This window comes from Ruoffia halotolerans (assembly GCF_014049385.1).
GTDB classification, from domain to species: Bacteria; Bacillota; Bacilli; order Lactobacillales; family Aerococcaceae; genus Ruoffia; species Ruoffia halotolerans.
Genome location: NZ_JACAOA010000010.1, coordinates 1 through 81,115 on the forward strand (window position 1 = coordinate 1; position 81,115 = coordinate 81,115).

The 81,115-nt window shown below is 38.7% G+C and carries 68 protein-coding genes and 2 pseudogenes; 48 read left to right on the forward strand and 22 right to left on the reverse strand.

The annotated features are described in order from the left end of the window. The first annotated feature begins 240 nt into the window (after positions 1–240). The 7 genes from gloB to HW423_RS05030 all read left to right on the forward strand — a co-directional run bounded on the left by gloB (position 241) and on the right by HW423_RS05030 (position 9,438). On the forward strand, positions 241–942 hold the full coding sequence (gene gloB, locus HW423_RS05000; RefSeq protein WP_218930842.1) for a hydroxyacylglutathione hydrolase: 702 nt from the start codon (positions 241–243) through the stop codon (positions 940–942). Between the two features lie 24 nt (positions 943–966). Next, positions 967–1,431: a SixA phosphatase family protein gene (locus HW423_RS05005; RefSeq protein WP_218930843.1), complete on the forward strand. Its 465-nt coding sequence runs from the start codon at positions 967–969 to the stop codon at positions 1,429–1,431. Positions 1,432–1,451: 20 nt separating this feature from the next. After that, the gene (locus tag HW423_RS05010) at positions 1,452–1,976 is read left to right on the forward strand and encodes a hypothetical protein (protein ID WP_218930844.1); all 525 of its coding nucleotides are present in this window, start codon (positions 1,452–1,454) and stop codon (positions 1,974–1,976) included. Between the two features lie 243 nt (positions 1,977–2,219). Next, positions 2,220–4,985, forward strand: coding sequence for a cation-translocating P-type ATPase (locus tag HW423_RS05015; protein ID WP_218930845.1), 2,766 nt, complete (start codon positions 2,220–2,222; stop codon positions 4,983–4,985). 962 nt (positions 4,986–5,947) lie between these two features. Then, entirely contained in the window at positions 5,948–6,412 is a 465-nt protein-coding gene (locus HW423_RS05020; protein ID WP_268951466.1) for a CopY/TcrY family copper transport repressor, read from the forward strand. Beyond that, positions 6,405–8,456 (forward strand): copper-translocating P-type ATPase, encoded by a 2,052-nt coding sequence (locus HW423_RS05025; protein WP_218930846.1) that lies wholly within the window; start codon positions 6,405–6,407, stop codon positions 8,454–8,456. Before HW423_RS05020 ends, HW423_RS05025 begins: the two co-directional genes overlap by 8 nt. A 58-nt stretch (positions 8,457–8,514) precedes the next feature. After that, positions 8,515–9,438, forward strand: a complete 924-nt coding sequence (locus tag HW423_RS05030; RefSeq protein ID WP_218930847.1) for a nuclease-related domain-containing protein — start codon at positions 8,515–8,517, stop codon at positions 9,436–9,438. 532 nt (positions 9,439–9,970) lie between these two features. Here the strand turns inward: HW423_RS05030 and HW423_RS05035 are convergent. Further along, positions 9,971–10,522 carry a DUF924 family protein gene (locus tag HW423_RS05035; RefSeq protein WP_218930848.1) on the reverse strand — a complete coding sequence of 184 codons (552 nt, stop codon included), beginning with the start codon at positions 10,520–10,522 and terminating at the stop codon, positions 9,971–9,973. A 112-nt stretch (positions 10,523–10,634) separates the two neighbouring features. On the opposite strand from HW423_RS05035, the gene HW423_RS05040 reads away from it, so the two are divergent. The 3 genes from HW423_RS05040 to proS all read left to right on the forward strand — a co-directional run bounded on the left by HW423_RS05040 (position 10,635) and on the right by proS (position 13,448). After that, positions 10,635–11,114 (forward strand): LURP-one-related/scramblase family protein, encoded by a 480-nt coding sequence (locus tag HW423_RS05040; protein WP_218930849.1) that lies wholly within the window; start codon positions 10,635–10,637, stop codon positions 11,112–11,114. Positions 11,115–11,131: 17 nt separating this feature from the next. After that, on the forward strand, positions 11,132–11,743 hold the full coding sequence (gene lepB, locus HW423_RS05045) for a signal peptidase I (protein ID WP_218930850.1): 612 nt from the start codon (positions 11,132–11,134) through the stop codon (positions 11,741–11,743). 265 nt (positions 11,744–12,008) lie between these two features. After that, positions 12,009–13,448, forward strand: a complete 1,440-nt coding sequence (gene proS, locus HW423_RS05050; RefSeq protein ID WP_218930851.1) for a proline--tRNA ligase — start codon at positions 12,009–12,011, stop codon at positions 13,446–13,448. A gap of 114 nt (positions 13,449–13,562) precedes the next feature. Here proS and HW423_RS05055 read toward each other — a convergent pair whose 3' ends face one another. The 5 genes from HW423_RS05055 to HW423_RS05075 form a co-directional block, all read right to left on the reverse strand. Continuing rightward, positions 13,563–14,564: a uroporphyrinogen decarboxylase family protein gene (locus HW423_RS05055; protein ID WP_218930852.1), complete on the reverse strand. Its 1,002-nt coding sequence runs from the start codon at positions 14,562–14,564 to the stop codon at positions 13,563–13,565. A gap of 2 nt (positions 14,565–14,566) precedes the next feature. Then, positions 14,567–15,280, reverse strand: a complete 714-nt coding sequence (locus HW423_RS05060) for an amino acid ABC transporter permease (protein WP_218930853.1) — start codon at positions 15,278–15,280, stop codon at positions 14,567–14,569. A 14-nt stretch (positions 15,281–15,294) separates the two neighbouring features. Next, entirely contained in the window at positions 15,295–15,978 is a 684-nt protein-coding gene (locus tag HW423_RS05065; RefSeq protein WP_218930854.1) for an amino acid ABC transporter permease, read from the reverse strand. Positions 15,979–16,125: 147 nt separating this feature from the next. Then, a complete protein-coding gene (locus HW423_RS05070; protein WP_218930855.1) occupies positions 16,126–16,974 on the reverse strand; it encodes a transporter substrate-binding domain-containing protein in 849 nt (282 codons plus the stop codon). A gap of 13 nt (positions 16,975–16,987) precedes the next feature. Beyond that, positions 16,988–17,743, reverse strand: coding sequence for an amino acid ABC transporter ATP-binding protein (locus HW423_RS05075; protein WP_218930856.1), 756 nt, complete (start codon positions 17,741–17,743; stop codon positions 16,988–16,990). A gap of 282 nt (positions 17,744–18,025) precedes the next feature. On the opposite strand from HW423_RS05075, the gene HW423_RS05080 reads away from it, so the two are divergent. The 3 genes from HW423_RS05080 to HW423_RS05090 all read left to right on the forward strand — a co-directional run bounded on the left by HW423_RS05080 (position 18,026) and on the right by HW423_RS05090 (position 22,015). Then, positions 18,026–18,943: an ATP-dependent 6-phosphofructokinase gene (locus HW423_RS05080; protein WP_218930857.1), complete on the forward strand. Its 918-nt coding sequence runs from the start codon at positions 18,026–18,028 to the stop codon at positions 18,941–18,943. 23 nt (positions 18,944–18,966) lie between these two features. Continuing rightward, positions 18,967–20,967 carry a transketolase gene (gene tkt / locus HW423_RS05085; protein ID WP_218930858.1) on the forward strand — a complete coding sequence of 667 codons (2,001 nt, stop codon included), beginning with the start codon at positions 18,967–18,969 and terminating at the stop codon, positions 20,965–20,967. A 103-nt stretch (positions 20,968–21,070) separates the two neighbouring features. Continuing rightward, a complete protein-coding gene (locus HW423_RS05090; protein WP_218930859.1) occupies positions 21,071–22,015 on the forward strand; it encodes a sugar-binding transcriptional regulator in 945 nt (314 codons plus the stop codon). A gap of 210 nt (positions 22,016–22,225) precedes the next feature. Here HW423_RS05090 and HW423_RS05095 read toward each other — a convergent pair whose 3' ends face one another. The 3 genes from HW423_RS05095 to HW423_RS05105 form a co-directional block, all read right to left on the reverse strand. Beyond that, the gene (locus HW423_RS05095; protein WP_218930860.1) at positions 22,226–22,594 is read right to left on the reverse strand and encodes a hypothetical protein; all 369 of its coding nucleotides are present in this window, start codon (positions 22,592–22,594) and stop codon (positions 22,226–22,228) included. 373 nt (positions 22,595–22,967) lie between these two features. Continuing rightward, complete coding sequence (locus HW423_RS05100) at positions 22,968–23,996, reverse strand: aldose epimerase family protein (protein ID WP_218930861.1); 1,029 nt, start codon at positions 23,994–23,996, stop codon at positions 22,968–22,970. A gap of 30 nt (positions 23,997–24,026) precedes the next feature. Continuing rightward, positions 24,027–24,584 (reverse strand): sugar O-acetyltransferase, encoded by a 558-nt coding sequence (locus tag HW423_RS05105; protein ID WP_218930862.1) that lies wholly within the window; start codon positions 24,582–24,584, stop codon positions 24,027–24,029. 306 nt (positions 24,585–24,890) lie between these two features. Between HW423_RS05105 and HW423_RS05110 the strand changes: the two genes are divergently transcribed. From HW423_RS05110 to HW423_RS05125, 4 genes are all read left to right on the forward strand, one after another. Then, on the forward strand, positions 24,891–26,072 hold the full coding sequence (locus HW423_RS05110; protein ID WP_218930863.1) for a galactokinase: 1,182 nt from the start codon (positions 24,891–24,893) through the stop codon (positions 26,070–26,072). A 20-nt stretch (positions 26,073–26,092) separates the two neighbouring features. Continuing rightward, complete coding sequence (gene galT, locus HW423_RS05115; RefSeq protein ID WP_218930864.1) at positions 26,093–27,610, forward strand: UDP-glucose--hexose-1-phosphate uridylyltransferase; 1,518 nt, start codon at positions 26,093–26,095, stop codon at positions 27,608–27,610. Then, entirely contained in the window at positions 27,607–28,596 is a 990-nt protein-coding gene (galE, locus tag HW423_RS05120) for a UDP-glucose 4-epimerase GalE (RefSeq protein WP_218930865.1), read from the forward strand. The genes galT and galE overlap by 4 nt, the downstream gene beginning before the upstream one ends. Before the next feature lie 286 nt (positions 28,597–28,882). Further along, on the forward strand, positions 28,883–31,051 hold the full coding sequence (locus HW423_RS05125) for an alpha-galactosidase (RefSeq protein WP_218930866.1): 2,169 nt from the start codon (positions 28,883–28,885) through the stop codon (positions 31,049–31,051). Positions 31,052–31,105: 54 nt separating this feature from the next. Here HW423_RS05125 and HW423_RS05130 read toward each other — a convergent pair whose 3' ends face one another. Next, positions 31,106–31,942, reverse strand: a complete 837-nt coding sequence (locus HW423_RS05130; RefSeq protein WP_218930867.1) for an AraC family transcriptional regulator — start codon at positions 31,940–31,942, stop codon at positions 31,106–31,108. 128 nt (positions 31,943–32,070) lie between these two features. On the opposite strand from HW423_RS05130, the gene HW423_RS05135 reads away from it, so the two are divergent. The 4 genes from HW423_RS05135 (at position 32,071) to HW423_RS05150 (ending at position 36,258) form a co-directional block, all read left to right on the forward strand. Continuing rightward, positions 32,071–33,351 (forward strand): ABC transporter substrate-binding protein, encoded by a 1,281-nt coding sequence (locus HW423_RS05135; protein ID WP_235956313.1) that lies wholly within the window; start codon positions 32,071–32,073, stop codon positions 33,349–33,351. Positions 33,352–33,443: 92 nt separating this feature from the next. Beyond that, positions 33,444–34,316 (forward strand): carbohydrate ABC transporter permease, encoded by an 873-nt coding sequence (locus tag HW423_RS05140; protein WP_218930868.1) that lies wholly within the window; start codon positions 33,444–33,446, stop codon positions 34,314–34,316. Further along, complete coding sequence (locus HW423_RS05145; protein WP_218930869.1) at positions 34,309–35,127, forward strand: carbohydrate ABC transporter permease; 819 nt, start codon at positions 34,309–34,311, stop codon at positions 35,125–35,127. The genes HW423_RS05140 and HW423_RS05145 overlap by 8 nt, the downstream gene beginning before the upstream one ends. 27 nt (positions 35,128–35,154) lie before the next feature. Beyond that, positions 35,155–36,258 (forward strand): ABC transporter ATP-binding protein, encoded by a 1,104-nt coding sequence (locus HW423_RS05150; protein WP_218930870.1) that lies wholly within the window; start codon positions 35,155–35,157, stop codon positions 36,256–36,258. 303 nt (positions 36,259–36,561) lie between these two features. On the opposite strand, the gene HW423_RS05155 is transcribed toward HW423_RS05150, so the two are convergent. Beyond that, positions 36,562–39,558 carry a glycoside hydrolase family 2 TIM barrel-domain containing protein gene (locus HW423_RS05155; RefSeq protein ID WP_218930871.1) on the reverse strand — a complete coding sequence of 999 codons (2,997 nt, stop codon included), beginning with the start codon at positions 39,556–39,558 and terminating at the stop codon, positions 36,562–36,564. Between the two features lie 370 nt (positions 39,559–39,928). Between HW423_RS05155 and HW423_RS05160 the strand changes: the two genes are divergently transcribed. The 20 genes and pseudogenes from HW423_RS05160 to tsaD all read left to right on the forward strand — a co-directional run bounded on the left by HW423_RS05160 (position 39,929) and on the right by tsaD (position 61,754). Continuing rightward, entirely contained in the window at positions 39,929–40,789 is an 861-nt protein-coding gene (locus HW423_RS05160) for an NAD(P)-dependent oxidoreductase (protein ID WP_218930872.1), read from the forward strand. Position 40,790: 1 nt separating this feature from the next. Beyond that, the gene (locus HW423_RS05165; protein ID WP_218930873.1) at positions 40,791–41,444 is read left to right on the forward strand and encodes an HAD family hydrolase; all 654 of its coding nucleotides are present in this window, start codon (positions 40,791–40,793) and stop codon (positions 41,442–41,444) included. A gap of 441 nt (positions 41,445–41,885) precedes the next feature. Beyond that, positions 41,886–42,470 (forward strand): annotated as a pseudogene (locus tag HW423_RS05170) (PTS transporter subunit EIIC); the annotation flags it as partial. A gap of 313 nt (positions 42,471–42,783) precedes the next feature. Beyond that, a complete protein-coding gene (locus HW423_RS05175) occupies positions 42,784–42,987 on the forward strand; it encodes a carbohydrate kinase family protein (protein ID WP_218930874.1) in 204 nt (67 codons plus the stop codon). A 135-nt stretch (positions 42,988–43,122) separates the two neighbouring features. After that, positions 43,123–43,482: a PfkB family carbohydrate kinase gene (locus HW423_RS05180; protein ID WP_328803127.1), complete on the forward strand. Its 360-nt coding sequence runs from the start codon at positions 43,123–43,125 to the stop codon at positions 43,480–43,482. A 538-nt stretch (positions 43,483–44,020) separates the two neighbouring features. Beyond that, entirely contained in the window at positions 44,021–45,790 is a 1,770-nt protein-coding gene (locus HW423_RS05185) for a sensor histidine kinase (RefSeq protein WP_328803124.1), read from the forward strand. Beyond that, positions 45,771–46,514: a LytR/AlgR family response regulator transcription factor gene (locus tag HW423_RS05190; protein ID WP_218930875.1), complete on the forward strand. Its 744-nt coding sequence runs from the start codon at positions 45,771–45,773 to the stop codon at positions 46,512–46,514. Before HW423_RS05185 ends, HW423_RS05190 begins: the two co-directional genes overlap by 20 nt. 422 nt (positions 46,515–46,936) lie before the next feature. After that, entirely contained in the window at positions 46,937–48,418 is a 1,482-nt protein-coding gene (locus HW423_RS05195) for a carbon starvation CstA family protein (RefSeq protein ID WP_218930876.1), read from the forward strand. 546 nt (positions 48,419–48,964) lie between these two features. Then, on the forward strand, positions 48,965–50,029 hold the full coding sequence (locus tag HW423_RS05200; protein WP_218930877.1) for an extracellular solute-binding protein: 1,065 nt from the start codon (positions 48,965–48,967) through the stop codon (positions 50,027–50,029). 167 nt (positions 50,030–50,196) lie between these two features. Beyond that, positions 50,197–51,228: an ABC transporter ATP-binding protein gene (locus HW423_RS05205; RefSeq protein WP_218930878.1), complete on the forward strand. Its 1,032-nt coding sequence runs from the start codon at positions 50,197–50,199 to the stop codon at positions 51,226–51,228. Further along, positions 51,228–52,988 carry an ABC transporter permease gene (locus HW423_RS05210; protein ID WP_218930879.1) on the forward strand — a complete coding sequence of 587 codons (1,761 nt, stop codon included), beginning with the start codon at positions 51,228–51,230 and terminating at the stop codon, positions 52,986–52,988. The genes HW423_RS05205 and HW423_RS05210 overlap by 1 nt, the downstream gene beginning before the upstream one ends. Beyond that, positions 52,985–54,832 (forward strand): ElyC/SanA/YdcF family protein, encoded by a 1,848-nt coding sequence (locus tag HW423_RS05215; RefSeq protein ID WP_218930880.1) that lies wholly within the window; start codon positions 52,985–52,987, stop codon positions 54,830–54,832. Before HW423_RS05210 ends, HW423_RS05215 begins: the two co-directional genes overlap by 4 nt. After that, complete coding sequence (locus HW423_RS05220; RefSeq protein WP_218930881.1) at positions 54,816–55,691, forward strand: metallophosphoesterase; 876 nt, start codon at positions 54,816–54,818, stop codon at positions 55,689–55,691. The genes HW423_RS05215 and HW423_RS05220 overlap by 17 nt, the downstream gene beginning before the upstream one ends. Before the next feature lie 328 nt (positions 55,692–56,019). After that, positions 56,020–56,931 (forward strand): ribokinase, encoded by a 912-nt coding sequence (gene rbsK, locus HW423_RS05225; RefSeq protein WP_218930882.1) that lies wholly within the window; start codon positions 56,020–56,022, stop codon positions 56,929–56,931. After that, positions 56,931–57,437 carry an acyl-CoA thioesterase gene (locus HW423_RS05230; protein WP_218930883.1) on the forward strand — a complete coding sequence of 169 codons (507 nt, stop codon included), beginning with the start codon at positions 56,931–56,933 and terminating at the stop codon, positions 57,435–57,437. Before rbsK ends, HW423_RS05230 begins: the two co-directional genes overlap by 1 nt. A 310-nt stretch (positions 57,438–57,747) precedes the next feature. After that, complete coding sequence (locus tag HW423_RS05235; RefSeq protein WP_218930884.1) at positions 57,748–58,716, forward strand: nuclease-related domain-containing protein; 969 nt, start codon at positions 57,748–57,750, stop codon at positions 58,714–58,716. Positions 58,717–58,966: 250 nt separating this feature from the next. Next, the gene (gene tsaB / locus HW423_RS05240) at positions 58,967–59,725 is read left to right on the forward strand and encodes a tRNA (adenosine(37)-N6)-threonylcarbamoyltransferase complex dimerization subunit type 1 TsaB (RefSeq protein ID WP_218930885.1); all 759 of its coding nucleotides are present in this window, start codon (positions 58,967–58,969) and stop codon (positions 59,723–59,725) included. A gap of 88 nt (positions 59,726–59,813) precedes the next feature. Continuing rightward, on the forward strand, positions 59,814–60,332 hold the full coding sequence (rimI, locus tag HW423_RS05245; protein ID WP_218930886.1) for a ribosomal protein S18-alanine N-acetyltransferase: 519 nt from the start codon (positions 59,814–59,816) through the stop codon (positions 60,330–60,332). Next, positions 60,325–60,735: a ribosomal protein S18-alanine N-acetyltransferase gene (rimI, locus tag HW423_RS05250; RefSeq protein ID WP_218930887.1), complete on the forward strand. Its 411-nt coding sequence runs from the start codon at positions 60,325–60,327 to the stop codon at positions 60,733–60,735. The genes rimI (HW423_RS05245) and rimI (HW423_RS05250) overlap by 8 nt, the downstream gene beginning before the upstream one ends. After that, positions 60,732–61,754 (forward strand): tRNA (adenosine(37)-N6)-threonylcarbamoyltransferase complex transferase subunit TsaD, encoded by a 1,023-nt coding sequence (tsaD, locus tag HW423_RS05255; protein WP_218930888.1) that lies wholly within the window; start codon positions 60,732–60,734, stop codon positions 61,752–61,754. The genes rimI (HW423_RS05250) and tsaD overlap by 4 nt, the downstream gene beginning before the upstream one ends. A gap of 193 nt (positions 61,755–61,947) precedes the next feature. Here the strand turns inward: tsaD and HW423_RS05260 are convergent, their stop codons facing one another. Further along, a complete protein-coding gene (locus HW423_RS05260; protein WP_218930889.1) occupies positions 61,948–62,286 on the reverse strand; it encodes a YrhK family protein in 339 nt (112 codons plus the stop codon). Positions 62,287–62,789: 503 nt separating this feature from the next. Between HW423_RS05260 and HW423_RS05265 the strand changes: the two genes are divergently transcribed. Then, a complete protein-coding gene (locus HW423_RS05265) occupies positions 62,790–63,470 on the forward strand; it encodes a hypothetical protein (RefSeq protein WP_218930890.1) in 681 nt (226 codons plus the stop codon). Positions 63,471–63,631: 161 nt separating this feature from the next. On the opposite strand, the gene HW423_RS05270 is transcribed toward HW423_RS05265, so the two are convergent. Continuing rightward, complete coding sequence (locus HW423_RS05270; RefSeq protein WP_218930891.1) at positions 63,632–65,602, reverse strand: ABC-F family ATP-binding cassette domain-containing protein; 1,971 nt, start codon at positions 65,600–65,602, stop codon at positions 63,632–63,634. 136 nt (positions 65,603–65,738) lie between these two features. Here HW423_RS05270 and HW423_RS05275 point away from each other — a divergent pair, with 136 nt between their 5' ends. Further along, the gene (locus tag HW423_RS05275) at positions 65,739–66,710 is read left to right on the forward strand and encodes a nuclease-related domain-containing protein (RefSeq protein WP_218930892.1); all 972 of its coding nucleotides are present in this window, start codon (positions 65,739–65,741) and stop codon (positions 66,708–66,710) included. 47 nt (positions 66,711–66,757) lie between these two features. Here the strand turns inward: HW423_RS05275 and HW423_RS05280 are convergent, their stop codons facing one another. After that, positions 66,758–67,780: an IS3 family transposase gene (locus HW423_RS05280; protein ID WP_218930907.1), complete on the reverse strand. Its 1,023-nt coding sequence runs from the start codon at positions 67,778–67,780 to the stop codon at positions 66,758–66,760. Then, on the reverse strand, positions 67,705–68,100 hold the full coding sequence (locus HW423_RS05285; protein ID WP_218930893.1) for an HTH domain-containing protein: 396 nt from the start codon (positions 68,098–68,100) through the stop codon (positions 67,705–67,707). The genes HW423_RS05280 and HW423_RS05285 overlap by 76 nt, the downstream gene beginning before the upstream one ends. 634 nt (positions 68,101–68,734) lie before the next feature. Here HW423_RS05285 and HW423_RS05290 point away from each other — a divergent pair. From HW423_RS05290 to groL, 3 genes are all read left to right on the forward strand, one after another. Next, positions 68,735–69,397 (forward strand): redox-sensing transcriptional repressor Rex, encoded by a 663-nt coding sequence (locus HW423_RS05290; protein WP_218930894.1) that lies wholly within the window; start codon positions 68,735–68,737, stop codon positions 69,395–69,397. Between the two features lie 155 nt (positions 69,398–69,552). After that, a complete protein-coding gene (locus HW423_RS05295) occupies positions 69,553–69,819 on the forward strand; it encodes a co-chaperone GroES (protein ID WP_218930895.1) in 267 nt (88 codons plus the stop codon). A gap of 27 nt (positions 69,820–69,846) precedes the next feature. Beyond that, positions 69,847–71,475, forward strand: coding sequence for a chaperonin GroEL (groL, locus tag HW423_RS05300; RefSeq protein ID WP_218930896.1), 1,629 nt, complete (start codon positions 69,847–69,849; stop codon positions 71,473–71,475). Between the two features lie 382 nt (positions 71,476–71,857). Here groL and HW423_RS05305 read toward each other — a convergent pair whose 3' ends face one another. Further along, entirely contained in the window at positions 71,858–72,508 is a 651-nt protein-coding gene (locus HW423_RS05305; RefSeq protein ID WP_218930897.1) for a hypothetical protein, read from the reverse strand. 198 nt (positions 72,509–72,706) lie between these two features. Between HW423_RS05305 and HW423_RS05310 the strand changes: the two genes are divergently transcribed. Then, complete coding sequence (locus HW423_RS05310; RefSeq protein ID WP_218930898.1) at positions 72,707–73,153, forward strand: pyridoxamine 5'-phosphate oxidase family protein; 447 nt, start codon at positions 72,707–72,709, stop codon at positions 73,151–73,153. Between the two features lie 16 nt (positions 73,154–73,169). On the opposite strand, the pseudogene HW423_RS05315 reads toward HW423_RS05310, so the two are convergent. Further along, positions 73,170–73,657: pseudogene (locus HW423_RS05315) on the reverse strand (DUF1456 family protein). 94 nt (positions 73,658–73,751) lie between these two features. Here HW423_RS05315 and HW423_RS05320 point away from each other — a divergent pair. After that, positions 73,752–74,645 carry an RluA family pseudouridine synthase gene (locus tag HW423_RS05320; RefSeq protein ID WP_328803125.1) on the forward strand — a complete coding sequence of 298 codons (894 nt, stop codon included), beginning with the start codon at positions 73,752–73,754 and terminating at the stop codon, positions 74,643–74,645. A gap of 1,087 nt (positions 74,646–75,732) precedes the next feature. Here the strand turns inward: HW423_RS05320 and sufB are convergent. The 5 genes from sufB to sufC are packed head-to-tail and all read right to left on the reverse strand — an operon-like array spanning position 75,733 to position 81,004. Continuing rightward, positions 75,733–77,127 carry a Fe-S cluster assembly protein SufB gene (sufB, locus tag HW423_RS05325; protein WP_218930899.1) on the reverse strand — a complete coding sequence of 465 codons (1,395 nt, stop codon included), beginning with the start codon at positions 77,125–77,127 and terminating at the stop codon, positions 75,733–75,735. Positions 77,128–77,131: 4 nt separating this feature from the next. Further along, entirely contained in the window at positions 77,132–77,626 is a 495-nt protein-coding gene (gene sufU, locus HW423_RS05330; RefSeq protein WP_218930900.1) for a Fe-S cluster assembly sulfur transfer protein SufU, read from the reverse strand. Beyond that, positions 77,613–78,884 carry an aminotransferase class V-fold PLP-dependent enzyme gene (locus HW423_RS05335; protein ID WP_218930901.1) on the reverse strand — a complete coding sequence of 424 codons (1,272 nt, stop codon included), beginning with the start codon at positions 78,882–78,884 and terminating at the stop codon, positions 77,613–77,615. Before HW423_RS05335 ends, sufU begins: the two co-directional genes overlap by 14 nt. A gap of 35 nt (positions 78,885–78,919) precedes the next feature. Beyond that, positions 78,920–80,224, reverse strand: a complete 1,305-nt coding sequence (gene sufD, locus HW423_RS05340; RefSeq protein WP_235956316.1) for a Fe-S cluster assembly protein SufD — start codon at positions 80,222–80,224, stop codon at positions 78,920–78,922. 9 nt (positions 80,225–80,233) lie between these two features. Further along, complete coding sequence (sufC, locus tag HW423_RS05345) at positions 80,234–81,004, reverse strand: Fe-S cluster assembly ATPase SufC (protein WP_218930902.1); 771 nt, start codon at positions 81,002–81,004, stop codon at positions 80,234–80,236. Positions 81,005–81,115 lie beyond the last annotated feature (111 nt).

Genomic DNA, 81,115 nt, shown 5'->3' on the forward strand with positions numbered 1-81,115 from the left:
GTTTGTCTCAAGTTCATTCAACTCAAGCCAAATGACAATCCCGTTTGTCTCAAGTTCACTCAACTCAAGCCAAATGACAACTCCGTTTGTCTCAAGTTCATTCAACTCAAGCCAAACCACCCCGCCGTTTGTCTTAAGTCTGCATTTTCCCAACTCCCACAAGTAGTATCACAAGAAAATTTCTGTAAACTTTGCTAAGATTAGAATACAGATAATTATAAGCAAAGAGGAGTGAGTGATATGAATATTAATCCAGTAAAAGCCTTTTCTGACAACTATATTTGGGTCATAGATAATGGAACTGATGGAATTATTGTCGATCCTGGTGAGTCAGCGGGTGTTTTAGATTATTTTGACAAAGAAGCATTGGACTTAGCTGCGATCATCTTAACGCATAAACACGATGACCATATTGGTGGGGTTAAAGATGTCTTAGCAAAATACCCAGAGACACCTGTTTATGGACCCAAGGAAACTGCCTGTCTCAACCAAGTTACTGTCAAAGATGGCGATGAGTTTGAATTATTGAACAAAACCTTTAAAGTGTTTAAAAGCGGTGGTCATACTGAAGAGCACATCAGTTACTTAATGGGAGATGACTTATTCTGTGGGGACGCATTGTTCTCAGGCGGTTGCGGACGTGTATTCACCGGGGATTATCAAGCTCAGTATGATGCGCTTCAAACCTTTAAAGCTTTACCTAATGAGGTCAAAGTCTATGCAGCGCACGAATATACAGAAACGAATTTACGTTTTGCTCACGAGACAGATCCAACAGATCCATCATTTACAAAAGCTTTAGAAGAAGTACAAGCACAAAGAGCAAAAGATCAACCAACTTTACCTTCGACAATTGGAATAGAAAAAGACATTAACTTGTTCCTACAAGCTGAAAACTTAGAAACGTTTATTGAATTAAGAATAGCGCGAGATAATTTTTAAGCATAGTTAAAAGGAGAGAGAATCATGGAACTGATATTCATTCGCCACGCGAAAGCCGAAGAGCGCAGAGAAGGACTCGTTGACATCGACCGCCACCTGACTGATAAAGGGAAGGAAAAATACGCAAAACTACTTCCCGAACTCGAAGAAAAACTCGGGCCACTGAAAGAACGGAACTTTGTCAGCTGGTCAAGTCCGGCTAATCGAGCACAAGAAACTGCCGCACTCGCCGTCGACAAATTAAAGCTTGAGGAACCAAAGGTTCATGAATTTATCTATACTGGAGAGATAGAAAAGTTTTTAGAAGCATTAAAAACCGTTCAAGATGATGCGACGTTACTCGTCTTTGGACATGAACCGACTTTAAGTGAGTGGGTATATGAATTCACTGGTGAGTCCCGCCGGATGCGAAAAGGGTCAATGGTTAGTATGGAAGTGACACAAAGAGACCCACTCAAAGCTACATTTAATTGGCAAATTCGCACATAAGTATGTTGAGTAGGAAAGGAATGTCGACACTGAAACCACAATATTTACAATTACAACCTTCAGCCACCGATGAAAAACGGTGGGTAGCAGAAATTACGGGCGACGATCCGACCTTTATCCTAAGTCGAGAATTCCAACCCGAAATTGGGCCCGGCGTTTGGGCGATGTATGACGGATGGTACCAAATTCACGGACAAACACCTGGGATCACCCCTTTTCAAAAAGAATATGTCCGAGTCTTAGACGGGAAGATGACGCGGAGACTAGATTTCCGCTTTGTTAAAGAACATGTGCCGCAAATAAAAGCAGCGGAACCTGAACGGAAAGAACGTCTAAAGCACCAGATTATTTCTGTGTTCAATGAAATAAAAGCCGAAGTGCCTCATGAACTCGTTGATGAAGCAATCATGCAACAACAAGAAGACTTGGATATGGTCGAAACATCCCAAGAACTCCTAGGCGGGTTGAAAGTGCTATTAAAGCAAAAAGACCGAATCATCAAACGCTACAAAGAAGCCGTCGAGAACTTTCGTGAAGAATGGTAAGCAAATTTATTAGAGAATTGTCTAAATAGGCAGTTCTTTTTTTGTATAAAATGTGAGCTTATTGTCAACTTAATTTAAGTGTAAATTTATCGAAATATTTATTTAAAATAGTGTAATATCAAGCTTATTTAATATAGTTTCGCAAGGCAAATAAATTTAATTGCTTTAAATTAAATGTTATATTAAGAATATGAAAAAGTAAGGATGCTATTTTAAAAATCTTATAAACAAGAGGAGTTTACTATGAGTGAAATATATAAGAGGAAACTAGAGGAAGTGCTTGAGGAATTCGACACTTCTGTTGAAGAGGGTTTGAATGAGTCACAAGTCGAAGAAAATCGGGAAGAACACGGTGAGAATAAATTAGAAGAATCAGAAACAAAATCTAAATGGGAGATTTTTCTAGAGAATCTGAATAATATTATCGTTTACTTACTCGGTGTTGCGGCTGTTATTTCAGTCATAATGGGTGATTGGGTTGAAGCGATAGCAATTTTATTAGCTGTTTTTATATCTGTCTTTACAGGGTATTTTGTTGAGGTCGGAGCGCAAAAATCGGTTGAAGCCCTCCAATCAATGGTGGATACAAAAGCAAAAGTACGCCGTAACGGTGAAGAGATTGAAATTGATTCGACCGAACTTGTGCCCGGAGATATTCTAATCTTAGGGGAAGGGGATGCGATTGCGGCTGATGGGCGGTTAATTAGTGCCAATAACTTTGCGGTCATGGAAGCAGCCTTAACCGGAGAGTCTGAAGCGGTCGATAAAGATGCTGACGCAACCTTTGAAGAAGATGAAGCACTCGGTGACCAATTAAATATGGTCTTTTCTGGTACAGCAGTGACCCGCGGTAAAGCCGAAGCCGTTGTGACGGGGATCGGTATGAATACTGAAGTAGGTCAGATTTCTGAGATGTTAGATGAAGATAAAGACCGAGAAAGTCCCTTAGACAAAGAAATTGACAAATTAGGTAAAGCTTTAATTATCGTTGCCTTTGTTGCAGCAGGTTTAGTTTTATTAATTGGTATTCTTAACGGTCAAGATACGGCAGAGATGCTTCATGTGGCAGTTATTCTAGCAGTAGCGGCGATTCCAGAAGCTATGCCAGCAGTTGAAACGATTACCTTATCCAACGGGATGTCGACGATGGCTGACCACGAAGCGCTCGTCAAAAGCCTATCCGCGGTTGAAACGCTAGGGTCAACGTCGATTATTGCGAGTGACAAGACCGGAACCCTGACAGAAAACCAAATGATGGTTGAACATTTAATTATTAAAAATGATGAAAAATATGAAGTTACTGGGAACGGTTATGAACCTAAAGGTACTGTAAAATACAACGGTGAAGTTGTTGACGTAGAAGCTGAGAATATTCATGACACAGCCGCTTTAAATGACAATGATCAAGATTTACTGAAGCTGATTACTAATGGTTTTTTATCCAGTGATGCAAAATTAGTTAAGCAAGATGAGGCGGATGAGAATGAAGAAGCGGAAAATGACGGCGAGTATACTATTGAAGGAGACCCAACGGATGGGGCTTTAACTGTCTTAGGACACAAAATTGGTATGTCACCAGAATTTTTAAAAGAGACTGAATTTGAGCAACTAGCTGAAATTCCTTTCGATTCTGAGAAGAAATATATGGCTACTTTCCATAAACTGCCCGATAATATCTACCGTTTTATTATGAAGGGTGCTTTAGATGTAGTAGCTGAATACACAGACATTGATGATGAAGAAAGAGAATTTTGGTCAGAGAAGAACGAGCTTTTAACTGAAGAAGGGAACCGTGTCATCGGCCTAGCAAGCTATACGGTTGAAGACGAGAATGAAGCCAATGAGATTACAGAAGACATCGAAGGTTGGTTTGATAATAATCGTAAGATATTAACGATTGATGGCTTGTTCGGAATTATGGATCCACCAAGAGAAGACGTTGCCGAATCAATCAAACAGACCCAAGAAGCCGGGATTACCGTGAAAATGATTACCGGTGACCACCCTCGAACAGCGTCAGTAATTGCCAAAGAAATCGGAATTAATAATTGGGAAAATACAATGACCGGTAAAGAAATTGACAAAATGCATGATTCATCGGACTTTATTAACCGAATTAGAGAAACAGCTGTCTTTGCCCGCGTCTCACCTGAGAACAAATTACAAATCGTTAGAGCTTTTCAAGATGAAGGTGAAGTCGTTGCGATGACTGGAGACGGTGTAAATGATGCGCCAGCCTTGAACGGTGCTGATATCGGTGTCGCGATGGGAATTCGCGGAACGGAAGTCGCAAAAGAAGCGTCTGATATGATTTTAACGGATGACCGTTATTCAACCATTGTCGATGCCGTGCGTGAAGGTCGAATCATATTTGAAAACATTAAAAAATATGTATCTTTCCTATTCGCCTGTAATATGGTTGAAATTGTGTCAATTTTATTCACAATTATCTTCCTATTACCGATGCCAATTCAACCTTTACACATTTTATTCCTTAACTTACTCATTGATATTGGACCGGCCATTGCCTTAGCTTACGAAGAAGCTGAAGACAATGTGATGGATCATCCGCCACGTGATCCTGAAAAAGGGTTGGTCAACCGTCAATTCTTAAGTCGAATTATTATAAGTGGAATATTTATTGGTTTAGGAGCCTTCGGGGTATTCTTCCTATTCCATAATTTCACAGACGTATCCTTAGAATATGCTCAAACGGCGACTTTTACATATATGGCAATCGCTCAGTTAATGCATATCTTTAACGTTCGTAAATTCAAATCCTTCGGCTTGGACCGCACGCTATTCCATAATAAATTTTTAGTGGGTGCCATGGCTTTAGGTGTCGCTTTACAATTGGTTGCAGTTTATTTACCATTTATGAATAATGTCTTAGGTACAGAACCACTGACATTGAAGACTTGGGGAATTATTCTAGGCTTTGCGGCTGTGGCTACATTTATCGTTCATTGGTTGAAAATGTTAACCAATAAAATAGGTGCAGAAGAATAACAAAATAAGAGAGCTCACAAAATGACGTGGGCTCTCTTTTTGTTTAATAAACATCTAACATTAAAAGCACAGGTGGCATTGCAGCAAAAGCCAAATTGACAACAAAATGCGCGAAAACGAGGGTAAATAATCTTTGATGGTAGTGGAAAATCAAAGCACTACCAAGTCCTCAAAAGAAAAATGCACCAATATAAACTAAAGCCCCTTGCCAACTCGCCGCCAGCATAAAATGTTGTAAGCCGAAACCAATCGACGGAATGCCAATACCTGCCCAAGGCTTACCAAAACCTTGAGTAAACTCAGGTTACGCATAACCTCGGTACATGATTTCTTTAATCGGCGCATTAATAAATGGAAAGAGCAAAGCGACAATCGCGCCAACCCATCGTAACCAAACAGGTGTAGTTAACAGATTATTAACTCAGTCACCTGTAAAAATAACTTGGAACTGATTAAGATAATCAGTTCTAAATATTAAAAAGGCGACCCCATTTGATGCGGCAGCAAATGGGATAAAGAGTACAAAAATCCAAAGCAGCCCCCAAAGGAGATCCTTACCTAAACGGTCCCTTTGAAAATCAATCACATCCCGAATCGAACGTCCTTGTGAATGTAGGAGTCGGTTCATTAAATACAGAGAAAAGAGATTGGCTATCATAAAATATATGACGGCGATATTGGGTGAAAAAGGGAATGGAATGTTTAGCAACAAACACATTAGGCCCATGATCAATTCCAAAGCGGGAATCCAATAAACGAGACAAGCCCAGGCTAGCTTTTTTCATTATGAACCTTTCCTTATGAAAGCGCCGTTATATTTTAATCTTATCATAAACGGAGGAATTTATATAAATGTAATAGATATAAGTTGACTTGTACGAGTTACATATGTAAACTAAACTTAAAACAACGACTACAATTGTAGTCGTAATCATAAACTTAGTTTGAAAGGAGACATTTTATTGACAGAAGCAATACCAACGTTAAAAATTACTGATGCAGAATGGGAAATTATGCGAGTCGTCTGGGCTCAAGGCAAGGCAACAAGTCGCGAAATTACCCAAGTATTAGAAGATAAAATGAACTGGAAAACTAGCACAATTAAAACTTTAATCAGCCGTTTAGTAGAAAAAGGTGCTTTGGATACCGAACAAGAGGGACGTAAATACATTTACTCAGCTAAACTGACAGAAGAAGCCAGTTTAGACGATTCTATTTCAGATATGTTAGCTCGTATTTGTAATAAGAAAGCCGGGGAAGTAATCGGAGATATGTTAACCAACGCGCCTTTAAGTCAAAGTGATATTGAAGAATTAATGAGCATTTTAAAAGAGAAAAAGAAAACGGCATTGGACGTTGTGGCATGCGACTGTGTGTCTGGCCAATGTGAGTGTCAAGTAAATTTAGGAGGGGAATTGAATGAGTAAGGATAAACAACACCATCACGACCATCACAATCATCATGACCACGGAGGGCATGACCATCATGACCATCACGACCATCATGAGCACATGGATAACGGTGACCACGGACATCATCACCACCATGGGGATTTTAAACAAATTTTCTTAAGATCTTTACCGATTGGGTTAATAATTATGTGGTTTTCTCCACTGATGGGCTTGGACATACCGTTTCCATTTCAATACACTTTTCCATATTCGGATATTTTAGCTACCGTGCTGTCTACATTCCTTATTTTCTATGGAGGGAAGCCGTTCTTTCAAGGTGCAGTTGGTGAGTTTAAAGAGAAATCACCAGGGATGATGGCGCTTGTGTCTTTAGGGCTTGGCGTGTCGTATTTATATAGTGTCTATGCGGTAATTATGCGCTATGTTACTGGTGAGTACCTGATGGATTTCTACTTCGAATTCGCATCGCTAATCCTTATTATGTTGCTTGGACACTGGATTGAGATGGTTGCTTTAGGTAATGCTGGAGATGCTCAAGCCTCTTTAGCAAAATTACTTCCGAAAGAAGCACAAGTTGTCTTACAAGATGATTCGATTGAACAGCGTCCGGTAACAGAATTAAAGGTTGGCGACACTGTCCGAGTTCAAGCAGGCGAAAACATTCCAGCTGATGGAGAAATCATTCGCGGAACGTCTCGAGTGAATGAAGCGCTACTGACGGGTGAATCCAAACCGATTGACAAATCCGTAGGTGACACAGCTATCGGAGGATCAACTAATGGACAAGGGACGTTATTTATTAAAGTCAGCCAAACTGGAGATTCATCATTCCTCTCTCAAGTTCAAAGTTTAGTCACAGAAGCTCAAGGTAATCCGTCTCGAGCAGAGAACAGAGCACATCAAGTTGCGAGTTGGTTATTTTATATTGCGCTCGGTGTGGCATTAGTGACATTCGTCGCTTGGTGGGCAATTGCTGATTTACAAACATCGATTTCTTATACGGTAACCACGCTAGTTATTGCTTGTCCGCATGCTCTAGGATTAGCGATTCCACTTGTGATTTCGCGAAGTACTAGTTTAGGTGCTAATCGCGGACTACTTGTGAAAGACCGTGAAGTTTATGAATTAACAACAAAATCAGACACGATGATCCTCGATAAAACAGGAACGCTGACTACTGGTGAATTTAAAGTATTAGCGATTGATTCATTATCAAGTGACTATAACGAAGACGAGCTATTAGCTATCATGGCTGGAATTGAAGGCGGGTCAAGTCACCCCATTGCTCAATCAATTATCGAATATGCCTCTGAGGAAAATGTAAACCCCGTTGACTTCACATCAACAGAAGTCGTTTCTGGTGAAGGAGTTGTGGGAACTTATCAAGATACAGAGTATAAATTAGTGAGTCAAAAAGTGTATGGAAAGTCGATTGATATTGAAATTTTACCTGGTGCAACGATTAGTATTTTAACTAAAGATGGCGAAGCATTGGGCGCAGTGTCTCTAGGTGACGAGCTTAAAGAAACTAGTAAAGAACTGATGACAATTCTCAAAGACAAAGGCATTACGCCAATTATGGCAACAGGTGATAATGAAAATGCCGCCAAAGGTGTCGCAGGAACTTTAGGTATTGATTACCGTGCAAACCAGTCACCGCAAGACAAATATGATTTAATTAAAAGTCTACAGTCTGAAGGTAAAACGGTTATTATGGTTGGAGATGGTGTTAATGATGCGCCGTCACTCGCATTGGCTGATGTCGGAGTCGCCATTGGAGCCGGAACGCAAGTGGCAATTGATTCCGCAGACGTTGTCTTAACCCAATCTGAACCCGGCGACATTGAATCCTTTATCGAACTGTCTTTCAAGACAAACAGCAAGATGAACCAAAACTTACTTTGGGGAGCAGGCTACAATTTCATTGCAATCCCATTGGCTGCGGGTCTATTGGCACCTATCGGAATCACTATTTCGCCCGCGCTCGGTGCAATTTTAATGACACTTTCAACAATTATTGTCGCAATGAACGCACTCACTTTAAATTTAGATGATTAATTTTTAAAATAAAAAATGAAAATCGCCCTTTTTTACGTATATATATAGGGGTGATAAAATGCAGAAAAATACCGAACTCATGCAACTCCAAACGTCGGTTATACGCCAAATAAATTTAGCTGAAGAACAAAAACGTCGATATTGGTCCTTGAAGCAAGGCTATATCGGGGAATCAGAAGTTGCTCAATGGTTAGAAAAATACGCCGACGATAGTTGGCATGTCCTTTCAGACTACTGGTTCAACTACAAAAGCACGATGCAAGCCGATTTTCTATTAATCAAAGAAAATCACTGGTTAGTTATTGAAGTGAAGAATTTTGATGGCACATTTGAATATAGAAATCACGAATGCTACATTAACGCGCATTTAATGGAAAATAATTTTATGAATGCCATGGCGACCAAAGTACGGCGCCTAACACGAATTGCCAATGAAGTCTCCGAAAATATTAAAGTTACCGGTGCGATGATTTTCATCAATGAACATTGCCAAGTTAAACTCGATTATGAATTTGACTATGAAATTATACAGCGCAACCAATTTAGAAACTTCTTGAAAAAGCAGACCGAATTTCTGGCCCAACCTCTGTTACCAGCATATTTGAATAGAATACAAAAAGTCTTGAACCGCTATTCGATTGAAAATCCGTTCCAGCCTACAGGCTTGCCGATAGAAGACTTTGCGACTATCCATAAAGGCGTTACTTGTCCAGCGTGTCACCGATTTGATGTAGAAATCACTTTAAGAAAAGTGACATGCCGGCACTGTCATTTTAAAGAAGCAAAATCAGAAACGATACTCAGATCCGCACGGCAATTGCGCTATTTATTTTTTGACAACAGTGAAATAGTCACAACAGAAAATGTGTACCAGTTTATGGGCGCAAGCGCAGCGTCAAGATCCTTAATCCGAGACATACTTGGGAAAAACTTTAAGAAAGTGGGGAAAACAAATAAAACTTACTATGAAATAGAGATTTAAAGGGGAAATGTTTAGGAAAGTGAGTTGATTCGCCAGCTCAAATCTCCGAGCTAGCGAATCAAGCACAACTGCGCCAGCTCAGATCCGTGAGCTAGCGAATCAAGTGCAACTGCGCCAGCTCAAATTTGCGAGCTAGCGAATCATGTGCAACTGCGCCAGCTCAGAATCGTGAGCTAGTGAATCAAGTGCAACTACGCCAGCTCAGAATCGTGAGCTAGCGAATCAAACGTAACTTCGCCAGCTCAAATTTGCGAGCTAGCGAATCAAGCACAACTACGCCAGGTCAAATCTCCGAGCTAGCGAATCAAGCACAACTACGCCAGCTCAGATCCGTGAGCTAGCGAATCAAACGTAACTTCGCCAGCTCAAATTTGCGAGCTAGCGAATCAAGCACAACTACGCCAGGTCAAATCTCCGAGCTAGCGAATCAAGTGCAACTACGCCAGCTCAAATCCCTGAGCTGGCGAATACACCCAAAACCCAGTTCAAAACAGAAAAAAGTCCGCAGCACATTCGATGCGGACTTTTTATATTAGAAACTGCTATTAGGTTCAGCCAGAAACTTTGCTTCTTCCGGAGTTGTCTCACGGCCTAGAACATCATTTCGATGAGGATAGCGACCGAAACGGTCAATGATATCTTTATGTAAGTTTTCATAATGTAGTGCATTCTCATCACCAATTTCAGTAAAGATGCGTAAAGCTGTCTCGTGAATTTCAGTAGATTCAGAATGCATAAAAGGCATCATTGCGAAGCATTTTTCCTGAACAGAGAATTCTTCATCAAACTCAGGTAGTTGATATAATTCCTGAGCTAAGACGAGTGCCATCGTATCTTGGGCGAAACTCTTCTCGTCGCCTCGGCATAAGTTACGCGAGAATTGGTCGAGAACAATGATTTCTGCGAGGCGGCCGTAAGGATTGTCACGCCACCCCCATAATAAGCCAGCACATGCAGCTTCCCAAATTTTTCCAAAACGCTGTCTAATTTCGAAATCGAAGTCATCATTTTTCTCAAATAATAAGTCCGCATTTTCAGGAGCAAACCAAAAGTCTAATACATCTTGATAACGAGCTAGTTTCACAAATAATTCCCTCCGCTTTTATTAATATACATTTTATAGTAAAAATATTTTCTTAAATACAATTGAACATTAAATATAATAAGATTATAATAAGGCTCAAGGGGTGATATCAATGCAATTATACATGAAACAAAAAATGTTATCATTTAAACAGGATTTTAATATTGTCGATAGTAATCAAAAGCCGGTTTATAAAGTGGATGGAGAATTTCTTTCACTTGGTAGAAAATTGCACATCATTAACATGGAGACCAATGAAGAGGTCGCTTTAGTTAAACAGAAATTATTATCACTCATGCCACAAGTGGACGTCTTTGTCCGAGGTCAAGAAGTTGCAAGTATTCGCAAACGCATCACGTTATTTAAACCACAATTTGACATTGTAAAAATTGGCTGGACGATAAAAGGTGATTACTTTGCGCACGATTATATTATTTATGATCGAGAAGGAGATTTAATTGCTCAAATAAAGAAAAAATACTTTGCTATGAGCGATACATTTGAATTTAATATCGATGCTGAAGAAGTTGACCCAGTTATGGTGATTGCGGTTGTGTTAGCTATCGATACTGTAATGGATAGTAAAGATTAAGTAGATTGAGGTAAAAGATGACTTTTAAAGGTATTATCAGAGAAATAATCAGTACGCTTATCTGGGTTGCAGTGATATTTCTAGGAATTAAAGTATTTTATGCGTATGTTATGGAACCGTTCATCGTGGACGGAAGATCCATGGAATACACATTACATGACGGCGAGAAAATGTTTATGATGAAATTAAATGATATTGAGCGTTTTGATGTGGTTGTATTCCCAGCACCTGGTGGATCAATTTCTACAGACGAGCCGCAAAGTTTATATATTAAACGCGTGATTGGCGTACCTGGGGACACGATTGCTTATCAAGATGACCAATTAATATTAAATGGCGTGCAAATGGATGAACCATATTTAGACGACATGCGCGCAGATGTCTTAGGAAACTTTACGAGTGATTTTCAATTAGAAGAGATTACTGGAACTGCAACCGTACCGGAAGGGCGAGTCTTCGTTATGGGAGACAACCGTCGCAATTCACTTGACGGACGTTCATTTGGTTTTATCTACGCCGAAGATATTATCGGAGAGGCAGATTATATTTACTGGCCACTTTCAAGTATGCGAGCGCTTGATCAATATGAAATGAATGAAAATCAAGACACAATTGTCCAAAGTGATTGAACTTTGCTCAACAAATAGCTATAATATAAGCATTGTTAGAATAGTAAACGAATTGACGGTAATAAGAGAAAGTCACCTAGGCTGAAAGTGACGTGCCCACTCATTCGTTGAACCTACTAAACAGTTTATGGACTCGCCTCCTTATCGGCTCTAAGCTGGTTGGCAACATGCCGACAACTGAGGTGGTACCGCGGAGATCAACTGTTCTTCGTCCTTATTTGGACGGGAACAGTTTTTTTATACAAAATTATAACAGGAGGTTACTATGGTAACGAGAAAAGAAGATTTTTCAAAATGGTATATCCAAACAATTCAAAAAGCTGACTTAATGGACTATTCACCCGTACGTGGTTGTATGATTTTCAAACCCAACGGTTTCGAAATTTGGGAGCATATCCAAGAAGCTTTAAACTACCGTTTCAAACAAGAAGGTATCCGTAATGCATACTTCCCAATGTTAATCCCCGAGAGCTTCTTCAATAAGGAAAAAGATCATATTGAAGGATTCTCACCAGAACTACCGTGGGTTACTGAAGCTGCGGGTGAGCCATTAGAAGAGCGCTTAGCGCTACGTCCAACATCAGAAACTATGTTTGGTGATGCGTATTCTAAATGGATTAACTCATACCGTGATTTACCAATGGAAATGAACCAATGGGCAAACGTATTCCGCTGGGAAAAACGTACAATGCCATTCCTACGTACGTCAGAATTCTTATGGCAAGAAGGGCATACGGCTCACGCAACTGCTGAAGAAGCTAAAACACGTACACAACGTATGTTAGATATTTATGCAGAAGTGATTGAAGGCGTATTAGCTATTCCAGTATTTAAAGGTGAAAAAACACCTTCAGAACGCTTTGCTGGTGCAGAACGAACTTACTCTGTTGAAGCAATGATGCAAGATACAAAAGCTGTTCAAGCAGGAACAAGTCACTACATGGGAACTAAATTCGCTGAAGCTTTTGATATCAAATACTTAAACAGCGACAACGAACACGTTCACGCTTTCACGACATCATGGGGCGTATCAACACGTTTAATCGGAGCAATGATCATGTCTCACGGTGACGACCAAGGACTAGTTATGCCACCAAGAGTTGCACCGCAACAAGTCGTATTCATTCCTGTTGGACCATGGCAAAAGAATCCAGCGATCATGGACAAAATCTATGAACTGAATGAAGAATTAGCAAGCAAGCAAATCCGTACAGTCATTGACGGAAGCGATAACCGTCCAGGTTACAAATTCAATGAATGGGAATTACGCGGTGCGCCACTTCGTGTAGAAATTGGACCACGTGACTTAGAAAACAATAAAGTCATCGTTAAAGCGCGTGACTTAGATGAAAAAGTAGATGTTGAATTCGCAAACTTTGCTGAATACATAGAAAATGCCCTAGATGAAATGCAAAATCGCCTATTAGAATCAGCACGCGAACGCAATTCACAACACATCTATACGGACATCAATACATTAGAAGAACTTGAAAACCATATTGAAGCGAAAAAAGCTGCAAACGAAAACCCAGGTTGGATCTTAGCAGGATGGGACGGAACGGAAGAATCAGAAGCGAAGATTAAAGAACGCACTGGTTTCACAACACGTAACATTCCAGTAGAAGGAACAGTTGACAAAAAAGCTGAATGTATCGTCACAGGTAAACCAGCGAAAGAAACTGTCTGGTTAGCAAGAGCATACTAATTTAAATAAAATTAAACCGAGACTGTGTAAAAACAGCCTCGGTTTTTTTGTTGAAATCTCGTGACCTCATAAACAAGAAAAAACCGTCCTCGAAAGGACGGTTTAATTATTGACTTACTTATTTAATAACGCTTCAGTTTCGATTTTTACTTTCTTTAAATAACGAATTGTATCTTCTTCAAAAGGATGTCTTATCCCACACCCAGGTGTAAGAATTAAGTGCTTTCCACCAGACTCTGTAATTGAACGGTAAATTTGATGACGAAGAGGGTTTCGATTATTCTGTGTAATATCCATACGTGCAATGCCGCCCATGACACATTTGTTAGTATAATCAATACCTTCTTTTAACTCCGGTAAACTTTCCCACACATGCCAGTTAAACACTTGAACGGGATAATCTTTAACCAGGCCGAACATAATATCATCACCATGTGCATGAATTGCGTTAAACCAACCGTCACGAGCACCTTCCAACACTTGTAAGTCATAAGGCACACCATATTCAGCGTATATTTCTTCACTCACTTTGTCATAAGAGCTCATTTGCGATGCGAAGTAAACACCGGCTGCACCTAACTCAATGGCTTTATGTGCCAACGCAGCTGTTGATTTAGCAATTTTATCCAGTGCTTGGTGAATGGAACCATGTTCATCTTGTTTAAGGTGGTTAATCAGTTGCCCTTTAGCTAATTTATCTGCTGTTGTTAAGGGACTAAAAACCGTCACAATCACCGGTGCTTCACCGTCCACTAATTTCAGTAAGTGTTCAAGGTGGTCAAGTTCTCTTTGTAGGGCTGACGCGGTTTCTAACTCTAACAATGGTAAGTTTGACCAGTCTTCATAGGCATTAATCGGTGTTTTAACCACTTTAGCCACCCCACCTTTAGCCACTTCAGAAAAGTCAATCTCCGTATTATAATCCTCAACCGCGTACATACCATTATTCATCGTTTTAATAAAATCTAAATCATACTGTTTAAAAAGATCATATGTCGCTTGAGCGACTTCTTTGGGTGAGCGATCAATCTCTGGTAAATGTGTCCAGAAGGAAAAGGGGATTGAACTCTGCTTTTCACCACTCATCGCTAACTTTATACGGTCAAATTTATTCAACATTACACTCCTTGTCTACGTGTTTCACCAAATTGTAATTTCAATTCAACACGGTTAAATATCATTTGTAAAACGCCACAGATTAACCAGTAAACTAAAGCTGCCGCAATATAAGATTCTAAATAACGATAACTTAATGCCGCTGCATAACGAGCTTGAGCCAGAATATCTACCACACCAACAGTAAAGGCAAGCGACAGACCTTTAATATTTTTCAAAAAGGCATTGAGAAACAAAGGAATCGCCACACTTAATACTTGTGGAATAATAATGCGACGTAAGTTCTGACGACGTGTCATCCCGATTGATTGACCAGCCTCAATTTGACGGGGATCAATGGACTGAAATGCCCCTCGGATATTCTCCGATTCAATCGCAGCTTCAAGTAATGAGAAGGTCGTAATAACAATAATTAAACTCGGAAAATCATGTGGTTGCACTGTGACCCCAAAGATTGCCAGTAAGGAACTACTTGCTTGAGGTAAACTGTACATCATCACGAATAAATGAACGATTAACGGCACCCCGCGCATATAAGAGACAAATAGACGAACGAGTGGTGTAATAACCGGTACAGGCTTCATCTTTAATTGAGCGAAGACAGCCCCTAATAAAATACCAATCACTAACACCACAGCAGCAATTCCAAAAGTCCGCGGTACAGCCCGCATGACAACCCAAATAGTATCAATCATAACTTGTATATCAAAATTCAATGTGCTCGACCTCCTTATCTTTGATAGTAGCGACTATAACGCTTCTCGAGGAAATTCAATCCGAATACGAGAAGTGAAGACAGCGCCCAATAAATTAACGCTATCGCAATATACACTTCAAGTTGATAAACTCCGTAAGTGTTTGCGATAATAATATCTGCTTGTCCCATTATATCGACTAAACCGATTAAGAACAGTAACGACGTATCTTTTAACAAATCAATTAACGCATTTCCTAAACTTGGTAATGCAATCGGTAATACTTGTGGGAAAATGATGCGACGATGTTTTTGCCAACTTGTCATCCCAACACTAATCGCCGCTTCGTGTTGTTCTCTAGATACGGCCATGTAACTTGGACGTAAAATCTCAGAAACGAAGGCGCCGTTATAAAGAACAAGTGCCACGATTGAGAAAGTAACCCGACTAATTGAATTAATATTTAAACCAAAGCCTGAAAGTAGCACAGGTAAACCGTAGTAAACGATAAAAATATGTATAATTCCCGGAGTACTACGCATAAACGAGGCATAAACAGCAAACAATTGGCTGATAACCGGAATTTGTTTAATCCGAACCGCTGCAACAACTATTGCTAATAAGAAACCAAAGACTGCTGCAATGACCATGATATAAATAGTTAAAGGGAGTGTTTTAATTAATGTGGGTAAGATGTCAATAATAAAACTAAAATCCATCTCATTCCCTCCTTTTTTAATGTAGAGTTTTTACTAGTGTACCATTATTTATAAAAAGCCTCATGAAAACTGATTAAATTACCAAAACAAAAGGTGTTGCGTGTACGACTAACGTACAAACAACACCGTGGCAAGTCCAATAAACTATTATTCAGTTAATTCATAATCAAACATGTTCTCTCCATACCACTTCTCAGATAGCTCAGCTAAAGTACCATCTTCTTTTAATTGCGCTATGGCTTCATCTAATTTTTCTTTCATAGCTTCTTGATCTTGCGCTAATACAAAGTATGTAGGATTTACTTGAACAGGCTCATCGGCAGTTGAAACATTTAATTCTAAATCAGTAATCATATCATCAGCCCCTAAGTTAGAAGGCATAACTACCGCATCTGATACACCATCGTGTAAGGCTTGGAAACGTTGTGCGAAGTTACCCGCTTCCCCTAATTGAATATCAATTTGATTGTCAGGGTTCTCTTCATTATATGAAGTCAACAGATTAAAGATACCACCATTTGGAGTTACCGGATGAACTGTTACACCAACTAAATCATCTAGAGTTTGAATTGAATCATCATCGGCACGTTTGTAAATTTCAATGGTACTGACACCCGTATGTTCTTCAGGGAATAAATAAAGTTCCTCACGCTCTTCGTTTTTGTATAAACCGCCACCGATAAGTGCATATTTACCAGTATCTAAACCAACTTGAGTGGCTTCAGCACTCACGCTTTCAATGGTTAAGTTGTAACCATCGATCACTTCATTGATGGCATTGATTACATCAACTTCATAACCATCTAATTCACCATCATTGTTAGTAAAACTCAATGGGTTCGAAGCATTTTCAACAGCCACAGTTACTTCAATTGTCTCGCCTTCAGCAGCAGGTTCATTTTGAGCTGAAGATTCTTCAGTTACGCCATTCCCGCTACCACATGCAACGAGGATGAACGCACTCAGTGCAAGTACTAATGTTTTAAAATATTTCATTATTATTCTCCTTTTATTCACTTTCAGTTTTGAAAGGATTTTCTAAATCTTGTAAGAAACGTTGTGTACGTTCTTCTTTTGGATGATTAAAAATTTGTTCTGGCGAACCTTGTTCGACGATATGTCCATTTTCCATAAATACGACATGATTTGAAACATATTTAGCAAAATTCATTTCGTGAGTAGCAATCACCATGGTCATCCCAGTTTTAGCAACTTCCTGAAGTACTCTTAATACTTCCGCAGAACGCTCAGGGTCTAATGAAGAAGTTGGCTCATCGAGTAACATCACTTGAGGTTCCAAAGCCATTGCGCGTGCAATTCCAATCCGTTGTTGTTGACCTCCAGATAATTGCATAGGGTAGTTATCGAATTTATCACCTAAGCCGACCGCTTCAATTTGTGCTTTTGCTATCGCTTCAGCTTCTTTTTTAGATTTATTTTGAACAGTGACTAGACCTTCCATTACATTTTCTAAAATCGTTTTGTTCCGGAATAAGTTATAACTTTGAAACACCATCGCTGTTTTTCTTCTTAATTGGATAATATCTTTTTCACTTGCTGTTTGACAATCAACAGTCAGTCCATCAATGGTTACTTTCCCTTGATCAGCTTGTTCTAAGAAATTAATCGAGCGAAGTAGGGTTGTTTTTCCTGTCCCACTTGGCCCTATTAAAGCCACGACATCACCTTGGTTGACTGTTAAATCGATTCCTTTTAAGACCTTATTGTCTCCGAATGTCTTTTCAATACCTTCAACTACTAACATTGCCTACCTCCTAACTCGGGCATAACCCAAGCATATCAATGTTCAATTATATGTTATTTGAAGGGAATTGTATACTGAATAGACCTAAATACTGGTATTGGGTAGAGGCGAATGGTCTGTTTTTGGCATTCGACACAAAAGGTAGCAAATGCTTTACTTTTATGTGAAAGCGTTGTACAATAGTGTTGAATCTGTGATATTATTGTTTCTAATGAAACCTTTGATTAATCAGAATCTTAAGTTTTGTTTTACTATATGTTTTAAAGAATTTAGGAGAATCAGATGAAGCGTATTGGTGTACTAACAAGTGGGGGCGATGCTCCAGGAATGAATGCAGCCATTAACGGGATCGTTGATGAAGCGCGCAAACATAACATCGAAGTTCGTGGTTATCTAGAGGGGTATGCTGGTTTAATCGCGAATGATTATATTGAATTGACACCTGAAGTTGTAAAACCACATCATCATGTGGGCGGAACTTTCTTAGGTACGTCAAGGTCGGAAGAATTCAAAAAAGCCGAGGTTCAAGCTGGAGTTGCTAAGCAATTAAAGCAAGATAATGTAGATGGACTAGTTGTCATTGGTGGAGATGGGTCATATCATGGTGCTTATAGTTTATCGAAACTAGGTATACAAACCATTGGGATTCCTGGAACGATTGATAATGATATTCCACTTACAGAATTAACTTTAGGCTTTAAAACTGCCATTCGAAATGTTGTTGAAACGGTTGATATTATCATGCAATCTGCGTCAAGCCATAAACATCTCTATGGTATTGAAGTGATGGGACGTAGAGCAGGGGACCTAGCGAGATGGACCGGTCGTGCGCTAGACGCAGATGGTATCATTGCTGAACCAGGAGATTTTGATGTGAATCTAGTAAAAGAAACCATCGAAAAATCCCAAGCTATGAATAAGCGATATCAGTTATTCATCATTGCAGAAGGTGTCATGTCAGCTCAAGAGTTTAAAGAAGTTGTCGAACGTGAGACAGGATATCCAATTCATCCATTATTACTTGGTCATATCCAACGAGGTGGAAATCCAGTTGCCGAGGATCGGATTTTAGGTTTAGATTTTGGAGAACACGCAGTTGCTTTGTTAAGAGAAGGAAAGACGGAGCGTTGCACAGCGGTTATAGATAATAAAGTAACAGATGTAAGTTTTGAAGAAACATTCGCATTAATAGAAAAATAAAAATAATTCTTTGGAGGAATATAATGTTTAACGAAAAAGATTTAGTAGCGGTAAATACATTACGTGCTTTAAGTGTGGAACAAGTTGAGAAGGCAAATTCTGGTCACCCTGGTTTACCAATGGGTGCGGCTCCAATGGCCTATGCTTTATGGGCAGGTCATTTAAATGTGAACCCAGAGTTATCTGATTGGCCAAACCGAGACCGTTTCGTGTTATCTGCAGGTCATGGTTCAGCTTTACTTTACAGTTTATTACATATGAGTGGTTTTGATGTAACGATTGATGACTTAAAAGACTTCCGTCAATTAAACGGTCGCACACCAGGGCATCCTGAATACCGTCATACAGATGGCGTTGAAGCAACAACCGGTCCTTTAGGACAAGGAATTGCACAAGCTGTAGGGATGGCAATGGCAGAGCAACATACTGCAGCTGTCTACAATACAGATGAGCATCAAGTTATTGATCACTACACTTATACATTAGTTGGTGACGGGGACTTAATGGAAGGAATTAGTTACGAAGCGATTTCTTACGCTGGTCGTCAACAATTAGATAAATTAATCGTATTATACGATTCAAACGATATCTCATTAGATGGTGACTTAGACAAAGCCTTCAATGAAGATATTAAAGGACGTTTTGAATCAGCGAACTGGAACTACTTACGTGTGGAAGATGGAAATAACTTAGACGATATCTCAAACGCGATTCAAAAAGCAAAAGAAAACAAAGGAAAACCAACTTTAATCGAGATTAAAACAATCATTGGTTACGGTTCACCACAACAAGGAACAGCAAATACACATGGTAACCCATTAGGTGCTGACAACTGGACAGCAACACGTGAAGTTTATGGATGGACTCATGAAGCGTTTGATGTGCCAACAGAAGCACAAGAATTATTCGATGAAAAAGTAAAAAATCGTGGTAAAGAAGCTTATAATGCATGGTTAGAAGTATTCAATGCCTATAAAGAAGCTAATCCAGAGAAAGCTAAAGCCTTTGAACAAGGATTCAACGGACATCTTGCAGAAGACTATGCCGCTAACTTAGAATATAAAGGTACAGACGCTAACGCTGAAGCAAGTCGTGCTTCGAGTGGTGCTGCTATTCAAGGTCTTGCTGAGAAAGTACCTTTCCTATGGGGTGGATCAGCTGACTTATCAGGATCTAACAAAACGATGATCGATTCAGACGCGGATTTCATGCCAGAAAACCGTGCAGGAAGAAACATTTGGTTCGGTGTGCGTGAATTCGCGATGGCAGCCATGATGAACGGGATTGCTTTACACGGTGGAACTAAAGTATACGCTGGAACGTTCTTCGTATTCACGGACTACTTAAAGGCAGCAGTACGACTATCAGCACTATCTAACTTACCAGTAACTTATGTCATGACACACGACTCTGTAGCAGTAGGGGAAGATGGTCCAACTCATGAGCCAATCGAACACTTAGCAGCGTTCCGTGCAATGCCTAACCTAAACTTAATTCGACCAGCCGATGTGAATGAGACATATGCTGCATGGAAAGTAGCAGTTGAATCAGAAGACCGTCCAACAATGTTAGTTCTATCACGTCAAAACTTACCAGTTCTTGAAGGATCTAAGGAATTAGCTGAAGAAGGCGTTCGTAAAGGTGGTTATGTCATCTCACCAAGTGAAGGTGAAACACCCGAAGGTATCTTAATCGCTACTGGTTCTGAAGTTAGCTTAGCTGTAGAAGCACAAGCAAAATTAAAAGAACAAGGTGTTGATGTATCTGTTGTATCATTACCAGCTCAAAACTTATTCGATGAGCAATCAGCAGAATACAAAGAAAGTGTTCTACCTAAAGCCGTACGTAACCGTATGTCCATCGAAATGGGCTCAACATTTGGTTGGGAACGTTACATTGGTTTAGACGGGGTAGCTCTAGGTATTGACCGTTTTGGTGCATCAGGTCCAGGCAACGAAGTAATTGAATACTTTGGCTTTACTGCGGATAATGTGGCAGCTAAGTATACTGAAGCGTTTAAATAATTGATAAAATTAGTTAGAAAAACAGTTAATTTATATTCATCCATCAAAGTAGATAGTATTAAAGCTTACTACTTTGATGGGTTTTATTATGTGAGGGGAAAATATGGAGAAAATCGGTGAAAATGAAATTGTGAAAATTGCGACGATGTACTATGAAGAAGGAATGACTCAATCAGAAATCGCCCGCAAAAGAGGGGTATCCAGATCCTTAATCTCCAAAATTATCGTCGAAGCAAAAAGAGATGGTATTGTAGAAATCGTCATCAATAGTAGCAGTGTTTACACTGCTAAATTAGAACGTGAATTAGAGGAAAAATATCAATTAAAAAATGCCATCGTCATTGATACTTTTAACTTAAATAAGGATGAGATAAAAAAAATTGCCAGCCAACAAGCAGGCCTATACTTGAAGAAAATAGCACCTCAATATAAGAAGATTGGGTTATCTTGGGGGAATTCCTTACGCGGATTAGTGGATTCATTTCCTTATACTAATCATCAAGAAGCAACAATTCTTCCTTTAATCGGGGGGTTAAGTGATGATTACTTTGATATCCAATCGAACCAATTGAGCTATGATCTAGCACGAAAGATGCGTGCAAAAGCTAAATATCTCTACTCACCGGCCTTGGTCTCGAACCCTTTGATCCGAGAAGAATTAAGTAATAATAATGCCATTCAAAGTATTCTCGAGGCAGGAAAAGAAGTTGACCTTGCGTTGATTGGTATCTCAAGTCTCGATCAAGAGAGTAATATGAGACGACTTGGCTTTTTAAGTGAAGAAGATGTCGTTGATCTAAGAAGGCATAATGCAGTTGGAGTTATTAACTCACGTTTCTATGATAGTGAGGGGAATGAAACAGCGAATGATATTAACAAGAAAGTTATTGGGCTAAACTTGGAAGATATGAAGAAGATTCCTGATGTGATGACGGTTGTGTATGGTGATCAGAAGGTCGATGCGATACGGGTGGCGCTTGAAAGTGGCCTGTTAAATATTATCGTGACGACAGATACGATTGCGGAAGGGGTGTTGGGGGCTAATTGAGTATATATTATAATATTTAATCATAACGTTAGGTACGTAGCTTGAGGAAAAGCACCTTTATTACTTCATTTATAACCAAGAAACTAAGATCATGTCTTGATGTATAGTCTATGATTTTTATTAAAGATAAAGTAAAATATATTAAAAGACGGATAAACATTGTCTTGATAATGTCTATCCGTCTTTTTGTGTACTTTTAAAATAAGTATTTTAGTGAGTTTTTAACTGAAATTCCTGATTCTGTATTTCCACTATATCTGAAACACCTATTTCTTTGAAAAAACTTATAATATTATCTTCACTTACATTCTCTGGAAATCTAAAAGTAAAGAAGGCCCCACTTCTGTATCCTCGTTTACGTCTCGATTCACTACCTTTTGAGTAAAAAGACAAGAAAATATTTTTGTTGTTTAAAGAAAACATCTCAATCTTTTCATATTTACTATTGGAACCATCTAAAATACCAAAGCGAGCGACACCATCTTTTGTTAATCCTTCTGGGAGGAGTCCGTAAGTAATAATCAGAATCGACACGGAGAATAAAATCGTTAAGAACTTAAACTCATTGGTCCAAAACATTACTATAACGCCAATGGAGATTAGCAGACTTAAAATTGCTTTGATTTTACTGAATTGTGTTTTTATAATAATATTTCTAGAATTCATTACTTGAAGAATAATAAAAATAACAATTAGTAGTGGTCCTAAGAAATTGTCTAACATCAATCTGAATATGAAATTATTAGATTGAAAGACCTTATGGAAAATAATAACGTACCATATCGCCTGATTGGTAAAGAGCATTATGCTTTACTAGACGGAGAACAAGTCTTAGGAAAAGCGTTGCAATTGATGAAATAAGTAAAATTAAAAGGAGTTAGCTAATAGTGAGATAACCCCCAGAAGTTAGGCTTAATAATCTACCTTCTGGGGGCTCTTACTCTTACTCCTTCTAATAAACTAACCTATAAGTCGTTGTGCTTTCAAAAGGGGTGTCTTTTCTTAGTATATCATTACCAAAGCCTGCATGATTAATGGCATCGGGTATAGTTTGGGTCTCGAGTGTGATGGCAGCGTATGGTTGTAATTCTTCGCCCCAGATTTTCATAGGAGGCTCAACAACGTTATGGGTGTACACAACCACAGCATCACGATCTGTAGATACTTCAATGTGGCGTTGAAGTTCAGGTACTGACAGTACAATCGGTGTTTTCGAAGCGCCATGATTTATCACAAAAGGATGATCAAAGCCATTTTTTAATTTAACTTGGTCATCTACCATATTGAATAAGTCTCCAATTAGCTTCCCTTCACGAACATCAAAGGCTGTTCCCTCTACTGAGCTTAATTCCCCAACAGGGGTGCCATCCACTTTAACAGGCACGTAAGTATCGGCATCAATCTTGAGTTTATGGTTCAAGATTGTCTGAGCGTGAGAACCATTCAAGTTAAAGTACACGTGGTTCGTTGGGTTGAATAAGGTATCTTTGTCTGAAGTTGCCTTAAAGGTCACTGACCAACTATTATCGACAGAATATGTATGAATTACTTGTGCCTTTAAGTTTCCTGGGAAGCCATTTTCACCATCTTGATCTAAGAGGCTAAAGATAATTTGAATAGACTCTTCTTTATCATTGATCTCATAGTCCCAACGCTTTAAGTCAAAGCCGTTAGGTCCACCATGAAGGTGATTCTCACTTTCGTTTAACGGTAGTTGATAGTCGGTGCCATCAATAGAGAATGAGCCAGCACTGATTCTTCCAGCGATGCGACCAATTGAAGCACCGTAATAGTAGCCTTCACCTAATTGAGCATCTTGTGAGTTATCAAAACCCAAGATTAAGTTGTCTGAACCAAGTAGCCATTGATTAATTCGAGCACCCAAATTAGTGAATGAGATAGTAACATCCTTATTATTAATTTGGATCAAGTCATAGTCGATACCATTGAGTGTGCCATATGGAATAATTGAATATTTCATCGTATTAAATCTCCTCTTTCTATCTTATAATTAAATATCTTTGACAATTTTACACGGTGTTCCAAATGCGAGGACATTCTCTGGAATATCCTTCGTAACGATACTTCCTGCGCCAATAACACTGTTCTCTCCGATAGTTACTCCTGGAAAGATTGTTACATTAGCCCCAATCCAAACATTTTTGCCAACCATGACCGGTCGATTGAACTGAGCATGGCTAAGGCGTTCTTTAGGATCGATAGGATGTGAAGCGGTAATGATGGTGACATTTGGTCCAATCATCGTGTTATCACCAATCTCTACGTGAGTGTCGTCGACAAGGGTCAAGCTAAAGTTAATATAGACACCATCACCAATATAAGTATTCTTGCCCCAATTCGCATGAAGCGGTGGCTCAATGTAAGAATTTTCTCCTATACTTCCTAATAACTTCGATAATATTAAAGATTTTTCTTGAGTTTTACTTGGTAAGGTATGGTTGAACTGGAATAATAAGTCACGGTATTTGGCTTGTTCTTGTAATGTTTCTTGATTTTCGGTATATACTTCTCCCGAGTGCATCTTTTCGTAAATTTCATTTGTATTCATAAAAGAGTCCTTTCTGTTTTAGATATTGATCCAAGTTACCTAAAATGTATCATTATTTAGATTGTATTTTTAAGTCTAAGTTCTTATTATACTTTGTTTCAAATTAAAAATACTGTTATATAAGCATTTCGAACTATTATTTGTGAAAACAAAAAATAAAAACACTTAAAAATTAATGATGATAATATGGATAGATGTGTTATAATTTTAATTGAAAACGTTTAACTTAACAAGAGGGGATAATTCTTTTTAGTAATTTATTCTAAAGAGGGTGTCGCAAGGTAAGTATATACATGGAGGTAGTTTATGAATAAAGAAATGATTAACAAGCTTGAAGGACGCTTTGAGGAAGTGTTTAATGTTCAATCAACAGCTCAATATTTTTCGCCGGGGCGTGTTAATTTAATAGGAGAACACGTCGATTATAATGGTGGGCATGTATTGCCATGTGCGATTACACAAGGAACCATTGGATTAGTTAAACTGCGTGATGATAAAACAGTCAATTGTCTATCAGAAAACTTTGAGGACTTGGGTGTTATATCTTTTAATCTAGATGAAGAAATCGTCTTCGAAAAAGTTGATAATTGGGTAAATTATGTCAAAGGTGTAATTAAATATCTCAAAGAAGCAGGACATTCAATAGATCAAGGTTTTGACTTATTAATTTTTGGTGATATTCCTAATGGAGCGGGACTTTCTTCATCTGCATCATTAGAGTTATTAATCGGTGTGCTACTGGAAGGTGAATTCAACTTAGACCTAGAGCGCATTGATCTCATTAAGACGGGTCAAAAAGTTGAAAATGAGTTCATCGGATTGAACACTGGAATTATGGATCAGTTTGCAATTGGAATGGGGCAAGCAGATAACGCTATTTACTTAGATGTCAACACGTTGGAGTATACTTTAGTGCCTGCTGATTTTGGGGATAATGTAATTTTAATTATGAATACAAACAAACGTCGTGAACTTGCTGAATCCAAATACAATCAACGTCGTTCTGAATGTGAAGCAGCTTTAAAAGAGTTACAGACGAAGTTAGACATTCACACCTTAGGCGATTTATCAAACGAGGAATTTGATGCGAATCAAGCGCTAATTTCGCAAGAAAACTTATTAAAACGAGCACGTCATGCAGTCTATGAAAATACAAGAACGCAACAAGCGGTTGAACTATTAAGAGCGAATCAACTCGAAGAGTTTGGGGATTTATTGAATCAATCTCATATTAGCTTGCGAGATGATTATGATGTAACCGGCAAAGAATTAGATGCCTTAGTGCAAGCAGCCTGGAATCAAACAGGGGTACTCGGAGCGCGCATGACAGGCGCTGGTATGGGAGGTTGTGCAATTGCTTTAATCAACAAAGACAAAGTCAATGATGCTATCGAGAAAATTGGCCAACAATACAAGGATCTGATTGGCTATGAAGCGAGTTTTTATGTAGCTGAAGTTGGCGATGGTGCCAAAAAATTACAAGTATAGCTATTTGGAGGAGGAATATTGTGAGTTTAACTATTCAAAAAACAATTCACCAGTTTGTTGATCTGGCAATTCAAACCAAAGCACTCAATGAATTAGATCGAAATTATACTGTTAATCGCTTATTGGCCATTTTAAAGTTAAAAGAAGCTGGCGAGTTTGTAGCTTCTGACGAAACAACGTCGTTACTTGATTATATGGACTTAATGATTCAATATGCCAAAGACACACATATTATTGATGACACACAAGCTGATACAGAGATGTTTGAAGCATCTATTATGGACTTAATTACGCCTTTACCATCAGAAGTTAATCGTATATTTTGGGAGGAATATCGAGAAAGTCCCTCAGCTGCGACCGATTATTTTTATGATTTATCTCAACGGAATGATTACATTAAGACTAGAAATATTGCGAAGAATATTATTTTTACAGGGCAAAGCGACTATGGTGACTTAGAAGTAACGATTAATCTATCGAAGCCCGAAAAAGACCCTAAAGAAATTGCGAAAGCCGCAAAACAAGTCAGTGTCAATTATCCTAAGTGTGTTCTATGTATCGAGAATGAAGGTTATGAAGGTCATGCTAATCACGCAGCCCGTCAAAATCATCGTATTATTCGCATTAAATTAGACCAAGAAACCTTTGGTTTTCAATATTCACCTTATGTTTACTACAATGAGCATTCAATTTTTTTGAATGAGACGCACAAGCCGATGGTTGTTGATCGTAGATGTTTTAGAAATATATTAGATATCGTTGAAATCTTACCGCATTATTTTGTAGGGTCAAATGCTGATCTTCCGCGTGTTGGAGGCTCCATCTTAGCCCATGATCATTATCAAGGTGGACGTCATGTGTTTCCAATGGAAAAAGCAGCTAGTTATAAGCAGGTTCAATTAGAGCGATTCAATCGCATTGAGGCGGAATTAGTTCATTGGCCAATGTCTGTGATTCGGTTAAAAAGTCAAGATATCGAAGAATTAGTTGAGGCATCAACCTTTATCTTGGATCAATGGATTGATTATTCAGATGAAACCTTAGATATTATTGCCTACACAGGTGAAGAGCGACATAATACAATCACCCCCATTGCACGGTTTAAAGATGGAAAGTATGAAATGGATCTTGTATTGCGAAATAATCGTGTGAGTGAGGAGTTTCCTGACGGTATCTTCCATCCACATAAAGATGTTCATCATATTAAAAAGGAAAATATCGGTCTGATCGAAGTTATGGGACTAGCCGTATTACCACCACGATTAGTGGATGAATTAGAGACTGTTAAAAAGTATTTATTAAAACAAATATCCTTAGATGAAGTCACACCTATTCACCGAGCGTGGGCAGAAGAGATTGCGAATAGAACGAATACGATTACTGAAGCGAATATTCAAGCAGTGATTGAAAAGAATGTGACCTTGAAATTCCAACGCGTATTAGAAGATGCGGGTGTATTCAAACAGACAGACGAAGGTCGTTTAGGATTCTTGCGTTTTATCAAAGTATTAAATAAAAGTAGAGGTGGAAATGCATGAATGTATTGGTGATTGGCGGAGCGGGCTATATTGGTTCGCATGCTGTGAATAAGCTTATTAAAAAAGGGTATGCAGTGAGTGTATTAGATAATCTTGTTACTGGGCACCTTGATGCCGTTGATGAAAAGGCTACATTTTATCAAGGTGATATACGAGACAAAGCGAAGTTGAATGAAATAATTCAGGAAGAAAAAATAGAAGCTATTTTTCACTTTGCGGCGAGTTCGCTGGTTGGTGAATCGGTTGAAAAACCACTTAAATACTTCAATAATAATGTGGTTGGAATGGAAGTATTACTAGAAGCGATGATGGAAAATGACGTCAAGAAAATCATCTTCTCTTCAACTGCTGCTGTGTACGGTGAAGTTGAAACGGATTTGATTACAGAAAATGAACTCAAAAACCCAACCAGCCCTTATGGTGAAAGTAAATTAATGATGGAGCGGATGATTCAGTGGTGTGATACAGCATATGGTATTAAGTTTGTTTCATTGCGTTATTTTAATGTTGCCGGTGCTTTAAGTACCGGTGAAATTGGTGAAGACCATGACCCTGAGACACATTTAATCCCAATTGTACTACAAGCAGCTTTAGGTCAACGCGAGGCAATTACTATCTTTGGTGATGATTATGCAACACCGGATGGAACCTGTATTCGTGACTACGTCCACGTCGAGGATTTAATTGATGCTCATATTCTCGCACTAGAGTACTTAAATAATCACACAACGAGTCAAATATTTAACTTAGGTAGTAGTACGGGTTACTCTGTGAAAGAAATTGTTGAAGCAGCACGTAAAGTGACAGGTAAAGAGATTCCCGCTATGATAGGAGAACGTCGAGCTGGAGATCCAGCTAAATTAGTTGCAGCGAGCGATAAAGCACGAGAAGTCCTTGGTTGGCAACCGACGTATGAGAGAATTGAAGATATTATCCAAACTGCTTGGAAATGGCATGAAGCGAACCCGGATGGGTATAAGAAATAATAATCATTGCAACTTATTAGGATAAGTTGCAATTTTTTAATTATGGAATGCAAAAGTAAGCGCTTTTGTATTGATTTTAGCTATTCAATATTTGCATAACATTTTGAAGAAACACACCTGGACAGACCATGCTTATAATATGGGAAAAGTGCTAATACTCAAAATAAAAACGATTACCTCAGCAAATCCATATAGTTAACATTAGGATTTTAAGAAGATTTTATTGTAAAATTGACTTATCATTTTAATTTCTAGTCAGTTTAATTAGGTATAAAGGAGATTTAATATGGCGATTTATAAAAAAGAAAATTTGTTTTATATTCACTCTAAAGATATGTCAATTATCTTAGAACAAAGAGGGGATTATTTATTTCAAAAGTACATTGGCAGACGAATTGATAAGTATAATTATTCAAATGCTATCATCGAAAGAGACCATTCATTCTCAGCAAATCCGACTCAAGACAATCGAGATTTTTCAATGGATACTACTAGACAAGTGGTCGGTGTAACTGGATTAGGAGATACGAGACAACCATCAATTCGTATTCAACATAGTAATAATGAGCTACTGCATTTCAAATATGTAGGGTATTCGATTGAAAAAGGAATAGTAGAATCTGAGAAGTTACCTAACCCGTACTCCCGACAGGATGATGAAGAGACATTAATCATTAACTTAATAGATAAAGTGGCTAATATTCGTTTGAATGTATATTATACCGTATATACGGGTACGAATACGATCACAACTTTTACTGAGGTTATTAACTTAGGCAATGAAAGCATTACAATCCATGAACAAATGAGTGTCATGCTGGATTTACCTAAACAAGAATACAAAGTAAAAAGTTTCCAAGGTGCATATGCTCGTGAAAAAACAGTTCGTGAGATAATCCTTGATCAAGGTATCTTCCAAGTTAGCTCCAATAGAGGTGCATCAGGTCATAGTCATACACCTTCTATTATAATGAGTGATATTGATACAAGTGAGGACTATGGTAATGCGTTATCTATTCAATTAATGTATAGCGGTAATTTCAAAATTATAGTACAACAAAGTCAATTGGGTGAAGTTAGATTATTAGCTGGATTGAACTCTGAAAACTTTATGTGGGAACTTGAAGAAGGTAAAACATTTAATTCACCTGTAGCAGTAATAAATTTCTCAGACCAAGGTTTTACAGGGTTAACTCACGAAAGTCAGTTGTTTGTAAAAAATCATATCATACCTAAAAAATATTCGAATAAAATTCGTCCAATATTAGTTAATAATTGGGAAGCGACTTATTTTGACTTTACAAAGAATAAATTAATCGAATTAGCTAAAAAGGCAAAAGAAACCGGTATAGAACTGTTTGTATTAGATGATGGTTGGTTCGGTAACAGGAGTGATGATCGAAGGGCATTGGGAGATTGGGTTGTGAATGAATCAAAATTAGGCGGGTCTTTGGAAGAGTTGATCACTGAAATCAAATCTATGGGCTTGCAGTTTGGAATTTGGGTAGAACCAGAAATGATATCAGAAGAAAGTGATCTATATAGAGCTCACCCTGAGTGGGTTATCCAAGCACCGGATCGCCCACACACGTATTCAAGAAGTCAGTTAGTGTTGGACTTATCTAAGGATGAGGTTGCTGAATATATTAAGAAAATGCTAGATAGCTTACTAGCCAATCATGATATTGATTATATTAAATGGGATATGAATAGGAATATAACCAATCTAGGTAATGGGTCAACTTATAGTGAGACCATGAGACAATCTCATCAATATATAGTGAATCTGTATGAGATTGTGGACTATGTTACGAAGAAATATCCGAATGTATTATTTGAAAGCTGTTCGGGTGGGGGTGGAAGAAATGATCTAGGAATGATGCGTTACTTCCCGCAAGTTTGGGCAAGTGATAATACGGATGCTATCGATCGGCTTGCTATTCAATATGGATCAAGTTATCTATATCCTACGATATCGATGGGAGCGCACGTATCCGTTGCTCCTAACCATCAAGTCAATCGTGTGACACCGTTAGAGACAAGGGGCGATGTTGCGATGATGGGTAATTTAGGGTACGAATTAGACCTAACGCAACTATCAATTGAAGAAATTGACATTGTTAAAGAACAAGTAGAGCGCTATAAAACAATTCGCGAGACTATACAGTTAGGTAAACAATATCGTTTAATAAATCCTGATAATCATTCAAATGAGACAGCAGTCGAGTTTGTCTCTGATCATCAAGTAGTTGTGACATATGTACGTATACTGTCAATGATTGAGCAAATGGAAACAACAGTTAAGCTAAAGGGACTTGACCCAGATAAGTTTTATAAACTAGAAAATGATGGTGAAGTTTATTCTGGATCAGAATTAATGTATGCAGGTTTAACAATGTACTTACCTGCAGGTGATTTTCTAAGTAAACAGTTAATTCTAAATATTGTGGAATAATATATCAAAGAAACAGAAGCTAAATGTAGCTTCTGTTTCTTTATTAAAATATGATTAAATAAAATTTTCAACGTTGTTGATATGCTTAAATTCTGTCGGACTGACGCCATAAGTCGTTTTAAATGCTTTAGAGAAATGAAGTTGATCATAATATCCAACTTCTCTAGCAATAATATTAATTGGTTTGTTAGTGTGAAGAAGGAAATCAACAGCTTTGTTCATTCTTTTTTGAATTAAAAATTCTTGAGGAGATATATGATACTTCTCTTTAAATAATTTGTATAAATAGCTTCGGCTAATTCCAATATAAGCCGCGACTTCATTAATTGATATTTGCTTATGGTAATTATTTGAAATGTACTCATATGCCACTTCTTCATAGCCTTGGTCCATCAATACCGAATGTTTCTTGGAAGGAAATTCCGAACTAAGTGCGTACAAAAGTCGATAAATATTTGCTTGATACCAAAACAGATTCATATCATCATCGGTCGTTTCAAGTGTATATTCGCAAATATCTTGAATGGTCTTAATGATTTCGCTATTTTTTTCGTAATGGACGATGTGTTCTTTCTCTAAAGATGTATATTTAATAAACTTATCAAAGGCCTCGCCACTGAATCCAACCCAATAATTTCGCCAAGGCTTATTATGATCTGCATAATATGTTACGTGTTGCCCTTGCCTTAAAATGAAGCCCTCATTGCTAGTAAGAGTATATGTATTATTGTCTACATTAAAAGTACCTATTCCTTCTTCGATATAATGAATGACATAATTTTGATAGACTCTATAAGAATAGTTTTCCGCGGGTTTAAATTGCTGGATACCGCACTCGTCTATTCTTATATCATAATCATCGATTTTGAAATGTTTCCACAGTTCACGCATAGTGTCCCACCTTAGTTGACATATTTCCATATTTTATAAACATTATATCATATATTTACGATTCAGATGAGATATAATGAAAGTAAGTTAAGCGTTTTCAATATATTAATTTGAAAGGGAGATAAGAAATGAGTAAAGGACGTAAATTGACGAAGTTTTTCTTAGTTTTCAGTATGGTGTTTGGGGTTTTTGCTAGTTTGGGTAATCGAACTGCTAGTGCTCAAACAGAGATTACAGCATGGGCGTGGGATCCAAAGTTTAATATTAGGGCACTTGAGGTAGCACAAGACATTTATACACAAGAAAATTCAGATATTTCTATTAATATTGTAGAAAGTGCACAAGATGATATCATACAACGACTAAATACATCTTTAAGTTCAGGCGTTACAGATGGTTTGCCAAATATTGTTTTAATTGAAGATTATCGTGCGCAAAGTTTCCTGAAAGCTTATCCAGATTCATTCTTGCCATTAACAGATTATATTAATGCAGAAGATTTTGCTCCATATAAGATTCAAGCAACCTCAAGTGGTGACGAAGTTTATGGCGTTCCATTTGATACAGGTGTAACTGGCTTATATATTCGTACCGATCTATTAGAAGAAGCGGGTTATACAATTGAAGATGTTACAGATATTACATGGTCAGAGCTACATGTAATCGGGAAAGCGATTCTTGAAGCAACAGATACAAAGTTACTTTCGATGGACTTGAATGATTTGGGATTGTTCCGTGCAATGATGAACGGAAGTGGGTCATGGTATACAACTGAGGATGGCTTGACACCAAATATTAGTGACAATATTGCTTTAAAAGAAGCGTTCACTACATTTAAAGCCATGTTTGATGATGGTCTAATTAATGTTCATAGCGATTGGGCTCAAATGTTACAAGCCTTTAATGGAGGTTTAGTCGCAACAGTTCCCCAAGGTAATTGGATTACACCATCAATTACTGCTCAAGAAGACCAATCAGGATTATGGGGAGTTGCACCATGGCCTAGACAAGATGTTGAAGGCGCAGTGAATGCCTCTAACTTAGGTGGATCATCGTTTTATGTTATTAATACAGATGGCGCAGAAGAAGCTGCAAAGTTCTTAGCAGCAACTGTTGGTTCTAGTGAAGAGTTTTACAGTCAAATTATGTCGGAGTTTGGTGCAGTAGGAACATACCTTCCTGTTCTAGAAACGGATACTTATGATATGGAAGTAGATTACTTTGGCGGTCAACAAATATACAAGGACTTTGCTGAATGGTCAGAAGAAATTCCAGCAATAAACTACGGTGAACATACATATGCTATTGAAGATATTATGGTATCAGCATTACAAGAATATCTAGCAGGTGCTGATATTGATCAAGTTTTTGAAAATGCTCAGCAACAAGCGGAAAACCAGTTAAATTAGACTCTATAGATTGAATAAATAACAGAATAAGGCGATGCTGGGATATTTAAATAACAGTGTCGCTTTGTTTTATACAAGTTAGGAGTATTTACATGAGTAATAGTAGAAGAAATAAATTGATGGGTTGGGCATTTATTATTGTGCCAACGTTATTAATTGTTCTATTTTATTTTTATCCAATGTTTCGATCTTTTCTTTTATCATTAAATAGTGGTGCAGGAATCAACTTGGAGTTTGTCGGCTTAAGCAATTATAAGCGATTAATGAACGATCCCGTATTCAAAAAAGCATTCACAAATACAATTATTTTCCTTATCTTTCAAGTACCTATAATGATTGTATTGGCAATGTTTTTCTCAGTAGTATTGAATCAAAAAAGACTAAAAATGAGAGGAATATTTAGAACTCTTGTTTTCTTACCCTCTGTCACTTCCTTAGTAGCTTATTCATTGGTATTTAAATATTTGTTCGCGAATAATGGTGTGATTAACCAATTTTTAATGTCCATCAATTTGATTGATAATCCAATTATATGGTTATCACATCCAATTTGGGCAAAGGTTGTTATTATTATTGCTATTACTTGGAGATGGACTGGATATAATATGATATTCTTTCTATCCGCATTACAAAATATCGATCCTCAAGTATACGAAGCTGCTGATATTGATGGTGCAAATCCAATTCAAAAGTTTTTCAAAATTACAGTACCATTATTAAAGCCAGTAATCCTGTTTACTTCAATTACTTCTACAATCGGAACATTACAATTATTCGATGAGCCGATGAATATTACTCAAGGTGGACCAGGAGATGCAACGATCACTGTATCTCAATACATTTATAATTTAAGCTTTAAGTATACGCCTGACTTTGGGTATGCATCTGCTGTATCCTTTGTTATTGCAGTTGTTATAATAGTATTATCTTTAGTCCAATTGAAAGTAGGTAATCGAGATGACTAAAAAAGTATTAACATATGTTTTCTTAATTATAATGTCCATTGTTTTTGCCTTTCCTTTTTATTTCTTAATTGTAAGTGCAACAAATATTAGTATGGATGTTACAAGTGGACGTTTATTACCCGGTGCAGCATTAGTGGAAAACTGGCAAAAATTAATTGACCAAACGGATTTAATAAGAGCTTTTACTAACTCAACTATTATTGCCTTCTTCCAAACGATACTTTCTTTATTAATCGGCTCAATGGCAGGCTATGGATTTGAAATATATAGAAGTAAAGCTACAGACTTTGTGTTTAATATTTTATTAGCGTCTATGATGATACCATTTGCAGCATTAATTATTCCTTTATTTCAATTATTTGGTTTATTCTCGCGGGTTACGCCATTAATTGGTATCAATTCGTATGCTTCAGTTTATTTACCATATATATCAACAGCGTTCCTAATCTTCTTTTTCAGACAAAACACCAAAATGTTTTCAAAAGAACTATTGGAAGCAGGTCGTATTGATGGCTTAACAGAATTTGGATTATTCTTTAGAATTTTTATGCCAACGATGAAAAATACATTTGCAGCAGCTGCAATCATTACTTTTATGAATAGTTGGAATAACTATATTTGGCCACTAGTTACATTACAGACACCTAACAAACAAACGGTACCATTGCTCCTATCAAACTTAGGATCAAGTTACTCACCAGACTACGGGGTAATGATGATGGCGATATTAGTATCCATGATTCCAACAATAGTTATCTTCTTCGTTCTACAGAAGTACTTTGTGGCAGGAATGCTGGGTTCAGTTAAATAATTTATAGTAATATAAAAGGAGATCAATATGGTGAATATTAACTTAAAAAATGTATACAAAAAATATGATAATGCAGATAAGTATTCGGTAACGGATTTTAATATTGATATTAAAGATAAAGAATTTATTGTTTTCGTGGGACCTTCTGGCTGTGGTAAGTCTACTACTTTACGTATGATTGCTGGTTTAGAGGATATTACTGAAGGGGACTTATTGATAGGTGACAAGAAGATGAATGATGTCCCTTCAAAGGATAGAGGTATCGCTATGGTGTTCCAAAACTATGCATTATATCCTCATATGACAGTGTATGACAATATGGCTTTTGCATTAAAATTAAAAAAATACGATAAAAAAGATATTGATCAACGTGTCAATAATGCGGCAGAAATTCTAGGTCTGACTGATTATTTAAATCGAAAACCCGCAGCCTTATCTGGTGGGCAACGACAAAGGGTTGCATTAGGAAGAGCAATCGTTAGAGATGCAGAAGTCTTTCTAATGGATGAGCCTTTATCAAATTTAGACGCGAAATTACGAGTGCAGATGAGAACAGAAATAGCAAAATTACATAAAAGACTGAAGACAACAACGATATATGTTACTCATGACCAAACAGAAGCAATGACAATGGCTGATAGAATTGTCATTATGAAAGATGGATTCGTACAGCAAATTGGCTCACCGATGGACGTTTATAATAAGCCAGATAATATGTTTGTTGCTAGCTTTATTGGATCGCCTGCTATGAACTTCTTCAAAGTTAATTATAAAGGTGGAGTGATTCATCTTAATAACGAAGATAAATTGAATGTGACAGTACCGCAACGTAAGTTGTTGGATAGCCGTGGTTTTGATGGTAAGGAACTTTTCTTTGGAATTCGTCCAGAGGATATTCAATCTGAACAGATTTTCCTAGATGCTAATCCAGAATCTATTATTCAATCAGATATTTCCGTGTCGGAAGTATTAGGTTCTGAGACAATATTGTACTTAGAACATGGGGAACATAGCTATGTTGCCGAAGTTGATACAAGAGATTATCATGCACCTGGTGAAAGCATTAAACTAGGATTTAACATGAATAAGGCTCATTTCTTTGACCCTGCTACAGAAAATGTGATACGTTAAATAATCGCTTGAGTGCGAATTAAAAACTAAATCAATCCATACCTTATATTATAGTGGAACTGTCTTTTATCTTACTTCGTGGGAACTTTAGATTCAACAGACTACTATAATTAAAGGTTTGGATTTATTCTGTTTTATCTGATAATTCAAGAGAATGGTGCTTGTCATTTTAAGGTTATTTAACACATTGAAAAAGTCTATCGACATAAGTCGATAGACTTTTTCTCTTTGAATGCACTTAAGTTTTATTCAAGCTCATTATATATTCTTAATAACTTTTCAATAAGAAATTCACTACTAAACCTAAACTCTAAATGAAAATTCAAAATCAATCGGGTCATTACCTAATCGATAAGCTTCTGCTAATTCTGGGCCACAGGCGTTACTTCCTAGACCACTTTGCTTGTAATCGATATGCAAGTGGTGTGTATCTTCAGTAACTAGCTTATCTCTATGTGTTACTTTAGTCAATTGTTGAACTGAGTATTGAGAGAAGTTGAATGAAATGCCTTCATGACTAATGAATTTTAAGGTTGCATCATCACTTTTCACATCTAATTTGTGAACGTCATTATGTGCCCCATTCTCTTGAGGTGTCACATATGGTTCGTATAAGTCTTCAATGCTGGCCTCGAATGATGCTATGTAAGCAGCATGATGTTTATCCCAGTAACTCTCATAGGGTCCTTGTCCAAAGTATTCAACTGCGTTGAAATTTACATTCACTGGCATAGCTAGACCAAACCTTGGTAAGAATGGTAAGATTGGGTCTTTTACGGCGTGTAAACGTAAGTTGATTTGTCCATCATTTTGAACGAGCCATTCGATCTCCATAGCTAGGACATTTTGTCTGCCGACAGCAGTCAATGATCCTGTAAATTTCAATGATAGACCTTCAGCAGTCTCACTCACCTCGTGAGTATAGATGCGAGTTGCTGTTTTATCAAAGCGAGCCTCATACCATTCTTTCTTGATATTACGATCGTTGTCAACTGGCGCGCGCCAAATTGTCCAAGTTGAAGGAGAGTTGAGTAAAACTTTTTGGTTTTTAGTGATTTGTTGAATAGCGCCATCGCCTTTACTGAATTGAATTAAGCTGTCACCGATAGAGACATCAAAGCTCGCTAGAGTCTCAGTATAAGAAATTTCTAAGGTAGTATCATCTAAACTTAGACTTGGCACATAAGACTGAACCATAATTTGATCATAACCTAACTCATAGCCTCCATCCGCTTCATTTGCACGGTATACGAAGCGTAGGCTGATTAGATCATCAAGGTTATGTTGTAGATCAATCTTAAAGCTAGTTGTCTGTTGAGCTTCAACATCAACTTCTGGTAGGTCTTGGATATCCATTAATTTTCCATCTAAATCATAATACTCTAATTGAACCGCATAGTGTTTTTTAGAATTTGTGAAATTAAAGGTGCTCTTAAAGGTAAATTCCCCATTGCTTAAGTCATGATCTTCAATACGTAAGTAGCGATGAACTTGACGATACTCTAACACCGCAACGTGAGGTGTTCTATCTGGATACATTAACCCATCCATACAGAAGTTACCAAAGTGTGGGAATTCCCCATGATCGCCTCCATAACGATATACAGGTGCCTCTTCGGTACCACGATGAATATTCACTGCATGATCTGCCCATTCCCAAACGAAGGCACCGATAAATTCGTCTTTGCTCATCATATAATCGTAATACTCTTGAGTTTCGCCTGGGCCGTTCCCCATAGCATGGATATATTCACATAATATAAACGCACGGTCAGCCCCATTGGCAAAGTACAACTCATCAATTTCTTGTACAGAAGGGTACATACGACTATACATATCGATATACTGATCGTCATATTCGCGGTTCATATCGCGGTAATGATACGCTTCGTAATGAAGTGGGCGAGTTTGATCTAATTCACGGCCACGCTTCAATGCTGTTTCAACAGCAATTCCATAACCACCTTCATTACCTGCTGACCAAATAATAATTGAAGAATAGTTCTGGAAAGGAATAATACTTGCTTCCATACGATCTGTAATAGCAAAAGTAAATCGCTCATCGTCCGCAATTAAGTTGTAGTTATCATTGCCACCTAATCCATATAAATCAACCACGCCATGAGATTCATAATCAGATTCACTCATCACATAGAACCCAAAACGGTCACAAAGTTCATAAAATTCAGCTGTTTTAGGATAATGAGCCGTTCTAATTGAATTGAAGTTATATTGTTTCATTAAACTTAGGTCTTTAATTTGGTCTTCTATCGTAACCGTAGCACCCGTATCTGGATTGGTGTCATGATGGTTGACACCAAATAATTTAATCGATTGGTGGTTAACATAAAGTTGCTTGTTCTTAATCTCAACTTTACGTAAACCAATTTCTTGGCGATAGCTTTCATGCTCACTTTCCAAGATCGCTAAGTACAAAGCAGGATTCTCAGCACTCCAAAGATTAGGGTTACTTACAGTGAATGTGTGTGTCTGATTCGTATCCAATTCATGCGATTCAAGGATATCGCCTTCAGGACTTAATAGAGTAAATTTAACTGAGTCAGCATTCTGGACTTCAACAAATTTTAATTCAATACTTGCAGAACTTAAGTCAGAAGCAACATCTGGTGTAAGTAAGAAGTGATTCACGCGTTGCTTGTTTCTCTCTAGTAAAAACACTTCTCTGAAAATACCACTATATCTAAATTTATCTTGGTCTTCTAAATAAGTTGCATCACTATATTGAATAACTAGAATCGCAATGTCATTATCACCTTCATGGACAAATTCTGTAAGATCGAATTCTGTATTAGAATGTGAAATCTTCGAAAAACCAACAAAATGATCATTCACCCACAAATAGAAAGCTGAATCTACTCCTTCAAAGTTGATATGATAATCAGATTCTACATTATAATTAGAAATAGTAAACTGGCGACGATATAAAGCGCCAGGATTCTCATAAGGTGCATAGGGAGGGTTATAAGGGATCGGAAACTCTACATTAGTATATTGAATCTGACCATAGCCCGATAATTGCCAAACGCTTGGAACCTTCATCGAATCGTAAGTTAATTCATCTGCATGCTCTGACAACCAATAAGGCTGGTCGATTAACCGCACATTATCGAAATAATGGAAGTCCCACTCACCATTAAGGTCATGGTAGTAAGAGGATTGTCGTCGGTTTGTATTAGCAAGTGCCTCTTCTTTACTCTTATATGGAACAAAGTAATTTCTTCTAGGAAGGGTATTCACTTCATTCAGTGTCAAATCTTCAAAATAATTAGGTATTAACATGTAATTCCGCCTTTCAAATCGAATTGATAAAAGCTTGAATAAAAAATGTAAGCCTTTGCTTAAGTGTAAGGGTATTCAAATAATAAGTGTAGAGTTAATTGTTAAATAAATATGTATAAATGTTTCCTAGATTAAAGGTGCTAATGATATTATAGAGTGTGAATGAAACAATGCCAATTGGATATATGGAATAACATAAGTCTCAAGCAACTAAAGAATGGTTAGAAATTTATAATGACATTTTATATAAAATTAAAGGTAGAATTATAAAATTTTTTTTTAATATTCTATAGCTCCTTTTAAAAGCATCCTCACTTCATCAATGTTATACTTTTAGTAAGAAGACCGACATTTTTCAAGGAGGTAAAACATGAAGGTAGGATTTATTGGATTAGGTGTCATGGGGCAAAGTATGGTAGGGCATATTTTGGATGCAGGTTATGAATTATTCGTGTATAACCGGACAAAATCAAAGGCTGATAACTTAGTCGAGATTGGTGCCATATGGCTCGATTCACCAAGGGAAGTCGCAGAACAAGCAGATGTTGTGATTACGATTGTTGGGTATCCAAAAGATATAGAAGAAGTGTATTATGGTGAGCAAGGATTATTCAACGGAGCTCATTCAGACAGTATTTTCATCGATATGACAACAAGTACTCCATCATTAGCGATTGAACTAGCTGAAAAAAGTAAAGAACGAGGTATTGGCATCTTAGATGCCCCAGTAACGGGTGGGGACGTAGGAGCCAGAGAAGGTCGTTTGGCGGTACTGGTTGGTGGAGACGAGGATGTTCTCGAAAAAGCGCGTCCAGTTATCGAATCATTTGCAGCGAGTATTACCCGTTTCGGTGAATCAGGTGCTGGCCAACATGCCAAGGTCGTTAATCAAATTATGGTAGCAGGAACGATGTTAGGCTTGGCAGAGATGATGGCTTATGCTAAGCAAGCTGATTTAGATCTAACGAAATTAGTTGATACAATTGGAGCTGGTGCAGCTAGCAACCGTTCATTGGAAAATTATGGTCCTCGCATTATAAAAAAAGATTATTCACCTGGTTTCTTTGTTAAGCACTTTGTTAAAGATTTGAAGATTGCTTTAGATGAAGCAGAGAAGATGTCTTTAGACTTGCCGATGACGCAATTGGCACATAAATTGTATACACAATTAGCGGAAATAGGTCATGCAGATGAAGGAACACAAGCAATTGTTAAGCTGTGGTGGGATTAAGATGAATATGAAGCAGCTAGAATTAATTATATTTGATTTAGATGGAACCTTAGTTGATAGTGAACAAGTCTATCGTCGAGGTTGGGTTGAAGTCCTTAAAAGTTACGGACATGAGGTGGATGAATCTGTTTTTGAAGTGATGCGTGGACAAAGTATTAAACATAATAACCAGATTATAAAAAATTACTTAGGTAGCGATCAATTAGTGCAAGAAGCTAGAGATATACGTGAAGCATATTACTATGATGCTTTAGAAAAAGATACAGTCGCCCTTAAAGACGGAGCGCGTGAGATGATTCTTGCCGCTTATCACAACGGCTTAAAGATAGGTGTAGCTACCTCGTCATATAAAAAGCGCGGTCTGGCGACATTGAAGCGTTTTGACTTAGCAAAATATTTCGACTATATGGTGTTTGGAGATGAAGTAAACCATGCTAAACCTCATCCAAAAATTTATAAAAAAGTATTAGAACAAGCTGGTGTAAGTGTCAATAAAAGTATGGCTGTTGAAGATTCTTCTTCGGGCTTACAGTCAGCTTTAGCAGCCGGACTAACGGTTTGTTTTGTGCCGGAGGGAGAGACAAGCCTAGATGGGATAGAAGGAAAGTTTAAAACATATACCTCTTTAGACGAATTGCAACGGGAGCTATTTTAAAGGTTCCGAGAGAAGAAGCCGAATCGCATAAAAATCTACGTAGAAAATTTAAGCAAGATAATTAAAATGTCATATCTTCACTTTATCACCAGTGTAGATATGGCATTTTTGTTATTCATCGATAATATTTGCAAACTTTTATTAGTAGTCAAATCGCATTACAAAAAGATCCTCATATAATAGCACGAAGCAATAGCAAAGTGGCATAGTATAATCAAAATTCTAAGTGATTCGTTGTAAAGATAAAAGAAATATACAAAAATTTCTAAAGAAGTGAGTGAAATTAATTATCTTTTTTCATGATGACCCTGCAACAAGTTCCACACACTGGAACTATAAACACTATCAGGAACCTGTCCCAAAATTTTTAAAAGCGGTTACTTATAACTTAGTTCTCTCGTACTATAAATATAAATTATTAAAGAGGAGTGAGTAAAGACGATGCAAAAGATACAGCGATTCGGTGGAGCGAGGTTCGTTCCTGTATCATTATTTTCATTCGGCGGAATTATTCTTTCGTGGGCTATTTTATTTCAAAATGAAATGATTATTGGTTCTCTATCAGCAGAAGGAACATTATGGCGAAATATTTGGTCGATTATTGAATCAGGCGGTTGGACAGTTTTTAATCAGATCGAGCTATTATTCGTTATTGGATTGCCAATAGGGTTAGCGAAAAAAGCCTCTGGACGAGCGGCTATGGAATCATTTGTTATTTACATGACATTTAATAACTTTATCGCAAAGATTTTGGAAAATTTATGGATCAACGTTCGGTGTTGATTATGCAGCGGATCCTGGCGGGACAAGTGGATTAAAGTTAATTGGTAGTGTGAAAACCCTAGATACCAATATTATTGGAGCGATTTTAATTGCTGCCATTGCAGTGTGGATTCATAATAAATACTTTGATACGAAATTACCTGATTGGTTAGGTGTTTTCAAGGTTTTACCTTTGTTTACATTATTGGTTTCTTTATCGTTTTACCATTCGTCTTCTTAGCAACATGGGTTTGGCCAACGATTTTGGGTGAGCATGGCGAGGATTTGCGACGGTCCGAAAGGAGAAAAGTGGACTGTCGCGCCCCTGCTTGACGCCCCATCCCCTCAATTCCAACCCAAATATTAGTATCTGACTTTTAGATTATACTTAGGTAAATCATATCATATCCTTTTTAATTCTTGGTATAATAGCAGAGTAAGAATGGAGTGAATGGGTTTATGGCAAAAATCGGTGTACTAGGTAGTGTTCTACCTATTTTATCGTTAAAGCATCATATCAACCTCAATAAGGAGAGACTATTTTGGTGAGGGGATTGAAACAAGTTTTGGTGGAAAAGTGGCTAACCAAGCAGTTGCAAGTGGCCTGATTGAGAATTTGCAAAAAGAAACCATCAAAACCCGCTCTGTAAAAACAGTTCTAGGTGTACCTTCTGGAGCAGCTACGATTACATTCATAGATGGCGATAATTCGATTATTTATGTAGCGGGAGCCAATAAAGAAGTAAAGCCTGATCAGATTGCTAGCAATTATTGGACCTGATTTGATATTGTGCTGTTACAAATAGAAACGACTCAAGTCACCATTGAAAGGTTAATAGATGAGTGTCCTAAAGTTGGGACGCAAATTATTCTAAATCCGGCTTCTACTCGTTTATGAAGAGAAAGATATATTGAAATAGTAGACTATTTAATACCTAATGAAACGCAATTTAACGTTTTATTTCCAGGAGAAAGAATCGAAGATGTGTTAAAACGATATCTTAATAAATTTATTATAACTTTAGGCTCTGAAGGTGCTGTCTTCAATAATGGTGAAGCAATCCAAGAAGTGCCCGCAGTGGAAGTGGCTGAGATTTTTGATACAACTTGGGCAGGAGATGCATTTAATGGAGCCCTAGCTTTCAGTCTTGCGAGTGGAGAGATGTTAATCGAAAGGGTCTGTTTCGCGAATTTAGTAGGTTCGCTTTCAATTACAAAGAAAGGCTCTCAAGCAGGAATGTCAACTCTAGAAATGATGGAGGCGCATGAAACATAAAAAAACTACGAGGTAAATAATCATGACAGTAAAAAAGTAAGTGAATCGCGTGTTGTTCAAACACATTTAATTTTGCCAGGTAATACGAATCGTCATAATACATTATAGGGGGAATTTTAATGCGCGTGATTGATAATGTTTCAGCAATTAGTTTTCATGACATACACGTCCACTGGGCTTTACTGCATTAATGGACGTATTGAATTTTATTAAACCACTACCTGTGTCACATTCGGTTTGTATCGAAACGATGATTTCTGGAGTGGGCAAGAAGTCTCCTGAAGTCTTTGCAAAAGTAATCGGAGAAAACCTGGCGACGGGCGCGCGCTACTTAGCTGTGACAGCTTTTCTTTCGACAGTATGAAAGAGAATCCTAAGCTGATCCCAGTCATCGAAGCAGAAGCAGATCATTATGTCATGGTTGGCTATTCAGAAAGACTCAAGAAGAGCTTAGAGGAACGCGTTTCCAATCGTGAATTCCAAGAAAAATATCGATGTGATATAATTTATTTATATTGAGTCAAGGAGTTGATATACGGTGCTAGCGTTAGTTTTGTTTGAGCGAGCTGCAATTGTTATTTTGTTAGCTTATATTCTTATGAACAATGATTATTTAAAACACATGTTATTAAATCGACGCCAAACAAAATCGGTGATCGGTCTTAGTTTAATTTTTTCAGCCTTTGCTATTCTGTCTAATATTACAGGGGTGTTGATTTCTTTTGACCAGCTATCTTTCTATCCCTTATTTGGTCAATTAACGGATGAGGTTGTGATTGCGAATACGCGGGTGTTGAGTATTGGTGTGAGTGGAATTGTTGGCGGGCCTTTAGTAGGGACGATGGTTGGGGTCTTGTCAGGAATCTTCCGATATTTTCAAGGTGGGACGGACCCGCATATTTACCTAATATCTTCTATATTAATCGGAAGCATTGGTGGGGCCTTTGGTCATGCTTCGATTAAAAAGCAAACCTACTTAACTCCGTTTCAGGGTGCAGGTGTGGCGGTACTTTTGGAAACGGTTCAAATGGCTTGTATTTATTTTCTAAGTTCGAACCGCGCGATGGGGGCAAATTTAGTGCAAGTGATTATGTTTCCAATGATGCTCGTTAATAGTGTTGGGATGAGTATTTTCTTATCAATTATATTGAATACGATTCGTCACGAAGAAGGGTTGAGAGCCATTCAAACGCAAGATGTCTTGCAATTGACGAAGGAGACTCTACCTTTATTTGGGAGTGGTTTGAATCCTGAGAATGCGCAGAAAGCAGCTGAGTTGATTCATAAGACGATGAAGGTGTCAGCGGTGAGTATTACGAACCGGGAAGATATTCTTGCTTTTACTGGGGCAGGAAGTGACCATCACCGAGTTGGGTCAGACTTGGTGACGGATTTATCGCGACAAGCGATTACGGAGGGTGAGATGTTGGTGGCGCATACGCGAGCGGAGATTGGTTGCCACTGTGAAACTTGTCCTTTGGAAGGGGCGATAGTGCTGCCTTTAAATGACGGAAATGATATTGTTGGCACTTTAAAATACTACTTTACAGATGACAACCAATTAACTGAGGTTGAACAGAAGTGGGCTGAAGGGCTATCAGAAATCTTTTCAACCCAAATCCAATTAGGAAAAGTTGACTCGCAAAAGCATTTGCTGAAACAAGCGGAGCTACGCACTTTACAAGGGCAAGTAAATCCACATTTCTTCTTTAATACGATTAATACGATTAGTGCGGTGATGCGCTTTGATCCTGATAAGGCGAGACGATTATTAATTAAATTAAGTCAGTATTTTCGTGCGAATTTAACTGGAAACCGCCAAACTTTAGTACAAGTGACGAATGAACTGGAACAAGTCAGAGCGTATTTAGAAATTGAAGAAGCACGCTTTCCAGATAAGTTTGAAATCAGTTTTGATATATCCGAAACGCTGCATCACGTATTAATTCCATCTTTTCTAATGCAAGTGTTAGTTGAGAATGCGATTCATCATGCCTTTAAAGAGCGGGAAACGGACAACAAGATCCATATCGCATTAAAGCCCCAAGGTGAAGATCTCATATTCTCCGTTGAAGATAATGGGTATGGAATTCCAGAATCTATCATTGAAAAGTTAGGGAAAGAGGTTGTGGAATCGGCAGAGGGAACTGGCACGGCGTTGGAGAATTTAAATAAACGTTTAGTAGGTATCTATGGTAAGAAAAGTGAGCTCCAGATTGAATCGTCGTCTGACGGAACCAAAGTGAGTGCTTTAATACCATATCTTTCAGAGGAGGAGAAGATGAATCATGAAAATTCTTTTAGTTGACGATGAGCAACTTGCTCGTCAAGAATTGAGTTATTTACTGACAGAAATAAAGTCGGGGAATGACTATTTTGAAGCGAGTCACATTAAAGCTGCCCAACAAATGCTTTTAAAAGAAGCCATTGATGTGATTTTTCTAGACATGCATTTGCAAAATGAATCTGGCATGGAGTTAATGGAAACTGTGACTCAGATGAAGGAACCGCCATTTGTCGTCTTTGCGACCGCTTATGATGACTTTGCGGTGAGGGCATTCGAGCTGGATGCGACGGATTATATCTTAAAGCCATTTGATTTGGAACGTCTGCAAAAAGTCATGAGTAAAATAGAAGCCCGAATGAGTCACCGGTCTGTTCAGAATGTACCGGATAAAAAATCCGACGCATCATCGCGTGATAAACGCTATTTACCGATTGAAGATGAGGACCGAATTGTCATGGTAGCAATGAATGATGTTTATGTGGTGACGACCGATGAAGGCGAAGTCATTATCCAAACGCATGATAAAGAGTATCGTATGCGCGAGTCACTCAAAGCAATGAAGGAAAAGTTACCTGAGGAAAACTTCATGCAAGTTCATCGGGCCTACATTATTAACTTGAATGAAGTTGAAGAAATACAGCCTTGGTTCAACCGAAATTATCAAGTCACGATGAATAATGGGTCAAAAGTCATTGTGAGTCGGTCATATATGCAAGCGTTCAAAGCTGTTTTTGGTTTGTCCTAAAGAGGGGCCGTATTTGCTCGCAATCCTATATTAAGAAATCACAATACTACAGCCCAACGGCTACTGAAAACAAAACGCTTTGAATGAATCCTGAACCGAAGCAGGCATTGACAAGGACTTCGGCTCAGCGAAACTCTCTGAATTAATCGAAGTAATCTCTGGAGACGGTTCTGTAACGGTAATAACAGCAAGCTAACTAAAATAAAGGTCGAGTCACGAGGATTCAAGAGGCAAAAATCATCGTGAATCGATCTTTTTCAAGCTTTCATAGATATTTGAGGCTTGTGAGAGAGATGCTGTAAGCGCTTCACCTACCGAGATGTGCATTTCATTTAAAATATTGTGCATTTGGTCACAAAACAGCCCTATCCTTTCTTATTTAATGTATATTTTAGTTAACAAAGAAAGAAGGAGTGGAAAAGATGATTTCTTTATTGGGTGGTATTGCTTTACTAGTGATTGGGTATTTTACTTACGGAAAATTTATTGAAAAGAACTTTCAAATTGTTCCAGATCGTAAAACACCTGCGGAAGTATTAAAAGATGGCATGGATTTCGTGCCAATGTCTCGTTCGAAAAATGCCATTATTCAATTATTAAATATTGCGGGGACAGGGCCAATTTTTGGTCCAATTATGGGAGCCCTCTATGGGCCAATCGCTTATGTATGGATTGTTGTCGGTTGTATCTTCGGGGGAGCCGTCCACGATTACATGATCGGTATGATTTCTTTACGTAATGATGGTGCTCACTTACCAGAGTTAGCCAGTCGTTACTTAGGTAAAAACTTCAAACATATCGTAAACCTATTCTCAATTGTATTACTCCTATTAGTAGGAACGGTATTCGTAACAACGCCAGCTAACTTAATTAGTAGTTTAACACCTGATTTCTTAACGATTGGTATTATTACGTTACTTATCTTTGCTTACTATGTCATTTCGACGTTATTGCCGATTGATAAAGCAATGGGGAAAGTATATCCATACTTTGGAGCCATCTTAATTATTTCAACAATTGCGATTGGTTTAACATTAATCTTTGGAAACTACCAAATGCCAGAGTTAACTTTATCAACAATTCGTTTAGAAAACTATAACGGTGTACCAATGTTCCCAGCGATTTTCTTTACTATTTCATGTGGAGCATTATCAGGTTTCCATGCAACTCAATCACCAATGGTTTCTCGTACAACAACATCAGAATCCCAAGGTCGTTACATTTTCTATGGAATGATGATTGCAGAAGGTGTTATCGCAATGATTTGGGCATCGGCTTCAATGAGTTTATTCGATGCAGGAACGTTAAGCGCCTTAATAAATTCAGGAACACCATCGGCAGTTGTGAACGAAGTATCACTGATGTTATTAGGTAATGTCTTTGGGACCTTAGCCATCTTTGGTGTGATTGTTCTTCCAATTTCATCGGGTCTATCAGCTTTCCGAAGCTTACGAGGAATTATCGCGGACTACATCAATGTGAAACAAGACACAACTAAGAAAGTCTTAATGTTAACTATTCCAATTTTCGTCGTATCATTCATGCTTACTTTAGTAGACTTCAATTTACTATGGCGCTACTTTAACTGGGCAAACCAAGTGACAGCCGTAATTGCATTATTTGTTGCGACACGTTACTTAAGATTGAAAAATCGAAACTATATTGTTGCTCTAGTGCCAGGTGCCTTCATGTTATATGCCGTGCTAGTGTACATCTTAAGTGAGCCAATCGGCTTTAACCTAGGCTTAACACCAGTGACATATATTGTCGGTTTAGTCGTATCCGTGATTATCCTTTGGTACTTAACGAAAGCAGGAACTAAACAGATCAGTACTCTGGACGAAAACTCAGAAATCGTTAACGACCACTTGCCAATTGGAACCTTCTCATCGGGGGAAGCGTAGATAGTATATATTACAAACTCAAATAACCTACTAACATTTTTAAAATGTGTAGTGACCCCCTAAATCCATGTCCGGATTCAGGGGGTCACTACAAATGTAGGTCTTTTTTATTTGGGTTTGGGGTTGTGGGGCGTCGTGAGTTGGCTCGACAGTCCGCAAATTCGTTTCCGTAGCGTCGTGAGTTGGCTCGACGGACCACAAACCAGTTTCCGGAGTGTCGTGAGCTGGGACGACGCTACGCAAGCTCATTTTCGGACCGTCGTGGGAGTTTACGACACCTCGGAGACTCACCTTTGAATGAATATTAATAAAATAAAAACGAACTATATGTCTATTAGACGTATAGTTCGTTTTTTATCACATATATTTTGGGTTAAAAACATAAAATAGTAAAAGTGCATTGTGAAATTCTGCAAGGTGTTTACAATGGGAATCGATATTATTTACATAAACTTTACATAAAAAGATAAAAATTTACTTGAGATTTACGATAAATTTACAATAGGTTGTTAATATTAAAGCTGTAAAAAATTTAGGAGGAATATTATGAAACTTAAAAAAGCGTTAGGGTTTATTACAGTTGCAGGGACAGTATTATCAAGTTTAGGTTTATCTAGTTTAACGTCAAATGTGCAAGCTCAAGATATGAAAGAAGTCGTAGTTTACTCAAATTCTTTATCTGATTCTCGTGAAGAATGGATTGCTGAACGTGCAGAAGAAGCTGGATTTTCTTTAGAATTTGTAGCTGCTGGAGGAGGAGAAATCCTTAACCGTTTATTAGCAGAAAAAAATGCACCACAAGCTGATGTAACATTCGGTATGGATGAAGCAAGTTTTGCACAATTAACTGAAGAGCAAATATTATTAGAGTATGTTCCTACTTGGGTAGAAACAATCCCAGAAGAAGCAAATATTGGTAATGGTTTCTACCATCCATTAGTAGAGCAACGTATCTTCATGATTTATAACCCAGAATTTGTAAGTGAAGATCAAGTGCCTTCTAATTGGCAAGACTTAGCAGCAAATCCTGATTTACAAGGAAAATACATGGTTCCCAACGAATTAGGTGGAGGAACAAACCAAAAGGCAGTAATGAGTATTCTACTACAATACCAAGATGAGAATGGCGAATACAGTATCTCTGATGAAGGTTGGACACAAGTAGAAGAGTATTTAAATAACGGTTATATGACACCAGAAGGTGAAGACGCTTGGCAAAACTTTGCAGACGGAAAAACTGTTATGACATATACATCAACAAGTACTTTACCTTTAATGGAAGAACAATATGGATTTGAAGGAGTTATTGTAAACCCTGAGCAAGGTGTAATTACAATGCGTGAACAAATCGGTATCTTAGATAAAGGTGAAGATCATGACTACACTGCTGCACAAGAATTTGTTGAGTGGTTCGGCGGAGATGAAATCCAAGCTGAGTGGGCACCTGAATTTGGTTCTCACCCATTAAACGAAGTGGCTTATGAAGCAACAACTGATCGCGTCAAAGAAATTGTTGATGCAACAGAACCAATGGATGTTGATTGGGATTTCGTTCGTGAAAACATCAGTTCTTGGGTTGAAAAAATTGAATTAGAGTTAATGCCTCTATAAGTAGCGAAAGAATAAGGTAAGTAATTGTGAAGGCACAATTAGGAATGACTTATCAGTTTACTACGGTAATCTGACTATTATTATTTCCTAAAGTCTTAACAATCATAAAAGGTGTTGAGCGGAAGAAAATCATTCTTTCGCTCTTAATTTTTAGGGAGGATTTTTTCATGATTGAAATCAAAAATTTAGAAATTAAGTATGATGATTTTGTAGCAATCGATAATATAAGTTTTACTATTGAAGAAGGTGAGTTTTTTACTTTGCTTGGACCTTCAGGATGTGGAAAGACGACAACACTACGTTCAATAGCAGGTTTTCTTACTCCCAGTCAAGGAGAAATTAAAATTCACGGAAATAATATTATTCCGATTCCAATTGAACAAAGAGACATAGGAATGGTATTTCAATCCTATGCGTTATTTCCTACGATGACAGTTTATGACAATATAGCATACGGGTTAAAGGTTGATAAGCTACCGAAACAAGAAATTCAAGTAAAAGTAGATGAGTTAGCAAAGCTAGTTGAACTAGATCAAAGTCACCTTCATAAGAATGTTTCTGAACTTTCAGGTGGACAACAGCAAAGAGTAGCCATTGCTCGTGCCTTAGCAAAAAATCCTAAAATTGTCTTATTTGATGAACCACTTTCAAATTTAGACGCTAAATTACGTAAACAATTAAGAAGTGAATTGAAACGAATCCAAAGTGAGACAGGGATGACAGCAATTTACGTGACACATGACCAAGAAGAAGCTCTTGAATTATCCGATCATATAGCAGTTTTTAATAATGGAAAGATTGATCAAATAGGAACGCCAGAAGAAATCTATAATCAATCAAAAACGGAATTCGTTTGTAAATTTATTGGAGAAGCAAATATAGTTGGAAATGAGTTGATGTCTAAGATCAATGAACAGCTTAGTGAAAATCAACAGTTTGATTTATCAAAAAAACATTATATTCGGGAAGAAAAAATTAAATTGTGGCGCACTAATAACGAGAAAGATTCAGTAGCGTTAAAAGCGACAGTTTCTCATATACAATTTGCAGGAAAGTTTTTAACTTATACATTAAAAAGTTTTGGGACCATTTTTAAAACGATTGAAAAGCAAGATGGGAATCAGACAGAATTTGCACAAGATGAAGTAACAATATTTATACATCCTAAAGATATTCTGGAGTACGAGGTGAGTTTATAATGGCATCAGTTACAAGAAAAAAGAATGTTTTACAGCGACTCCCAATGATATTGTTAATTCTATTTATATTATGGTTTTTATTAACTTTTTTATTTAATCCTGTATTTACGATAATGAAAGATACATTTTGGGTAGATCGACAGTTTACAACAGATGCGGTGTCGAAAATATTGCGTTCGAATAGGGCTTTAACAGCGGTTATGAACTCTGTGATTTTAGCAATTGTGTTAACTTTTACAATAAATATTGTAGGTACCTTTATTGTTTTGGTGACAGAATACTTTGATATAAAGGGAGCCGCTATTTTAAGAATTGGCTTTATGTCGACACTCGTTTTTTCGGGCTTAGTATTAAACAATGGTTATTTATATGTTTACGGACAGAATGGTATTTTAACAAAGTTACTGCTCTCAATTAATCCCAATCTTGATCCACAATGGTTTACGGGATTTCCAGCAGTAGTTTTCGTAATGACTTTTGCCTGTACATCAAATCACATGTTGTTTTTGAGAAATGCTGTAAAAGGATTGGATAGTAGTGTTATTGAAGCAGCAGAAAATTTAGGGAGTAGCCAGTGGCAAATATTAAAAAGTGTTGTCATTCCGATGTTGAAGCCTGTACTAATTACGCTGACAATCATGTCATTTCAAATTGGACTGAGTGCGATGTCAGCACCTCTAATGGTAGGTGGAAGTTTCCAAACAATTTCACCTCTAATATTGACATTTTCTCAACGCCCAGCTTCCCGTGACATCGCTGCTTTACTTTCACTAGTTTTAGGTTTAGCTCAGATCGTATTACTAATCGTGATGACATACAACGAAAAAAGAGGGAATTACTTATCAATTTCTAAAACAAAAACGAAACTAATAAAACAAAAAATTAACAATCCAATATTAAATACTGTAGTTCATATAATTGCATATGTTCTGTTTATAATTTATGTTCTTCCTTTAATATTAGTAGTATTGTTTAGTTTTATGGATACACAAGGAATTACACAATCAATACTATCGATGGACTTCTTTACATTAGAGCATTACCAAAGTATTTTGAGTGATGCAGGCAACTTACAACCTATATTAACCAGTTTTACATTCTCTGGTATTGCGGCTGTTGCTTCTGTAGTCTTCATGTTAGTTATAGTCCGCTTAGTTATGACTCATCGAAAAAGTAATTTTTTCGAAGGTATTGAGTTAGCATTTTATATACCTTGGTTACTACCAGCATTACTAATCGCTCTAGGAGTAATTCTAGCTTACGATGAACCGTCTGCTTTGCTTTTTGGTAATTTAGTAGTCGGAACATGGTGGGTATTACCAGTTGTATATTTAATTATGATGCTACCCTCAACTTTAAGGTATTTGAAGAGTGCATACTACTCTTTCGATCAAAACCTAGAAGATGCCTCACGCGTACTTGGTTCATCAGGTTTCAGGACATTTTGGCAAGTAATATTTCCAGCTTTATTACCAACTGCCTTAGCCTTAATTGCTTTGAATTTTAACAGTTATTTAGCAGATTATGATTTATCCGTTTTCCTATATCAACCAGGGAGACCGACGCTAGGGATTGCCATTAGGGAAAATGCAGCACCTGGAGCAAACGTTGATGCAGTTGCTGTAAACTTAGTTTACTCAGTGCTATTAATGGTTGTGAGTTCATTAGTACTTTACTTTGTTTATGGACGAGGTACACAAGTTGGGGAGAAACGAAGTGGTTTCGTAAGAGCCTCGAATAGAAAACGAGGCAGAAAATGATAAATAATAGATTTCAATACCACTTAAACAAGTATCCTTTTTTAATAATGTCTCATCGTGGCTTTTGGGGAGGCAATATTATTCAAAACACAACTCAATCTGCTCAATTAGCTTATGCAGCTGGAGCTGATATTGTAGAAATTGATATTTGTCGATCCAAAGATGGAATTTTTTATCTATTTCATGATGGTGAGGAGTTAGACTTATTAGGTATTAACAAGCCTTTTTGGGAATTTAATTCTGACTTTATAGATAGCGCTTCAGTGCTAAATTCATTAGGTAACCCATCAGGTTATCGAATACAAAGGTTGTCTGAATTTTTATCATGGCTCCCGAATGATAGATTAGTTAATATTGATCGTTCATGGCATTATTGGGAAGATAAATCATTTTTTTCGCTGATACACAATTCTGGGAAAAGTAAATCTCTTTTACTCAAAAGTCCAGTCAATAATAGGTGGCTTACTTCATTCGAAAGAAACGCCGGTGATCTTGCTTTTATGCCAATTGTTAAAAGCCACGAAGATGTAATAAGTGTATTAGGATATGACAATTTGAACACAGTTGGAATGGAATTAGTTGTAAAATCAGTCGATAGTGAATTATTAGATAAGAATTTTATTAAAACACTCAAAAACCATGGGTTCTTTTTGATGGCAAATGCTGAGAAACTAGGTGAAAATTTCAATTTATTTGCCAACTTTGATGATGACATGGCATTACTTGATTCATTAAATTCTGGTTGGGATGTATTTATTTCTTGGGACATCGATGTTATACAAACTGATTGGCCGAATTTCTTGACCGACTATCGGATTAAGATTGAAAAAAATGACAAATATTTGGAAGAACAAGAGAGTTTTAATGATTACAACGGCCTAGTTGATCCACAAAAGTTACGCCCACTACTTGGGGAAAGTTATAGCAACCAAGCTGCTTTTAAATCAGTAGTTGATTTAGTGAACGAGTGGCAAATGAAAAGAGCATTAGCTGAGTTAACTAAACTGGAAAAGTCAGAAACGACAGCCATTGATGCATTAAGATTCAAAGCGGAAATATATTTTGTCTATGAAGCACATTCAACTTTAATGAAAGTTATTGATAAGCTTCTAGGGGTTGAACCAGATGATTTACAAGCGCTTTGGTTAGGAGCAATTAGTCGACTAGCCAATAATGAACAAGAAGAAGCTCAAGTTTATATAGAAAAATTATTAAACTATCATCCAAAATGGGCTGAGAAGTTACAAAAATATTTAGAAATAATTTCTGAGTACTCAAACTTAAAGCATGTAGTTTCCGATTTAGAAAAATTAAACTCATTAGATGTGATTGCAATTTATGGATATGGATTAACTGATAAAGGAGAAATTCCACGTATTCTAGAAAATCGGCTCCTAAAAGGTTTGGAATTATCACAAGCTTTTCCTGAAGCAAAAGTGATAGTGAGTGGTGGTGCAGTCACAACACCGTTTAATGAAGCAGAAGCAATGACATCCTTTTTAATTGAACATGGTGTGTCTAAAGAGCGTATAATTATGGAGCCTTTAGCGAAAGATACCGTTGGAAATAGCGTTATGATAGCCCCAATATTAAAAGAATCACGTTTTGAAAACTGTAGTGTAGTTACTTCGGTGACACATTTACCTCGAGCAATTATGAGTTTAATCGGAGCTTTAGATTCCGTAGATTATACTTTAGATATTTACGGCGCTTCAGCTGAAGAGATGATAATTGATATACCACAAAATGAAAGACGCTTAACTTATAGTACTCTATTTAGAGCCTTGGACCTATATACTAAAAACGATTTGGAAAGTGTGAGATTTAATGACAGTAACTTTTAATGAAGAAGGAAAATTTCGTATTGCTCAGGTAACGGATGTTCATTTAAATCATTATCCTTTTGATGACAATGATGAACAAATTTTATCTGATATATTTAATGCAATTCAACATATTAAACCGGATTTAATAATGATTACAGGAGATTTTAGTAATAGTTATAATAATCCAGAAGAACTTGGAATAATGACTGGCTTTTTTGAATTTCTTAATAAGTTTGATATACCAAAGGCAATCACTTATGGAAATCATGATACAGAATTTGAATTGAGCCGACAGGACGCAGAAAAGTTGTTTAACAAAGTCGTTAAAAATAAAGTAATTCGAAAACATGAAAAAATAGTAGGAGATTTAACTCAATATGTCATTGAAGTTAATGATGCGAGAGGCTTTTTAAATCGCGTACTCTATGTAATGGATACTGGACATGTGGCTCCGGGCCCGATGAAGACTAATGATTGGATTTTACCAAATCAAGTAGAGTGGTTTAGAGAAGCAAGCAAGGAATATAAAGTGCTCAAAGATAATCTGTTATTTATTCATATTCCTATACCAGAATACTTGAGAGCAAAGGATCAAATTGTTAGTGGCACTTTATTGGAACCAAATCAATTGATATCAACAAGTCGAGTAAATACAGGGCTATTTTCTGAATTACTTTTTTCAGATCAAATATATGGAGTGTTTTGTGGACACAATCATTTGAACAACGCAGAACTGCTTTGGGAAGGAATTCATCTTTTCTATGGAATGTTTAGTGGTAAAGAAGAGAAGGCTGGGGATTTCCGTGGTATACGATATATAGATTTAGCTACTGATGATTCAGTTCAATCTGAATGTGTATTTTATAAAGATTTGTAATAAGTGAGCCTGCTTTGTAGCAGGCTTTTTTCATTATAGAAATTTTGAATGAAAAGGGTAGTATTGTGGGTTGTGGGGCGTCGTGAGTTGGCGCGACAGTCCGCAAATTCGTTTCCGTAGCGTCGTGAGTTGGCGCGACGTACCGCAAATCAGTTTCCGGAGTGTCGTGAGTAAGCACTACGCTACGCAAGCTCATTTTCGGACCGTCGTGGGAGTTCACGACGCACCGCACCAAGTCGTCATATTCTATTTTCCGAGGCACTGGGCGTATATTTTTCCGCAATACTTGGTATAATAGGTATAAAATGCAATTTAGAGAGGTTTTTATATGGTAAGAATTGGGGTAGTTGGTAGTATTTCCACGGATTTTGTCGTAGAGGCGAGTCGCCGGCCTGAGCAAGGCGAGACGGTTTTTGGTGATTCATTTGAAACAAGTTTTGGCGGAAAAGGTGCGAACCAAGCAGTGGCGTCCGCGCGTTTAGGTGCCGATGTATCAATAATCGGCGCCGTTGGCGATGACGAGTTCGCGAATCGCTTAGTGACAAATTTACAAAATGAAAACATAAATACAGACGCAGTTCAAAATGTGAGCGGTGTGCCTTCCGGATCGGCGATCATCACTTTAGTTGAGCGAGACAACTCAATTATTTACGTTGCGGGTGCAAATGACGAGGTCAAGCCAGAAGATATTTCAAAAGAGCTCGTGAAAAGTTTTGATATTATGCTTGTTCAAAATGAAACACCAGTTGAAACCATCGAGCAATTAATTGATATGTGTAATGAAGTTGATACGCCAATTATACTCAACCCTGCCCCCGCACGTGAAATGAGCGAGGCTTACATTGCTAAAGTAGACTATCTCACTCCGAACGAATCTGAGTTCAAGGTGCTATTTCCCGGGGAGACTATGGAAAATATTTTACAAAAAAATCCTAATAAAATTATCGTCACTTTAGGAGCTGAAGGAGCGGTCTTCTTCGACGGAAAATCACATCAGTGGATTCCGGCGGTTGATGTGCTGGACGTGGTCGACACAACTGGAGCGGGTGACACATTCAATGGGGCGCTAGCATTTGGAGTAGCTTCAGGCTTGGCTTTAGAAGAGAGTGTGCAGTTTGCGAATTTAGCAGGCTCGCTTTCAATCACTAAAAAAGGTGCCCAAGCAGGGATGCCGACCTTAGAAATGATGCGAGAACATAAAAAATTTAATACAAAATGGAAATTTGGAGGAGAAAAATAATGACAATTAAAAAAGTAAGTGACTCACGTGTGGTGCAGACGCACTTGATTATGCCTGGGGACGGGAACCGTCACAACACACTTTACGGCGGAAATTTAATGCGCATGATTGATAACGTATCAGCGATTAGTTTCACAAGACATACGCGTTCCCTTGGTGCGACTGCATCGATGGATGTTTTGAACTTTATTAAACCATTACCCGTATCGAATTCGGTGTGCATCGAAACGATCGTCTCGGGTGTAGGCAAACGCTCAGCAGAAATTTTCGCGAAAGTCATCGGAGAGGATCTAGCAACCGGCGAACGCTATTTAGCAGCAACAGCCTTTTTAACATTTGTGGTCGTGGACGAAAATGCGCCAGACATCCCGCAACTAGAAGCGGAGACTGAAGAAGAGCGCTACATAATGGAAGGCTACGCAGAGCGTCGTAAGAAACGTTCAGAAGATCGGATGGCAGATCGTGAATTTCAAGAAAATATTTCAATCGAATTCCCTTGGGGATAAAAAAATAAAGTCAAAGCACAACTGCTTTGGCTTTTTTATTTGATTGCGGGGCGTCGTGAACCGGCACGACACTCCGTAAATTGACTTGCGTAGCGTCGTGCTGACTCACGACACTCCGCATTCGCGAATACGGTTCATCGTACTCACCCACGACGCTCCGGAAACCGATTTGCGGTACGTCGTACTAGCTCACGACGCACTTTAACCAGCTTAATCCAAATTTATTTCCAAAAAACTGCAAATAAAATAATGGAAATGCCCATTTTTTACGTATGTATATATAATAGAAAAACATACTGGAGGTAAACACATGGACAAACCGTTTGAATTGCAATTTTATGAATGCTTAAATGAAAGATGCGAACTACCGACTTCTGTCAAAAACAGACTAGCCAGACAACAGGTCGGTTACGAAGGACACTTAGATTTTATTAATATACTGAGGGAGAATCTCCCCGGACATTTTTTAATATTAAATGATATTTTCTATAGATTGCCTTATAAGTTTACTCAAATTGATACGATTTTAATTACAGTTCATGCGATTTACCGATTTGAAGTGAAAAATTTACTCAGTGAATTTACGTATAAGGAAGGCTTTTGGTACCGAAAAGGTGAGCGACTGTCGCGCAATTTCTTTACCCAAGTCAAACGAGCGGGAGAAATTTTTGAGGAAATTATTCAAAATGATGGACTTTATTTGCCTGTGGAATCGCAACTGGTGTTTATCAATGAAGACGATACGGTTAAAATTTTCGACCAGGAAAATGTCAGCCCCTATTTAATGCGGTGGGAACTGCGATCGTATTTGAAAAAAGTGGTTGAAGATAGCCGAGGAGGCTCGATGAATCCGAAAGAAATCGCAAAGTACTTAATGAGCAAAGCAACTGAAGGGCATTTAGTCGTTGATGTGATGGACAAGAAATTGCGCGCTTTAGCGCGGAGTGGTATCCTGTGTGAAAATTGTGATAGCTGGCGAGTAGATGTGATATCGCGACGCTATCATATATTGTGTAAAAATTGCGGACGCCAAGAACCAAAACAAAGAGCGGTTCTGCGTACGATTTGTGATTACGGGCTTTTGTATTATGATCGACCACTGACGAAAAGTTCGGTGACTGAATTTATTGGCGAACCAAGTCTGGAGTATATTATTAAGCGGACTTTACGAAATTATTTTGAATTACACTCAAAAGGGAAGGCATCAACTTATGTCAACCCGGCAAAACGAATGAAGTTTGCTTTTAAAGGTGAGGAATTTAGATACTATTCAAAATAGGGCGTCGTGAAGTCGCGCGACGCACCGTAAATTGACTTGCGTAGCGTCGCACCGCCTCGCGACACTCCGCATTCGCGAATACGGTTCATCGTGCTGACCCGCGACGCTCCGGAAACTGATTTACGGTCCGTCGAACCATCTCACGACGCCCCGTAAGCTCACATCCACCCCATATTTCACCCCGTATTATGGAACGAGCGACTGAATTATGATAATATGAATGCACGTAAATTGATTAAAGGAGGTTATTATGAAATTCATTACTTTTGATTCATCAACAAAGGCGCTGTCCGTGGCTTTAGCCGAGGGTGAGCAGCCGACGGATTTTACTATAAAAGCCTCAACCACAACCTTGGGCAAGCGTCAGCACGGCCAGACACTCGCACCTGCGGTTGAAAATATTTTAAAGCAAGTCGATTGGAAAATGAGTGATATTGACGCAATTATTGTCGGAAACGGGCCGGGCTCATACACGGGACTGCGCATCGGTGTGACCTTCGCAAAAGTATGGGCGAACGCGACGAAGTTGCCTCTATATAGCGTTTCCTCGCTGGCTTTAATGGCTGGATCGGCTTCAAAACAGACCGATTTTGTCCTACCAATTATGGATGCCCGGCGCCAGACGGCTTATACCGCTTTGTATCAATATGATAACCAGGCTGTTTTACAAGCCGTTGAGCCCGATCAACATATAAAATTCGAAGAATTTTTAGCGAAAATTAAAAAACACATAAATCCAAACTGTGAGCTAACATTAATCGGAACCGACATTGATGAATTTGTGGAAATGGCAAGCCGTCAGTTGCCGACGACTAAACTCACAGTTATCGATGACTGGAACGCTTATCCACATACAGTGAACGCTTTTGGAAAAGTCCCTTGGACGCAAATTGAGGAGCCTACCTTATTAGCACCTAATTATGCACACGCGACTTTGGCGGAACAAGAATGGGCGGAGAAATCGGACAGCGATACTCTCAATCCAGACGAACTTATTGATTTTAAATGATTAAATTTTTGATAGAAAGTTGTAGGTAAGTGTGATGCAAGAATTTATTAGACGCATTCAAAATGCGAGGCAAGTGAATCATATTATCATGGACAGAATTCGGCCAATAATTGATGATGAGCCTCTATGGAGCCGTTCGGACCAGTCTTTTAGCTTACGACTTGCGAAAGCTGAGGACGTACCGCTTTTTATAGAATTGGAAAATGATGCCTACAAAGGCTTCCACGCCTGGACTCAACAAGATTTCGAACACGATTGGTTTAGAAATCCGTATTGCGTCTATATTTTAGTGGAAGATACGACCGATAAAGAGGTCGTAGCCATGATTTCAGGGCGGTTTCTTGCTAAAGGTGCGCACATCAGTCATTTATTAGTCCGGGAAAAATATCAAAACCAAAGACTCGGCTCAAAATTACTCGACTTGTGGATTCGCTTAGCTGAAATCGAAGAAGTGCCAATAATTACGCTCGAAGTACGCGAATCTAACACGATTGCGCAAAATTTATATTATGGACAAAATTTTAAGAAGCATGGCATCAAGGAAAATTATTATTCAGACAACAAAGAAACAGCCTTTTTATTAAAACGGGAGATGCCTAATGCTTAAACAAATTGAGCGCAATTTTATTATGGAAAGTTTACATGACTTTGGGTGGACACCAGAACAGTTCGAAAGTGAGTTAACAAACCGCTTCATGCGCTACTGGTTTTTGTGCGACGGTGATACGATTCAAGGTTACGTTGCTGGGCAAGTGTTGTTCAACGAACTCGAAGTCTTGCGCGTATACATTCATCCGCGATTTCGCGGGCGCCGTTTAGGAAATAGTTTATTGAAAAAGGCTTTAAAAGATGTTGACAGTGCCTTTCTAGAGGTGCGCAGCCAACACCAAGTGGCGATAAGATTGTATCAAAGCGTGGGGTTTGAGTTGGTGTCAGTGAGAGAGAATTATTATTCAAATCCGCAGGACGATGCGGTGAATATGCTTTGGCGAAAGGAGGAGATCGAGTGAGTGAATCATTAATATTAGCTATTGAAACAAGTTGTGACGAGACCAGTGTGGCGGTCATTAGAGACGGGCGAGAAATCTTATCAAATATCGTTGCATCACAAATAAAAAGTCACATGCGATTCGGCGGTGTCGTACCCGAAGTGGCGAGCCGTCACCATGTGGAGCAAATTACCCAAGTGATTGATATGGCTTTAGAAGAAAGTGGGCACGGCGTCCCAGACATGGACGCAATCGCGGTTACACAAGGGCCCGGACTCGTGGGCGCTTTATTAGTTGGGGTGACAGCTGGAAAATCTCTAGCGATGGTGTATAACAAACCCTTACTCGCTGTCAACCATTTAGCGGGTCATATTTATGCCAGTCAATTAGTTAAACCGCTGAAGTTTCCATTAATGGCGCTGATTGTCAGTGGTGGACATACGGAACTCGTTTATATGAAAGAAGAATTTTCATTTGAAATTATCGGTGAAACGCAAGATGACGCCGTTGGTGAGGCTTACGATAAAGTGGGACGGATTCTAGACTTGCCTTACCCCGCTGGAAAATATTTAGACGAGTTAGCCGGTAAAGGGAATCCTGAAGCATACGCAATTCCGCGTGCGATGATACACGAGGACAATTTTGACTTCAGCTTTTCCGGCATGAAAAGTGCCGTAATGAATACTGTGCACAACGCGAAACAGCGTGGCGATGAGATTGTGCCTGAAGACTTAGCTGCAAGCTTCCAAGCTGCAGCCGTAGAAGTTTTGGTAGAAAAAGCAAGCAAAGCTTTGCGCGAACATACAGAAGTTTGCCAATTTATCTTAGCTGGTGGAGTAGCAGCCAACTCCGGACTGCGCGGGGAGTTGTCAACGCGCCTAGCGACTGAATTTCCAGATGTAGAATTAATTATCCCACCCTTAAAATTGTGCGGAGATAATGCAGCGATGATCGGAACCAGCGCACATCATATGTTTGCCGACAAAGACTTCAGTGAATTAGATATCAATGCGATCCCTGGTTTGATGTTAGGTGAGTAGGGAAAATAAGAATAGGACAGGCCTCTGAGGAAATTAACCTCAGAGGCCTTTTTTTATAGCATGCGGGGCGTCGAGAGGCGTCGCGACGTACCGCAAATCCGAATACGTAGCGTCGCGCCTTATCACGACACTCCGCAAGCCGGTAAAAGCGATAAATTTAGTTGTATATGTTGACCTGTGGATAAACATCGAGTTATTCGGACTTATCTTCATTTTCTATTTCCACATCGACTACCTCACGTTGGTACTCTTCTTCATTATAGATAAAGACATTTCGGAAAATTTTCAAAATGGGACGCATCAGCAGAAAAAAGCCACCTACTAAGTATGCGATATTTCCGATTATAACGGGTGCTCCTAGAATATTTGAAATACTCCCTATAAAATATAAGCCACCGGTAAGAATATCATTGATTAAAGAAATCATTGTATAGTAATTTTGAAAATAAATTCGAAAGCGTCCTGACTTGATGATAACGTCTTCTTTTTTATCAAGGTGTGGCTCGCGTTCCTTATGTTTGATTTCAGGCATGGTAGTTCCTCCTTTAGTTGACCATGGGTACATTCATTATACATATTCGAATTTGGGATTGCGATTGAAAGGGTGTATGGATAGGCGGTTGCTTTAGATGAACAATCGCTATTCACCATGAACTGCAAATCCGAATGCGGAGCGTCGTGCACGCCCGTGACGTACCGCAAACTCGAATGCGGAGTGTCGTGCACGCTCGCGACGTACCGCAAACTCGAATGCGGAGTGTCGTGCCCGCTCACGACGTACCGCAAACTCAAATGCGGAGTGTCGTGCTCGCTCACGACGTACCGCAAACTCAAATGCGGAGTGTCGTGCCCGCTCACAACGTACCGCAGACCAATTTCCGTAGCGTCGTGCTGACTCACGACACTTCGTATCCATGTTTGCAGTTCATCGCGCCGATCCGCGACGCCCAAACCCACTAGCCAATCGCATGTTCCAATAGAATTTTTATCCAGAATGTATTAAAATTAAGTAATTAAATTCAAGAGGGGGCTAATATGTACGAACAATGGATAGCGATGGAGCAATTTTATTATGGATATTTTGCTTGGGGTTTATTAGTCGTAATTATTCTATCTATTTTACTAGTTTCCTGTCTCTATTATGTTAATTTATTAATCCCAAAAATAATACTCATTCTAACCCTTATCGCTTTCACAATATTTGGGGTAGGAGTTGTTCGGGGATATTCTCAATACGGTGATTTAATTGAGCAAGCGAGTAAAGAGTCTGCCGCAATTCGCAACTTCAAACGAACATTTTTCATGATTGATATGCCGTACCAAGCTATGGAAATGAGAGCCTACCGGGATGGGTATTTTGATGAAGGCTTTGAAGCGGTTGGTTTTTACGAGAAAATGTCTGTCAGCGAGCCGGTTGAATATTTAGGAGCGACGCAACAAGGTGGGTACGTCTTTCGAATTGGAGGGAGCGAGTATGTAGTGAGCCAGGCCTGGGTGCGATTCTCCGATGAAGTCAACCAGGCTGTGCGAATCGGCACACAATATCAAGTCGCAGATCCGCGTTTCATTGAGCTCGGATTTGTGGAAAAATCGCGAGTCCTGCTTGATGAGTATATTGTCCCAAGCCAAGCGGAAAATCATATGGCCGATAAGCCAGTCGAAACCGCTGCTCAACTTCAGGCGCGGGGGCTTGTGAAAGGCTGGGTAGTCCCGTAATTTTATAAAATGAAACCAAAAAACCTCTGGGAAAATATATCCTCAGAGGTATTTTTGGGATTTCCGTAGCGTCGTGCACGCTCACGACACTCCGCATCCATCAACTCTCAACAAAAAACACCAAACCTCTCACAAAGTTTGGTGTTTTTCCCGTACTATATCTAAATCTCAATTCCCGGATGCTCTTCCATGAAAGCCTCAAGTTCAATACTTGCCTCTTCCCAAGTTTCCAGCGCATTGGTTTGGCGCTCGTTGGCTTGAATCAATTTTTTATTCAAATCAGCTAACTCAGGTTGGTCATTGGCTTCATTCGCCGTAATCATGTCCGCTTCAAGCTTTGTGATCAAGGCATCCATGGCTTCACTTTCTGCCATTGCCTCATCGACTTTAGTTTGAAGTTTCCGCAAGTCCTTTTTCAAAGCTTTTGTTTCTTCATAAGTGAACTGGTTTTGAGACATTTCCTTAGTAGGAGTGGGCTCGACCTGACTATCCTGCTCACGTAAAGCTTCGATTTCCTCTAACTCACGTTTTTTCTCAATATAGTAATCATAATCACCTAAATAAAGCGACGCGCCCTCAGGTGATATTTCCAAAATATTGGTCGCAGTGCGGTTAATAAAATAACGGTCGTGCGACACGAACAGTAGTGTGCCGTCGTAATCAATGAGCGCCTCTTCCAGAACTTCCTTACTATCAATGTCTAAGTGGTTGGTCGGCTCATCTAATAACAAAGTATTGTCATGATCGGTCGCCAGCAGTGCCAAGCTCAGCCGGGCCTTTTCGCCACCACTCAGCATCGACACTTTCTTCTCAACCGTCTCGCCACTAAACAAGAAACTCCCTAAAATCGAACGCACTTTCCATTCGTCGGTTGTATCGTGCGCTTGCCACAGTGTCTCCAACACAGTTAGATTTCCATCCAACTGATTTACATTTTGGTCATAGTAACCAATGTCGACATTACTTCCGAAAATAACTTCCCCAGAAAGCGCAGGGATTTGTTGTAAAATAGTCTTCAAGAAAGTCGTCTTTCCGACCCCATTCGGCCCCACAATCGCAATCGCATCTTGGCGACGCAAGTCCATATTTATAGTTTTAGCAATCGGCTCTTCATAACCAATCGTCAAGTCGCGCGTTTCAATCACACGGTTTCCGCTGTCGCGACTCGCACTGAACTCAATTCGCGGTGCTTTCGCATCTTGCTTCGGTTTTTCGATACGATCCATTTTTTCTAATTTTTTCCGACGACTTTGCGCACGTTTCGTCGTAGACGCTCGGACTATATTTTTTGCAACAAAGTCTTCCAATTTCTCAATCTCAATTTGTTGCTTCTGGTATTCTTTCCACTCTTGTTCCATGCGCAGTGCTTTCTCTTTTAAATAAAAATCGTAATTCCCTTTATACGTATGCAACGTATTGTTACGCAACTCGATGACTTGATTGGCCACCCGATTTAAAAAGTAGCGGTCATGCGACACAATCAACAGCGCACCCCGGTAACCACGCAAGTAGCCCTCCAGCCAGTTGAGTGTTTGCATATCCAAGTGGTTAGTCGGCTCATCCAAGATCAAAAGATCATAAGACATTAGCAAAATACGTGCCAAAGCGAGTCTAGTTTTTTGCCCACCCGATAGCGATTGGACAGGGCGGTCGTAATCTTCCTCATAAAATTGAAAGCCATGTAAGACCGTCCGAATTTCCGACTCAACCCCATAGGCGTTCGATTCTGCCAACTGTTGTTGAATCTGATCATAGGCACTTAAGGCATTTTGATATTCCTTGGATTCCCAATCCTCACTCAACTCAGCCACTCGCTCAGCAGCCACCTCCGCCTTTTCGCGCAAGGCCAAGGTATCCGAGAAGACATGTAACATCTCCTCCCAAATCGAGCGGTCTGAATCAATCGATACATGTTGCTCTAAATAACCCACCCGCAAATCGCGCGAGCGTGTAATTTCCCCTGCAGAAATCGGTTCTGTTTTCATAATTTGACTTATTAATGTTGATTTTCCCGCACCATTTCGCCCAACAAGAGCAATGCGGTCATTCGTTTGGATATTAAATGAAACGTTCTCATACAGCGTCACATCAGCAAAGCGACGCGCAACGTCATTAGCTTGTAGTAAAATCATTCGATGACTCCTTCTATTTGAACTCTTAGTTATTATAGCCCACACACACCTATTTCACAAAATATAAAATAATAAAATGGAAACTGCCCTAAATTACGTATCTATATATAGAAGGAATTTTAAGGAGTGATATAAAATGAAAAAATCAATCGAGTTAGCTTATTTTGAAATTATGTCTCAAAGATACGAATTAACCGGCGAGAACCAAAGACACTTAGAAAAGATGCAAAGCGGGTATCAAGGCGAAGTTCAATTTGAGAAAATAGTGAGCGAAGTCTTGCCGAACAAAATGCTACTACTGACCGATCTAGCCTTTGAAATGCGTTACGGCGAAACCCAAATTGACGCACTACTTATTTCAAATAACGCAATTCGCATGTTTGAAGTGAAAAATTTATTAAGCCAATATCAGTACCACGACGGCGTTTGGACCACTAATGGGTGGAAGTTATCCAGAGACTACTTTACCCAAATGAAACGAGCGGGAGAAATTCTTGAAGCACTTTTAGATGAAATGGGCATTCGGACTGAAGTCGAAACAAAATTAGTTTTCATTCAAGAAGAAGACACCGTCCAAATCTCAGATTCACGCACCGAAGGCTTGTATTTAAAGCGGTGGCAAATCAAGAAGTATTTTAAAGAATTGGAAAAAGAAACCTACGGAGCAAAATGGCGCCCCGAAGAAGTGGCGGTAAAATTAATGAAGCGAGCGAGCCGCCGGAAATTCCCAAAAGTGCGCCCAGTAGATGTTGACAAAACGCAGATCTACCGAGGAATTGTGTGCTGCGGGTGCGGTGGTCACAAGATCGATGTTGGAACCGAAAGATATCACGTCGTCTGCCGGTCATGTGGCTACCGCGAGTCAAAAGAAAAAGCAGTGTTGCGAACCCTATGCGACTTAGCAATCCTAGACTATGACCAGCCGCTGACTCGAAGAACCCTAAACTATTACCAAGATACGAAAGGCATTCATAATACAATCCGACACGTCCTAAAGAAATATTTCAAAGTACATAGCCGCGGCCGGACCGCTGACTATATTAACCCAATGAAGCGGATGGAAGACGCATTTGATGATCTAAAATTCCGATTCCGGGATATTCCGTGAACTGGTCCTATAGTCAAGGACAATTTGAGACATATTTTGAGTGCATTTCACTCTTCAATTTCAATCGTTCTGATGTGCGGTAATGCAGGTGTTGAATAAATATCTGCTAAAGGATAGACATTGGTAGTACAAAACTGATAATATTGAATAGGGCTTAGCTTCGCTAAGTTCCATTGGTAACGCTCATTGTTGTAGTAATCCATATACTCTTCAATGAGCTTTTTTACATCCTCATAATCTTCACACGAAGCGAGATCAATCTCGTCTTTCATATGTCCATAAAAAGATTCCTGAGGGGCATTGTCCCAACAATTGCCACGTCGGGACATCGAGTGAATTAACCCATTATTCTCCACAAGGTACTGAAATTTCACACTGGTAAAGTGACTCCCTTGATCTGAATGAATCAGGGTTTGCGTCGCTAAACTCACCGGATGCTGGGCGATAAGTTGTCGTATCATCTTCAAAACAAACGCAATATGAAGCGTCGGGCTGAGTTCATAGGACAGAATTTCGTTCGTAAAGGCATCTTTAACCGTCGCTAAATACGCCCACTTCTGCCTGCCATACGGCAAATAAGTAATATCCGTCAACAGCACGGAACGCGGTCCGTAAGCTCTAAACTCACGTTTAACATAGTTGGGTTTGACATGTTCAGCCTGATACTCCGCAGATACTTGGCGTTGAAAACGGGGCTTTCGAATCGGACACACCAAATTGAATTTCTTCATCAATCGACGAATCTTACTGCGACACATCGGTGTGCGATTGTGAGCTAAATACATCAATATTTGGCGTTGTCCTTTGGGCTTTTGCCGGTAATTAAATGCCTCCAGGACTAACGAAAAATCCCTTTGATCTTCACGTTCTCGCTTTTCAATATTTACCTGAGTCATCTTCTTCCATCGATAGTAGCCGCTTTTTGATACATCACACTGCTGACAAAGCGCTTCGATGGTCATAGTATTCTCCGGCGCTTCGTAGGTTTCTTGAATCACTTTAAAGTAGAATCGTTTGACTTCTCTTTCGGATACATCCCCAAGTCGATAAGCCTCTTTTTTTTTAAGAATTTGTTCTCAAATTTGAGCTTTTCATTTTCTTTTTTTAAGTCAACGTATGAGAGGGATAACGCAATCATGTCACCCTCTTCGTTTAGTTTTGGTTGATAGTGTTTCATCTTCTGTGTAAAAACTCGAATCGCATTATCACCCACAATCAGCGGATCAATCCCTAGCGATCTAAAAATCTCCTTCGGTTGATGACCTTGCTTCGTCAATAGATAAAACTCCTGTTTAAATACATCTCCATAAAGCACTGACCTCTCGCTGACACTATCAATATACGGTGAAGTACTTAAAATTTGAACTTCTTCTGGACTATATTTTCCCATGTTGATTCACCTTTCTACTTTTATTCATTCCACTAAAAATATCCACTCATGACGGATTGTCTACAAAATAATTAGCTTTCTACGACTCTGTCTACGATTATTATGACAGAAATAACCTGAGTCCACGAATAAAACGGGCATGTCTCTGATTGTCCACGTCCATAGGACCATTATACCGTGATAAACGAGCACTCGAAAAAAATTCGAGTGCTCGATTTCGGCTAAACAAGCACTCGAAATGAATTCGAGTGCTCGATTCGGGCTAAACGATCATTCAAAAATAATTCGAGTGCTCGATTCGGACTAAACGATCATTCGAAAATAATTCGAGTGCTCGATTCGGACTAAACAATCATTCGAAAAAAATTCGAGTGCTCGTTTCCGACAAAAATCACCAATTTTCACAAACAACCACCACTATATTCGAATTAATTTAGATTTTGCACAATAATTCACATAAAAAGCTTTATTCTCACTATAAAATATATTAGAATATAAAAGTTAGCTAAATAGATTCAGAATTCACAATAAATTTAAACCCTCGAAGGTTACATTTGGACAAAATTTGTGAATGGGTGCTATAATGAGCATGACTTAAAAATTAGATATAGATAAACCTAGGAGGAGGCAATTTATGGCAAAAGAAATACCAAAAGCGACTGCCTTGAGATTACCCATCTATCATAGGTATTTACGATTCTTGCAACATGCAGGGAAAAAGCGCATTTCTTCAACGGAATTAAGTGAAGCTGTGAAAGTAGATAGTGCGACTATTCGTCGTGACTTTTCGTATTTTGGGGCGTTGGGGAAACGTGGTTACGGTTACGATGTAGATCACTTATTAGACTTTTTCTCGCGTATTTTGAATCAAGATCGCTTAACGTCGGTTGGGCTGGTTGGTGTAGGTAATTTGGGGAATGCACTGATTAACTACAATTTCCGGAAGAATAGCAATATTCGAATTGGAGCCGCGTTTGATGTAAATACTGACATAATTGGAACAATTCAACGTGGTGTTCCAGTTTATCCAATGGATGAGATGGAAGAGCAAATCGAACAACAACAAATTGAAATTATTATCTTGGCAGTGCCACAAGATGTGGCTGGTGAAATTGTTGATCGGATTATTACAGCAGGTGTGAAAGGTATTATGAACTTTACACCGTTACGATTTGAAGTGCCGAAGAATGTGCGCGTACAAAATGTAGACTTAACAAATGAGTTGCAGACGCTGATTTACTTCATAGATAGTAATATGGATGATGCAGAGGACTTCTCTGATTTTGAAAAAAAATAATTGTAAAGCATGCCAAAAGGTGTGCTTTTTTTTTCGAAAAAAATAAGTCTATGACTTGATTTTTTGACCAATTTAGACTATTATATGATTAAACCATTAGCACTCAAATAAAACGAGTGCTAAATATAAAAATAAAATCATTTGGAGGGTATAATATGATTAAACCTTTAGGAAAACGTGTTGTTATCAAAGTGGCAGAAACAGAAGAAACGACAGCAAGTGGTTTCGTATTACCAAGTTCAGCTAAAGAAAAAGAACAATACGGTGAAATTGTGGCTGTTGGACCAGAGATTGAAGAAAAAGATGGCGTTAAAGTTGGCGACACAGTGTTCTTCAAGAATTATTCTGGAACAGAAGTTGAACATGACAATGAGTCATTGATGATTATTGAACACAAAGATTTATTAGCAGTCTTAGCATAATATCGAATTTAAAGGAGAGAATATTATATGGCAAAAGATTTAAGATTTTCAGAAGATGCACGTGCAGCTCTACTACGTGGGGTTGATATCTTAGCAGATACAGTTAAAGTAACATTAGGGCCAAAAGGGCGTAATGTAGTATTAGATCAACAATTTGGATCACCAACAATTACAAATGATGGTGTAACGATCGCTCGCGAGATTGAATTGGAAGATCGCTTCGAGAATATGGGTGCACAGTTAGTCATGGAAGTAGCTTCTAAAACGAATGATATTGCAGGTGACGGAACAACCACTGCAACATTATTAACCCAAGCGATTGCACGTGAAGGAATGAAAAACGTGACGGCTGGCGCGAATCCAGTAGGCGTTCGTCGCGGTATAGAGATGGCAACGCGCGCGGCTGTTGAAGCTTTACAAAACTTATCACAACCTGTTTCATCTAAAGAATCGATTGCACAAGTTGCATCAGTATCTTCAGGGGATAAAAAAGTAGGGGAATTAATCGCTGACGCTATGGAAAAAGTAGGTCAAGACGGTGTTATTACCATTGAAGATTCACAATCAATTGAAACTGAATTATCAGTTGTTGAAGGGATGCAATTTGACCGTGGTTACTTATCACAATACATGGTAACTGACAATGAAAAAATGATTGCAGACTTAGAGAACCCTTACGTGTTAATTACTGACCGTAAGATTACGAATATCCAAGATGTGCTACCTTTACTAGAAAGCGTAATGCAAACAAGTCGTCCGTTATTAATTATTGCGGAAGATATTGAAGGAGAAGCATTACCAACACTTGTATTAAATAAATTACGCGGTACTTTAAACGTCGTAGCAGTAAAAGCACCTGGTTTTGGTGACCGTCGTAAAGCAATGTTAGAAGACTTAGCTATCTTAACAGGTGCAACGGTTATCTCTGAAGAATTAGGCTTCGAATTGAAAGACGCAACGCCAGAACACCTAGGTTCAGCAGGTAAAGTTAATGTAACTAAAGACAATACAACAATCGTTGAAGGTGCTGGTTCGAAAGAACAAATCGACAACCGTGTGGCATTAATTCGTGCACAAATCGAAGATACAACAAGCGAATTCGATCGTGAAAAATTACAAGAACGTCTAGCTAAATTAGGTGGCGGAGTGGCTGTGATTAAAGTCGGTGCGGCTACTGAAACAGAACAAAAAGAAATTAAATTACGTATTGAAGATGCCCTAAACGCAACGCGTGCAGCGGTTGCTGAAGGTATTGTAGCTGGTGGGGGAACTGCTTTAGTGAATGTGCAAGACGCAGTCAACGCTCTTGAAGCAGAAGGCGACGAAGCAACAGGTATCGCAATTGTTGCGCGTTCATTAGAAGAACCCGTTCGTCAAATCGCTGAAAACGCAGGATCTGAAGGATCAGTGATTGTATCACAAATCCGTGCAGCTGAAAAAGGAATTGGTTACAACGCAGCGACTGATACATTCGAAAATATGATTGAATCAGGAATCGTTGATCCAACTAAAGTGACACGTACTGCTTTACAAAACGCAGCCTCAGTTGCAGCTTTATTATTAACAACTGAAGCAGTTGTCGCAGACATTCCATCTGAAACGCCTGATATGGGTATGGCCGGAGGAATGGGTGGCGGTATGCCAGGAATGATGTAAGCTGTAGCTTAATATGTAAAATAAGATAAAATTAAATAGCCTCCCGGCTTACTTTATCAGAGTGATGAAGTAGGTCGGGAGTTTTTTGAGTTTTCAGTGAGCTTTCTTGAAAATGCGGGGCGTCGTGATCCGACTCGACGTACCGCAAATGAAAATACGGAGTGTCGTTTCACCACACGACGCCCCGCAACTGAATTTCCATAGCGTCGTGATCCGACTCGACGTACCGCAAATGAAAATACGGAGTGTCGTTTCACCATACGACGCCCCGCAACCAAATTTCCGTAGCGTCGTGATCCGACTCGACACCCCGCAAACCAAAATCCACACAAAAAACCGCCGACCCAGGAAAATTCCCAAGTCAGCGGTTCTTACCCAAACTCTATTCACTTTCATCATTACCAAACACATCGCTGCGATTACTATTATTACTGAAATCGTAATTATAATAATCATTACTTGGAGTTTCTTCTTCTGGTAGATAACCTTCATCAATGGGCTCTTCATAAGAAGATTCCTCAGATGAAGAATCTGGTTCCTCGTAAGACGGCTCTTCGTAAACAGGCTCTTCATATACCGGTTCTTCGTAAACAGGCTCCTCATACACAGATTCTTGTGCAGAGTCTATCGCTTTTTGCACTGCAGTAGCGAATAAGTTAAAGTCGCTGACACCATCGTAAGTTGGCAGTCCGTATTCAATCGCCAAGTTATTCCAGTAAATTAACTCATCTTCTGTATAATCTCGCTCTTCTTCTGCCACTTCAATGGGCAAGTAAACCATTAATTCAGGATCTGGCACAAAGATTGCCATACCAAGTTGTACCTCATCTTCCAAATCTTCTTCTACTTCAGAAACTTTTTCAGTCTCAACTGCTGATTCAGAATCTGTTTGTATTTCTACTTCTTCATTATCATTTCCATCTTGGATGGGTTCGTGTACGTAGCCCTCAGTTCTCCCAGCTGGTGGTTCTGAGTCCAAGTACCCACACCCGCCTAGTATAAATAAAGAACTAAATAAGATTAATTTTTTCAACATTCTTCCCCCTATGGTCAGACCATATTCATTTATTAATATATCTAATGTACAGTTATCGGTAATAAAAAGCAATATCCACTTGAAAATATCATATTCTCTTCACATTTGTGTTACATTTCATCCATATAAAATATTTTTATAAAAGCGAATCCATATGCTATAATAAAAGAAAATAAAGAGCGAAGGAGTGTTAACATGGAAGTAAATGATATTATGCAAATTCTGGAAAAAGATATGAAAGTTGCTGTCTTTGCAACGGTGGATGAGAACGGAAAACCGCATGCGAGACATGCCCATATCGGCGTTGCTAACGAGCAGGGCGTCTTTTTCATGACCAGTCCCACGACGGATTTTTATAAACAACTTAAGCACAATCCAAATATCGCTATTACCACAATGTCTGAAGAAGGCTATCTCGTTCAAGTGATCCGAATCGAGGGGAAAGTGCGCCAAGTTGGGAAAGACCGCCTTCAGGAACTACTTGCGAACAATCCTTATGTTGATCAAGTTTATCCTGATGATAGTCTTCATCAAAGTATGCAAGTATTTCAATTATATAGCGGGGAAGGCTTTTACCATAGCATGTCTCAAGGGCACAAGTATGTCTTTTCAATTGGACATGAAGAAGAAACCGACGCATAAGGCGTCGGTTTTTTCTCTAAGAGCGGTATTCAAAGGATAGGCCTTTGAGAAAATTACGGATATATCGGTCGCCACAAGGTTTATAATTACGGTGGCCTTCTTTGCGTAGAGCAGCACTTAATTCGCTGTTAGAAATCTCAACCCCCGCCGTTGCTAAAATATCTAAAATATCGTCAGTGGTTAGGGAGAGAGCAATCTTTACTTTTTTCAGTAAAATATTATTCGCATTCCAGGATTCAGTTCAAGTCTCGGCTCACCAGCGCCTTCTTTCTTACCGCGTTGGGAGATGATTAAGCCGTTTAAAAAGCGTTCTAACTCTTGATCAGTGAGTGTTTGGACGAATTGGTTTTCTTGAGTTGGATCTTCTTTAGGTAATTTCTTCAATAATTGGACAACATCTTCTTGGGTAAGGGTAACTCCACCCATCGAAAAGATGGTGACCATATCGCTATCTTTAATATCTAACGCATAGCGCAAGCGTGTTAACCGATCGTTATTATTCATAATCTGCCTACCTTTCATTGTTTTACGATTATACCAAACTTGTAGCACTTTTTCTGCTATACTACAAAGACAAGTTGAAAAAGAGGTGAGTTCAGTGAAGATACAAAAAAATAACCCCAACATGATTTACTATACAGCCAAAGAACCGACAGAATTGTTGAAATTCATGTTAGAACAATTAGCCCCCAAAAGTCGTAATGCGATCAAATCCATGCTGACACGCGGTCAATTCTTTATTGATGGAAAAGCAGTCACGCAGCACAATCATCCATTGAAAAAAGGCGATCAAGTCGGGATGCTATCGAATAAGAGCTTCAAAAAGATAGAGACGCTTGAAGGTCTACGGATTCTACATGAAGATGACGATATTATCGTGATTGATAAGGACGCCGGAATTTTGTCCGTGGCCGGCAAAGACCACGGTGAAGCGACGGCCTACCGACAATTAATGCACTATGTAAAAGCCGACAATCGCAACAATCGCATCTTCGTGGTGCACCGATTGGACCGTGACACATCCGGCGTGATGGTTTATGCCAAATCTGAAAGCATTAAAGATAAGCTACAGGAGAACTGGCAGACGCTTGTCAAAGAACGTATATATACCGCACTTGTTGAAGGGTCAGTGCGTCGCGACAAAGGTCGGATTGAATCTTGGCTAACTGAAAGCAAAACGATGAAAGTATATTCGAGTCGCTACGATAACGGTGGTAAGCACGCGGTGACGCATTATACGAAGAAGCAGGGCAATGTAAATTACAGTTTACTAGAAGTCCAACTCGAAACGGGGCGGAAGAATCAGATCCGCGTTCATATGGAAGAAATCGGCCATCCGGTGGCAGGGGACAAAAAGTATGGAGCTAAGACAAATCCTTTAAAACGCCTTGGTTTGCATGCGACAACCATTGCCTTTGAGCACCCGCGGACAGGGAAAGTGGTGAAGTTTTCGTCGCCTGCGCCTAAAGGGTTTCTGAAAGTTTCTAGATAAGAGAGGGTTATGGAAGAACTACCTGGGATGGGTGGTTCTTTTTTGATGAGTTTGGGATTGGATTTGGCCTCGTGTGAGTTGACGTGGCCGAATATTGAAGGAAATTGGCATCGTGTGAGTTGACGAGGCCCGATATCAGATAAAATTGGCTTCGTGCAGACTTACAAGGCCAAATATCGAGTAAACTGGCCACGTCCAACATCACGAGGCCCAAAAATCAAAATTCACAATAATAAATTAATGGAATCCACTCTTTTTTACGTATATATATATAGGACTAAAAAGGGAGGCCGGATTATATCGAATTAACCATTTGAGTTGCAATTTTTGGAGTGTTTGAGAGACCGCTACAAGTTACCACAAAATTTGGAGTGGCGGTTGGAAAATTACCGGACGGGCTTTATTGGTGAGGGCGAATGTTTGTTGATACTGTTGCCAGAGATTCCAGAAATTGGATGTTTTAGCAGATTTGAACTTTCCGCTGGTTGCTGGGCGTATGCAGATTGATATTATGTTGATCTAGTCACGTAAAGTTTTTCATTTTGAAGTCAAGAATTTGCTTCAGAATTATGTATATGAAAATGGGACGTGGATGTGCAATGGGAGAGAGATCGGCAATGATTTCTTTATTCAGATGAAGCGAGCGCGTGGGAAGTTAGTTGAGAATCTTCAGGGTATAGGGTGCAGAGTTCCAGTGGAATCAAAGTCAATATTATTGATGCGGATCAGCAAAGTAACTATATTAAGCGTTGGCACGTTAAAGGAATATGTACATGAAGGGGCTAAAATATATGGCGAATGAATTCGACTTGAAAGATGGGAAATATTTGGCTAGTGATTGGATAACTCGCTAAGGAGATGACGACTATCCAGGAAAATGAAGGCCCACGATGTGGCGGCGACCCCTATTATCCTGAGCACCCAAGCAATTGGAACTAAATGGGAAATCGACACCTAAACACCACATCAATAAAGTCTCGATAGGGTGTTTTTCAATAAGTCATATTATCTAGTTAAAAAAAGCTTGAGCAGATTATATTGTCTTTGCTCAAGCTTTTTTGTGTGTTAGATATTGCAGTTAATGAATCTACCCAACCGATCCTTCCATCTCATAAGCGATTAAACGGTTCAGTTCAACGGCGTATTCAAGTGGTAATTCTTTAGCGAATGGTTCAACAAAGCCCATAATAATCATTTCAGTGGCAGTTGCCTCATCTAAGCCACGACTCATTAAGTAGAAGAGTTGTTCTTCTGATATTTTTGAGACTTTCGCTTCGTGTTCTAAGGTCACATTACTGTTGTGGATCTCGTTGAATGGAATCGTATCAGAACGTGACTTTTCATCCATAATAATCGTGTCACATTCAATGTGTGAGATTGAACGGTCACTGTTCTTGTCAAAGTAGACCTGTCCAAGGTAATCAACATTTCCCCCGTCTTTGGCAATCGATTTTGAAACGATTGAGCTTGATGTATCTGGAGCCATGTGGAAGATTTTAGCTCCTGTATGTTGATGTTGATTCTCACCAGCGAAAGCAATTGATAAGACGGTTCCGCGAGAACCACGTCCATTTAAGTAGACACTTGGATATTTCATAGTGACATTAGAACCAAGGTTCCCATCAATCCACTCCAGGGTTGCGCCTTCTTCACAGTGACCTCGTTTAGTCACAATATTGTAGACATTATCTGACCAGTTTTGAATGGTAGAATAACGACAATAAGCGTCTTTTTTAACGACAATTTCAACAACGGCAGCATGTAAGTTGGCATATGAGAAGGTTGGGGCAGTACACCCTTCAACGTAATGAATACTTGCACCTTCATCTACGATGATTAATGTACGCTCAAATTGTCCAGACTTTTCATTGTTCATTCGGAAGTAAGTCTGCAGTGGAAGAGTTGTTTGTACCCCTTTTGGTACATAGATAAAGGTTCCACCACTCCATACAGAGCTGTTTAATGCTGCTTGGAAGTTATCTTCTGAAGGGACAACACTACCAAAGTATTCTTTAACTAATTCAGGATAATCGCGTAAGGCAGAATCCATATCCGTAAAGATGATACCTAAGTTCTCATATGCACTTTTCATACGTGTATATACTGCTTCAGATTCATATTGAACTGTCGCTCCTGCTAAATAAGCACGTTCTGCTTCTGGGATACCAATCCGTTCGAAAGTCTTTTTAATCTCATCGGGAACATCATCCCAAGTACGAACAGGGCGGTTGGTTGCTTTTTGGTAATACGTGATGTCATTAAAGTCAATTCCAGATAGATCAGGCCCCCATTCTGGAATGGGTTTGTTTTTATATATTTCATAAGCTTTTAATCGGTAGTCTAACATCCATTCAGGTTCATCCTTCTCTTGGGAAATGGTTCGGATAACCTCTTCATTTAATCCCAATCCAGTCGAGAAAATAATCTCAGCATTATCTTGGAAACCAAATTCATAATCGCCGAGAACTGGTACGTCACTCATTGTATCACTCTCTTTCTATAATTCCTTCTTCTGTCTGAGCATTTTGACTCATGCCTAATTCAAGGGCTCTCCAAGCAAGTATGCCACATTTATAGCGTGCAGGAAATTTCTTAATGCCTTCTAACAAGTAGGCATCCTGCAATATATCTTGTAATTGAGTCGTGTCCATTAAAGGTTTAGCTTGTGATTTCAGTTCTCCACCTAATAAATGAGTAAAGTTCTCTATAATCTCAAGCGCTTGCTCCTTTGTTTTGTTTTTTAACGTGTCACACATCATATCGGCGCTGGCCATACTAATGGCACAACCTTGACCGGTAAAGCCAACTTCTTCAATTGTGTCATTATGCAGTACGAATTCAACAACAATGGCGTCGCCACAAGTCGGGTTTAATAATTCAATACGATGAGTGTAATTGGCAATCGGTTTTTTATGGCGTGGGTTCTTTGAATGGTCCATAATGACTTCTTTGTAAAGACTCGTTAGATCAAATAGAGACATAATCAAAAAACTCCTTTATTTTCTTAGTCACTAACAAAAATTGTTCAACTTCAGCGGCTGTATTGTACATACCAACACTCGCTCTTAAAGTAGCCGCGACATCAAGTTTGCGCATCAATACTTGGGCGCAATGATGTCCAGCTCGCACAGCAATACCTTCCATATCATAAGCAGAGGCTGCGTCATGGGGATGAATAGTAGTAAAGTTGAAACTAATAATACCATGAGGATTGCGTGCAATGATAGCAGGGCTCTGGTAAAGTTCAATACCATCAATTTTTTGAAGCCCTTGGTACAACTGTTGGGTCAAAGCGGCTTCATGCTGAGCAATGGCTTCAACACCAGTTTGGTTAATATATTCTAAGGCCGTTTGTAAGGCGATCGCTTGTGCAATCGGTGGGGTGCCGGCTTCAAACTTCCATGGTGAGTCTTTATAATTACTCTCATAATCGCCGACAAAGTGGATCATCTCACCACCATATTGAACAGGCCGTGCTTGTTGGTGGTGTCTTTCATTTAAGTAACAAACACCAATCCCAGTCGGACCATAAGCTTTATGCCCGCTAAAGCAATACGCATCAACTCCAAGATCGTTCACGTTAATGGCTTGATGAGGGATTGCTTGAGCGCCATCAACAATCAGTAAAATATCGTGATCGCGTGCCCATTCACTAAGAGCTTGAATTGGTTGTTCAACTCCAAGAACATTGGATACATGTTGGATCACGATGGCACGAATATTTTCTGTGTTTCTTTTCTTTAACATAGAAAGATTAACTTGAAAATCCTCATTAAGTGGCATATATTCTAACTTTGCCCCCTTACGTTGACAAAGTTCTTGCCAAGGCACGAGATTAGAATGATGTTCTAGAGGTGTTGTTAAAATAATATCATCGGTTTCTAGTTGGTCTTCAACAAGCCCTCTAGCAAGAAAATTAATCCCATCGGTGGTTCCACTCGTGAAGATCACTTCACTAGGATCCTTTGCACCAATGAAGTCCGCAATATATTGCCGACTTCCTTCGTAAGCACGAGTGGCTTGCTCGGCTAAAGTATGGACACCGCGGTGAATATTGGCATTATCATGATGGTAGTAGTCGGCTAATGCTTCAACAACTGAATGAGGTGTCTGGGATGTAGCTGCATTATCAAAGTATATTAAGGGTTCATTATTGACGCTTTGTTCTAAGATTGGAAATTGGGCTCGAATAGACTGGCTTTTCTCTTGAGAGAAGAGTCTTAAAGGTATGAATGACATGTTGGCACCTCCTAATAGTTGATACAGTTAATTTATTAATCGTGGTTTAATGTTTTAAGTTTTTCATCAATGATCTCGACCATTTGTTGTCTTACTTTATTAGATGGCATTGTTTGAATCACTTGACCTAAAAATCCTCGGATGAGTAGGTATTCAGCTTCCTCGTGCTTTAAACCACGACTCATTAAGTAATACAGTTGCTCTTCATCAACTTGACCCACACTCGCGGCGTGACCAGCTGTGACTTCAAACTCATCAATATATAAGATTGGGTTTGTATCCGCACGGGCATCATCAGAAAGCATCATTACACGGCTTTCCTGTTGTGCATCTGCGCCTTTAGCATTCTTAACGATATGGCCGATACCGTTGAATGTTAGACGCGCTTGGTCAAGAATAACCCCATGTTGGAAGATGTTGGCAGTTGTGTTGTTACCAACATTGAGGATCTTTGTGTTAATAGTCTGTGTCTGCGATTGATTAGCGATACTAATAACATCAACGTTGGATGATGAGCCGTTACCATCTAAGACGGTATAGGTATCTAAGATTGTATCCCCATTATTCATAGCCGCTACTGCCCAAGAAATATTCGCATCAGGCTGTGTCAATCCGTAGCGACGAAAGAAACTTGTCGTGTTTGCTCCAAGTGAATCCATTGAGACATACTTCACGCTTGCTCCATTAAGTGCAATCACTTCAACAAAGAGGGTTGCACTATTGGGTTTATCGCCGATCGTATTTGATTTCTCTAAGTATTCAACGCGACTATTCGTATCCGCTACAATTAAAATATGTTTGTTGAAGGCGAGTTCTTGACGACTGTCTTGCAGTAACACTGCTTCAATGGGTAATCTTACTTCCACATTTTTAGGAATATAGATGAATAATCCACCGTTCATAAAGGCTGTATGGTAGGCAGCAACTTTATCTTCTGCAGCAGGAATCGCACTGAATAGATGTGCATCAACTAATTCAGGAAATTCATTCATTGCAGTGAAGAGGTCTTGAATAATTACACCTTGCTCCACTAAGTCTGCTAGAACAAAATCAACATCCGTCGTATTACCACAGTGAGCAATGCGGGCGCTCAATTCTTGGTCATCTGAAAGCTTTAGGTTGTTTTTATAAGTAGAAACTAAGTCACTGGCACTAGCTTTTGGACTCGCAATCACTTGGTTGAATAATTCCCACGTTGGGTAGCTCATACGCTCTATAAAAGGTAAGGGCAGTGCTTCCCAAGCAGTTAAGGCTTGTTGTTGTGCGTCTTGAAAAGCTTGAGTAACGTTTGAGTATTGTGGAATTAAGCTTTTTTGTTCATGTAATGGTATTTGTGTCAAAGGTTTCACCTACTCTTTTAATTCAAAATCTAAGCCCAACTCTTTAACGATGCCACGGTATCCCTCATCTTCTAGTCGTTTGGCTAATTCAGGACCACCTGATTTAACGATTTTTCCATCGATAATAATATGAACATAATCCGGTATAATGTAGTTTAGTAAACGTTGATAATGCGTAATGATTAAAGCACCAAAGTTTTCGCCACGCATCTCATTCACACCACGTGAAACAACTTTTAAGGCATCAATATCAAGTCCTGAGTCAATTTCGTCTAGGATGGCGAAGGCTGGTTGAATCATCAGTAATTGTAAGATTTCGTTTCTTTTCTTCTCACCACCTGAGAAGCCTTCGTTCAAGTAACGTTCTGCCATTTCTTCCGGCATGTTTAAGATAGCCATCTTTTCATCGAGTTTTTTAATAAATTCCATGACACTCATTTTGTCATCTTCAGCACGACGGGAATTAATGGCAGCTTTCATAAACTGGGCATTTGTTACACCAGGAATCTCGCTTGGGTACTGGACTGCTAAGAATAGCCCAGCTCGAGCACGCTCATCAACTTCCATTTCCAATACATTTTCACCGTCTAAGTAAATTTCTCCTTCGGTCACTGTATAAGCGGGATTTCCCATGATCGCCGCTGCTAAGGTTGACTTACCCGTTCCGTTTGGTCCCATTATGGCATGGATTTCATCCGTATTAATGGTTAAGTTTAGACCTTTTAAAATTTCCTTGTCTTCAATTGATACATGTAAGTTTTTAATTTCTAATGTCTTCATTGATACCCTCCAATTATTTAATAAAAATGATGGCTCCATACTTTGTTTTATTAAATTAGCTAAATGAGCCAAGTGGCAAATGACTATATAAAATTATTTTATATAATATAA

Bases quoted from the DNA above. Each gene is read 5' to 3' on its own strand.
- sufC (WP_218930902.1), bottom strand. From the start codon at position 81,004: ATGAAGACATTAGAAATTAAAAACTTACATGTATCAATTGAAGACAAG.
- HW423_RS05215 (WP_218930880.1), top strand. From the start codon at position 52,985: ATGATAAATAATAGATTTCAATACCACTTAAACAAGTATCCTTTTTTA.
- HW423_RS05040 (WP_218930849.1), top strand. From the start codon at position 10,635: ATGCAATTATACATGAAACAAAAAATGTTATCATTTAAACAGGATTTT.
- HW423_RS05230 (WP_218930883.1), top strand. From the start codon at position 56,931: ATGACAATTAAAAAAGTAAGTGACTCACGTGTGGTGCAGACGCACTTG.
- HW423_RS05295 (WP_218930895.1), top strand. From the start codon at position 69,553: ATGATTAAACCTTTAGGAAAACGTGTTGTTATCAAAGTGGCAGAAACA.
- HW423_RS05125 (WP_218930866.1), top strand. From the start codon at position 28,883: ATGGCGATTTATAAAAAAGAAAATTTGTTTTATATTCACTCTAAAGAT.
- HW423_RS05100 (WP_218930861.1), bottom strand. From the start codon at position 23,996: ATGAAATATTCAATTATTCCATATGGCACACTCAATGGTATCGACTAT.
- HW423_RS05190 (WP_218930875.1), top strand. From the start codon at position 45,771: ATGAAAATTCTTTTAGTTGACGATGAGCAACTTGCTCGTCAAGAATTG.
- HW423_RS05010 (WP_218930844.1), top strand. From the start codon at position 1,452: ATGTCGACACTGAAACCACAATATTTACAATTACAACCTTCAGCCACC.
- sufB (WP_218930899.1), bottom strand. From the start codon at position 77,127: ATGAGTGACGTACCAGTTCTCGGCGATTATGAATTTGGTTTCCAAGAT.
- rbsK (WP_218930882.1), top strand. From the start codon at position 56,020: ATGGTAAGAATTGGGGTAGTTGGTAGTATTTCCACGGATTTTGTCGTA.
- HW423_RS05275 (WP_218930892.1), top strand. From the start codon at position 65,739: ATGAAAAAATCAATCGAGTTAGCTTATTTTGAAATTATGTCTCAAAGA.
- HW423_RS05090 (WP_218930859.1), top strand. From the start codon at position 21,071: ATGGAGAAAATCGGTGAAAATGAAATTGTGAAAATTGCGACGATGTAC.
- HW423_RS05075 (WP_218930856.1), bottom strand. From the start codon at position 17,743: ATGTTAGTAGTTGAAGGTATTGAAAAGACATTCGGAGACAATAAGGTC.
- rimI (WP_218930887.1), top strand. From the start codon at position 60,325: ATGCTTAAACAAATTGAGCGCAATTTTATTATGGAAAGTTTACATGAC.
- HW423_RS05135 (WP_235956313.1), top strand. From the start codon at position 32,071: ATGAGTAAAGGACGTAAATTGACGAAGTTTTTCTTAGTTTTCAGTATG.
- rimI (WP_218930886.1), top strand. From the start codon at position 59,814: ATGGACAGAATTCGGCCAATAATTGATGATGAGCCTCTATGGAGCCGT.
- HW423_RS05220 (WP_218930881.1), top strand. From the start codon at position 54,816: ATGACAGTAACTTTTAATGAAGAAGGAAAATTTCGTATTGCTCAGGTA.
- HW423_RS05205 (WP_218930878.1), top strand. From the start codon at position 50,197: ATGATTGAAATCAAAAATTTAGAAATTAAGTATGATGATTTTGTAGCA.
- HW423_RS05310 (WP_218930898.1), top strand. From the start codon at position 72,707: ATGGAAGTAAATGATATTATGCAAATTCTGGAAAAAGATATGAAAGTT.
- HW423_RS05130 (WP_218930867.1), bottom strand. From the start codon at position 31,942: ATGCGTGAACTGTGGAAACATTTCAAAATCGATGATTATGATATAAGA.
- HW423_RS05150 (WP_218930870.1), top strand. From the start codon at position 35,155: ATGGTGAATATTAACTTAAAAAATGTATACAAAAAATATGATAATGCA.
- HW423_RS05025 (WP_218930846.1), top strand. From the start codon at position 6,405: ATGAGTAAGGATAAACAACACCATCACGACCATCACAATCATCATGAC.
- HW423_RS05195 (WP_218930876.1), top strand. From the start codon at position 46,937: ATGATTTCTTTATTGGGTGGTATTGCTTTACTAGTGATTGGGTATTTT.
- HW423_RS05165 (WP_218930873.1), top strand. From the start codon at position 40,791: ATGAATATGAAGCAGCTAGAATTAATTATATTTGATTTAGATGGAACC.
- HW423_RS05210 (WP_218930879.1), top strand. From the start codon at position 51,228: ATGGCATCAGTTACAAGAAAAAAGAATGTTTTACAGCGACTCCCAATG.
- HW423_RS05335 (WP_218930901.1), bottom strand. From the start codon at position 78,884: ATGTCATTCATACCTTTAAGACTCTTCTCTCAAGAGAAAAGCCAGTCT.
- HW423_RS05105 (WP_218930862.1), bottom strand. From the start codon at position 24,584: ATGAATACAAATGAAATTTACGAAAAGATGCACTCGGGAGAAGTATAT.
- galE (WP_218930865.1), top strand. From the start codon at position 27,607: ATGAATGTATTGGTGATTGGCGGAGCGGGCTATATTGGTTCGCATGCT.
- sufU (WP_218930900.1), bottom strand. From the start codon at position 77,626: ATGTCTCTATTTGATCTAACGAGTCTTTACAAAGAAGTCATTATGGAC.
- HW423_RS05285 (WP_218930893.1), bottom strand. From the start codon at position 68,100: ATGGGAAAATATAGTCCAGAAGAAGTTCAAATTTTAAGTACTTCACCG.
- HW423_RS05155 (WP_218930871.1), bottom strand. From the start codon at position 39,558: ATGTTAATACCTAATTATTTTGAAGATTTGACACTGAATGAAGTGAAT.
- HW423_RS05235 (WP_218930884.1), top strand. From the start codon at position 57,748: ATGGACAAACCGTTTGAATTGCAATTTTATGAATGCTTAAATGAAAGA.
- HW423_RS05140 (WP_218930868.1), top strand. From the start codon at position 33,444: ATGAGTAATAGTAGAAGAAATAAATTGATGGGTTGGGCATTTATTATT.
- HW423_RS05160 (WP_218930872.1), top strand. From the start codon at position 39,929: ATGAAGGTAGGATTTATTGGATTAGGTGTCATGGGGCAAAGTATGGTA.
- HW423_RS05030 (WP_218930847.1), top strand. From the start codon at position 8,515: ATGCAGAAAAATACCGAACTCATGCAACTCCAAACGTCGGTTATACGC.
- tkt (WP_218930858.1), top strand. From the start codon at position 18,967: ATGTTTAACGAAAAAGATTTAGTAGCGGTAAATACATTACGTGCTTTA.
- HW423_RS05290 (WP_218930894.1), top strand. From the start codon at position 68,735: ATGGCAAAAGAAATACCAAAAGCGACTGCCTTGAGATTACCCATCTAT.
- HW423_RS05070 (WP_218930855.1), bottom strand. From the start codon at position 16,974: ATGAAATATTTTAAAACATTAGTACTTGCACTGAGTGCGTTCATCCTC.
- lepB (WP_218930850.1), top strand. From the start codon at position 11,132: ATGACTTTTAAAGGTATTATCAGAGAAATAATCAGTACGCTTATCTGG.
- HW423_RS05145 (WP_218930869.1), top strand. From the start codon at position 34,309: ATGACTAAAAAAGTATTAACATATGTTTTCTTAATTATAATGTCCATT.
- HW423_RS05265 (WP_218930890.1), top strand. From the start codon at position 62,790: ATGTACGAACAATGGATAGCGATGGAGCAATTTTATTATGGATATTTT.
- HW423_RS05065 (WP_218930854.1), bottom strand. From the start codon at position 15,978: ATGGATTTTAGTTTTATTATTGACATCTTACCCACATTAATTAAAACA.
- proS (WP_218930851.1), top strand. From the start codon at position 12,009: ATGGTAACGAGAAAAGAAGATTTTTCAAAATGGTATATCCAAACAATT.
- HW423_RS05080 (WP_218930857.1), top strand. From the start codon at position 18,026: ATGAAGCGTATTGGTGTACTAACAAGTGGGGGCGATGCTCCAGGAATG.
- HW423_RS05095 (WP_218930860.1), bottom strand. From the start codon at position 22,594: ATGTTTTGGACCAATGAGTTTAAGTTCTTAACGATTTTATTCTCCGTG.
- groL (WP_218930896.1), top strand. From the start codon at position 69,847: ATGGCAAAAGATTTAAGATTTTCAGAAGATGCACGTGCAGCTCTACTA.
- gloB (WP_218930842.1), top strand. From the start codon at position 241: ATGAATATTAATCCAGTAAAAGCCTTTTCTGACAACTATATTTGGGTC.
- HW423_RS05110 (WP_218930863.1), top strand. From the start codon at position 24,891: ATGAATAAAGAAATGATTAACAAGCTTGAAGGACGCTTTGAGGAAGTG.
- HW423_RS05260 (WP_218930889.1), bottom strand. From the start codon at position 62,286: ATGCCTGAAATCAAACATAAGGAACGCGAGCCACACCTTGATAAAAAA.
- tsaB (WP_218930885.1), top strand. From the start codon at position 58,967: ATGAAATTCATTACTTTTGATTCATCAACAAAGGCGCTGTCCGTGGCT.
- HW423_RS05270 (WP_218930891.1), bottom strand. From the start codon at position 65,602: ATGATTTTACTACAAGCTAATGACGTTGCGCGTCGCTTTGCTGATGTG.
- HW423_RS05200 (WP_218930877.1), top strand. From the start codon at position 48,965: ATGAAACTTAAAAAAGCGTTAGGGTTTATTACAGTTGCAGGGACAGTA.
- HW423_RS05015 (WP_218930845.1), top strand. From the start codon at position 2,220: ATGAGTGAAATATATAAGAGGAAACTAGAGGAAGTGCTTGAGGAATTC.
- HW423_RS05005 (WP_218930843.1), top strand. From the start codon at position 967: ATGGAACTGATATTCATTCGCCACGCGAAAGCCGAAGAGCGCAGAGAA.